A 110,563-nucleotide genomic window follows, 5' to 3' on the forward strand; every position below is an offset into this window, starting at 1 on the left:
GATCGCCCGCCCAGCCGGCGAATCCGCCGCCTGGTGGTTCCGCAGCGGCGCCGCGCAGGCCGCTGAGCGCGGCGCGATGGCCGGCCATGCGAAGAACGTGATCGTGTTCCTGGGCGATGGCATGAGCCTGCCGACCGTGGCCGCCGCACGCATCTTCGAAGGCCAACGCAAAGGCGGCAGCGGCGAGGAAAACCGACTGGCCTGGGAAACCTTCCCCGCAACGGCGTTGAGCAAGACCTACAACACCAATTCGCAGACCCCGGATTCGGCCGGCACCATGAGCGCCATCGCGACCGGAGTGAAGACCCGGCTCGGCGTACTCAGCATCGCCCAGGATCCCGTACGCAAGGACTGTGCCGGTGCGCTGGCGGCGCCGATGCTGACCTTGTGGGAACTGGCCACCAGCAGTGGCATGGCCACCGGCGTGGTCACCACCACCCGCGTCACCGATGCCACGCCCGCCGCGACCTTCAGCCACAGCGCCGAACGCAACTGGGAAAACGACACCGACCTGACCGAGCAGGCGCGCGCCGATGGCTGCATCGACATCGCGCGGCAGATGGTGGAATCGGCGTTCGGCAACGGCCCGAACGTGCTGATGGGCGGCGGCCGCGACAATTTCATGACCGCCGCGCAGCGCGATCCGGAATACGCCGACAAGACCGGCCTGCGCCAGGACGGCCGCGACATAATCGCCGAATGGCAGGCGCGCCATCCGCGCGGCACCTATGTCTGGAATGCGCGGCAACTCGCCGATGCGCCCCTCGACACGCCGCTGCTCGCCCTGTTCCAGCCGGGCCACATGCGCTACGAACACGACCGCCCGCAGGATCCCGCGGGCGAGCCTTCGCTCGCGGAGATGACCCGCGCCGCGATCGCCCGCCTGTCGCGCGGCGCGAACGGCTACGTGCTGCTGGTCGAAGGCGGCAACATCGACAAGGCCAGCCACGCGGGCAATGCCTATCGCGCGTTGAGCGACACCGTCGCGCTGTCGGATGCCGTGCGCGCCGCCACCGAAATGACCTCGTCCGACGACACCCTGATCCTGGTGACCGCCGACCATTCGCACACGCTGATGCTCTCCGGCTACGCCCGTCGCGGCAACGCGATCATGGACAAGGTCCATGGCGGCCACAACGAGGCCGCGGCGACCATCGATCCTTCGGCACTCGCACGCGACGCCACCGGCCTGCCGTACACCACCCTGAATTACGCCAGCGGGCCCGGCTACATCGGCGCCAGCGAGCAGCAGCCGGAAGGCCCGAAGCATTTTCCGCACACCGGCAAGGAGTTCGTCGCGGCGAAACACGGCCGCCCCGACCTGACCGACGTCGATACCGAGGATCCCGACTACCTGCAGGAAGCGCTGTTCCCGCTGGGCTCGGAAACCCATGGCGGCGACGATGTCGGCATCTGGGCAAGCGGCCCCGGCAGCAACGCCGTGCGCGGCAGCCTGGAACAGAACGCGATCTTCCACATCCTGCTGCAGGCCACCCCGCGCCTGCGCGGCGCGCTGTGCGCGAAGGGCGACTGCGACGCGAACGGGGTGCCGGTGGCGTTGCCGAAGATCGAAGACTTCAGGCCGCTGCGCTAGAAACGTCCCCGGCCGGCACGGGGATAGGGGCTTGCACCATCTGCGGGCGCAGTTCCTGCACGATCCGTCCGCCATCCATCACCAATGCACGATCAGCACTGGCGATGGTTTCCGGACGATGTGCCACGATGACCTTGGTTAGTTTCAACGCTTTCACCGCATCGTTGACCAAGCGCTCGCGCATCACGTCCAAGTGGCTGGTCGCTTCATCCAAGAACAGCAGTTTGGGTTCGCGGTAGAGCGCACGGGCCAAGATGATCCGCTGTTTCTGCCCGCCAGAAAGCGAGCTACCCATGTCGCCGATGAGGCTGTGGTAACCCATCGGCATGGCGGCGATTTCCTCATGCACGGCAGCCAGTTTCGCAGCTGCCTCGATGCGTTCCTGATCGAAGTCCTGCGAAAAGAAACTGATGTTGTCCGCGATGCTACCTGCGAACAATTGATCGTCCTGCATGACCGCGCCAACGATCGCACGTACGTTGCGCGGACCTGCTTTCTGCAGATCATGACCGCCAATGCGGATGCTGCCCGACGTGGGCCGCAACAAACCCAACAGGATCTTGACCAAGGTGGTCTTGCCGCATCCGGAAGCGCCAATGACTGCCACCGACTCACCTGGTTCGACCGTAAAGCTGCAGTCTTTCAGAACCCAAGGCTCACCGTCTGCATAGCGGAAACACAGGTTCTCGACATCGATGCGAGTGTCGGCGGGCGGCAATGCCTCGAATGCCAACTCTTCATCGGGCTCGGTGAGCACGATATCCGCCAGCCGCTCGCCATGCAGACGCAGCATGCGGAATTCCACCCACTTGTCGATCAACGCAGCCATACGCTGGGCAAACTGATCCTTGTATGCCAGATAGGCGATCAGCATCCCGACAGAGAACACGCTCTTGAGAGCCAACAGCGCGCCAATCCAGATCACCGCAATACGTTCAATGCCAAACACCAATTGGCTTGCGCCATTGAAGCCCAGCCCCATACGTGCAAGCCGGACGTCGTTATTGACGGTGTCCACCATCAGGTTGTCATAGGTGCTGCGGCGCTGCGATTCCTCACCAGCCACTTTCAAACTTTGCATGCCACGAAGGGATTCGAGCAGATGGCTCTGCTGCTTGGCCGCTGCAATCAGTTGCTGCTCCGTGCGGTCACGCACCGGTCGATAGGCGATCGCACGGATGCCCATATACAGCGCAACCGCCAGCAGGGTGACGAGCGCCAGCTTCCAGCTGTAGATGAGCATCAAGCCAAACGTCACCACCGCCATCAATCCGTCGATGATGGCTTCCACGAAGCTGGTGGTCAGGGTCTTCTGGATGGCCTGCACGGAAGACATCCGCGAGGTCACATCGCCCAGATGACGCTTCTCGAAGAAATCCAGCGGCAATCGCAACAGGTGGGCGAAGACATTGCCCATCCACTGCAGGCCAAGATTCGAAGAGAGATACACCACCGACCAGCCACGCAACAAGCCAATGCCAATCTGCAACAGCAAAGCCAAGCCGAACCCTAAGCCCAGCACGGTGAGCAAACTCTTGTCGGCAGAGACCAATACCTGATCCACCACCCACTGCATGAAGAACGGGGCCAGGATCACGAAGACCTGCAACGCAACAGACAGCAACAGGATCAGACCCAACGAACGCCACAGCCCGCGCACCGGACCGGTCAACTGCCGGGCCGTGACCGAAGGTGCAGCTTTCTGCGGCTTGAACTCGGCGGTGGGCGCCAGTTCCAGCGCCACGCCGGTGAAGTGTTTGGACACTTCATCGAAAGACAGTTTTCGTTCGCCGATCGCCGGATCAAGGATCGTCACTTTCGATTTGCCGACGTTCGCCAACACCACGAAGTGATTCATGTCCCAATGCAGGATGCAGGGCAATTTCAGCTTGCCCAAGTCATCCATGTCCAGCCGCAGTGGGCGGGTGGAAAAACCCAGTTGCTGAGCGATCTGGATCAGATGGTTTAGCTTGGCTCCCTTGAGTGAAAGGGGAAAGCGGCGACGCATTTCCGGCAGGCCGATTCGCTGTCCATTCGCGTCGGCCACCATCGCCAGGGAAGCGAGGCCGCATTCGGCGGCTTCGGATTGAAGGATTTGTTTCATTAAATTTCTGTGGCGCGAGCCTTGATCAGCAATTGGTAATTCGATACAGGCATTCGATCAGTCAAGACTTAGTCCGCCGACCTTTAAAACCACTTCTTAGCTTGTTATTTATGGCCAAGCGACTCCTTTCCCTGGAGCAAAATCTTTAGCATCACAAACGAATAACCACCGAAAGCCATGACGCTAGCCATAGTAAGAGCGATTTTCACCCAATATACCCACGAGTTCACCATCAACCCGATAATTCCAACCGACGCGAAGAGAAATGTTAGAACTATGAGGGCAGAAACGACACGCCGTCGATTCTTTTGCCAATGGACAGTCATCAGAATACTTGCAATACCCAGCAACAATAACAGCGACTTCATGACCCCTGAAGCATAAATGGCTGCACCAAAACCAATCATGGCCGTAACAAAGCCAATTACTATCAAATAATCTTTCTTCATCTTTTCCTCCGAAAACCAGCCTCACGAGAAGCTTCGCGTGAGACTGGTTGTTTTCAGTTAATTCAGAAGCGTATAAATGCCATAGCCGATTGCAGCGCCGCCAATAATGACACCCCCAATACCAGTACCAATGGCCAAAATGGTCGCACCCTCTGCTAGCGCGAGACCTGCGCCTCCACCTCCAATTATCAAGCCATTGCCGATATACTCATAAGCCGACATGGACCCGGAAACCTGATCAATTTGCTCAACGGTTAGCTGCTTCATATTTGGCCTCAGTTAATTGCGACGCTTACCAAAATAGCCCCGCCAATAAAGACGGCAGCGCCAGCGCCGAATGGACCAAGCGCCACAGCGGCAACCATCATTTCCAGGCCGCCATACATGGACATTGCACCGCCCACACCGGTGATAACGTCTTCCATTGACATCCCACCATCAATGAGTTCGAGCTCATCTATCACTAGCTCACGCATTTCAACCACTCCCTGAACGTGATGCGCAATCCCCCTGCGCCTTGGGGCCAGGAACACACCCGGCACTTCGCTTGCCGCAACAAAGGTCAAGCGCTGACCTTTCCTTGCAGCGAATACAACGGCTCAAATACCCACTCAATCAGCCGGCGCTTCTCACCAAAGACGTCGGCATCCAACAACATCCCCGGCCTCAACAATTCCGCCTTGCCATACGCTGTGACGCTCTGCCGCGCAAGCGCCACGGTGATGCGATAGAACGGCTCCCCCTGCTGCGCATTTCCAAGCTCGCCCTGGCTCAATGCGCTACGGCTGATGCGCACGACCTTGCCCAACTGATGCCCGAACTTCTGGTAGGGATAAGCCTGGTAGCGCAACTGCACTGAATCCCCCAGCTCGATAAAGCCAATGGCACGGCTTGGCACCAGCAGCTCGACTTCAAGCTCACTGTTCTTCGGCAGCAGGCTCATCAGAGGCTGCCCGGCCTGCACAGCCTGGCCAGGCTTGACCAGCTGCGTGGCCACCATCCCGCTCACCGGCGCACTGACCGCAAGCGCGCCGCGCGCTTCGGTTTCCGCACGCTCCTGCCCCAGTTGCGCCAAGTCGCGCTGCAGGGCTGCTTGCGTTGCCTGCTGTTGACCGGGCAGTTCGCGCAGCGCTTGCTCCAACTGGGCGATGCCGCGGCGCGCGGCAATGGCCTGCCGCTGCAATGCCTGTGCCTGGCCGGTGTATTCCAGCGCAGTGGATTCCTGCTGCTTGATCTGCAACACGCTGACATAACGGGCGTCTTCCAGCTGCTTGAGCTTGGCCAGGGTCTCCCCGGCGATGCGGGTCTGGTCTTGTCGCGTCGCCACTTCGGTTTCGATCTGCGCAAGCTCGCGCCTGGCTGCGGCAAGCTGCGCACGCAACCCCGAAGCCTGCGCCTGCAGTTGCGACTGCTGCGCCGCCTGCATCGACACCAAACCATCGTGGCGCTGTTCCATCCCCTGCGCAAACGCAACCTGCGTATCACCACCCTCTGGTGTGACGCGTGGCGTGACTACCACGGCCAAACGCTGGCCGGCTTGCAAGGTATCGCCTTCGGTGTGATCCAGCTGGCTGATCACGCCCGTGGCCGGTGCAAGCACGGTCACAAGCCCCTTGTTGGGCACAAGCTGCCCAGTCACGGTCGAGCGACGGGTATAGCTGCCTAAGACCAAGAACAACACCACCGTCAGTGCGGCCATACCCGCACCCAGCGTCAATACCCATAACCGCAATGGCTGCGCCAACGAAATGGCCCCCAGCCATTGCGTACGACGCGCCGCCAGCGCTTCCTTGCGAAACAACAATTGCGACATTCCACTTGCCTGACCCCTGACGACAGCGACTTTTTCGCTTTTCGGCCATCACGGGGTCAATCGCAAAGGGCGAAAAACCGCATGAAACCGTTTCCCCGATACGCATAGAAACTCAAACACAGCCTTTTGCAATCAATCCCTTGGCATGCGCGGAAAAGCAGGTGTGTACAAACGACGCAAGTATTGCTTGCATGTGCAAATTCAGACCCGAAACTGAATGTCAACGCGTATTTCCCGGAATGTGACGGGATATAATATTGAATACGTTTTCATAACGCGCTCCTCTTCAAACAGTAGTGGATCCAATGGAAATGAAGCGCGAATGACCAGACTTGCAGGGCGTATCCGTAAAGCACGGCTGTCCGCCGGGATGCCCCAAAGTGCGTTGGCGGCAAGCATCGGCGTCAGCCGGGGCGCAGTCGCCAACTGGGAAAGCTCAAGCGCGGTGCTGCCTGCTACCGAGCGGCTGCAGAAGATCGCGCATGTCACCGGCACCTCGTTCGAATGGCTGGCCACCGGCCGCGGCGCGGCGCGCTATCAACCTGATCTTGACGACATCCCGGCAGCCGACATGGAAATTGTCGAGGACGATCTCGAGCTCAGGCTGCTGCGCGCATTTCGATCCTTGCCGCAAAAAGAGCATTCCCGATTCGTTGAGCTGCTCGAAAAACGCACGCCCACCACCTTCAGAACGGCTTCGCCAGCACCAGCCAGACGATCCCCACCAGCAGGAACACCGGCGCTTCGTTGAACCAGCGCAAAGCCGTTGCCGAAGGCAGCGGCTTGCCGGCATCCACGCCCTTCAGCCAGCGCCCGGCGATGCTGTAGTGCACCAGCATCAACGCCACCAGCAGCAACTTGGCGTGCAGCCAACCACCGCTGATCTTGAAGTGCAGCCACAGCGTCAGCCCGAACACGAACGCCAGGCCGAACATGACGTGGCCGAAGCGGTACAAACGACGTCCCATCAATACGAGTCGCGCGCGCACCGCAGGCTCATCGCTGGCTTCGGCGATGTTGACCAGGATCCGCGGCAGGTAGAACACCCCGCCCATCCACGCCATCACGAACACCAGGTGCGCGGTCTTGGTCAGCAGGTAGGCCATCGGGTCGCTCGCATCGTCATCGAAGCCATTAGGATGCCACGATGACCAAGACCTACGACCGCGCTTATTTCGACAAGTGGTATCGACGCGGTGATATCGGCGGCGCCGCACGACTGGCGCGCAAGGTCGCGCTTGCCGTGGCCACTGCCGAATACCACCTGGAACGGCCGATCCGCAGCGTGCTCGACATCGGCTGCGGCGAGGGTGCGTGGCGCGCACCGCTGCTGAAACTGCGGCCGAAGGTGAGTTACCTCGGCTTCGACAGCAGCGAATACGCGATCGCCCGCTATGGCCGTTCGCGCAACCTGCACCTGGCCAGCTTCGGCGATTTCGAATTCCTGCGCCCCTGCGCGCCGGTCGACTTGCTGGTGTGTAGCGACGTGCTGCACTACCTGCCCACCCGCGAACTCGACCGTGGCCTGCCCGCATTGGCGGAACTGTGTGGCGGTGTGGCCTTCATCGAGGCCTTCGCCCGCAGCGATGAAGCGGTGGGCGACGAGCACGGGTTCCTCGCGCGTCCGGCATCGTTCTATCGCACCCGCTTGCGTGCGTTCGGCCTGCGTCCGCTGGGCTCGCATTGCTGGCTGTCGCCGTCGCGGGTGGATGCCGCCGCGGCGCTGGAGTTGCCGGACTGAGTGGAAAAGGGGTCAGAGTGAATTTCGCGCCGGCTGGAATGGGCATATCGAAGATGGTTGGCCGCGAAACTTCACTCTGACCCCTTTTCCATGCCTTTTCGGGGAACCGTGGCCGCCGTCACGGGCAGCCCCGGGCGATGCGCTATGCTGCATTGCCGCAAAACCCCATCCATCGCACGGGCACCCATCGACGATGCTGCTTTACCAATGGCATGAACTCTGGCGTGCGGGACTCGCGCCCTACACCTACTTCGCCGACGCCGGCGCGAAGATGTATTCCGCGCCGGACAGCTGGCTGACCGCGCTGCCCGGATCGCAGCGCACTGCCGCTGCGTTCGAGCTGATGTACCGGCTGGGCAAGGATTACGAGAAGCCGGAATTCGGCATCCACAGCGTCGAGATCGACGGCGTGGATTGCCCGGTGGTCGAACGCGTCGACCTCACCAAGCCGTTCTGCCGGCTGCTGCGCTTCAAGCGCTACAGCGACAACGAGGATCGCCTGCGCGACCTCAAGGACGACCCCACCGTGCTGGTGGTCGCGCCGCTGTCCGGTCACCACGCCACCCTGCTGCGCGACACCGTGCGCACCCTGCTCATCGACCACAAGGTCTACATCACCGACTGGACCGACGCACGCATGGTGCCGGCCGAGGTAGGCGCGTTCACCCTCGATGATTACGTGGCCTACATCCAGGAGTTCATCCGCCACATCGGCGCCGACGAACTGCACGTGATGAGCGTCTGCCAACCGACCGTGCCGGTGCTGGCGGCGGTCTCGCTGATGGCCGCGCGCGGCGAAGCCGTGCCGAAGTCGATGGTGATGATGGGCGGGCCGATCGACACCCGCGAATCGCCGACCGCGGTCAACAACCTGGCCACGCGCCAACCGTTGTGGTGGTTCGAGAACAACGTGATCCACAACGTGCCGGCCAACTATCCAGGCGCCGGCCGCCGCGTGTACCCGGGCTTCCTGCAGCACATGGGCTTCATGGCGATGAACCCGGAGCGCCACCAGACCTCGCACTGGGATTTCTACCAGGACCTGCTGAAGGGTGACCTGAGCTCGGCCGAATCGCACCGCAAGTTCTACGACGAATACAACGCCGTGCTGGACATGCCGGCGGAGTACTACCTGGACACCATCCGCACCGTGTTCCAAGAGCACCTGCTGCCGCGCGGCCTGTGGGACGTGGCCGGCGAACGCGTGGATCCGTCGAAGATCAAGCGCAGTGCGTTGTTCACCATCGAAGGCGAGCTCGACGACATCTCCGGCTCCGGCCAGACCCGCGCCGCGCACAAGTTGTGCACCGGCATCCCCAAGGCGGACCAGCAACACCTCACCGTGGCAGGCGCCGGCCACTACGGCATCTTCAGCGGCCGTCGCTGGCGCACCCAGGTGTATCCGCAGGTGCGCGATTTCATCGCGGCACATGCAGGCAATGCCGTGGCGCCGGCAAAGAAGAACGCTGCCGCGAAAAAAACCGCGACGAAGCGAAAGCCCGTGGCGAAGAAATCGACTACTGCAAGGAAAAACGCCCGCTGATGCGGGCGTTTTCTTTTCGAACCATTTCGATCAATACGCGCGGCTGCTGACCAGCATCGCCTTCGCCAGCTTGCCGTGCATGCGGCCGATGAAGCGTGCCAGGTGCAGGGTGATGAAGAGCAACAGCACCCCGGCGATGATCGCCAACACCCACTGCCACGGCGGCGCCATCGCCCACAAGTCGTAGCCATCCAGCATCACCGTGCCCTCGAAGCCCAGCGAAGCCGCGATCGGCGTGGCGATCAGCGCAAGTGACGTCGCGATGCCGGTCACCGCGATCGCGAAATACACGGTGCCCAAGGGCAGCATCAGCAGGAAGTACAGCATCGTCGCCCAGGTACGCGGATCGGTGAACATCGCGCCGATCCGCTGCAGCAGCGGCAGGCTGGTGTCGCTGTACAACGGCCGGCGCGGCATGCGCTCGCCCAGCATGACCTCGACGATGCGCCCTTCCACCAACGCCAGCACGCGGGTGGCGCCGACGAACAGGATGAAGAACGGGATGCCGATGATCAGGATCGCCAAACCGATCGACAGCGAAGCACCGGTGGTCACCCAGGTGAAGTAGAAGATGCCCGTCGCCAACGACAGCAGCATGTAGAACACCGCCCCATAGGTATGCGGATCGACCAGCACGCCGAAGAAGCGGCCCAGCGGCGAGGTGCGTGGCTTGGGTGCCGGCGGACGCAGCGCGGTCTGCACCTTCACTTCGGTGTCGCGATAGATGTCCGCCACTTCGTCTGGTGCACCGTAGCTGCCGGCCACCGCGGCGATCACCTCGGCCTCGGACTTGCCGGGGTTCGCGGCCAGTTCCGAACGCAGGTAGTCCTCGGCGTCGTACAGCGCGTCCTGTGCCAGCGCCGGGTCACAACCGGCCAGTGCGCGGCGCAGGCGTTCCAGATAGGCGGGAATGGTGGTGGGCAGGTCGGCGTTCATGCGTCGGCATCCTTGAGCACGGCATCGAGGGAATCGCGGGTGGCGCGCCAGGCGGCGCTCCAGTCGGTCAGGGCTTCGCGCCCGGTGGCAGTAGCGCGGTAGTAACGACGCGGTGGCCCGCTCATCGAGGGCTCCACGAAGCTCTCCAGCAGCCCCGCACCCTCCAGGTTGCGCAGCACGGGATACAGCGCGCTCTGCTTGCCGGCCAGCACGCCATCGCCCAGTTGCTCCAGCCGCTTGGCGATCTGGTAGCCGTACATCGGCTCGAGTGAGGCCGCGACCACCGCCAGCAACGCCAGCGACACGGTGCCGGCGCTGAGTTCCTTGTGGAATTTGCGTAGCAGGGATTCGTCCATTGGGTGACTCCGCTAATCTTGAGTCGATACTACTGTTAATTTCGATATAGTGAATATGCCAGTAGTCACGACCACACCGATCCGGCGACGGCGAGCGCTATGCTCGGTGTCTTGTCCACACAGGGAACACCTCGATGGAGATGCCGAAACCCGGCGCGGAACACGCCAGGCTGATGCGCTTCGCCGGCGACTGGGCCGGTGATGAAGTACTGGCGCCCTCGCCCTGGGGTGCGGGCGGCCCGGCGTTCGGGCGCGGCCGGCTGCGCGTGTCGCTGGACGGCATGGCCCTGCTGCAGGACTACGAGGAAACCAAGGACGGCGTGCCGGTCTTCCACGGCCACGGCGTGTTCGTGATCGACCCGCAGGGCACCGACGTGCTGTGGTGGTGGTTCGATTCGATGGGCTTCCCGCCGGACGGCCCCGCGCGCGGGCGTTGGGAGGGGGACGTGCTGCTGTTCGAGAAGGCCACCCCGATGGGTGAAGGCCGTTACCGCTACGAATTCTTCGGCGACCGCTATACCTTCAGCATGTCCAACAAATTTCCCGGCCAGCCCGAATTCACCGAAATGATGCGCGGCGATTACGCCCGCGCCACCTGATGGAGACCTTGATGCGCGCCACCGTACTCGCCACTGCCCTGCTCGCCCTGCTGTCCGCCAACCTGCATGCGCAGGACACGAAGAAGGAACCGCCCAAGCGTAAATCCGCCAAGGAGATCATCGATGCCGCGCCGGCCAGCGCCTGGCGCACGCTCGATCCCGCCAACACGCTTTACATGGAACTGCCCGCCGGCCGCGTGATCATCGAACTCGCGCCCGGCTTTGCGCCCGAGCATGTCGCGAACATCAAGACCATGGCCAAGGGCGGCTTCTGGGACGGACTGACGATCTACCGTTCGCAGGACAATTTCGTTGTGCAGTGGGGCGATGCCGAGGGCGACGACAAGACGAAAGCCAAGCCCTTCCCCACCGGCACCAAGAGCCACCTGCCGGCCGAATTCACCCGCAACAGCAAGGGCGTGCATTTCGACAAGCTGCCGGACGTGGACGGCTGGGCACCGCAAGTGGGCTTCATCGATGGCATGCCCAGCGCGCGCGATCCGAAGACCGGCAAGGCCTGGATCGCGCACTGTTACGGCGTGATCGGCGCCGGCCGCAACAACGCGCCGGACAGCAGCATCGGTGCCGAGCTCTACGCGATCATCGGCCAGGCCCCGCGTGCGCTGGATCACCAACTCACCGTAGTCGGCCGCGTGGTCAAGGGCATGGAACTGCTGAGCGTCATCCCGCGCGGCCCGGAGCCGATGGGCTTCTACGAAAAACCCGAACAGCGCGCGCCGATCATTTCGGTCAAGTTGGCCAGCGATGTCCCGGAAGCCCAGCGCACGCCGCTGCAGTTGCTGCGCACCGACAGCCAGGCCTTCATCGATGCCACCGAAGCGCGCCGCAACCGGGTGGACGATTTCTACACCGTCCCCGCCGGCCACATCGACCTGTGCAACGTGGCCCTTCCGGTGCGCACGCCGCCAGCGAAATGAACCCATGTGCATGACGAAAAAGGCGGCCAGAGGCCGCCTTTTTCATTGCATCGACACTCGTACCGCGCCTCAGAACTCCTTGCTGAAACGCACACCCAACGTGCGCGGCTGCGCGAACACGGTGTAGGACTCTTGTCCGCAGGTCAGCGCCGCGCATTCGGAGAAGCGGGCCAGTTCGGCGCGCTGGTTAGTGGCGTTCTTCAGGAACACGTCGACCGCCCAGCTGTTCTTGCGCCAGCCCGTCGACAGGTCGAGCGTGGTGTAGGCACCCATCTTGCCGAACACGGCACTCTGCGCATCGCGCAGGTCGTTGGTACGGTCGCCCTGGTGCGCCGTCGTAGCCTGCCAATAGGCTTCGCCGCCGCGCCAGTCGAAGGTATAACGCGCATTGACGTTGCCCTTGAACTTGGCGGTGACCGGCAACCGCGTGCCGCTGGCGGCCAGTGGCCCGGCGACCGCATCGCCATTCGGATCCAGCGTACCGGCCGGGCAATTGGTCTCGGGCTTGCCGTCCGCCTTCAGCCAGCCGCAGTAGTTTGCAGTGAGTTTGGCGTCATACCAGGCGAAGCCGCCGTTGATCTGCAGGTTGTAGGTGGCCGCCCACGCCAGATCCAGCTCCAAGCCATCGATCCGCGCCGAGTTCGCGTTGCGGATCTCGGTCAGGCCGTTCTGACCCAGGTAGGAGAACTGGAAATCCTTCCAGTCCTCACGGAACAGCGCGCCGTTGAACACCAGCTTGTTGTCCGCCCAGCTGGTCTTCCAGCCCAGCTCGTAGTTGGTCAGGAAGTCCGACGTGTACGGCGGCAGCGTGCCGCGGCGGTTGATGCCGCCCGGACGGTAGCCTTCCGACCAGGTGGCGTAGACCATCTTCTTGTCGTCGATCTGCCAGGTCAGGTTGACCCGGCCGATGTGGTCGCTTTCGCTGGTCTTCTTATCCAGGTTCACGCACGGGGCGCCGTGGAACTGTTCGGTGGAGAAGCACTGCGAGACGCCGGTGCTGCCACTGAAACCGTCGCCGTAGCCGAAGAAGCCCTTCAGGCTGTTGTTGTTGCGGAAGAAGCGCATGCCGCCGGTCAGGGTCAGGCGATCGGTCAGGTCATAGGCCACCTCGCCGAACACTGCCTTGTCGGCGTCCTTGCGCCGCTGTGCGGTCAGCCAGATGGTGTCCGACCAGCCATTGACCTCGATATCGGTCGCCAGGTTGTCGACCTTGTAACGCTGGAAGATGTCGTGGCTCTGCTCCTGCCAGAACAGACCAGCGACCATGCGCAACCGCTTGTCCTGCGGCGAACTGATGCGCAACTCGTGGCTGGTGCGCTTGTAGCCGTCGGTGGCCTGGATGTACTGCGACGGATTGATCAAGTCGCCGTTGTCGTCGTAGAAGTACGCGCCATAACCCGCCAGACTGTCGTACCAGAAGCCGTAGTCGGCGTAGTCGGCTTCCGAATCCACGTCGCGCTTGAGGTGGGAGAACACATAGGTCAGGTCGAAGTTGCCGACCTTGCCTTCCACCGTCAGCGCCGCCTGGTACCACTTGTCGTCGGAGGATTCGGGATAGAAATGCTTGACCGCAAGATCCGCGGTCGACGTGTCGTAGCCGAAGCCCGGGTTACCCACGTTCGGATCCACGCCGGTGCTGCCGTGCGCCTTCATCTTCTGCGCGATCAGCTGCGGGGTGACCGTCCAGTTGTCGTTGATGTCGAAGCGCAGCGCGCCGCGGATGCCGGCGGTATTCGCATCGTTGAAGTTCTTTTCGACACGATCGGCGTTGTCGATGGTGATGCCGGAGGTCGGGAAGGTGCGGGTACCGTGGATGTTGTCGACGTAGCCGGCATCGTGCTTTTGCCAGCCGACCAGGCGCACCGCGGCGTTGGTGCTGATCGGCAGATTGACGAAGCCTTCCAGCACATGGCCGATGCCGCCGTCTTCGATCTTGCTGCCCTCGACCGCGAACCCGGCCGAATACCCAGACGGATCCGGCTTGCGGGTGATGATGCGCACCGTGCCGGACTGCGAGTTGGCGCCGTACAGCGTGCCCTGCGGACCGGCCAGCGCCTCCACGCGCTCGATGTCGTACATGTGGATGTCGAGCGCGCCGGTGATCGTGGTGATCGGCTGTTCGTCCAGGTACATCGACGCGCTGGGCTGCGAACCGGAGTGGTTGGCGTCGTTGCCGCTGGCCACGCCGCGCATGTACAGCTGGACGAAGCCGGGGCCGGAGAACACGCCGCCGCCGGAGGTGCCGAACGACAGGCTCGGGATCAACTTGGCGTAGTCGTTGAAGGCGGCGACGTTCTGCTGCTCAAGCTGGGCATTGCCCAGCACCTGGATGCTGATCGGCACCTCTTGCAGGTTCTCGACGCGCTTCTGCGCGGTCACCGTGACGGTGTCCAGCGTGCGCGCGTCCTTGTCCTGCTTTGCGGGCGCATCGGCGGACTGCGCCCAGGCCAGCGGCGAGGAAAACACCAACGCCACGGCAGCCGCAAGCGGCAAGCGACGCAGGACGGTTCGGTGAGCGATTCGGTTGTGTTGCATGCAGAGTCCCCTCCCAAGGATTCACGCGACTTTACGCAATTTTTACCTCATGCGGGCAACTGCCCGGCATCCGGCACCGCCGGATAGTGCTCCAACACCGGCCCGAGCGCCTGCTTCAGCGGATCCAGCCAAGGTTCGAAATGCCGCCATTGATCCACGCCATCGCGGTAGATCGGGCGGCGCACCTGCTCCGAACTTGCCGTACGCACCGCACGGTCGTTCTCGAAGAAGCGCAGGCAGCGTTCGTCGAATTCAAGCCCGCAGTAGTCCAGCAAGGCGCGCACCTGAGTCTCGGTGTCGGTCACCATATCCTCGTAGATCACCCGGTGCACGCGACCGGGCAGCACGGCGTCGAAATGCGCCATCAACGCCACGTAATCGGCGTAGTAGCGCCCCATGTCGGTCAGGTCGTAACTGAAATTCTGGCCGCGGGCGAAATGCTGCTTGAAGTTGGAGAAACCGCAGGCCAGCGGGTGACGGCGCGCATCGATGATCCTGGCATTCGGTAGGATCAGTTGGATCAGGCCGACGTGAGCGAAGTTGTTCGGCATCTTGTCGATGAAGAACGGGCGGCCCTGCTTGCGCTGCACGCGGGTGCGCTCGATGTAACGTTCACCAAGTTCCTTGAACTCGGCCGGGTCCATGCCCGCGACGATATCGTGGTATGAGGTCGTTTCCGGATTCTCTACCTTGGCGCGCAGGTCGCGGGTGATGGCGATGATGTCCGGCAACTCCATCGTCGCTTCCACCTGCGGGTGGCTGGACAGGATTTGCTCGATCAGGGTGGAGCCTGCGCGCGGCATGCCGACGATGAACACGGGCGCCGGGTCGTCATGGCCAACACCGGCGCGCTCGGCGAAGAACTCGCGTGTGTATGTCGCTTGCGCACGACACTTGCGCTGCGTGTTCTGCCCTGCATCGTACGGCAGCTGCTTGCGCCGCAACGCATTGCCGCTGGCGTAGTGGGCGAAGGATGCGGCGTACTCGCCAGTGTCTTCCAGCGCCTTGCCCAGCGCAAACTCGAAATGCAGGCGCTGGTCGTCGTCGAGATCGCCGTGTTGCAGCTGCTGTTGCATCGCCGCGATATCGCCGGCATCGAAACGCACGGTCTTGAGATTGGCCAGACTCCACCACGCCCCACCAAACGCAGGATTGAGTTCGATCGCGCGCCGGTAGGCGATGACCGCGCGGTCGGTGCGCCCCTCGGTCTTGAGCGCATGGCCAAGGCTCATCCACACCCGTGGCTCCTTCGGCCGCTTGTCGAGGATGGATTCGTACAGGCGGATCGCACTGCCATAGTTGCCAAGCTTGCCCAGCACCACCGCCTTGAGGTTCTGCAGATTCGGGTTTTCCTCATCCAAAGCCAATAGGCTCTCCACTTCGACAAGTGCGTCCTCGTGGCGGTTGCAGCGATCCAGCACCAGCGCGTAGTTATGGCGAGCCATCGCAAAACCCGGTGCCAGTTGCAGGCAATGTTCGAGCAGGCCCAGGGCTTGCTCGTTGCGCCCGATCCGTGCACCGAGCTCGGCCAACATGCGCATCGCCGCCACATCGTCGGGCCGGGCGCGGAGGCGGTCGCGCAGGCGTTGCTCGGCAGCGGGCAGATCGCCGGAGTTGAGGGCGAGTGCCGCCGCCATCAAGTCAGGATCGTGCTTGCCGTTGCGTGCGTGCATCAGGTATGCGGCGGCGGCGCGCTTACGCTGTCCGGCGGCGTCCAACAGGCTGGCCAAACCGAGCCAAGCTCCCGGCAAATCCGGCCGCAAGCGGACGGCGTGCTCGATCGAAGCGATCGCATCATCGTGGCGATGCAACGCCGCCAGCACGATGCCCAGTTCGAGATGCACGCGCGCCGCGGCCGGCTGTTCTGCTGCAAGCGGTTCAAGTGTGGACAGAGCTTCTGTGTGCGCGCCCTGCGCGCCTTGCGCCATGCCGAGGACGAGCCGGCCGCCCGGATCGCCCGGCACGGCGAGCAGTATCTGCCGCGCCTGCTCCGCGGCGAGCCCCGGATCTTGTGCCAGCAAGCGCATCGCATGGGTCAGCGCGGCATCGACGCTGGTGGTCTGCTGTGCGTCGTCCATCGATTTACAGGCTCGCGCCGTCGAACGGCACCACCTTCAGTGCCGTCAGGTCGATGCCGGGCAGGCAACGTACGTTGACCGCGACCGTGGCTTCGCCGGTTTTCGGGTTCACGCCTTCGCCGAACGGCGCGCAGCCGCAGTTCGCGCAGAAACGATGGCGGATCGCGTGCGAATTGAAAGTGTAGGTGGCGATGTCAGCTTCCGGCGTCTGCAGCACCATCGCGCTGCGCGGGAAAAACGCCAACAGGCTGCCGCGGCGGCGGCAGATGGAGCAATTGCAGTCGATAGCAGTATCGACTTGCCCCTCGACCGAAAACGCGACCCGCCCGCAATGGCAGCTTCCCTGGTGAGGCATCCCGCACTCCCGCGGTTGACATGACTGAAGGCATCTTGCCACCGCCGTCGGCATCGCACACCCTTAGGGCACTGATTGGCCTCCCGCTGGAACCTGCCCATGCACATGAGCCGTGCCGCTGCCTGCTTGCTTGCAATCTCCTCGATGTGGGGCGCTCCCGCGCATGCCGCGTCGCCACAGCCCGCGGGCGCATGCCCCCCGATCCCGCTGGCGGGCGCCGATGCCGCCGCAGTGCGCATCCCCAGTGCGGCCAATGCCTGGGGCGGTGCGCGCACCGGCAGCGAAGCGACCTTGTCCAACCGGGTGGTGGCCTATTCGATCGACGCCGAGCTCGACCCGGTCAAGCACACGATCAAGGGCAAGCAGCAACTGACATGGCGCAACCGCAGCGCGCAGCCGGTGTGCAGCGTCTACCTGCACATGTACCTCAACGGCTTCAATGGCCACGGCAGCACGTTCATGACCGAGCAGCGTGCCAGCGAAAGCGGCTTCCGCAGCAATGTCGACACCAAGGACGGCGAATACGGCTTCATCCGCCTGGACAAGGTGGCGCAGGGTGGCGCGGCGGCGAAATGGACGTTCGTGCAGCCGGACGGCGGCCCCAAGACCGACCAGAGCGTGGTGCGCATCGACTTGCCGCAGCCGGTGGCGGCGGGCGCCAGCACCACGCTGGACATCGCCTTCTTCGACCAGTTGCCGCGCGTGGTCGCCCGTACCGGCTACTACGGCACGTTCCATCTGGTCGCGCAGTGGTTCCCGAAGATCGCCGTGCTGGAACTCCCGGGGGAACGCGGTGCCGTCGCGCCGCGCTGGAACGCGCACGAATTCCACCTGCACAGTGAGTTCTATGCCGATTTCGGCAGCTACGACGTGCGCCTCACCGTACCCAAGGGCTACACCGTCGGCGCCACCGGCGTGCTGAAGAACCCGCCTGTCGAGAACAACGGCAAGCTCACCCACAACTACGTGCAGGACGATGTGCACGACTTTGCATGGACCGCGGACACGCGCTACGCCAAGCCGCTGACCAAGGTCTGGAATGGCCCGAACGGACCGGTACAAGTCAGCGTCCTGTACACACCGGACTACGAATCGAATGCACAGCCGGTGCTGCAGGCCACGATCGATTCGCTGAAGTATTTCTCCGACACGCTCGGCGGCTACCCGTACAAGAGCGCCACGGCCGTGGTGCCACCGTACGGCGCGGACGAAGCCGGCGGCATGGAGTACCCGACCTTCTTCACCGCCGACAGCACTTCGCAGGATGCGCCGGGCACGCCAGGTCGCTTCGCGCTGGATTTCGTGACCGTGCACGAATTCGGACACGGCTATTTCTACGGCATCCTGGCCTCCAACGAATTCGAGGAACCCTACCTCGACGAAGGCATGAACGAGTACTGGGACCAGCGCATGATGACCGCGCGCAAGCAGGACATCGTGCTGACCTCACCGTGGCTGAAGCGCTTCGGCATCGGCACCCGGATCGCGCCGTTCGAAATGGAACGCCTTGGCGCCAGCCTGGGCGACCCCGCCGATCCGCTCGGCGACAATTCGTGGGAGCGCCTGTCCAGCGGCAGCTACGGCACCGTGTATTCGCGCACCGCCACTGCGATGCGGCAGATCGAGGCGCTGGTCGGCACGCCGGCGATGGAACGCGCGATGAAGCTGTACTACGAGCGCTGGAAGTTCCGCCATCCGTCGACGGCCGACCTGCAGGCCGCGCTGGCCGAAGGCACCGGCAGGCCCGACATCGTCAATACCACCTTCGATGGCTTCATCTACGGCACCGGCAAGGTCGACGACCGCGTGACCAGCATCACCAGTGAAGAGATCCTGCCGCTGCCCGGCTACCGTGCCTACCAGGGCAAACAGGTACTGATCGGCGGCAAGCAGATCGACAAGGCCGTCGATGACCTGCGCAAAAAATGGAAGAAGGCGCATCCGAACGCCAAGGACTGGGAGAACGCGTTCCCCTATCGCAGCATCGTGGTCGTGCGCCGCGATGGCCAAGCCGTGCCGCAAACGTTGCGGGTGAAGTTCGCCGATGGCAGCCAGCGCGACATGGCGGTGACCAGCACAGGCAGCTGGCAACGCTTCAGTTTCGTCGGTCCGGCCAAGGCGGTCTCCGCCCAACTCGATCCGGACGACAAGATCCGTCTGGATACCAACGAGCTCAACGACAGCCGCACGGTGGAAGCGAACGGCAGCGCGGCACGCCGCTGGTTCCGCGATTTCACCATGCTGCTGCAATCCCTGTTCGCCCTGTTGGCAACCGTCTGAGGCGCGCCATGAACACGACTACTTCACCCGGTGCCTTCGCCACCCTCCGCTCTTCCCTTGGCCGTGCGCTGCAGTGGCGGCTGTGGTTGCTGTTCGCCACTGCCAGCCTGCTGTGCGCCCTGGTCGCTGCGCTTCCGGCATGGGACTGGCTGGCCAGCCTGCTCAATCATTCCGTGCAGGCCGACGCCATCGCCGCCGGCAAGGCGCCGGCGCTGCTGCTGGATGTACTGATGTCGCGCGACGCGCCGTACGGCGTGCTTGGCGAAAACACGCTCACCGCGACAGCGCTGATGCTATTGCTGTCGCCGCTGCTGGCAGGCGCCACGGTGGCCGCCGCGCGTTCGCACAGCAGACTCGGTTTCGGCGACCTGCTGCGCGGCGCGGTCTCCGAATACGGGCCGATGCTGCGCATGCTGATCTGGTCGATCATCCCGATCGGCATCGCACTGGTCGTGGCGAGCGCGATCATCGCCGGCAACGAGAACGCGCACGAGCACGCGATCCTCGCCTCTGAAGCCGCGACCGGCCGCAACATCGCGTTCTGGGTCGGCGGCCTGTTGTTCGTGCTGGCCCATGCCAGCCTGGAAGCCGGTCGTGGCTGGCTGGCCGCCGATGGCCGCCTGCGCTCCGCGCTGAAAGCTTGGTGGCGCGGCCTGAAACTGCTGTGCAAGCGCCCGCTCGCAGTACTGGCGGTCTATCTGGGCACCACCATCGCCGGATTGCTGCTGGCCGCGCTGCTGCTGCTGCTGCGTCCATACCTGGGTCATGGCAGCGTGCTTGCCTTGCTGCTGGGCCTGCTGCTGGGCAGTGCAGTCGCCGCCGCGCTGGCATGGAGCCGCATCGCTCGCCTGTTCGGCATGCAGGCGCTCGCCGAAGGCATGCACGCACGCCGCTGAGCCCATCGCCCGCGACAAGCCGTGCTGCCCGGATTAACATGCCAGGCAGCACACGCGGACGCTTGGGGAGGCGACGTGGCCCTGTTCGATTTCTTCAAACGCAAGATCCGGCCACGGCCCACGCCTGCGTCGGGCCCGGAGCCTGCACCGGTTCCACAACCACAACCACAACCACAACCGCAACCACGAACCGAACCGGTTGACGAGGAAGCCGTCGATTTCCTGCCCGATCTTGCGCCGGTCGCGCTACCCGAACATGACGGCCCGGAACGCCGCAACCGCGTGCGCCGCAATGCGCCCGCCGGCACCCGCGTGCTGGTGGTCGACGATTCGGCCACCATCGTGGCACTGCTCAAGCGCATGCTGCAGCAGAACAATTACGAAGTACTGGAAGCTTTCGATGCCGAAAACGGCATCGAGATCGCCCGCCGTGAAGTGCCCGACCTGATCTTCCTCGACATCGTCCTGCCTGGCATGGACGGCTTCAACGCGCTGCGCACGCTGCGCCGCGACCCGATCACCAAGAACGTGCCGATCATCATGATCAGCGGCAACGCGCAGGCGACCGAGCAGTTCTACGTGCAGCGGATCGGCGCCGACGATTTCATGAAGAAACCGTTCTCGCGCGCCGAGGTGTTCAACCGGATCGAGGCACTGCTGGACGAGGACAACATCCCGCGCCACCAGCGCCGCAGTGGACGGGCGCCGGCCGAAGCGGACGCGTGAGCGCTATTTCTTCTCCGCGGCAACGGGCGTCAACCGCAAGTCCTGGAAGTCGAAACTGAAATCGGTCAGTGGCGAGACCGGCTCCATCCGCACTTCACGGATCCTGCCGTCCGGGTCCAGGGCGAAGTTGACGAAGGCATCCGCGTTCAGGCCGCGGTCGCGCCAGCGCACGATGAAGCTGTCGTGCTGCCAGGGTTCGATGTCGCCCAGCAGTTCCGCAGTCTTGGCAAACTGCATTTCCAGGCCCTTCGCACCTTGGCGGATCAGCACGTCGCCATACCACGGATCGCGGTAAGTGCCGGCGTATTTCGCCAGCGGCAGCGAGGGCTTGCTGGCGGCATCGCGCGCCGCCAGGTGCTTTTTCCAATCCTCGTCGGCATTGCCCTGCGCCTTCGCGTACGCCGCCGCATAAGCCTTGAGCCAGTCGTTGCCTTCGCGGCCCAGCATCATGTCCAGCGCGCGATACGTCACGGCGTTGAACGCCACCGCCAGCTCGGCACTGGTCAGCACGATCACACCGATCTTCTTGCCCGGAACCAGTGTCAGCCGCGAGACCTGCCCCGGCCAGCCACCGGTATGCCAGACCAGCTTGTCGCCTGCATAGTCGGAGACCTGCCAACCCTGCGCGTAACCCAGGAAGTTCGGCACGGCAGGCGCCAGTTCCGGCACGCCGGGCTTGCCGACCGGGATCGGCGTCAACACCGTCCACATCTCGCGCTGGCGTTGTTCGGAAAACAACCGCTTGGCGTTGTCGCCACTGCCTGCGTACGCGCCGCCGGCCAGTTGCATGTTCATCCACTTGCCGATGTCGTGCACGCTGGAATACAGGCCGCCCGCGCCGGAGACGTTGCGCCAGCTGGTCACGCCCACCGGTCGCAGGTCCGCGAAATCGAACTTGGCATGACCGGTCGCCACGTTGTCACCCGGCTTGAGATCGTCGCTGTTGTAGCGGGTTTCGGTCATGCCCAGCGGCTGGAAGATGCGGCTGGACAAGAACTGCTTGAACGGCATGCCGGAGGCCTCTTCCACCACCAGTTGGGCCACCCCGAACAGGATGTTGTCGTAGGCGTACTGTTCGCGAAAGCCGCCGGTCAGTGGCACATCCTTCAGGCGCTCCGCCACTTCGCGGGTGGAGTACGTGGTGGTGGGCCAGTACAGCAGGTCGCCCGCGCCCAGGCTCAGGCCGCTGCGATGCGCCAGCAGGTCGCGGATGCGCATCTCACGGGTGACGTAGGCATCGCTCATGCGGAACCACGGCAGGTGGTCGATGACGCGATCGGTCGTCTTCAGCTTGCCATCGTCCTGCAGCATGTTCAGCGAGGCCGCGGTGAACGCCTTGGTATTGGAGGCGATGGCGAACATGGTGTGCGCGTCCACCTTCGCCGGCTTGCCAAGTTCGCGCACGCCATAGCCGCGCTCCATCACGATACGGCCATCCTGCACGATGGCCACTGCGATGCCGGGTACATCGAACTGCTTGCGTACCGCCTCGACAAAGGCATCGAATTCGGCCAACTGCGCCGCGTCCGGCGTCATCGCCATGCGATCGTCGATCAATACCGGCTTGGCGGGAGCCGCCTGCCGCACCTGCTGTGCATGCACTGGTGCGCCGACGACGAGCGTGAGTCCCAAAGCGATCGCGAGCGTACGCATGCGCATGTGCCTGTGCCTCTTGTTGGATGCATCGATTATGCCGACGCGCGCAGGCCCGCGCGATGCGCCATCGGTCATGCATGGCCTTCCATCTTGTGGCGCTATCCTCGCCGCATGGATTTGTTCAACGACACCACGAAGGCGACCCGCGGCATCCACGTCGGTATAGGCGGCTGGGCCTACGCGCCATGGCGCGACAACTTCTACCCGAAGGGCCTGGTGCAACGTCGCGAGCTGGAATACGCCAGCCGCCACGTCACCGGCATCGAGATCAACGGCACCTACTACGGCACGCAGAAACCGGCGACCTACGCGAAATGGCGCGACGAAACACCGCAGGGTTTCGTGTTCTCGGCCAAGGCGCCGATGCGGATCATGCAGTCGCGGCAACTGGCGAAGACCGGCCCGCAGATCGAGGATTTCGTGGGCGGCATCGCCGAGCTCGGCGCCAAGCTGGGCCCGCTGGTCTGGCAGTTCGATGCCGGCGCCAAGCTGGAACGCGAGTCCTTCACCGCGTTCTGCGATCTGTTGCCGCGCGAAGCGAATGGTCGCGTGCTGCGGCATGTGCTGGATGTGCGTGATCCCGCGTTTGTCGATGCCGATTACCTCGCGCTGGCGCGCCAGCATGGCTTCGCCACCGTGCTCACCGATTCGCCGGACTACCCGTCCTTCGCCGACATCACCACCGATTTCGTCTATGCGCGGTTGATGCGTTCGCGTGGCGGCATCGCCAGCGGCTATCCCGCGGATGAACTCGATGCCTGGGCACAACGCGTGCGACTGTGGGCGCAAGGCAGCGAACCCGGCGACCTGCCGAAACTGACGAACGATGCGGTCAAGTCGAAACCGCGCGAAGTCTTCCTCTATTTCATCAGCGCGGCGAAGGAACGCAACCCCGCTGCGGCGATGGCGCTGATCGAACGGCTCGCCAAAGACTGATCGGCCGCAAGGCCATGCCGTTTGGCACTGCGCACTTGCCGGCACATGCCGCACGCTGGCCTGACTCGAACGGGCGCGTCATGGACATCGCCTGCTGCAGCTCCCCAAACCACCGAGCGAATGCCGATGCGCGCACGGATCGCCAACCTGTTCAACCTGCGATGCGGCGAACTGGCGCCGGTGCTGGTCGCAGGGCTGTTCTTCTTCTGCATCCTGAGCGCGCTGATGATGCTGCGCCCGGCGCGCGACGCGCTGGGCATGGAACATGGCATCGACAGCATCCGCTGGCTGTTCATCGGCACCGCGATGGTGACGTTGCTGGTCAATCCGGTGTTCGGCTGGCTGGTGAGCCGCTTCAAGCGCCTGCATTTCATCAGCGCGACCTATGGTTTTTTTGCGTTGAGCCTGGTCGGTTTCTGGGGATTGCTGGTGTTCGCGCCGAATGCGGTCGGTGCGCGCAGCGGACAGGTGTTCTACGTCTGGTTCAGCGTGTTCAATCTATTCGTGACCATGGTGTTCTGGGCATTGCTGGCGGATCGCTTCAGCAGCGAACAAGGCAAGCGGCTGTTTGCGCTGATCGCGGTGGGCGGCACGCTGGGCGCGATCTTCGGGCCGTGGCTGGCTTCGAGGCTGGCCGAGCCATTGGGCACACCGGCGTTGCTGCTGGTCGCAGCGGGCCTCCTGTTGCTGGGAACGGCATTGGCATGGCTGCTGGTGCGAATGGCCGGCGATGGTGAAGCGGACGTCGCACATGCCAACTCGATCGATGCCGAAGAACCACGCATCGGCGGCAGCGCATGGACCGGGCTGCGCGCGGTGTTTTATTCGCCTTACCTGATGGGCATTGGCGGCTACGTGCTGGCGATGACGGTAGTCGCCACCTTCGTCTATTTCACCCGCCTGCAGATGGTGGCCGCGACGGAGAGCGACCTGGATGCGCGCACCGGCCTGCTCGGCAATATCGACATGTGGACGCAGATCGCGGTCTTGCTGCTGCAACTCACGTTGACCGGCCACATCATCCGCCGCTTCGGCATGGCCTTCGCGTTGGCGCTGCTGCCGATCGCCAATGCGCTGGGCTTCATTGGCCTTGCGGTGTTCGGTTCCTTCGCTGCGTTGATCCTGTTGGAGGCCTTGAACAAGGCCGTGCAGCGCGGCCTCACTCGTCCCGCGCGCGAGGCGCTGTTCACCGTGATCAGCCGCGAGGAGAAGTACAAGGCCAAGGCCTTCATCGACACCTTCGTCTATCGCAGCGGCGACGTACTCGGCGCGCAAGTCGAAGGCGCGCTAGGGCGGATCGGGTTGGCGCTGGGCGGGCTGGTCGGCGTGGTGGTGCCGCTGGCGCTGGCCTGGGCAATGCTGGGGATCTGGCTGGGGCGGGCGCAGCAGAAGCGCGCAGAGCTGAAAACGGGGTCAGAGTGAAGTTTCCCGCCCAAGATTTTTGATCAAGCGGAATTGGCCGACGGGAAATTCACTCTGACCCCGTTTTCCCCCGCTTCGCCACTTTCTTCGCAGTCTTTTTCGATTTTGGTTTCGGCTTCGGCTTGCGCAACGCCGCTTCCCACGCCCGCTGCGCCCACGGCCGGAACTCCTGCGGCGAATCCAGTGCGTATTCCGGCACCGACCAATAACTCATCGGGATGCGCTTGCCGCGCGCCTCGTACATGAAGGGCGCGCTGCCTTCGGCCTCGAACGCAGTGCGAGTGAGATCGTCCACCTTCAGGTACAACACTTCGTCGATCACGATGCCGATGATCACGCCATCGCGATACACCCCATAGCCGCCGAACATCGCCCGGGTGGTGACCGGGGCGAATGCGGAGAACAGGTCGTGCAGGTAATCGAGGTATTCGCGGCTCATCGGGCGGTGCTCCTGGACAGGCAATAATGCGCGCATGGCGATGACTCCGACCACCAAGGCGCTCTGGCAAATCCACCTGTGCGTGCTGCTATGGGGCTTCACCGCGATCCTGGGCAAGCTGATCACCCTGCCCGCGCTGCCGCTGGTGTGGTGGCGGATGCTGATCGTGGTGGCGGATGCTGATCGTGGTGGCGGCGCTGGCCTTGGTGCCGAAGGTCTGGCGCGGCATCGCGGCGATGCCCCCGCGCATCCGCTGGGCCTATGCCGGGATCGGCGCGCTGGTCGCGCTGCACTGGCTGACCTTCTACGGCGCGATCAAGTTATCGAATGCGTCCGTCGCCGCCACCTGCATCGCCTTCGCCACGCCGATGACCGCCGTGGTCGAGCCCTTGCTCACCCGGCAGAAATTCCAGCCGCGCGACCTGCTGCTCGGGCTGGCCTCGCTGCCCGGCATCTGGCTTGTGGTCGGCGGCGTGCCCGAGGGCATGCATGCGGGGATCGTGGCCGGCGTGGCCTCGGCCTTCCTGGTCGCCCTGTTCGGCACGCTCAACAAGCGCATGGTCGATGCCGGCGATCCGCTCACCGTCACCGCACTGGAACTCGGCGCCGGCACCGTGGTGCTGACGCTGCTCGCACCACTGATGCCGCTGCTGGTGCCTGCCTTCGCCGGCCCGCTGCTGATCCTGCCCTCCGCGCACGACGGCTTCTGGCTGGTGGTGCTGGCACTGGCCTGCACCCTGTTCCCGTTCGCGCTATGCCTGGTCGCGTTGCGCCACCTGAGCGCGTTCACCGCGCAGCTGTCGGTGAACCTGGAGCCGATCTACGCCATCGTGCTGGCCGCACTCATCTTCGGCGAACAACAGGAGCTCAGCCCGCAGTTCTACCTGGGCGTCGCCATCATCCTCGGCGTGGTGTTCGCGCAGGGTCTGCTGGCCGGGCGGCGCCAGCCCATGCATGCCGAGCAGGTGGGCGTGAGCGAGGCGCGGCAACTGGAATGAGTCGCGCCGATCCGCGCGGCATGGCAGGCTAGCGCGATGTACCAGAGCTACTACGGCCTGCACGAGCCGCCGTTCTCGATCACCCCGGACCCGCGCTTCGTGCATCTCAGCGAACGCCACCGAGACGCTCTGGCGCACCTGCTGTTCGGCATCGACAAGGGCGGCGGCGGCGGTTTCGTGCAGCTGACCGGTGAAGTCGGCACCGGCAAGACCACGCTCAGCCGCCTGCTGCTGGAACAGCTTCCGGAAGATGCGCGTATCGCGCTGGTGCTGAACCCGCGACAGAACGCGGTCGAGCTGCTGGAGACGATCTGCGAAGAACTGCATATCGATATCGAAGGCAAGCGTGGCAGCACCAAGGCGCTGGTCGATGCGCTCAACGCCTATTTGCTCGATGCCTACGCGAAAGGCCTGCGCGTGGTGCTGCTGATCGACGAAGCGCAGAACCTGCCCGCCGATGCGCTGGAACAAGTGCGCCTGCTGACCAACCTGGAAACCGATACCCAAAAGCTGCTGCAGATCCTGCTGCTGGGCCAGCCCGAGCTGCGCGAGATGGTGGCAAGGCCGGAGCTGCGACAACTCGCGCAACGCATCACCGCGCGCTATCACCTGACGCCGCTGGACGCCAAGGAAACCGGCGACTACCTGCGCCATCGCTGGCGCGTGGCCGGCGGGCAGAAATTCCCGTTCGAGGCGAAAGCGGTGCAGCGCATGCACCAGCGTTCCGGCGGCGTGCCGCGCCTGCTCAACGTGATTGCGGAGCGTGCATTGCTTGCCGGCTACGCACGCGATGCAACCGTCATCGACGCAAAACTGGTCGATGCCGCCGCGAATGAAGTCTTGCCGCCGCCATCGCGGAAACGCTGGTGGCCGTGGCTGGCCGCAGCGGCGGGCATTGCCGCGATCGCACTGATGGCGATGCAGTGGCGCGGCACGCCGGTGCCAATGCAGCCCGCCGCAACGTTGGCGCCCACGACATCGCCGGCAAACTCATTGCCGATGAAGCCGAAGCCCGTGCCGGCAACACCAGTCGAATCGATGGATGCCGATGCGTTGACGCAATTGGTCGGCGCCACCGGCGACACGCCGGTACCCGCCTGGCAAGCCCTGCTGGCGGCGTGGAAGCTGCCGGCGGACAGCATCACCGTCGATCCCGCTGGCCCATGTGCGCCTGTTCGCGACGATGTGCATTGTGTACAGGGTCGCGCGAAGTTGGACACGCTGCTGGCATTGGATCGACCTGCATTGCTCCATTTGCGCGCAAGCGGTGCAGACGCATGGGCGCAGTTGCTCGGCGCGGATGCGCGCAAGGCGCGCCTGCGCATCGGCACGCGCACATTCGACCTCGACCGCCTGCTGCTGCAATCGCATTGGGATGGCGATTTCGTCGCGCTCTGGGTCGGTCAGTTACCAAGGCCTCCGTCCACGGCCGAAGTCGCCGCATTCCAGAATGCCCGAGGCCTGCCGGCCGATGGCGTGGCCGGCCCGTTGACCCTGATGGCACTGGCCGGCGACGCACCCGGCCCGCACCTGCTACGCGTACTGGACTGAGCTGATGTCATTGATCCTCGAAGCCCTGCGCAAATCCGAAGCCGAACGCCGCCGGGGCAGCACGCCGGACGTGGCGATGGAGCTGCCGCCCGTGCAGGCCCAGCGCGCGCGCGCGACGCCGGAATGGCTGCTGCCTGCGGTGGTGCTCGGCGCATTCGTCCTGCTCGCCGCCTGGTGGTGGTCGCAACGCAGCACCGATGCGGCGACCAACCCCGAACCCGTCGCCACATCGTCCCGTGCCGAAGCTCGCGCCGAAACCACCACACAACCCGCGGTCGTTCGCCGCATCCAACGGCAAGCAGTCTCCATGCCTGCGACGGCTTCGCCGTCGGTCGCCGCGCCGGTCATCATGGCACCGCCATCGCCGCCCGTGATTGCCGAGCCCGCGCCGCCGGTACGATCGCTGTCGACGCAGCCCGCTTCTCCACCGCCCGTTGACACGCGCAATGTTGCCGACATCGACGCGACTTCGATCCCGCCGGTCAAAGTCAGCATGCACATGTGGGACGAATCGCCCACACGACGCTTCGTCATCCTCGACGGCCAGCGCATGGCCGAGGGCGACCGCAATGGCGAGGTCACCGTCATCGCGATCGAACGCGACGGCGTGGTGGTGGAACGCAACGGTCAGCGCGCGCGCGTGCCGCTGCCCTGATCGCCCCGGTGCTCAGTCGCACCCGCGCTTATTCACCCATGTAGCAGCAGTTGAGCTTGTTGCCGTCCAGGTCGCGGAAGTAGGCAGCATAGAACCCCGGCCAACGCTGGCCCGGTGCGCCTTCATCGGTGGCGCCGAGTTCCAGCGCCTTGGCGTAGACCGCATCCACTTGCTCACGACTATTACCCTGCAAGGCGACCATGGTGCCGTTGCCGACCGTGGCCGCTTCCTTGTTGAACGGATAGGTGATGCCCAAGCCCGCACCCTGCTCCGAATTGGCCCAGGCGATGTAGTAATCCGGCTCTTCCATCATGCGGGTCGCACCCAGCGGGGCCAGTACGGCGTCGTAGAACGCGGCGGCCTTCTGCAGGTCCTTGGTTCCGAGGGTGGCGTAGGCAAGCATCGTGGTTCTCCGGCGGTTCGAGAGCGGCAGCCTACACCGCAGCCGCGGCATCGGTATGCTGCGCGCATGCAGAGCCTCGATTTCGAACTCGACCGCGACTTCGTCGAACTCAACCAGCTGCTGAAACTGGCAGGACTGTGCGATTCCGGCGGCGCCGGCAAGCAGCTGGTCGCCAGTGGCGTCGTCTCCGTCGACGGCCAACAGGAAGGCCGCAAGACCGCCAAGATCCGCGCCGGCCAGGTGGTGCGGGTGGACGACATCGAAATCCGGGTCGTGGCGGCTGCCTGAATTTTTTTCGGTGCGGCGCGTGAGATTCCGCACGCTGGCGCGAATCATGGTGTCGAGAGGCGCAACAAGCGCGCCAGGGATTCCATGGATACGATTGCCGCCACCATGTGCGCAATGACCGCGACCGACCGCCACGAGGCCTTCAGCGACCTGCTGCAGCGGCATCGCGGCATCGTGTTCAAGGTCGCCAACACCTACGCCAGGCGAGCCGAGGATCGCGACGACCTGGTGCAGGAAATTTCCGCGCAGCTCTGGCATGCCTGGCCGAACTACGACCCTGCACGCAGCTTCAGCACCTGGATGTACCGGGTGGCGCTGAACGTGGCGATCAGCCATGTCCGCGAGCAATCCGTGCGCGGTCGCCATGACGCGGTGCCACTGGACGAGGACATCCACGACGTTGCCGATGCAGCGGCGAGCGACCACGAACGCGACCAGCACGTCCGCCTGCTGCAGGGCTTCATCCAGCGACAGGCGCCGCTCGACCGCGCGCTGCTGCTGCTCTATCTGGATGATCGCCCGCAACGCGAGATCGCCGAGATCCTCGGCATCACGGAAAGCAATGTCTCCACCAAGATCGGGCGCCTCAAGCAGCGCATCCGCGACGAACTCTGACCGAACTGGACCGCATGGACACCACCATGGAACTCGACGATTTCAAATCCGCTTGGCAGGCCATCGACCGCCGCCTGGAACTGGACAACCGGCTCAAGCTGCACGACCTGCGCGAACGCACCCTGACCAGGACGCGCGGCAGCCTGCGCCCGCTGTTCTGGGGCCAGGTCGCGCAGATCCTGTTCGGCATCCCCTTCATCCTGCTGGCCGCGCTGCTGTGGATGAGCCATCCCGCGCATGCCTCCACGATCGTGGCCGGCGTGCTGGTGCATGCCTATGGCGTGCTGACCATCATCGGCGCGGGCGTGGTGCTGGGACAGATCGGCAAGATCGACCATGCGATGCCGGTACTCGACATCCAGAAGCAGCTGCTGCGTGCGCGCACCTTCTACATCCGCAGCGGCATGGTCGCCGGCCTGCCGTGGTGGTTCCTGTGGATCGCGATCCTGCAGGTGCTCGCCGGTCTTTCCGATGTCGACCTGCTGGCCAAGGCGCCATCGCTGGTATGGACCGGCTATGGCATCGGCATCGCCGGCCTGTTGGCGACATTGTGGTTCCACCGCTGGGCGCGCCGCCCGGAACGCGCCGAATTCGGCAAGAAAATGGACGACAGCCTGACCGGCGGCAGCCTGCGCAAGGCACTGGCGCAGCTGGATGAGCTCAAGCGCTTCGAGCAGGAATGAACGAACAGGAATGACCGGGCAGGCATGACCTGACCTACAGCTGCTGCCACTTCGGCGCAGCGGCACCCACCAACCACGATCCACTGCCGCACGCATTGCACGCGGCACGGGCCAACGCATGCCTGCAAAACGGCATCCAACGGAGACATTTCATGCAAACGCAGCCGCTACACCCGCCCACCGAACGCCTGCACGGCCTGGATGCGGTGCGCGCCATCGCCCTGCTGCTGGGCCTGATCGTCCATGCTGCCATGAGCTGGCTGCCCGGCGCGCAGTATTTCTGGGTGACCCACGACACCTCGCCCAGCGCATGGGCCGGGTTGGTGTTCTACGTGCCGCACATGTTCCGCATGCTGCTGTTCTTCCTGCTGGCCGGTTTCTTCGCGCGCATGGCCCGCGAACGCCTGGGGGCGAACGCCTTCATGCGCGACCGCTTCAGCCGCATCGGCGTGCCGCTACTGGCCGGATGGTTCCCGGTGCTGATGGCGATCCTCGGCGTCGGCGCCTGGAGCCTGTGGCTGGCCAACGGCGGCAGCATGCCGCCCACGCCGGAACCGCCACCGCTGTCGCCGCGCAACTTCCCGCTCACCCACCTGTGGTTCCTGTACGCGCTGCTGCTCTGCTATGCCGCGGCATTGCTCGTTCGCGCCAGCGTGGGTCGCAGCAGCATCGCCATGCAGTTCGCCGATGCGATCACGCGCCTGCTGTCCGGGCCGATGGGGCCGGTGCTGCTCGCCTTGCCGCTGGGCCTGGCGATGGCGCTGCATGCCAAGTGGTATGCCTGGTTCGGCATCCCCACGCCGGATCAGTCGCTATATCCCAATCTCGCCGCCTGCATCGCGTTCGGCAGCGCCTTCGGCTTCGGCTGGCTGCTGCAGCGGCAGCCCGGCCTGCTGCAGCACTGGGCCACGCGCTGGCCGCTGCACCTGGCGCTGGCGCTGCTGGCGACCGCCGGCTGCCTGCACTACATCGGCCTGGCACCGCGTCTTGAAGTCGCTCCGGCTGGACTGGAAACTTTCGCCTATGCCGCTGCCTACGCCTTCGCCGGCTGGAGCTGGACCTTCGCCCTGGTCGGCCTGGGCCTGCGCTTCCTGTCCGGTTACAGCCGCGTGCGCCGCTACCTGGCCGATGCCTCGTACTGGATCTACATCGTCCATCTGCCGGTGGTGATGGCGCTGCAAGTCGTGCTGTCGCGAGTGCACTGGCCGTGGTTGGTGGAGTTCGTACTTGCGCTGACGGTGGCGATGGCCTTGCTATTGGCCAGCTACGACCTGCTGGTGCGCAACACCTTCATCGGCGCGCGGCTCAACGGCCGGCGCAAGCCGCGCGGGCTGGAACAGCGCTGAAGCCCTGCCGGAAGTTGACTGACTTCGAGCACGTCCAAGCCATCGCATGCTTCGCTACGTTGGCGACATGAACCCAACTATTGCGGAGCATGCGATGAAGAAGATCCTGGTCGGCCTTGCCCTCGTCGCCATCCTGTGTGCCGTGGGCGGGGCCGGCTACCGCTTCGGGCAGTATCTGGCGGACAGGGCCGCACCAACGGGACAGGCAGGCGCCCATACCTGAGTCACTGCGGCGGTGCGGCGGCACGCTCCTCTGTCGCGGCGTCAGGCGCTTCGACGGTTTCCGGCTCGGCAGCGAGCTGCGGGATGTCGAGGATGGCGCCATCGAGTTCGGCCATCGGGCTTTCATCCGGGCATTGCGCATCGGGGAAGCCGAAACGCGAACGCAGCTCCAGCCCGCAGGCATTGATGTCGACCACGTCCTGCGCGGTTTCATCGGCCGGCTGCATGCACTGGGCCTCGTAGGCGCGACGGAAGGCATCGCGGCGGCGCACGAAATCGTTGCCGCAGCGGCGCGCCAGGCGGATGCGGTTGAGATCGTCTTCCACCGCATTCGCACCGGACAGGCCGTAGCGCTCCAATTCGTCCGCCGTCAGCACGCGCAATTCGCGGTTCGGCACCGTTGTCATCAAGTCGTAGACCTCGGCGGAGGCGCCGTTGCGCTCCAGGTAATTGCGCAGATCCTCGCTGACCTTGCGCAGTTCCTCGCCCAGTTCCTTGCGCGATGTCGCCGAAGAACCCACGCGGATCATGCGATGGATGCCGACCGGCCCCGCCACCACCCGCATGTCGCCGGCGGCCAGCAGCAGCACGCAGGCACTGTGGCAGACCGAGTCGTCGCGCACCCAGATCGTCCAGTCGTTTTCGCCGATGGCATCGCCGGCCCGGATCGCCGCTTCGACGTGACCACCAGCGGAGTCGATGTCGAGGATGCGCTTGCCGATGCCGAGATCGGTCGCCAGCTTGCCGGTGCGTTCGGCTAGCGCGGCGAAGCTGGCGGTGACCTTGCCCTTGTAGCGCAGCCGCACCAGCCCGGTGCCACGGCAATCCTGCATGGTGTTGCGCAAGTCCACATAGGCCAGCGACAACACCGGCCGGCCATCGCCCTTGCCGTAGTCGGAACCGCAGTCGATCCAGGCATCGCCGGCTTCCAGCCTTACCGGCAACCAGTCGACGTCAGCCTGTTGCTTGCGTTGCACGACCGGCGCCGCCTGCGCGGCCTGGTCGACGCTGGCGCCGGTCTGCACTTCGGGCGTACGGTTGCAGGCGATGGCAGACAGGCACAACGCAAGCAGGATCCAACGACGCGGCATCGAACGAACCATGGCTGGGGATCGTGCAGTCTAGCCGGCGGCGATGCGACGGCGCGCAACCGCCGATGAACCGGCCCATCCGGCAGCCGAGCGGCCGAATGCCCTGTCCGGCATTCACACGGATTCGCGTTGTCCACCGCAATGGGCCGGGGACGGAGTCATGGATACCAGCAACTTCCTCAACGAACTCAAGCGCCGTCAGATCTATCGCGGTGGCGTGATGTACGTGGTTGCCGGCTGGGTCATCGTGCAGGTCGCCACTACCTTGTTCCCGATCTTCAACATCCCGGACTGGTCGATCCGACTGGTCGTGGTCGCGCTGCTGGTGGGTTTCCCGCTGGCCCTGGTCGCGCTCTGGATGTTCGAAAGCAGCGGTTCGAGCGCGAAGAAAGCGACGACCGGCGAGGCGGTACCGGCTCCACAACCACACGTCGAACGCAGGCGCAACGGCGACCGTAGCGGCGATACCATCGCCAAGATGATGGAAAACGAACGACTTGAGCGGCAACGCGCGAACGAGGAACTGATCGCCGCGCTCGACCGCCTGCACAACACCCAGCACGGCACCCCTCGCGATCCTTCCGTGATTCAGGCCGAATCCCCGGCGCAATACGCGATCACGCCCATTCAACCGCCTCGTCGGCGCCCGCCACGGATCGGCGTCATCTTCATCGGCATATTCGCGCTGCTGCTGTCGGCATGGGTGATCTGGATCCTGATCGCGCCTTCTGCATCGCTGGCGCCGATGGCGGACTCCGGCAAGATCACCCATCAGTACGTCATGCCCGCCTACAAGCAGGTCGAGCAGATCGGTGCGGCATTGCTGGAGCCGTTGCTGCACAAGATCGGCGTGCACATCGCGCCGGAGCGCGTCTTCAACGCGCTGATGATGCTGGTCGCCCTGCTGGTGCTGCGCAACCTGTATCGCTCCATGTTGCGCACCCGGCGCGTGCGTCGCGGTTACGGTTGACGGCCGCGCTCATGCGCGTCGCAGCGCCCCGAACGGAATGTCGCGGCGCAGGCGATAGCCCATCGTTTCGTAGAGTGCCTTGGCTCGTTCGTTCGAATACGCCACATGCAGGAATGGCTGCTTCCCCGAGCGCAGCGTTTCATTGGTGAGGAAAGCAGTGAGTCGCCGCGCGCAACCGCGGCCGAGGAAATCCGGATGCGTGCAGATCGCACTCATCTCGCGCGCATCCGGCGCCCCAAGGCGTTCACCGATGATGGCCGCAAGCCGACCGTCCACGTACATGCCGAAGTAGCGGCCGAGCTCCATCGTGCGCGTGCGGAAGTAATGCGGGTACACGAGCGCGGTCAATGCCAACACGTCGGCACGATGGCGTTCATCGAGCTCGATGATCTCGGGGCCGCCACTGACCGAGAGTTCGTGGTCGCAATGCATCTGCGCCAAATCGTCAAAAGGCTCCAGCAGCCACCCGACGGGCAAACGTGCAGGAACGACGCCGAGCACCAGCACGCTGTCGCCAACCTGCACCAGCGCTTCCAGCGCATCGGCCAGCCTGGCATCCGCATTGGGTATGCCGAGGAACGGGGCGAATTCACCTGGATAGCGCAGCACCTCGCCATGCCGCAAGGCCACGTCGGCATGGATCGAGTCCAACGCCGAAAAAAACGGGTTATCGAGCGCGCTCGTCGTCATCCGTGCAGTGTAGCCACGAGCCGATCACGTGTTATTTCTCCCCCTCTGTCGAAACTCGGCATTCCGATTCGTCGCAATGGGGTCGGCGTACTCGCGCCGCCCCACCTCAAGGAGAACACCATGTCCTACATCGACGGTTTCGTGATCGCGGTACCGACCGCCAACCGGCAGGCATTCATCGACTTCGCTCGCGAATTCGATCCGATCTTTCTCGAATACGGCGCCACCCGCGTACTTGAATGCTGGGGCGAGGACGTGCCGCATGGGAAGCAGACCGATTTCTACCGCGCGGTGGCCGCAAAAGACGACGAGACGGTGTGTTTTTCGTGGATCGAATGGCCGGACAAGGCCACCCGCGACGCCGGCATGAAGAAGATGATGGAAGACCCGCGCATGGATCCGAACAACCCGATGCCGTTCGACGGCGCACGGATGATCTATGGCAGCTTCGCGCCGGTGCTTGAGCTCAACGCCTAGCGCACCATGCACGCATTCCAGCGCGCGTTCACCCGTTCGGCGAACCAGGCCGTGGTCAGCTTGCGGGTGATCTTGGGGCTGTCCAACGCGATATCCGGCACCCGTGCACGCACGACCGGCTTGCCTGTGCCCATGCCGTCGGCGATGGCGTACACGCGCTGGTAAAGATCCGTATTCGCGAACGAGGCGTTGCGGCCCTGCGCCAGGGCTGCACGGATACCGGCTGCATCCAGCCCGAGCCGCGGCGCGATCCTGCGCAACGCTGTTTCGGTCGCGCCGGGCTTGTCCATCGTCGCACCGGGCGCCAGCAGGTCGCCGTCGCGTACCAATTGCGTGCCGCTGGCGATCGCCGCCGCCTGCTGGAACGCGGCATTGCGGCTGGCGTACCAGCCCGCGTTGAAGTCGGCGAAGCGGTACAGCGACCGATCGTAGTCGACCGGATAACCCAATAAATGCTTGATACCGAAATACAGGCCGCCGCGCCGGCTGAACACCTCGCTGCGAACCGAACCCTCCACCGGGTACGGATAACCACGCAGGTGACGCTGGGCGAAGTCGATGCGCACCTGCATCGGTCCGCCGGTGCGCACCGGGTTGTAGCGCGCGAACAGACGCTGGCCCATCGGCACGCGATGGGTCATTTCCTCGAACAGTTCGGACAATTCCTGCTCCGTGCGCAACGCGTCGATGCGCTGCGCATAGGTACGTCCATCCGGGGAATGAAAGCGCAATGCCGCTTCGACCATGAAGTGCGGGACATGCAGTTTTTCCGCGCGCCGGTCGATCTCCGCACGCGCGATCTTCGCCAGTCCCGGCACCGGCGGATCGGCGCGATAGGTGGATTCCTGCTCGATCACCGCCAACACCGCGCACAGGTTCGACGTGCTCGCATCGAGCCGCTGCGCGGCAAACGCGGCCTGGATATCGCGCGCCCAGCCATCGCGATCATGCAAGGTGGCCGGCAATTTGCGCAGCAACTCGGCACGCACCTGCTCCGGCGTGCGTTGCGGTTCGCAAGCAGGCAGGCAGGCAATGCCCAGGCACAGGGCGAGCAACAGAGGGACTCGATGGCGTCGTGGAACAGGCGTCATGCGGCATGGCCGGCAAAGTTCCGCGCAGGCTAGCAGGCACAGCTGAACGGCCCTCGACCTGCGATCATGCACGGATGACATCGCCCACCCGCTTCGCCGACCTCGCCTTGGCCCCGTCCCTGCACCCGGGCCTGGACGCCCTCGACTACACCACCCTGACCCCGATCCAGGCGCAGGCCCTGCCCGCGATCCTGGAAGGCCGCGACGTGATCGCGCAGGCGCCGACCGGCAGCGGCAAGACCGCCGCCTTCGGGCTGGGCCTGCTGCAGGGCATCGATGCCGGCGCGGTCAGCACGCAGGCGCTGGTGCTGTGCCCCACCCGCGAACTGGCCGATCAGGTGGGCAAGCAGCTGCGCAAGCTCGCCACCGGTATCGCCAACCTGAAACTTTCGGTGCTGTGCGGCGGCATTCCGCTGGGCCCGCAACTGGCCTCGCTCACCCATGCGCCGCATGTGGTGGTGGGCACGCCCGGTCGCGTACTGGAGCTGGTGCAGAAGGATGCGCTGGATCTGCGCAAGGTGCGCACGCTGGTGCTGGACGAAGCCGACCGCATGCTGGACATGGGTTTCGACGAACCGATCCGCGCCTTGGTGAAACGCACACCGAAGGATCGGCAGACGTTGTTGTTCTCGGCCACGTTTCCGGAATCGATCCGCACGCTGGCCAAGGCGATGCTGCGCGAACCACTGGAGGTCAGCGTGGATGGCGGCGCGCAACCCGCGGCGATCCGCGCGAATTTCTTCGAAGCCGATCCCGCCCGCCGCGCGCAACAACTGGCCGCGCTGCTGCTGCAATTCAAGCCGGAATCGACCGTGGTGTTCTGCAACATGCGCCGCGATACCGAGGAAGTGGTTGGCTCGCTGGCGCATTACGGCTTCACCGCGCTCGCCCTGCATGGCGACATGGAACAGCGTGATCGCGACGAAGTGCTGGTGCGCTTCGCGAACAGGAGCTGCAATGTGCTGGTCGCCAGCGACGTGGCGGCACGTGGTCTCGACATCGACGATATCGACGCAGTGGTGAATTACGAGCTGCCCACCGATGCCGACACCTATCTGCATCGCGTCGGTCGCACCGGCCGCGCCGGGCGCAATGGCCTTGCATTGAGCCTGGTTGCGCCGCAGGAACGCGGACGTGCGGCGCTGATCGAGGAACGCCAAGGCAATGCGATCCGCTACGAGCGCATCGCCCCGCTCGATGGCAAGCCGCACGACGTGCCGCAAGCGGCGATGGTCACCCTGCGCATCGATGCCGGCCGCACCAACAAGCTGCGCCCAGGCGATATCGTCGGCGCATTGACCGGCGATGCCGGCGGCCTGCCCAAGGACGCCATCGGCAAGATCGACGTGTTCGCGACGCGCAGCTATGTGGCCATCACGCGCGCCGAAGGCGGTCACGCACTGACGCAATTGCGCGCGGGCAAGATCAAGGGACGCAAGTTCCGCATCAACCGGCTCTGACCGCCGCATGCGCCGTCGACAGGGCATGACCTGATTGCCTGTTGCAATAATTCGATATTTCTGGAATTATCGAATCATGAACACCGAGACCGCCCTATCCGCCCTCCGCGCCCTTGGCCATGAGTCCCGGCTGGCTGCGTTCCGCCAGCTGGTGCAGGCCGGCCCCGAAGGGCTCTCCGTCGGCGAGCTGCGCGACCGCCTGGACTTGCCACCCGCCACCCTGAGTGCACACCTCAACGTGCTGCGCGCCGCAGGCCTGGTCGATGACGAACGCGAAGGACGCGTCATCCGCGTCCGCGCCAACTACCGGCAGATGAGCACCCTGCTCGGCTACCTCACCGAGAACTGTTGCGCCGGCACCGTGGATTGCGGGCCGGCGTCCGCCTGTGGTCCACGCAAACCAGGAGCCAAGCCATGAACCGTTTTCACGTGCACCTCAACGTCGCCGACCTCGCCGGCAGCGTCCGCTTCTACCAGGAACTGTTCGGCGCCGAGCCCAGCGTGCTTAAGCCCGACTACGCAAAGTGGATGCTCGAGGATCCGCGCATCAACTTCGCAATCTCCAATACCGGCCGCGCGCCCGGCATCGACCACCTCGGCCTGCAGGTCGACAGTGGCGAGGAACTGGCCGCGCTCGGCCAGCGCCTGCAGGCTGCCGGTGGCGCGCTGGTACCGGAGAACGCGACCATCTGCTGCTACGCGCAGTCCGACAAGACCTGGACCGAAGACCCGCAAGGCACGCGCTGGGAAACCTTCCACACCTTCGGCGATGCGACCACCTATCACGCCGGCGAAGCCGCCTGCGCCACCGATGGCGCGTCCTGCACACCCGACGTGAACGCGATGAAGCCGATGAGCGAAAAGACCGGGGCCTGCTGCGCACCGCAGTCCGGCTGCTGCTGATACCCATCCACCCATGACGATCGCCATGAACACGCCGCCCTACAACATCCTGTTCCTCTGCACCGGCAACAGCGCACGGAGCATCCTTGCCGAAGGCCTGGTCAACCACCTCTCGAACGGTCGCTTCAAGGGTTACAGCGCCGGCAGCCAGCCGATGGGCCGGGTCAATCCGCTCGCCATCGAAACCCTTCAGCAGCTCGGTTGCGACACCAGCGGCATGTCCAGTAAGAGCTGGGACGTGTTCGCCGGTGAAAATGCACCGAAGATGGATTTCGTCATCACCGTCTGCGACAGCGCGGCAGGCGAAGCCTGTCCGTATTGGCCCGGCACGCCGATGACCGCGCATTGGGGCTTCGCCGATCCTTCGCATGTGGAAGGTGACGATGAAACCAAGCGCCTCGCGTTCGCGAAGACCGCGCAAGCCATCGCCCATCGCCTGCGGCTGTTCCTGTCGCTGCCGATGGATAAGCTGGACACGCTTTCGCTGCAACGCGAGCTGCGCCAGATCGGTACCGCAGGATGATCGCGCTGCACCGTCGCCTGCTGGCCGAAGCGCTTGGCACCCTGTTGCTGCTGACCACCGTGGTCGGCTCCGGGATCATGGGCGTGGCGCTTTCGGCCGGCAACGACGGCATCGCGTTGCTGGCGAATGCTGCGGCCACTGCCGGCATCCTGTACGTGCTGATCGCGGTGCTCGGGCCGATCTCCGGCGCGCATTTCAATCCGGCGGTGACGCTGGCGATGCGCATGCGAGGTGAAATGACATCGCGCGATGCGGCCGCCTATATCGCCGTGCAGGTCATCGCCGCGATTGCCGGCGTGTTGCTGGCGCATGCGATGTTCGATCAATCCTTGCTGCAACCCGGCACGCACGCGCGTACCGGCGGCGCGCAATGGCTGAGCGAAGGCGTGGCGACCTGCGGGCTGATGTTGACCACCCTGCTGGGCCTGCGCCATCGCCCGAACGCCATTCCGGCGTTGGTGGCCAGCTACATCTTCGCCGCCTACTGGTTTACCGCCAGCACCTCGTTCGCCAATCCGGCAGTGACCATCGCGCGTGCGTTCACACATACGTTCGCCGGCATCCGCCCGCAGGACGTGGGCGGCTTCGTGATCGCACAACTTGCGGGCACGCTTGCGGCCATCGGCATCGCAAGCGTGCTACTCGGACGCAAAGAGCCTGTGTCAGCGCGCGACTGATCCTTCGGCGGCGACCACCGAACGCCACCAGCGTTCACCCGCATGCGGCGCATTGATGTCGATGCGCTCGCCCATGATCGGCGTGGCGATATTCACGCCACGCTCGCTGCCCAGCGCCAGTACGCGCTCAAACGGCTCGTTCCAGGCATGCATCGCAAGATCGAAGGTGCCGTTGTGGATCGGCAGCAGCCAACCGCCGCGCAGGTCGAGGTGCGCCTGCATGGTCTGCTCCGGCTGCATGTGCACATACGGCCATTGCGTGTTGTAGGCGCCGGTTTCCATCAGGGTAAGGTCGAACGGGCCGAAGCGGCGGCCGATCTCGGCGAAGCCGTCGAAGTAGCCGCTGTCGCCGCTGAAATAGACGCGCTTGTCGCCGTCCACGATCACCCACGAACCCCACAGCGTGCGGTTGCCGTCACGCAGGCCGCGCCCGGAGAAATGCTGGGTCGGCGCGAAGGTGAACTGCACGCCGTCGATGCCGATGCCCTGCCACCAGTCGAACTGACGCACCTTGTCGCGCGGCACGCCCCAATCGATCAGGCGGTCGCCCACGCCGAGCGGGGTGAGGAACAGGCTGGTCTTGCTGGCGAGTGCCTTGATCGCGGCCTTGTCGAGGTGATCGTAATGGTCGTGCGAGAGCAGCACGCCACGGATCGGCGGCAATTCGTCCAGCGCGATCGGCGGCGCGTGGAAGCGCTTCGGGCCGAACCATTGCACCGGCGAAGCACGCTTGGCGAACACCGGATCGGTAAGCCACCACTTGCCGCGCAGCTTGATCAGGATGGTCGAATGGCCGAGGCGATACAGGCTGCGATCCGGCGCGGCATCGAGCTCCGCGCGTGAGAGCTTATGCACCGGGATCGGCGCATGCGGCTCGGTGTTCTTCGGTTTGTTGAAGAAGAAATCCCACATCGTGGACGCGCCCGGTTCCGCGGTGGTGGCGGGCTTGGGCGTGCTGTTGCGGAACTGGCCGTCGGTGAATTGTTTCGATTCCGCGTAGTCGCCGAGCGGCGCACGCAGGCATTGGGAAGCGGTCAAGGCGATGAATCCAAGCAAAAGGGGGATGAGCAGCAACCTGGGCAACCTGCGCTGGCGGTTCGGCTTCGGGGTGGAGTCGATGTCAGGCATGTAGGCAGTTGCTTTGGCTTGGAGAAGACGTGGGGATGGATCGGCAGCAGGCAAGCCCCCACCGGAACGCCTGTGCGCGGGATTAACGCAGGGTTGTGGTGGCTGTTTCGCTCAGCCCTTGTCCGCGGCAATCGCCATCGGGTTCGGCGTGGGCTGCGCGACCCGCCGCAAAGTGTGGCGGTCGGTGTGCATGAACGGCTCGGGCACACCCTTGATCATCAACACCGTGGTCTCGTCGTAGCTCCAGGTGTCGTCGTCATTCACGGTCACGGTGATGCTGAAACGCTCGGTGCGGAAATTTTCTTCGAGGAAAATGTTCGAGCATATGCCGTTCTCGGTACTGCCGCGTTCGGCGTCCAGGCTGAAGCTGCGCGCATCGGCGGCGGCCTGCCCCTTGGCCAGCGCGATCTGCCCGCGCGGGATGGTCAGGCTCTGCAGGATGCAGCCGGTGGCCGGCTCCCACAGCCAGAAGCCCACCTGCTCGTGATACATGTCCACTTCGCCCGGTTTGACGATGCGGGTGTGGTAACGCAGGCCGTAGAACAGCTGCGGGCCATTGGTCTGCGGATCGATCGGCTGCAGCTCGAAGCGCTCGATGTAGCGCTGGCTCTCCGCGCCATCAGCGGTGGGCTTCACGTCCTCGCCCTGGTCGTTCTCCCAGATGCCCGCCAGCGGTCGCAGCGGGCCGAGGTTGTCCAGGGTATGCGGATCGGGATCGGGCTCATCGAACAGGTGCTTGGGGAACTTGGACATCGGTCTGCGCCACTCGTTGTGCGGATACGCGAACCTTGATTGATCGGCGCGCGCTCGGCAACCCTGCGTACTTTTCCACGCGGACGCTAGACTGGCCGGCATCGAAACCGGGATACACCGCCGCGTGCGCCAAATCGCCGTCCATCGCTATGTCACTCCGCTGCGCGAGGGCGGCTCGCTGCCGGCCGTGGTGGAAGGCGACGACCTGGGCCTGTACGTGCTCAAGTTCCGTGGTGCGGGCCAAGGCGCGCGTGCGCTGGTGGCCGAGTGGATCGGCGGCGAAGTGGCGCGCGCGTTGGGATTGCCGATGCCGGAAATCGTCGCAGCCACGCTGGACCCGATCCTGGCCAGCACCGAGGGCGACCCGGAGATCCAGGACCTGATCCGCGCCAGCGCCGGCCTGAACCTGGCGCTGGACTATCTGCCGGGCGCGGTCACTTTCGATCCGGCGGTCGATGTCGTGGATGGCGAACTGGCCTCGCGCATCGTCTGGCTGGATGCCTTCCTCTCCAATGTCGACCGCACCGCGCGCAATGCCAACATGCTGATGTGGCATCGCAAGTTGTGGCTGATCGACCACGGCGCTGCCCTGTATTTCCACCACGGCTGGGATGGGCGGGATGCCGATCCGGCCAGCCGTTTTCCGCTGATCCGTGACCATGTGCTGCTGCCGTACGCCGACCGGATCGAAGCGGTCGATGCCGACTGCGCTGCGCGCCTTGGCGATGACGTGTTGCGCGACATCGTGATGCAATTGCCAAATGAGTGGCTCGGCGGCGAAGAGCTGCTGGCCGATCCCGATGCGCATCGGCAGGCCTATCTGGATTACCTGATCCGCCGCGTCGCGCAGCGCCAGGGCTTCGTGCAGGAGGCGATCAATGCACGCGCTTGAAACCTACGATTACGCGGTGATCCGTGTGGTACCACGGGTCGAGCGCGGCGAATTCGTCAATGCCGGCATCCTGCTGTCGCGGCAGCGGCCGGCGTTCCTGGAAGCGCGCATCCACCTGGATGCTGCGCGCGTCCTGGCGCTGGATCCCGCCGCCGACATCGAAACCATCCAGCGACATTTGCAGGCCTTTCCGGCGATCTGCAGCGGCGCGCCCGGCTCCGGCCCCATCGGCCAGCTGCCGCTGCGCGCGCGCTTCCACTGGCTCACCGCGACGCGCAGTTCGATCATCCAGACCTCGCCGATCCACAGCGGGCAATGCACGGAGCCGGCCATCGCCATCGAACGCCTGCTGGCGCAGATGGTGCTGCCGCCTACCGCATAAGCGTCAGGCCGCGACCACCCGCACGGGCACCGATTTCGCCGCCGGCGTGCCGCTGGTCTTGTCGTAGTAGTCCAGCGGGATCAGCGGATTGAGCTCCGGGTAATAGCCGGCAATCGCGCCGCGCGGCATCGGGTAGTCCAGCACGCTCAGGCCTTCGACACGACGCGGGATGCCGTCCGTACTGATGGTCTCCAGCGCCACTTTCTGTCCTTCGACCAAACCGCGATCCGCGATGTCCTGCGCGTTCATGAACAACACCATGCGGTCGTTGTACACGCCGCGATAGCGGTCGTTGTAGCTGTAGATGGTGGTATTGAACTGGTCGTGCGAACGCACCGTGGCCAATCGCAGCATCGCTGGGTCGTCCACCACGGCGTTCACGTGCAGGCCCGGCAACGGCAGGAAATTCGCCTTGCCATTCGGCGTCTTCCACACGAGGCGACGCGGTGCCACGTCCAGGTGGAAGCCATTCGGCGCCTGGATCTTCTGGTTGAAGCCTTCGTAGATCTCCGGATACACCTCGGCGATCTTGTCGCGGATCGCTGCGTAGTCGTCGGCGTAACGCGCCCAGTCGGTCTTGCTGTCCGGCAACGCGGCCATCGCCATGCGGCAGACGATCTCCACCTCCGGCATCAGGTCCGGGCTGGCCGGTTCCAGCACCCCGCGTGAAGCGCTGACGTTCGACATCGAATCCTCGATGGTCACGAACTGTTCGCCCAGCCCCGTGATAAACCGCTCCGAGCGCGCCACTACCGGCAGGATGAGCGCATCCTTGCCGTGCACCATGTGCCCGCGATTGAGCTTGGTGGCGATGCCCACGGTCAGGTCGAGCTTGCGCATCGCCGCGTAGGAACGTTCGGTATCCGGCACCGCACGCACGAAATTGCCGCCCATGCCGATGAATACCTTGGCGCTGCCGTCCAGCATCGCCTCCACGCTTTCCACCGTGTGGTGACCCCAGTCGCGCGGCGGCTCGAAACCGAACACCTCGCGCACGCGATCCAGGTATTCCGGCGACGGGCGTTCATCGATGCCCACCGTGCGGTCGCCCTGCACATTGGAGTGGCCGCGGATCGGGCTGATGCCGGCACCCGGCTTGCCGTAATTGCCCTTCAGCAGCAGCAAGCTGGCCACCTGCTGCAACAACTGCGACCCCAGCTGGTGCTGGGTCAGGCCCATGCCGTAGCAGATGATGGTGGCGTTGGAGCGGATGTAGATTTCCGCGCAGCGGCGGATCTGTTCTTCCGCCAAGCCGGACACTTCCACGATCTCCGCCCAGTCCTGGGCGAGCGCGTCTTCGCGGATGGCCTCGATACCGACGGTGTGTTCGCGGATGAACTCGTGGTCGAGCACGGTTTCGCCAGCGGCTTCGCGCTCGAACATCACCTTCATGATGCCCTTGATGAAGGCCAGGTCGCCGCCGATCTTGATGTGGACGAATTCGCTGGAGACCTTGGTCGAGCCGAAGGTCGCCATCTGCAGGATGTCCTGCGGCTCGGTGAAGCGGATCAGCGCGCGCTCCGGCATCGGGTTCACCGCCACGATGGGGATGCCGCGTTTCCGCGCTTCGACCAGGTTGGTCATCATCCGCGGCGAATTGGTGCCGGTGTTCTGGCCGATGACGAAGATCGCCTCGGCGTGGTCGAAATCCTCCAGCACCACCGTGCCCTTGCCTACCCCGATCGCCGGCGGCAGGCCGCGACTGGTCGGCTCGTGGCACATGTTGGAGCAGTCCGGGAAATTGTTGGTGCCGAATTCGCGAACGAAGATCGAATACAGGAAGGCCGCTTCGTTCGGCGTGCGGCCGGAGGTGTAGAACTCGGCCTGGTGCGGGCTTTCCAGCCCGCGCAGGTGCTTGCCGATCAACGCAAACGCGTCGTCCCAGCTGCAGGGCACGTAATGGTCGGTCGCGGCGTCATAGCGCATCGGTTCGGTCAACCGGCCCTGCATTTCCAGCCAGTAATCCGACTGTTCCATCAGCTCGGTGACGGAGTGCTCGGCGAAGAACTCGCGGGTGACGCGGAACTTGGTGGCTTCGTGCGCCAGCGCCTTGGCGCCGTTTTCGCAGAAATCGAACAGCTTTTCGCAGGCCTGGTCCGGAAACGCACAGCTCGGGCATTTGAAGCCGCCGGGCTTGTTCATCTTCAGCAGCGCTTCGGAGCCCTTCACGATCACGCTTTGCTGCATCAGCACCTTGGCGGTGGCCGCCGCTGCGCCCCAACCGCCGGCCGGCGCGTTGTAAGCCTTGTAATAGGGTGTCTTGCCGTTGCCCATGCCAGCACTCCATCGCGGGTCGATGGCACGACTTTACTCCGATGCCGGGCGCTGCCACAGCCCCGCGTTTTCGCTAACCTGCGCGAATGGACAAAATGCAAACGCCACCCGCCGGGCTCACCCACCTGCTCGACCCCAACACGCTTACCGGCGCACTGGTGCTGGCCGCAGCCGCCTTCGCCATCGCAACGATTGTCGTTGTGTTGATCCGCCGCTTCACCCGACGCCTTGAAAAGCGGATGTCTGACGTGACCGTGCTGCGCTTCGTCAGCCTGCTCATCCAGCTGGCGGTCTATCTGTTGGCGCTGGTGCTGTACGCGCACCTGATCCCGCAGCTGCGTTCCGTCGGCACCGCGCTGCTCGCCGGTGCCGGCGTCCTCTCCGTGGTGGGCGGGCTGGCCGCGCAGGACACCCTGGGCAACCTGATCGCCGGTTTCTCGCTGGTGATGTCCGGGGCGATCCGCGAAGGTGAAACCATCAAGCTTTACACCCCGGTTGGCCTGATCACCGCACGCGTGCACCTGATCTCGCTGGGCTTCACCCTGCTGGTCGATGCCGACGGCAACGAGATCGTCGTGCCCAACAGCGTGATCATGACCAGCGCGATTGCCCGCATCTCCCAGGAAAACGCCACCGGCGCGAAGTAACCCGTCGCGCGATCAGCCCGGCTTGCTCGTCGCGATCTCCCGCAACGCGCGCTCGAACACTTCCACGGGCTGCCCGCCGGAGATCAGGTGCTTCTGGTCGATGATGACCGCCGGCACGCCATTGATACCGTTGCGACGGAAAAATTCCTCGGCCGCACGCACATCCGCAGCGTATTCGCCCGAGGCCAGGATGGCACGTACGCGCTCCGAATCCAGCCCCACGCTTGCTGCAACGGCGACCAGCGTGTCGCGGTCGGAAACATTCTTGCCCTCGCTGAAATAAGCGCGCAGCAGGGCATGCTTCAACTCCCGCTGCTTGCCCTCGATGCCAGCCCAATGCAGCAGGCGATGCGCATCGAACGTGTTCCAGGTGCGGCTGCGCGCATTGAAATCGAAGTCGAACCCAAGCTCCGCGCCGCGCTGGCGAATGCGCTCCTGGTTTTCGTCCAACTGCGCATCCGGCATGCCGTACTTGCGCTGCAGGTGTTCGCGGATGTCTTCGCCTTCCGCCGCCATTTGCGGGTTCAGCTCGAATGGCTGGAAGTGGATGTCCGCCGCCACCTGCCCCTGCAATCGTTGCAGTGCTTGCTCCAGCGAAGTCAGCCCGATCGCGCACCATGGACAAACCACGTCGGAGACGAAATCGATACGCAGCGGAACGGGGGCAGTAGCCATGACAGGAATCCAGTGGGTAATACCGCTTATGTGCCGGCGCAAGCCATTCGTTTCAAGTCACGCAACACTGCGTGCCATCAGCGTCACGGCATCGGCTGCTTGAGCCTTTGCTTCCGCTGCATTGTTCAGGCCTTCAAACCCGCCACGACTTCCGACACATCAAACCCGAGCTCCAGCTGCAAGCGCACGTGCTCGCGTTCCTTGCGGGACAGAGCGCGGCCCATTTCAATGCGCACGTCCTCCGCCTGCAGGATGCGCATGATCCGCGGCAAGGCCGAGCCGATGGTATCCGGGCCGTAGCCGGCTTCGCGCAGGGCGGCCTTGATCAGCGCTTCAGCGTCCATGGCATGTCCGAATGGGTGTTGGCCTTGCATTGTGCGCCTTGTGCCTGCAGCGGCTCACAGCATCGGCAGCTTGAGCCCCTGCTCCTTCGCGCAATCCTTCGCGATCTCATACCCGGCATCCGCGTGCCGCATCACGCCGGTGCCCGGGTCGTTCCACAGCACGCGGGCGATGCGCTTGTCGGCTTCTTCCGTGCCATCGCACACGATTACCACGCCGCTGTGCTGCGAATAGCCCATGCCGACGCCGCCACCGTGGTGCAGGCTGACCCAGGTCGCGCCGCCTGCGACGTTGAGCATGGCGTTGAGCAGCGGCCAATCAGACACGGCATCGCTGCCATCCATCATCGACTCGGTTTCGCGATTGGGCGATGCGACTGAACCGCTATCGAGATGATCGCGGCCGATCACCACCGGCGCCTTCAGTTCGCCATTGCGCACCATTTCATTGAAGGCCAGGCCCAGCTTGTGGCGCAGGCCCAGTCCAACCCAGCAGATGCGTGCCGGCAGGCCCTGGAAGCTGATGCGCTCGCGCGCCATGTCCAGCCAGTTGTGCAGGTGCGCATCGTCCGGGATCAGTTCCTTGACCTTGGCGTCGGTCTTGTAGATGTCTTCAGGATCGCCGCTGAGCGCAACCCAGCGGAACGGACCCACGCCGCGGCAGAACAGTGGGCGCACGTAGGCCGGCACGAAACCGGGGAAATCGAAGGCGTTTTCGCAGCCTTCGTCCTTCGCCATCTGGCGGATGTTGTTGCCGTAATCGACGGTGGGGATGCCGACGGCATGGAAGGCCAGCATCGCCTCCACGTGCACGCGCATCGACTTCTTCGCGGCGTCGCGCACTTTCTCCGGATGCTGCTTCTGTTCGGTGAGCCACTGCTCCACCGTCCAGCCGATCGGCAGGTAGCCGTGCACTGGATCGTGCGCGCTGGTCTGGTCGGTCACGCAATCCGGGCGCACGCCGCGCCGCACCAGCTCCGGCAGGATTTCGGCGGCGTTGCCGAGCAACGCGATGGATTTCGCTTCACCAGCCTTGGTGTATTTCTCGATGCGCGCGAGGGCGTCATCGATGTCGGTCGCCTGCTCATCCACATAGCGCGTGCGCAGGCGGAAATCGATACTGGTCTGGCGGCATTCGATGTTGAGCGAACACGCGCCGGCCAGCGATGCCGCCAGCGGCTGCGCGCCGCCCATGCCGCCAAGACCGGCCGTCAGAATCCATTTGCCCTTGAGGCTGCCGCCGTAATGCTGGCGGCCCATTTCCACGAAGGTCTCGTAGGTGCCCTGCACGATGCCCTGGCTGCCGATATAGATCCAACTGCCCGCAGTCATCTGGCCGTACATCATCAGGCCCTTCTTATCGAGCTCGTTGAAGTGTTCCCACGTCGCCCAGTGCGGCACCAGGTTGGAATTGGCGATCAACACGCGCGGCGCATCGGCATGCGTCGGGAACACGCCGACTGGCTTGCCGGATTGCACCAGCAGGGTTTCGTCATCGCCTAGGGTTTTCAGGGTTTCCAGGATCTTGTCGTAGCTGGCCCAGTCGCGTGCGGCGCGGCCGATGCCGCCGTACACCACCAGCGAGGTCGGGTCTTCCGCCACTTCCGCGTCCAGGTTGTTCTGCAGCATGCGGAACGGGGCTTCGGTCAGCCACGAACGGCAGTTGAGCTGGTTGCCGCGCGGTGCGCGGATCGAGCGGGACGGATCGTGGCGGCTGGACATCGAGGACGGCTCCTGCAAGCGAAGCCGCGATTATCGCATCCGGCCACGACCCGACTCGACGGTACGGTTCGATGATGGCGGCGATGCTTGGGTATCATCGGCCGATGCCATTGCTACGCAGCTTCTTCGCTCTTCTCCTGCTGGCTGTCGCCGGGTGCGCGCATCGCCCCGACGCGACGCAGGCAGCACCCACCGTACTGTTGGTCTCGATCGATGGACTTCCGGCCGATACGGTCGGCAGCGGTCGCATGCCGGCCCTCGATGCCATCGCCAGCGAAGGCGTGCGTGCGGACTGGCTCAACCCCAGCTATCCCACGCTGACTTTCCCGAACCATTACACGCTGGCCACCGGCCTGCGCCCGGATCGCCACGGCATCGTCCATAACAACATGCAGGACGCGTTGCTCGGCAAGTTCGTGTCGAAAGAGGCCAGCGCGCGCGATGGCCGCTGGTGGGGCGGCGAGCCGATCTGGGCCACGCTGCAGCGGCAGGGCGGGATTGCAGCCACGATGTTCTGGCCGGGATCGGAAGCGGAAATCGCCGGGCAGCGGCCGCGTTTCTGGAGACCGTTCGACGGCACCCTCTCGGTGCAGGCGCGAGTGGATCAAGTGCTGGCGTGGCTGGATTTGCCGCCGGCGCAACGACCGCGGCTGGTCACGTTGTACATGGAGCAGTTCGATGTGGCGGCGCACGCGGCAGGCATGCATTCGTCGCAGGCAATGCAGGCGCTTGCCGACATCGATGCCGGGCTTGAGCGGCTGCGCGATGGCCTGCACGCACGCGGACTCGACAATCAGGTCGACCTGATCGTGCTATCCGACCACGGCATGGCCGATGTGCGTGGCGAGAACATCCGCTATCTCGATGACCTGGTGCCGGCCGATGCGATCAGTGTCGAATACGCCGGCCAGGTCGTCGGATTGACGGCACAGCCCGGGTATGAAGCCGAGGTCGAGCGGACGCTGGTCCGTCGCCACGACCATTTCCAGTGCTGGCGCAAAGGCGAAACGCCGCAGCGCTGGCATTTCGGCAGCAACCCGCGTATCCCGCCCATCGTCTGCCAAGCGGACGACGGCTGGCGCGTGTGGCTGCATCGCTGGCCCGCGCAACCGGCGCTCAAGGGCGAACACGGCTTCGCGCCGGAAGATCCCGGAATGCGCGCGGTGTTCACGGCCATCGGCCCGTCGTTCCGTGGCGGCACCCGCCTGCCTGCATTCGACAATGTCGACGTGTATCCGTTGCTGACGCATCTGCTGGGCATCGCCCCGGCAACCAACGATGGCGATCTCGCGCCGCTGCGTCCCGCCTTGCGAGACGCACGATGATCTTCTGCCGGCGCATCGACAGCCCGGTCGGCCCACTGATGCTGGCGGCGGACGAGAGCGGCCTGCGCCATATCGAATTCCGCGACAACCGCCACCCTGCCGACCGCAGCGATTGGCATGGCGGCGACAACGACATCCTCAACGCCACTGAAGCGCAACTGCGCGAATATTTCGATGGCGAACGCCGCGATTTCGACCTGCTGTTGGCGCCGCAGGGCACCGACTTCCAGCGCGTGGTGTGGCAGGAACTGGCGCGGATTCCCTACGGCGTCACGATCAGCTATGCGCAACTCGCGCAACGCGTTGGCAATGCCAGCGCGATGCGCGCGGTCGGCGCGGCGAATGGGCGCAACCCGCTGCCCATCGTGCTGCCCTGCCATCGGGTGATCGGTGCGGATGGATCGCTCACCGGTTTCGGCGGCGGCCTGCCGACCAAGCAATTCCTGCTGCGGCTGGAAGGCGCGCTGCCGGGCGAACAAGGCGGGCTCTTCTAAGGAACGGCGTTCTAGGCCAGCAAGTCCTTCATCGCGGCGCGATAGCGCGCGGCAATCGCGTCACGGTTGCGATGCCGGCCATCCTCCACCACGCGCGTGCCTGCGACTTCGACATCGCGCACCACGTTCGCGTTGCCGCTGAAGATCCAGCGATCCACCACGTCCGCCTCGACCGCACCGGCCAGGATCGGCGCATCCGCATCCAGCACGATGCGGTCATCCGCCGCGAAACCGGTGCTGTCCGCCGCGCTTGCCAGCGCCCCATCCAGCAGAGTCACGCCAACACTCGGCACGCGCATGCTGGACGCGATATTGCGACGGCGTGCGAACAAGCGCTGCCCGTATTCCAGCCAGCGCAATTCCTCCACCGGCGATACCGAGATATGCGAATCCGAGCCCACGCCCCAACGGCCGCCGGCATCCAGGTAATCGCGTAGCGGGAACAGGCCATCGCCCAGGTTCGCTTCGGTCGTCGTGCAAATCGCCGCCGTTGCGCCGCTGCGGGCGATGCCCTGCACTTCGGCATCGTCCAGATGGGTGGCGTGCACCAGAGTCCAGTGCGCATCGACCGGCGCATTGTCCAGCAGCCACTGCACCGGCCGCGCGCCACGCACGGCCACGCATTCGTCCACTTCTGCCGTTTGTTCGGCGATATGGATATGGATGCGCGCATCGTCCGGCAATCCCGCCAGCACTTCGCGCATTGCAACTTCCGGCACTGCGCGCAGGCTGTGCAGCGCGCAGCCGATGCGCACGCTTTCGCCTTCGTCGTCGCGCAGAGTGTCGAGCAGGCGCAGGTAGGCCTCGACCTCGTGGCCGAAGCGGCGCTGGCGTTCGGACAATGGCCGCCCATCGAAACCGCCGCTCATGTACAGCACGGGCAACAGGGTGATGCGGATGCCGGTATCGCGCGCGGCGCGCAGCAATGCGCGAGACATCGCCGCGTGATCCGCGTACGGCCGGCCATCCGGCGCATGGTGCAGGTAATGGAATTCGCAGACCGTGGTGTAGCCGGCTTCCAGCATTTCCACGTACAGCTGCGAAGCCACCGCGTGCAGCAATTCGGGGTCGAAGCGCGCGGCCATGCCGTACATGGTTTCGCGCCAGGTCCAGAACGAATCGGCGGGATCGGTCTGGCGTTCGGCCATGCCGGCCATCGCACGCTGGAAGGCGTGCGAATGCAGGTTGGCGATGCCGGGCAGGGCCCAGCCGCGTGGCGTGCGATATGGTGCTGCTGGTTCAGGCATGCACGCATTCTGCCCGAGCGACTGACGTGCCGCATGCGACAATGCCGCAATGCCGATGCAACACGATCCCGAAACCGGCCTGGACGGGTTGCTCTCCGCCCAGCTCTGGAAACGCCGCGCCGTATTGTGGGGTGGCGCGGTGCTGGTGGCATTGGCGGCGATCGCCTTCGCCAAGGCCAGCGATTCCGCCTTCGGCCTGTTCCATCGCGCGGTCGCGGCATCGCCATGGTGGTCGTTGGCGATCACCCCGGCAATGTTCGCCCTGCTGGCCTGGGTCACTTCGCGCGGGTTGCAGGCAACTCGCGGCAGCGGCATTCCGCAGGTGATCGCCGGCTTGCGCATGAATGCCGAAGAACGCCAACGACATCTTTCGATGAAGGTCGCGGCGGCAAAGATGGCGCTGACCGTAGCCGGGCTGCTGGGTGGCGCGTCGATTGGACGGGAGGGGCCCACCGTGCATGTCGGCGCCGGCATCATGCACGCGCTGGGCCGGCGTTTCGGCTTCCACGACGACTACCAGGCACGACGATTCCTGCTGGCAGGCGGCGCCGCCGGCATCGCTGCGGCGTTCAACACGCCGCTGGCCGGCGTGGTGTTCGCCATCGAGGAACTTGGCGGCGCCTTCGAGCACCGCTTCTCCGGCACCCTGCTGACCGCGGTGATCGTCGGTGGCGTGGTGTCGCTGGCATTGCTCGGCAACTACACCTATTTCGGCCGCGTCAACGTGGTACTGCCCTTGCGCCAGGCATGGCTGGCAGTATTGCTGTGCGGCACCGTGTGCGGACTGGTCGGCGGCGCGTTCAGCCGCATGTTGCTGGCCTCGATGGATGGCAAGCCACGTTGGTTGGGCGCGTTGCGCCGGCAGCATCCGGTGCTGTTGGCGGGCCTGTGCGGCTTGACCCTGGCGGGTCTTGGCATCGCGTTCGGCAATGGCGCGTTCGGCACCGGCTACGAGCAGGCACGCAGCCTGGTGCAGGGCCATGCATTGGTCAGCGGCGAATTCGGCTTGGTCAAGTTCGCCGCCAACCTGGTGTCGTACGTGGCCGGCATCCCCGGCGGATTGTTCTCACCGGCATTGGCGGTCGGCGCCGGTCTCGGCCAGAACCTGTCGATGCTGATGCCACATGCGCCGGCCACTGCATTCGTGTTGCTGGGCATGTGCGGCTACCTGACCGGCGTCACCCAGGCGCCGCTCACCTCGGCGGTGATCTCGATGGAGATGACCGACAACCAGGACATGTTGTTGCCGATCCTGGCCACGGTGCTGATCGCGCGCGGGGCGTCGGCACTGGTCTGCCGTGTTCCCGTGTACAAGGCGCTGGCGCAACGCTTGCTGCCCGCGAATCCCGCCAAACCGACACCTGTGGAGTCCGCCACGTGAATCAACCGCGTTTCGATGGCCTGCTGCTGGGCGCCACGCTGGCCACGCTGGATGCAGATGCCGGCTATGGCTTGGTCGAGGATGGCGCACTGGGCTGGAGAGATGGCGTCATCGCGTATGCGGGCGCACGCCATGCCCTGCCCGGCGACATCGAAGACCTGGCCGACGAAGTGATCGAAACCGATGCGCTGATCACCCCGGGACTGGTCGATTGCCACACCCACGCGGTCTTCACTGGCGACCGTGCCGCGGAATTCGAGCTGCGCTTGCAGGGCGCGAGTTATGGGGAGATCGCACGCGCGGGCGGCGGCATCCTGTCCACCGTGCGCGCGGTGCGTGCAGCAAGCGAAGACGAGCTGTTGCGACAATCGGAACCACGCGTTGCTGCACTGATTCGCGATGGCGTGACCACGCTGGAGATCAAATCCGGCTACGGGCTGGACTTCGACAATGAACGCAAGATGCTGCGCGTTGCACGCGCACTCGGCGAACGCCACGGCATCGAGATCAAGACCACGTATCTCGGCGCGCACGCGTTGCCGCCGGAATACAAGGACGACGCCGACCGCTATATCGATGCCGTGATCGACTGGATGCCGCGCCTGCATGCCGAAGGCCTGGTGGATGCTGTGGATGCGTTCTGCGAAGGCATCGGCTTCACGCCCGCGCAGACGCGACGTGTGTTCGAAGCTGCTCGTGCACTCGGTCTGCCGGTGAAACTGCATGCCGACCAGCTCAGCGATCTTGGCGGTGCAGCGCTATCGGCGAGTTTCGATGGCCTGTCCGCCGACCACATCGAATACACCGGCGACGATGGCGTGCGCGCGATGGCCGCACACGGCACCGTCGCGGTGCTGCTGCCCGGCGCTTTCCATGTATTGCGCGAAACGAAACTGCCGCCGCTCGATGCCCTGCGTGCGCATGGTGTGCCGATGGCGGTGGCCACCGACTGCAACCCGGGCACCTCGCCCCTGCTGTCGCTGCGGCAGGCCATGCAACTGGCCTGCACGCATTTCAGGCTGACCCCGGAAGAAGCCCTGCGCGGCGCCACCGTCAACGCGGCGAAAGCATTGGGGCTTGCGGATCGCGGCGTGTTGCGCGTCGGCCTGCGTGCGGATTTCGCCCTGTGGCAGATCCAACGCCCCGCCGAGCTTTGTTATTGGTTGGGCGGACGCCTGCTGCAAGCCACGTATGCCGGTGGCCACCGGCTCGCCTGATCGCCTTGCACGACCCAACGCGGAGAACGCCATGCGCCATCGCTTGCTCGTCGTTTCGCTCTCGCTCGCACTGCCCCTGCTGGCGGCCAGCGCACAGGCACAGGACGCCGCCGATCGGCTGGCGCAAGACGCGATCATCGTCGATACCCATATCGATGCACCTGGCATCCTGATGGACAAATGGCGGATCTTGGCGCCGAAGCCAAGGATCGCGAATTCGACTATCCAAAGGCGCGCGCCGGCGGCCTGGACGTGGCGTTCATGTCGATCTACACCTCGCCGAAGCAGGACGACGACGGCAGCGCCTGGCAAGTCGCCAACGAAATGATCGACGGCGTGGAAGCGCTGGTGCAGCGGCACCCGGACAGGTTCGCCATCCTCACCTCCCCGCGCGACACCAACCGCCTGCTGGAAGACGGGCGCGTACTGCTGCCGCTGGGCATGGAGAACGGCGCGCCGCTCGGCGACAAGCTGGCGAACGTGCTGTTCTTCTTCGACCGTGGGGTGCGCTACATCACCCTGGCGCATAGCGCGGCCAACCGCATCGCCGATTCTTCGTATGCGCTTGAGAAAAAATGGAATGGGCTGAGCCCGTTCGGCCGCGACGTGGTGCGCGAGATGAATCGCCTGGGGATCATTGTGGATGTCTCGCACCTGGGCGATGCCTCGGCGAAGGAAGCGATCGCGCTGAGCACGGTGCCGGTGATCGCCAGCCATTCGGCCTTCCGCCATTTCACTCCCGGCTTCGAGCGCAATATCAGCGATGACATCGCCAAGGCCGTTGCAGCCAAAGGCGGCGTGGTACAGGTGCCGTTCGGCACCGCCTTCATCGACCCCGCCAGCGCCGCCGATACCCAGGCGCATTTCCGCGCGATCAACGACTTCAACCTGCGCAACACCGAACTGAAGGCGCAAGGCAAACCCGGGCAGGATCGCACCGCCTTCGACAAGGCCTGGAACGAGGCGCACCCAACACACAGCAGCACGCTGGCGCAGGTGCTGGACCAGATCGACTACGGGGTGAAGCTGATCGGCATCGACCATGTCGGGATCGGCTCGGACTTCGACGGCGTCGATGGCGAACTGCCGGCCGAACTCAAGACCGTGGCCGATTTCCCCCATCTGGTCGCCGGCCTGCAAGCGCGTGGCTACAAGGACGCCGACATCCGCAAGATCCTGGGCGGCAACCTGTTGCGCGCATGGACGGCGATTGAAGCCGGCGCGAAAAAGCCCGCACGCTGATCCGCACGCCTAAAACGCGAAAACCCCGCCGAGGCGGGGTTTTCGTCGCATCGCCGGCGATCAGGCCTTGGCGACGGCTTTCTTGGCAACGGCCTTCTTGGCAACCGACTTGGTCGCAGCCTTCTTCACCGCCGGCGCCGCAGCGGTGCCGGCAGCCTTGGTCACGGTCTTCGAACGCGCGTTGCCGTAGCTGGAGTTGTAGCGCTTGCCCTTGGCAGTCTTGCGGTCGCCCTTGCCCATCGTGTTGCTCCTGAATCGTATGAGTTGAATCGCGACACGCGCGAGGGCGCGAATTCTAGCACGCGATCAATGCGCGCAGCTGGCACCATGCACATGACCGGCATTGAGCTTCAGGTTGGCCAGGTGCGCCAATCCCACCAGCGTGCCGCCCAAGGTCATCACCAACGCATGCGGCCAGACCGATTCGTGCAACGGCCGGTACAGCACGCCCAGCCACAGGATCAGCAGGCCCGGCAACATCAGCGCCAGCGCCTGCCACAGGCGGTGGCGCTGATAACCGGACAGTACGCTGTAACCGCCCACCAGGGTGGCGAAGAGGACGAAGGCCTGCTCGAAACGCTCATCCAGCACGCCGCCCAGGCCCAGCGTGGGCAACAAGGCGATCAGCAACGGCAACAACGCGCAATGCAGCGCGCACAGTAGCGAACCAGTCGCGCCGAGGCGGTCTAGCAGGCGGTGTTGCGTCCGAGTCATTGTTATATTGTAACGATCGATGCGGCTGGCGGTGTGAACGCCATCAAGCCGCGACATCCAATGCGGCCTGATTCGCATCCTGCGCCGGATGCACGCGACGCACCGCCGGGATCGCCTGCGCCAACAAGGCACAGCCTGCCAACACCCAGACGATCATCGCCCCGCTCGGCAGATCCAGCACCGCCGACAACACCAATCCGCCGATGTAGCCCGCCAAACCGATCAGGTAGGCGGCGACCAGCCGCGTCCGGCCCTGCATGTTGATCGTCGCCAGCGCCGGCACGATCAGGCTTGCGAAGACCAGGTACACGCCCACCAGCTGCACCGAGGCGGTGATCGCCAGTGCGAACAGGGCATAGAACAGCAAGCCGGTGAGCCGGCCGCGACGCAGCCACATCGCGCCCAGCAGGATCGCCGACAGGATCGCCGCGGGAATCAGCTGGCCATAACTCACCCACAGGATCTGCCCGACCAGCAAGTCCTTGAGGTGCTCGCCACCCTGTGGATTGTCGGCCAGCAGCAACAGCCCACCGGTCGCGGCCAGCACGAACAGGGTACCGATCAGGGGTTCCTGCAGCTGTGGCCAGCGCCGGTCGGTCCAGGCCAGCAGGCCGGCACCGCCCAGCGCCGCAGCCGCGGCCGCGAATTGCACGCCGAATCCATGTTCGTCCACGCCCAGGTACTGCGCCAGGATCACGCCCAGCCCGGCGATCTGCGCGATCGCCAAATCGATGAAGATGATCCCGCGGTTCAACACCTGCTTGCCCAACGGCACGTGGGTGGACAGCACGATCAACCCGGCCACGCAGGCTGGGCCGAGGATGCCGATATCCAGCCCTTCCCAGTTCAGCGTCACTTGGCGGCCCCCAGCAACTTGTCGATGGTGGAATCAAACAGGCCGAACAGATCCTTCGACTGCGCATCGCCGCCGACCGTGAACGGCAGGGTGACTGCCGGCACGCCAGTGCGTTCGGACAGCCAATCGGCCGGCTTCGGATCCTGGTACGCCGCGCGCACGATCACCAAGGTGTCGCTGTCCTTGGTCGTGCCAACCAGCGCGGCCAGATGCGCCGCCGTCGGCGGCACTGCCGGCTTCGGTTCCAGCGCCCCGATCTGCTGGATGCCCAGCCAATCCCACAGGTACGGCCAGCTGATGTGGTGGACCACCACCTTGCGGCCCTTGAGCGGCGCAGCCTCGGCCTTCCAGCGCACCATCGCGGCCAGCCAGCGCTTCGTGAAGTCGTCGGTGCGCGTCTGGTAGGTGGCGGCATTGGCGGGGTCGACCTGCGCCAACCGTGCGCCCAGCGCCTTGGCGATCACCAGGATGCGGCGCGGATCCATCTGCACGTGCGGATTGCCGTCAGGGTGGACGTCGCCGTTGGCGCGATCCAGCGTGGTCGGCACTTCCAGCCGCTTCACCTGCATCGCCGCCATGAACGCACCGGGACCGCTCGCGACCTTGGTGTTGCCGGACTGCTGCAGCAATTGCGGCAGCCAGCCTACTTCAAGGCCGGCGCCGGTGCAGACCACGAGATCGGCGGCACGCACCTTGGCGATCAGGCTGGGTTTGGCTTCGATCACGTGCACGTCCTGCAGCGCGGTCGTGGCGACGTCGACATCGACCTTGTCGCCAGCCAGTTCCTGCACCAGCGAGCCCCATTCGGGTTCGCAGGCAAATACCTTCAATTTCGCCTGCGCTGGCGTGGACAGCAACGCGGCAAGCAACAGGACGGGAATCGCAAGCAGTTTCATCGTTGGCTCCTCAGAACTTGTGCGCGCCGTGGGCGCCGAAGCTGGTCTGGTATTGCAGGGTGATGGTGTTGTCGTTATCCGCAGGATTCGGCGTATCGCGGCTGAGCTGCAGGCGGAACAGGCTGAATTCGCTGTTGCGCCAAGTCAGTTGCACGCTGCCGCGGGACGGATCGAACGCACTGCCGAAGGGCAACGCGGCATCGCCCCACAACTTGTCGTAGCGGTAGCCCGCGTCCCAGGTCCGGTTGAAGCGATACACGCCCTCCAGGTAAGCGCCGCGACGCTGGCCGTTCCACGCAAGCGTGTTGCCTGCGTCCTCCGGATCGACCCACAGGCCATTGCGATCGTCGAGGATGTATTCGCCACGCAGGGTGAAGCCGCCGTCCTTGAAGTTGCCGTGCGGTGCCCACTTCCAGGTGGCATCGGCGATGTAGACCTTGGCATCACCGGCGAAACCGTCTTCGCTGCCGGCGGACTTGGTCTTCAGCATCGAGACACCCGCCAACCATTCGTTGTTTGCGCCGGCATCGCCGCCGATATGCGCGAACAACGTTCGCGTGCCGACGCCGCCCTGCTGCGCGCCGCCGCTTGGGTAGTGCTGCCCGCGGAACACCTCGCCACCGACTTCGAGGAACAGCGTGGTCGGTGCGACCCAGCGCAGCTGCGCGCCATCGTCGCCGTACTGGTTGCCGAGGAAGGCCTGGTACGGCAGCGGACGGTCGAAGAAACTGTCGGTATGCGCGTGGTGGCTGTTGAGGTAGCCAACATTGGAGAAGAACCGGCCCAGGCGCAGGCTGAAGCCGTTCGGCAACGCAGTGGTGTCGATGTAGGCCTCCTCGACGCCAAGGTGATCCTCGCCGTCCTCGCTGCCGACCGCCATCGTCAGCTGGCCGTAGAACTTGTCATCGATGTTGGAGGACAGCGAAACCTCGCTTTCGCCCAGCGACAGCCCCTGCGCGCCAGGCCCGGCTTCACCGGCCAGCGGGAAACCGCTGCGCACGTAGCCGTCCGGGTTGAGCGAATGGTGCGAATAGCTGCCGTTGAGGATGACGCTCATCGCCGGATTGAACGCGTTCGCGTTGCCGCTGCTACTGTTGTCGCCAGCGGGTGCGGCCACGCTGGTGGCCACGTCGGACGTAGACGCCTCTTCGGGCGCGGCCGCAAGTGCATCGATGTCGGCTTCCATCGAATTGCCGGTCGTCGCGGGCGCACTCGCCATCGGCGCCGTCGTATTGCCCTTCATGGCCTGGATCTCGGCTTGCAATGCACGCACTTGCGCTTCCAGCGTGGCGATGCGGTCGTGGTCGCTCTGCGCGAAGGCGGGCGCCGACATCGTCGATAGCAAGGCGAGCGCCAGCAAGGTCTTCTTCATGCCGATCCGATTCAATTCATTGCGTAAGTTATAACATAACATTTCATGAGCAACCCACGTCAACAGGATGATCGGCATGTGCGGCCAGCGAAGCCGCGCACATCAGGCACTTCAGCGTTCCATCGCCACCGATTGACGCCTGCGCGGCGTACAGGTGTCATGCGCCGATGACAGAAACGAGGCGACGCAATGCCTGGTGGCTAGTGCTGGCCGCCACCGCCACCCTGATGGTCACGATGGGCATCCGCCAATCGCTGGGCCTGTTCGTGCAGCCGATCCACGCCGGCACCGGCCTGTCGATCGTGCAGATCAGCTTCGCGCTGGCAATCGCGCAACTGGCGTGGGGCGCGGCGCAACCGGTGTTCGGCATGTGGGCGGACAAGCGCGGGCCGGGCCGCGTGCTGGTATTCGGCGGCGTCATGCTGGTCGTCGGCATGGCGTTGGCACCGCTGCTGACTTCGCAATGGGGACTGGTACTGACGCTGGGAATCCTAGGCGCAGCGGGTGCCGGTGCTGGCAGCTTTTCGGTGCTGATCGGCGCGGTGGCGCAACGCATCGACGAACGCAATCGCTCGATGGCGGCGGGCGTGATCAATGCCGGTGGTTCGTTCGGCCAGTTCGTGTTCGCGCCGTTCGCGCAGGCGGTGATTTCCGCAGCAGGCTGGGCGGCCGGCATGTGGGCGCTGGCTGCAGCCGCACTGGCCACGCTGCCATTGGCATGGCCGCTGCGCAGGCGCGAAAAACCGGCCTCGACAACGACCGAACCGCAACCCGTCGCGAACGAAGGCATCGGCCTGTCCGAACAACTTCGTATAGCCTTCCGCGACCGCAGCTACTGGTTGCTGCATGTCGGCTTCTTCACCTGCGGCTTCCACATCGCCTTTCTGGTCACCCACCTGCCCACCGAGATCGCGCTGTGCGGGTTGTCGGACAAGGTCTCGGCCACCGCACTCGCACTGATCGGCCTGTTCAATGTCGGCGGCAGCCTCGCCATTGGCTGGCTGGGCCAGCGCTACCGGATGAAGTCGCTGCTGGCGCTGATGTATGCCAGCCGCGCGCTGCTGATCGGCCTGTACCTGCTGCTGCCACCCACGCCACTGGTGTTCTACGGCTTCGCCGCCGGCCTCGGCCTCACTTGGCTCGCTACCGTGCCACCGACTGCCGGGATCATCGGCAAGCTATTCGGTGCGCGTTATCTCGCCACCCTGTTCGGCTTCACCCTGCTCTCGCACCAGATCGGCGGCTTCTTCGGCGCGTGGCTGGGCGGATCAGCGCTAGAGCGCTTCGGCGACTATTCGTGGATGTGGCACGCCGACATCGTGCTGGCCCTGCTCGCGGCCACCGCCAATCTGCCGATCCGCGAAGCGAAACCGATGCCTCGCATCGCCGCTGCTACGACCTGATATCCACGTTCAGCTGGCCTGCGCGCACTTCGCGCACAGGCCGTGCACTTCCAGCGTCTGCGCCTGCGGGGCGAAGCCCAGCGCGCGCGCGGCGCTGTCCAGCGTCTCGACGATGCTGGCGTCTTCCAGTTCGATCGCCGAATGGCAGCGGTCGCAGATCAGGAACGGCACCGAATGCTGCGCGCTGTTCGGGTGATGGCAGGCGACGAAGGCGTTGATCGATTCCAGTTTGTGGATGAAGCCATTCGCCATCAGGAAATCCAGCGCGCGATACACCGTGGGCGGCGCGGCCGCCCCGGCGCCTTCGCCATCGCGCACCTGTTCCAGCAGGTCATAGGCCTTGATCGGCTTGCCAGCTGCTGCCACCAGCGACAGCACCCGCGTGCGGATCGCGGTCAATCGCAAGCCACGTTCATTGCAGGCACGCTCCACTGCTGCCACGAAGCCGGCGGCGTCGTGGACGTGTTGGTGCGGATCCGTGCAGGCGTGCGTGTTGCCCATGTCGTCGATTTATGTGCCCGATGTGATCATTGCAAGGGCGGCGTCGACCCGCGCCAGGGCCTCGTCGCGACCGCACAGATAAACCGTCCAGCCGATATCCGGGCTGACCTGGGTGCCGGTGATCGCCACGCGCATCGGTTGCGCGATCTTGCCCATGCCGATGCCCTGTGCTTCCGCGGTGGCCTTCAGTGCCTCGCCGATGGCTTCGGGGGACCACGGATCCAGCGCCGCCAAGCGCACCCGCGCTTCCTCCAGCGGGCCGCGCGCTTCCGGCTTGAACTGCTTGGCCACGGCGGCTGCGTCGTATTCGGTAACCGGGCCAAACCACACAGCGGACTTCTCCGCCATTTCCTTCAGCGTCTGCGCGCGCTCGCGCAGGGCGATAACGAGGTCGGCGGGCTTCGGGCCTTTCGCCAGGTCGTAACCCGCCTGCTGCAGATGCCAAACCAGATGCTTGGCGACGGCATCGGGATCGTCCGACTTCAGGTACTGCTGGTTGAGCCAGCCGAGCTTGGCCGAATCCAGGCGCGAAGCCTTCGCGTTCACGTCGGCCAAGTCGAACAGCGATTGCATCTCGGCGATGGAGAACACTTCCTGGTCGCCATGCGACCAGCCGAGGCGCACCAGGTAATTCAGCAACGCATGCGGCAGGTAGCCGGCATCGCGGTACTGCATGACATCGGCCGCGCCGGTGCGTTTGCTGAGCTTCGCGCCCTGCTCGTCCAGGATCATCGGCAGATGGGCGAAATGCGGTACCGGCGTGCCCAGCGCGGTGTAGATATTGATTTGCCGCGGGGTGTTGTTGACGTGGTCGTCCCCACGCACCACGTCGCTGATGCGCATGTCGATATCGTCCACCACCACCGCGAAGTTGTAGGTGGCGTAGCCGTCGCTGCGGAAGATCACCAGGTCATCGAGTTCGCTGTTGGCGATCTCGATGCGGCCCTTGACCTTGTCCTCCCACGCGACCACGCCATCCAGCGGATTCTTGAAGCGGATCACCCGGTTCGGGTCATCGCGCCAACCGGCGTCCGCATCGCGATACGCACCGTTGTAGCGCGGCTTTTCGCCAGCGGCCATCGCCGCTTCGCGCATCGCCTCCAGTTCTTCTTTCGTCTCGTAGGCGTAGTAGGCATGGCCGGAGGCGACCAGTTGTTCGGCGACTTCCTTGTAGCGATCCAGCCGATCGGTCTGGTAGATCGGGCCTTCGTCGTAGTTCAGGCCCAGCCACGCCATCGCATCGAGGATGGCGTCAATCGCGCCTTGCGTGCTGCGCTCGCGGTCGGTGTCCTCGATGCGCAGGATGAACTGCCCGCCCTTGTGGCGCGCTTCCAGCCAGCAATACAGCGCGGTGCGCGCGCCGCCGATATGCAGGTAGCCGGTGGGACTGGGGGCGAAACGGGTGCGGACGGTCATGGGCGGGGCATCGAACGGAATGTGCGTATTTTAGCCGGGTGAAGGGCTGGTCCCCTGCCAGTTCGTTCCGTTGATGCGTCGAGGGTACCGGGCAGCCCACTCTGCGACTCGAAATGTCGCTGCCGCGGCCTGCCCGGCACCCTCGGCGCCCGCATCCTCCGCGAGCGTGTGGCCGATTACACTTCGCGCATGACCACGCTGTTCATCTCCGACCTGCACCTCGACCCCGAGCGCCCGTTCATCACCGAACTGTTCGGGCGCTTCATCGACGAAGAAGCCAGCGAGGCCGATGCGCTCTACATCCTAGGCGACTTGTTCGAAGCCTGGGTGGGCGATGACGATCCCTCCGCAGCCGGCGCCTTCGTCGCTGAAAAACTGCGTGCACTCACTGCCTCAGGCGTGCCGACCTACTTCATTCGCGGCAATCGCGATTTCCTGCTCGGCGCGGACTACGCGCAACGCGCCGGCATGACGCTATTGCCCGATCCGGCTGTGATCCTGCTGCAAGGCGAACCCGCCCTGATCCTGCACGGCGACCTGCTGTGCACGGACGATGTGGCGTATCAGCAGTTTCGCGCGCAGACCCGCGACCCGCGCTGGCAGGCGCAATTCCTCTCGCAACCGCTACCGGCACGGTTGGCCTTCGCCGAACAAGCGCGCGCCGCCAGCAAGGCGCGTTATGGCGAACTGCTCGCAAGCGGCATGGCGGAAACCATCGGCGACGTGTCGCACACCACCGTGCAGGAATGGTTCAAGCGCTACGGCGTGCGCCGCATGATCCACGGGCATACCCATCGCCCGGCGATCCACGATCACATCAACGGCGAGTCCCGCATCGTGCTGGGCGACTGGTATGAGCAGGGCTCGGTGCTGCGGGTGGGCGAGAACGGATTCGATCTCGTGTCGCTACCGGCAGTCTGATCACTTCGCCACTTCGCCGCAGCCCTTGTAGTTGATATCGCCGTAGCGGAAGGTCGCGTCCAGTTCGTATTCGTTGTCGGACATGCCGTCGTTGCACAGGCCGCCGGTGACGGCCAGCACGAAGGCCTTGCCATCGTGGCTGCCGCTGAGTTCCAGGCCGTCATCCAGCGCGCGACGCGTGCCCTGCATCGCCACGCCCACCTGATCGTCCGGCGTGGTGTAGGTCAGGGTGTCGCCTTCGACATTGATGTTCCAGAACGGCTCGGTACCGAATGCGCGGAAGACCGTCATCGGCGGCGTGGTGTCGTCGGGCGCGCGCTTGGCCATCGGCGCTTCGGCGACTGCCGGCGCAGCGGGCGTTGCAGCGGGTACGGCCGCTTCGGGCTGTGGTGAAGATTCGGACGATGGCTGCGGCGAGCTGCAGGCGGCCAGCAGCAGGGACAACGAGGCGATGGCGAGCTTCATGGCAATCCTCCCGGATGGATACGACCGAGTGTGCCGAAATCCACGGCAACCGGCGATAACCGTCAGTCGGCGGCGGCCAGCAGGCTTTCGAGTTCTTCGATGTCGAAGCCGGCCTCCAGCCGCGCCTCGGTATTGAATGGCTTGTGCAGCACGCCGGTGGCGTATTCGTGCAGCAGCTCGCGGAAGCGTGCGCGTGGCTCGATGCCGGCGCGTTCGCAATGCCAGCGATACCAGCGCGAGCCGGCGGCGACATGCGCCACTTCCTCGCGCAGGATCACTTCCAGGATATCGGCGGTGGCGTCGTCGCCCAGCGCGCGCAGTTTCACGATCATCCCCGGCGTCACGTCCAGCCCGCGCGCCTCCAGCACGCGCGGCACCAATGCCATGCGAGCAAGACCATCGTGGGCGGTTTTCTCGGCCATTTCCCACAAGCCGTTGTGCGCGTCGAAATCGCCGTAGTCGTGGCCGAACTCTTTCAGTCGTGCGCGCAGCAGCGAAAAATGTCGTGCTTCGTCATTCGCGACCGATACCCAGTCCGCGTAGTACTCCGTGGGCATGCCACGGAAGCGGTAGACCGCATCCCAGGCCAGGTCGATGGCATTGAATTCGATGTGCGCTACTGCGTGGATGAACGCCGCACGGCCTTCATTGCTGCCGAAACCGCGACGCGGCAGTTCGCGCGGATGCACCAGTGTCGGCCGTGCGGGGCGACCCGGCATGTGGATCGGTTCGGGGGCAGGCGCAGCGGCATCGATCACCAGTTCGCCGCGCGCGAAGGCGGCGGCGACGTCGAACGTGGAGGCCAGCTTGGCCTCGGGCGATGATGCGTCCAGGCAAGTGCGGGCGGCGGCGAACAGGCTCTTCATCACGATTGCCGGCAACTGCCATGGCGAGTGCCCGGGTGCGTTTCAACCGAGCGAGTATCGGGGAGCGAATTGAAACGCACCCGGGCACTCGCCCATCGACAAGCCATCTTCAGCTCGCCCTGCGCTTCTTCTTCGCCTCATCCGAACGCAACTGCTCGATCCGTTCGAAATAACCCGGCTCCACGCCGGTGACGTATTCCCCGCTGAAGCAGGAACTGTCGAACTTGCGGCCCGGGAATTTCGGGCCCGCGACCGCCGCTTCCAGGTCGGACAAGTCCTGGTAGATCAACCAGTCGCAACCCAGCAACTCTTCGACGTCTTTCTCGCTGCGATCATGCGCCACCAGCTCGTCGGGCGAAGGCATGTCGATGCCGTAGATGTTCGGGAAGCGCACCGGCGGCGCGGCGGAGGCCAGGTAAACCTTCTTGGCGCCGGCATCGCGCGCCATCTGCACGATCTGCTTGCTGGTGGTGCCGCGCACGATGGAATCGTCCACCAGCAGCACCACCCGGTTCTTGAATTCAAGCGGGATCGGGTTGAGCTTGCGCTTCACCGATTTCGCGCGCTCGCCCTGCCCCGGCATGATGAAGGTGCGGCCGACGTAACGGTTCTTGATGAAGCCCTCGCGGTACTTCACGCCCAATGTATTGGCGATCTCCAGCGCGGAATCGCGGCTGGTGTCGGGAATCGGGATCACCACGTCGATGTCGTGGTCCGGGCGCTCGCGCAGGATCTTCTCGCCGAGGGTCACGCCCATGCGCATCCGTGCCTTGTGCACCGAAATTTCCTCGATCATCGAGTCCGGCCGCGCGAAATACACGTACTCGAAGATGCACGGCGCATGCGCCTGCTGCGGCGCGCACTGTTGCGCGAACAGTTCGCCGCGCGCGGTGATCACGATGCCCTCGCCCGGCTCGACATCGCGCACGCGTTCGAAGCCCAGCACGTCCAGCGCAACCGATTCGGACGCGATGATGTATTCGTCGCCGCCTGCCATCGTGCGCTTGCCCAGCACCAACGGACGGATGCCGTGCGGATCGCGGAACGCGACCAGGCCCAGGCCCAGCACGGTGCAGACCACCGCATAGCCGCCCTTGGCGCGGCGGTTCACGCCTTCGATCGCGCGGAACGCGGCGTCCGGCGTCAGCGCCTTCTGCGTGTCCAATTCGTGCGCGAACACGTTGAGCAGCACTTCGGAATCGGATTCGGTATTGACGTTGCGGCGATCCTGCTCGAACACCTCGCGGCGAAGCGCGTCGGTATTGATCAGGTTACCGTTATGCGCCAACGCGATGCCGAACGGCGAGTTGACGTAGAACGGTTGCGCTTCGTCGCTGCCTTCGCTGCCGGCGGTCGGGTAGCGGCAATGGGCGATGCCGACGCGGCCATCGAGCAGGGCCATCGCCTTCGCATCGAACACATCGCGCACCAGGCCATTGCCTTTGTGCACGCGCAACTTGCCGCCATCCGCGGTCGCGATCCCCGCGGCATCCTGCCCACGATGCTGCAGCACGGTCAGCCCGTCATACAGCTGCGCTGCGACTTCGGTCTGGCCGACGATTCCGACGATGCCGCACATGGCGCTGTTTTCCTGTTCGAACGATTGCGGTTATGGATGCGGGCGGACGATGCCGGCGATGCCGAGCTTCGCCTGCACGCTGGCTTTCAACTGGTCTGCTTCGGCGCGATTCATCGCCGGGCCCACGCGCACGCGGGTGCGCTTGCCGGCATCGGTATTCACCGTGTCGGTGAATGCGTTGAAGCCGGCGCCACGCAGCTTGTCGCGCAGGGCGGTGGCTGCGTTGGCATCGGCGAATGCGCCCACCTGCACCGCGAAACCGGTCTTGCTGGTATCGGCCGGCTTCGGTTGCGATACGGGCTCCGGCTTCGGCGCGGGCGGCGTGGCAGCCACCGGCTTTGCCGGTGCCGGCGCGGCAGGCTTGGGTTCTATGATCGGCTTGGTGACGGGGGCAGGTGCGGTGGGCTTCGGCGCAGGCGCGATGGCGACGGGCTTGGGTGCAGGCGGCAACGGCTCTGCCTTCACCGGCACGGGCGATGGCGCCGCGACAGCGGTCGATGCCGGCGCCGTGTTTGCATCGAGCGCTACGACCTTGGCACCGACGCCCTCGCTTACCTGCGTGGCGCGCAGGCGCGCGGCCTCGGCCACGGCGCGATCCGCGAACGGGCCGATGCGCACGCGCTGCGCCTCTCGACCATTGAGTTGCACCGTTTCGCGATAACCCGGCAGTTCCGCACTGCGCAACGCGGCGATGACCTTGTCGGCATCGGCGGCACTGGTATAGCTGCCGAAGCTCACGGCGTAATCGCCCGCCGCGACAGCCGGGAACATGCCATCTTGCGCGGGTTCGGCGCTGGCCGAGTCCGGCGTGGCCGTGGGCATGCCGACGGCACCGCCTTGCGGGGTTGCACCGGGCTCGGTCAGCGAAAAATCACGGGTGGTGGCATCGCCCGCGGGCTTGGGTTCGGCGGGGATATCCAGCGGCACATCGGACACGCCGCTGTCGGGCGCCGGGCCCTTGACCAGCATGGGCAGGAAAATGACCGCCAGCGCGATCAGCACGATCGCGCCAACCAGGCGCTGCTTCAGGGAAGAATCCATCGACGGGAACCGGCGAACGGGGGGCGCGCGAATTATAGCGGCCCGCGCCGTTGTCCCGGCTTAACCGTTGCCCGCGAGTCGCTGCAAAGCGGCGGCGGCGGTGTGGAACGAGCCAAATACCAGCACCCGCTCGCCTGGCGCCGCCTGCGCAATGGCGGCGTCCAGTGCAGCCACGACATAGGCATGGCGCGCGGCATCGGCCGCCGCGGTTCCGGCCAGCCGCTGCGCGAAATCGTCCACGCCCTGCCCGCGCGGGCCGGCATCGGCCAGTCCGGCGATATGCCAGGCGTCCACCACGCTTTCCAGCGCCCCCACTACGCCAACCGCATCCTTGTCGACGAGTGCGGCATACACCGCTAGCGTTCGCCTTGCCGGCTGTTTGCGCAGCCACGTCGCCAGCGCGCGCGCGGCCTGCGGGTTGTGGCCGACATCGACCAACACTTCCACCCCGCCCTGCTCGAAACGCTGCAAGCGCCCGGCGATGCGCGCATTGGCGACGCCCTCGGCATACACGCGCTTGTCGATACGCGCCTTCAACGAACGCAATGCGGCGATGGCGCAGGCGGCATTGCGCAACTGCACGGGCGCAGCCAGCGCGGGCATCGGCAAGGTCATCGAGAAACCCACCTCGCGCCAGCGCCAGGTGTCTGCATCGATCGGTTCGGCGAAGAAATCGTTGGCGATCCGCCAGGATTGCGCGCCGATCGCGTAGGCATGGCGCAGCACGCTGGCCGGCGGATCGTCATCGCCCAGGATCAAGGGCTTGAACGGGCGGGCGATGCCGGCTTTCTCGAACCCGATCGCCTCGATGTCATCGCCCAGCCAATCCTGGTGGTCGAGATCGACGGTGGTGATGATCGCGGCATCGGCATCGACGATGTTCACCGCATCCAGCCGCCCGCCCAAGCCCACTTCCAGCACCGCAAGATCCAGCTTGCTGCGCGAAAACAACCACAGCGCGCACAGCGTGCCGTACTCGAAATAGGTCAACGGGGTATCGCCACGCGCGACGTGGACGGCTTCGAAGCCGGCAACCAGCGCTGCGTCGTCGGCATCGACACCATCGATGCGCACGCGCTCGTTGTAGTGCAACAGGTGCGGCGAGGTGTAGCTGCCCACCTTCCAGCCGTGCGCGCGGGCGATGCTCTCGACGAAGGCCACGGTGGAGCCCTTGCCGTTGGTACCGCCGACCGTGATGACGCGCTTGGCCGGGCGCTTCAAGCCCATCCGCGAAGAAACTTCGCGCACGCGCGCAAGGCCCATGTCGATGGATTTCGGGTGCTGGCGTTCGATGAAGTCGAGCCAGTCGGCAAGCGTCTTTGGCATATGCGAATTGTAGGTCGAACGATTACAGCGCCCGATGCACCGCTTCGCCGAACAGCGCGGTGTGATGGCTGCAATCGTTCAAGCGCACCACGTCTAGTGACTCCACGCTACCGCCTTCCAGCAGGTTGAGCGTGGTGGGCGCCTGGCGGAACGTCCACAGCTTCGACAGCGGGATGCCGAGCACGCGGCACAGCAGCACACGGTTCACCGCATCGTGGGCGACGACCAGCAAGGTGCCGTCTTCGCCCAGGCCGGCGCAGGCGCGGGCGAAGGCAGGCCAGGCGCGATCGAGCACCTGTTGCAACGATTCGCCGCCCTCGCCCGGCATCTGCACCGTATCCGGGGCATCGCGCCAGGCGGTGAGGCGCTCGGGATCGCGCTCGCGAATCTCGCTGGCCAGCAGGCCTTCCCACTCGCCATGGCCGATTTCCATCAAGCCGCCATCGAACATCAGCTGCGCGGCACGCGCTTCGCCCAGCGCCAGCTCCGCCGTACGGCGTGCGCGCGACAGCGGCGAGGCGATGGCGCGGTCGATCTGCACTTCGCGCAGGCGTTGGCCCAGCGCAGTGGCCTGGGCGATACCGACTTCCGACAGCGGGATGTCTTCCTGGCCCTGGTAACGGCCTTCGGCATTCCACGGGGTTTCGCCGTGGCGGGCGAGCAGGATTCGCATGCGGTGCGTTCGCGTCGTTTGTTGCGGTGCACCAGCCTAGCAGTTCGACTGCCGTTTTACCCGGTTGCGGTAGGCTGGACAGCCATCCAGGAGGTGCCATCGATGCAGGCCAAGGGCGAATTCGAGGTCAAGCGCATTCCGCAGGACGAACTGGATATCGGCGGCGGCGCCAGCGTGGGCCATTCGCGCTTCGACAAGCGCTTCCACGGGCCGCTGGATGCGAGCAGCGTGGTGCATATGCTGGCGGTGATGTCGCCGGTGCCGGGTTCCGGCGCATACGTGGCGATCGAGCGCATCGAAGGCACGCTGGACGGGCGCAAGGGCAGTTTCTTCGCCCAGCACAACGGCATCATGGATCGCGGCAAGCCCTCGCTGGACCTGACAGTGGTGCCGGATACCGGTACCGATGAACTGGTTGGCCTGCGCGGACGCATCGCCATCGACATCGTCGACGGCAAGCACTTCTACACCTTCGACTACGACTTCCGCGACTGAGCCATCGCGCAAACGGAAACGCCGGCACGAGGCCGGCGTTTCCATGTCACGCAGTACGCGACCGCATCACTTCTTCGGTGCGACGCCCATTTCCTTGAGCAGCTGCGGCGCAGGCATCACTTCCTGCATGATCCAGCGCATGTAGCGCTGGTCGACCGAGATCATGCGGGTCATCACCGGGTCGAACACCCAGTTGCTGGACACCGATTCGATGTTGCCGTCGAACGCCAGCCCGACCAGCTTGCCCTGCGCGTCCAGCACCGGCGAACCGGAATTGCCGCCGGTGATGTCCAGATCGGACAGGAAGTTCACCGGCACGGTGCCCAGGCGCTTGTCGGCCAAACCGCTGTAGCGCTTGGCCTTCACCGCATCGAGCAACGCCTTCGGATTGTCGAACGGATCGGCGCCGGTTTCCTTGGCGGCGACCTGCTCCAGCAGGGTGAACGGCTGCTGCACGCTGCCATCGAGCTTGGTGTAGCCCTTGACGTTGCCGAAGGTGATGCGCAGCGAGGAATTGGCATCCGGATAGACGAACTCGCCCTTGCTCTTCTTGTAGTCCGCCACGGCCTGCAGGAAGACCGGGCGCGCCTGCAGGGCCTGGCCGCGTTCGATCTTGGCCTGCTGCTCCATCTGCAACATGGTCGGCATCACCGCCACTGCGTACTGGATGGCCGGGTCGGTGCTGGCTTCAAAGGCGGCCTTGTCGGCCTTGAACCACTTCAGGCGTTCCTCGGTGCTGCCCAGTGTGGTGCCGTCCAGGCGCTTCAGCGCGGCATCCACTGCCGACTTGTCGCTGCCGCCCAGCCATTTATCCAAAGCCGCGACGCGCTGGCCAGTAGGCAGTTGCGCGTAACGCTCCAGCCAGTAGGCCTGCAGCTGGCGATCCATCGCCGGCACGTAACGGCGCTCCATCTGCTTCAGGCTGCCCTCGATGCCGGGCAGGTCGCGCTCCTGGTAGCCGCTTTCGCGCTCGGCGTTCGGCTTGGCGTTCTCGATGGCCAATCGGTACAGATTGACGGCGGTGCCCAGCACGCTGGTGCGGTTGAACATGCCGACCACCAGGTCGCGCTCCTGGGTGCGTTTGTCCTGTTCGACCATGGCCTCCAGCGCGGCATGCGCCGCCAGTGCCGCCTGGCCCTTGTCGCCCTGCGCGCGCAGCCACGCCAGCACTGCCGCTTCCTCGCGGCGTTTGATGCCGAGTACGTCATTGCGCGCGAAACCTTCCAGCTGGCCTTCGTAGTTCTTGCTGGTGTTGTTCCAGCCGGCCATGTTGTTGGCGTACTTCACCGCGATGTCGGGGTTGGTCTTGCCGGCAGCCGCGACCAATGCGATCTGGTCCTTGTACGCCTTGGCGATGGCCGGATAACGCCAGTCCTGGGTGTTCTGGAACTCCGCCACCAGTGCGTAACGATCGGTGCGGCCCGGATAGCCCGCGACCATCACGAAATCGCCCGCACCCAGCGGCTTGTCGGCGATCTTCAGCCAGTGCTTGGGCTGGTAGGGCACGTTGTCCTTGCTGAACGCGGCCGGCTTGCCGTCCTTGCCCACGTAGGCGCGATAGAACGAGAAATCGCCGGTGTGGCGCGGCCACATCCAGTTGTCGATATCACCGCCGAACTTGCCCACGCTGCCGGGCGGTGCATAGGCCAGGCGCACGTCCTTGATCTCGATGTTCTTGAACAGGCGGTAGGTGTTGCCGCCCATGAAGCTGTACACGCGGCAGCGGAAACCGGCTTCGGCTTCGCAATCGCCGGTGAGCTTCTTCTCGAAGTCGTCCAGCGCGTCGCTGCGCTTGAGCGGATCGTTGCCGGCCGCCGCCATCGCCGCCTTGGCCTGCGCGGTGACATCGGTGATTTCGTCCAGCACGTAGATGCGCGCGTTCGGGCCGGCCGACAGCTCATCGCCATACGTCGGTGCGTTGAAGCCGTCCTTGATCAGGTTCTTCTCGGCGGTGGAATTCAACTGGATCGCGCCGTACGCGCAGTGATGGTTGGTCGCCACCAGCCCCTGCGGGGAGACGAAGCTCGCGGTGCAACCACCCAGCGAGACCACCGCGCCCATCGGGTCGCCGGTGAGGTTCGCCAGCTGCTTCGGATCCAGCTTCAGGCCAGCCGCCTTCAGCGGTCCGGCGATTCCCGGCAACTGCTGCGGCACCCACATGCCCTCGCCCGCGCTTGCGGAGAGTGCGATTCCCATCGTTGCCACGGCGATTCCCGTGGCCAGCATCGTCTTGCGCATCATCGTTTCCTTTCGGTTCGTGTTCAGTCGTGCATGTATCGTCGCCGGCTCGAATGCGTGTTCATTCGGCCGGCAGGTTCATTTCCTTCAGCAGCTGCGGCGCCGGATACACCTTGGCCAGCAGCCAGCGCAGGTAACGCATGTCGACGTGGATCGCGCGCTTGTAACGCGGGTCGAACATCCAGCTGGCGCTGACCGCCTCCCAGTTGCTGTCGAAGTTCAGGCCGATCAGCTTGCCGTTCGCGTCCAGTACCGGCGAGCCGGAATTGCCGCCGGTGGTGTCCAGGTTGGTCATGAAATCGACCGTCTGCGTCTTCAGCGTCGGATCGATCGTGCTGCCGAAATCGCCCTTGGCGATGGCGTCGAGCAGCGGCTTCGGCGCGTCGAACGGTTCCACGCCGGTGTTCTTCTCGACGATGCCGGCGACCGTGGTCAACGGGCGATAGTCCATGCCGTCGCGCGGGCTGAGCGGACTGACCTTGCCGTAGCTGACGCGCAAGGTGGAATTCGCATCCGGATATACCGCGCGGCCCTGCGAATTGCGGTAGCCGATCAGCGCCTTCATGTAGGCCGGGCGCAGGCGCAAGAGTTCACCGCTGCGCTGCTTCCCCTCCTCTTCCAGCCGCAGCAAGGCCGGCTGCAAGGTGGCCGCCGCCTTGAGCAGGCTGTCGTTGGATGTCGAAAGCGTCGCGGCATCGGTCTTCATCGCGGCCAGTCGATCCGATTCATTGCCGAGTTTGGTGCCCGCGTACAAGGCATCGAGGCGCGTCTTCGCTTCCGCCGCGTTGCGGCCGAACACCGCGTCGAATTCGGCGATGCGCTGCGTCGCCGGCAGCGCGAAATAACGCTGCAACGCATACATCAGTACGGCCTTTTCGACATCCGGGTCGTAGCGGCGCTGCAGCTGCTTGAGGCTGCCTTCGATCAAGGCTTCGTCGCGCTGCTGGTAACCGGATTCGCGTTGCGCATCAGGTTTGCCGCGCTCCAGCGCCAACCGCTGCAGGGTGGAAGCCGAGCCGATCAGGCCGGTGCGCAGGAACGGCAGGATGAAGTCGCGTTCGCGCATCGCTTCCGCGGCATCCAGCTGCGCCTGCATCGCGCGGATGTCGGCCTGCGCGGTGGCGGCGTTGGGCTGCTTCGCCAGCCACGCCAGCATCGCCGCTTCGTCGGCAGCACGTACGCGCACCGCATCGCTGCGACGCAGGCCGTCGAGCTCGCCCTGCGCGCGCTTCAGCGTGTTCTTCTGCCCGGCCACGGTGGAGGCGTACAGCACCTCCTTGGTCTTGTTGCCGGCGGTGGCGGTTTCGATCGTCTTGATCAGGCCGCCGACCACATCGACGCGGGTCGGCAACAACCAGTCGATCTGGCTGGCGAATTCCGATGCGGTGCGATGGCGGAACGTGCGCCCCGGATAACCCGCGACCATCGCGAAATCGCCCGCCTTCACCGGTGCGGTGGAGACGGTGAGATGCGCTGGCGGCGCGTACGGCACGTTGTCCGGCGAATACGCGGCCGGCTTGCCGTCCTTGCCGACATAGGCGCGATAGAACGTGAAATCGCCGGTGTGGCGCGGCCACATGAAGTTGTCGATCTCGTCGCCGTAATTGCCGATCGCGCGCGGCGGTGCGTAGACCAGGCGAATGTCCTTCAGCTCAAGCTGCTTGATCAGGTAGAACTCGCTGCCGTAGTACATGTCGACCACGCTGCAGCGGTAGCTCGCGTCCTGTTCGCAGGCCGCGACTGCCGTCTTTTCCGCAGCATCGACCGCATCGAAGTAGGCGCGGCCGGTCTTGCCCTTGGCATCGACCAAGATGCGGTCTGTCACGTTATCGAAGCCCACCGTCACCCATATCCGCGCCGCGGGGCCAGCGGAAGGCTCATCGGCCATGCTCGCGGCGATGAAGCCGTCCTGGATCAGGTTGCGCTCCGCGGTGGAATTCAGCTGGATCGCGCCGAGTGCGCAGTGATGATTGGTCACCACCAGCCCTTGCGGGGACACGAAGCTGGCGGTGCAGCCGCCGAGCGATACCACCGCGCTCATCGGTGCCTTGGTCAGGTCGGCCAGGTCGGCCGGATTGCCCTTGAAACCCGCGGCCTTCAGTTCCTTGGCCAGTTGCGGCAACTGGGACGGCATCCACATGCCTTCGTCGGCCTGCGCGTGCCCGCAGGCAAGGCCAAGCAGGATGGCGGCGGGCAACATACGGTAGCGCATTCAACAACTCCGGCGGTTCGGCTACTTTCGATTAGACCATCCCACTGCAGTTTCGACCTGTGCCCGGAGTCATGCCGGTCACGTGGAGTTCGGCTGGCGGTAAAATGGCGGTCTATTCCGAGCGTGACCGAAGGACGGGACGATGTCGCAGAACACCATGCGGGCGCTGGTCAAGCGCGAAGCAACAAAGGGCATCTGGATGGAAGAAGTTCCAGTACCCACGCCCGGCCCCAACGAAGTGCTGATCAAGCTGGAGAAGACCGCGATCTGCGGCACCGACCTGCACATCTACCTGTGGGACGAGTGGAGCCAACGCACGATCAAGCCGGGCCTGGTGATCGGCCATGAATTCGTCGGCCGCATCGTGGAGATCGGCCCGGGCGTGTCCGGCTACCAGCTCGGGCAGCGCGTCAGCGCCGAAGGCCACATCGTCTGCGGCCATTGCCGCAACTGCCGCGCCGGCAAGCAGCACCTGTGCCCGAACACGGTCGGCATCGGCGTGAACCGCAATGGCGCGTTCGCCGAATACATCGTGATGCCGGCATCGAACCTGTGGCCGATCCCCGACCAGATCCCGAGCGAATTGGCCGCGTTCTTCGATCCCTACGGGAACGCCGCGCACTGCGCACTTGAGTTCGATGTCGTGGGCGAGGACGTGTTGATCACCGGTGCTGGCCCGATCGGGATCATTGCTGCCGGCATCTGCAAGCACATCGGCGCACGCAACGTGGTGGTCACCGACATCAACGATTACCGACTCAAGCTGGCCGCCGACATGGGCGCGACCCGCGTGGTCAACGTCGCCAATACCTCGCTCAAGGAGGTGATGGCCGACCTGCACATGGAAGGCTTCGACGTGGGCCTGGAGATGAGCGGCAACCCGCGCGCCTTCAACGACATGCTCGACTGCATGTACAACGGCGGCAAGATCGCGATGCTCGGCATCATGCCCAACGGTGCCGGCATCGACTGGGACAAGGTGATCTTCAAGGGCCTGACCCTGCAGGGCATCTATGGCCGGCGCATGTACGAGACCTGGTACAAGATGACGCAATTGATCTTGTCCGGCTTCCCGCTGGGCAAGGTACTGACCCATCAACTGCCGATCGACGACTTCCAGAAAGGCTTCGAGCTGATGGAAGGCGGCAAGTCGGGCAAGGTCGTGTTGAGTTGGAACTGAGGACGATCATGAGCCTGACCGAACGCTACGCCACCACCCTCGACGAAATCCGCGACGCCGGCCTGTTCAAGTCCGAGCGCATCATCACTTCACCGCAGTCGGCCGAGATCGAACTGGTCGATGGCCGCAAGGTGCTGAACTTCTGCGCCAACAACTACCTGGGGCTGGCCGACCATCCGGACATCATCGCCGCGGCGAAGGATGCACTGGATACGCATGGCTTCGGCATGGCATCGGTGCGCTTCATCTGCGGCACCCAGGATCTGCACAAGCAGCTGGAGGCGACCATCGCCGAGTTCTTCGGCACCGAGGACACCATCCTCTACGCCGCCTGCTTCGATGCCAACGGCGGTCTGTTCGAGCCGCTGCTGGACGAGCACGACGCGATCATCAGCGATGCGCTCAACCATGCCTCGATCATCGATGGCGTGCGCCTGTGCAAGGCCAAGCGCTACCGCTACGCCAACTGCGACATGGCCGATCTGGAAAAGCAGTTGCAGCAGGCCAAGGACGATGGCGCGCGCACCATCATGATCACCACCGATGGCGTGTTCTCGATGGATGGCTTCATCGCGCCACTGGACGAAATCACCACGCTGGCGAAGAAGTACGGCGCACTGGTGCACATCGACGAATGCCATGCCACCGGCTTCCTCGGTGCCACCGGCCGCGGCAGCGCCGAAGTGAAGGGCGTGCTGGACAAGATCGACATCTTCACCGGCACCCTGGGCAAGGCGATGGGCGGCGCACTGGGTGGCTTCACCACCGCGAAGCGCGAAGTCATCGAACTGTTGCGCCAGCGTTCGCGTCCCTACCTGTTCTCCAATTCGCTGCCGCCGCACGTGGTGGCCGCCGGCATCAAGGCGTTCGACATGCTGTCGTCAGCCGGCGAGCTGCGTGAGCGCCTGCGCGAAAACACCACCTACTTCCGCGAACGCATGACAGCGGCCGGCTTCGACATCAAGCCGGGTGTGCATCCGATCAGCCCGGTGATGCTGTACGACGCGCCGCTGGCACAACAGTTCGCCACGCGGCTGCTGGAAGAAGGCATCTACGCGATCGGCTTCTTCTTCCCGGTGGTGGCGAAGGGCCAGGCGCGCATCCGCACGCAGATGAGTGCGGCGCATACGCGCGAGCACTTGGATCGGGCGATCGACGCGTTCATCCGCATCGGCCACGAACTGGGCGTGCTGAAAAACTGAGGGCTCAGTCGCCGCCCAGCGCGGCGACTTCCTCGACGGTCAATTCGCGCCACTGCCCTTTCGGCAGATCGCCGAGTTGCAAGTCGCCGATGGCGATGCGGATCAGGCGCAGCACGCCGATATCGAGCGCGGCTAGCAATCGGCGAATCTGCCGATTGCGGCCTTCGTCCAGCACGATCGCAAGCCATGCGTTTTTCTCACCTGCACGCAGAAGCTCGACGGATTTCGCGCGCATGCTGACGCCATCGCACTCGAAGCCGTCGCGCAGCACACGTAGCAGTGCGTCATCCGGAATGCAGTCCACCTGCACGTGGTAGGTCTTGTCCGGCCCGGTTTCGGGATCGGTAATGCGCGCCGCCCACGCCGGATCGTTGCTGAACAGCAACAAGCCCTCGCTGGCCTTGTCCAATCGCCCAACCGGCGCAATGAACCCGATATCCGCACCATCGAAACAGCGATACACGGTATCGCGGCCTTGTTCGTCACGCAGAGTCGTGACCAGCCCACGCGGTTTGTTGAGCATCAGATAACGCCGCATTACGGCAACGACCTTCGCACCATCGATCGCGATGCTTGCATGCTGCGCATCGGTCGCATGCCGTGGATCCCGGATCACCCGCCCGTCGAGCCGGACGCGGCCATCCCGGATCAGCCGTTCCGCCTCGCTGCGCGAACACAATCCGCGCTTGGACAACACGCGCGCCAACCCGTAGCGGGCGGTTTCCTTGCCGGTCATGCGACCGGATCCGTCGCGTCAGTTGGACGGCTTGACGGCATCCGCAGGCGGCGCCTGTGTCGTCGACGCAGCATCCTTGTTCCCGACCACACGCACGCCACGCGATTTCATCCAGGCGTCGAACTCGTCCGCCGTCATCCGCTTGCCATTCTGGGTCATGTCGAAGCGCCAGGGCGTGTTGTCGAATGCGGTCTTGGGCTTGTAGGCAGCGGGATTGTTGGGGTCAACCAAGCTGCCGGCGGGTCTGGCATTGGCGATCGCACGGCAACCGTCCTGGCGAATCCGCAACAACACACTATCGACCGATAACGCTTCATCAAAGGCCTGCGACAGTACGCCACTCGCGCCCCCCAGTTGGGTTGTCGCAGGAGACAGTTCGATCGCCACCGGGGAAAGCACGGTGGGACGCACCGGCATCGCCACCATCAGGTCGCTGCTGCAGTTGGTGCTCGCCTGCGCGAACGAAACCATCGGAAATGCGAACAGGAACAACGCAACAAGCACACGACGTATCGACATGTAGATCCCCATGAGTTGTCGGCAGTGTAGGCGGTCGGATGCGCAAGTCGCAATTCTCGAGTCGCATAAAAACGAAGCCCGGCACAAGGCCGGGCTTCGTGTATTGCAGAACCGACAGCCGGATTACTGGCTGTTCAGCTCGGTGCGGCGGTTGATCTCGCTCTTGCAGCCCGGCAGGGTCTGGCCCTTGTCCTCGAGCGGGCGGCTTTCGCCGTAGCCGTTCGGACCGGCCAGGCGGCCTGCGTCGACACCGTTGCTGGTCAGGTAGTCGTACACCGCCTTGGCGCGGCGCTCGGACAGACCCTGGTTGTAGGTGTCGGAACCGCACTGGTCGGTGTGACCGGCGACTTCAACGCGCAGATCCGGGTAACGCTTCAGGATCTCGGCGGCTTCGTTCAGGATCGCAACCGCATCCGGACGCAGGGTCGACTTGTCGAAGTCGAAGTTCACGCCCTTCAGATCGATCGAGACCGGCACCGGGCAACCGTCCGGACCGATGGTCTGGCCAGCCTGCGAACCCGGGCACTTGTCGTTGCAGTTGTTGACGCCGTCGCCGTCGTCATCCATGTCGGCGCAGTTCGGAGCCACCGGAGCCGGGGCAACCGGGGCAACCGGCTCCGGGCCCAGGGCCACGGTCAGGCCTATCGAAGCCAACACGTCGGTGAAGTAGCTCTCTTCCTGCAGGTGCGGATAAGTGCTGGACGGGCTCTGGAAGGTATCGGCGGCATAACTCTCGTCATCAAAATCGACGCGATAGCCGAGTTCCGTACGCACATCGACGCGACCAAAATCGAACTGCAAGCCAGCGCCAAGATTTGCAGCCAGATTGCTGCCCTTACGCTGAGCCGGCGAATTCACACTCGGGTATGCGTCATATTCTTCCTCATGACGCTGGTAGCCGAGACCGCCACGCAGGTAGGGCCACCACTTCGAATCCGCATTGCGGAAGTGATAACGGGCGTCGACCGAAACACCGTACTGACTCCACCACAAGTTCGGGTTCGGGGTCAGATCCGGGTTCTGATAGTTGAGTTCAGCTTCCAGCGAGAGACGCGGCGAGATGAACTTACCGAAGCCGAGCGTACCGAACGCGGCATCTTCGGTACGGCGATCCGTATCTTGGATATTGACACCGGTCGAACCGGAAACGTACCAGCGATCATCAAACTCCTGGGCGGACGCAGCCTGCGCCAAACCCAGACCACCCAGAAGGGCGGCGCAGAGGAGTTTCTTATTCATGTTCAGCTCCTTGATCAGTAATAGAAACCTGTGACGCAAAATTGCTCTGTAGGACGGCTGTGTCCGCACGCCATCCGACACAGATTAGCCTCGGGCGCGTGAAAGCCGCGTTAACGCTACCATAACAGTTGAAGGCTTGCAAAGCTGTTCGATCACCGTCTGGCGATATCTCCCTGCTTCGCACCACCCCTGAGAAGATGATACGCCAGTCATCGAAGAAGGCTGAGCGAGGGTGCACACAACCGTACGCGTCAGTATGCTTGCCGCATGAATGCACCCGCGCCCTACCCGCACCTGTTCCGCCCACTCGGCCTGGGCTTCACCACCCTGCGCAACCGGGTGCTGATGGGCTCTATGCACACCGGGCTGGAAGACCGCAGCGCCGACTTCCCGAAACTCGCCGCCTACTTCGCAGAGCGCGCCGCTGGTGGCGCGGGCCTGATCGTGACCGGCGGGTTCGCACCGAACCTCACCGGCTGGTTGAAGCCGTTTGCCAGCCGCATGTCGATGCCCTGGCATGTGCGCCGCCATCGGCAGGTCACCTCTGCCGTGCACGCAAACGACGGCAAGATCTGCATGCAATTACTGCACGCCGGGCGCTATGCCTACCACCCGCTGTCGGTGGCACCGTCGAAGTTGAAGGCGCCGATCAATCCATTCACGCCACGTGCGCTCTCCACAGGCGGCATCGAGCGCCATATCCGCGACTTCGCCAACGCCGCAAAACTCGCGCGCGAAGCCGGCTACGACGGCGTGGAGATCATGGGCTCAGAAGGCTACCTGCTGAACGAATTCACCGCACCGCGCACCAACAAGCGCGGCGATGCATGGGGCGGCGATGCAGCGAAGCGCATGCGCTTCGCCGTGGAGATCGTGCGCCAGGTACGCGAGGCCTGCGGCCCGGATTTCATCATCGTCTATCGCCTGTCGATGCTCGACCTGGTCGAAGGCGGCAACGGCTGGGATGACATCGTGGCGCAGGCCAAGGCCGTGGAAGCCGCCGGCGCGACCATCATCAACACCGGCATCGGCTGGCATGAAGCACGCGTGCCAACCATCGCCACTTCAGTGCCTCGCGCGGCCTTCGCTGGCGTGACCACCAAGTTGAAACCGCATGTCGGCGTGCCGCTTGTGGCCACCAACCGCATCAACATGCCCGACGTGGCGGAGTCGATCCTCGCCTCGGGCGGCGCCGACATGGTGTCGATGGCGCGACCGCTGCTGGCCGATCCGCAATGGGTCAACAAGGCGCGCACCGGACGCGCTGGTGCCATCAACACATGCATTGCCTGCAACCAGGCCTGCCTAGACCATGTGTTCGAGAACAAGAAGGCGAGCTGCCTGGTGAATCCGCGCGCCTGCGCGGAAACCGAACTGAATTACACGAAAACCGCGGCATCGAAATCCATCGCCGTGGTCGGCGCAGGCCCGGCTGGCCTCGCCTGCGCCACCGTCGCGGCAGAACGCGGACATCGCGTCACGTTGTTCGATGCGGCCAGCGAAATCGGCGGCCAGTTCAACCTGGCCAAGCAGATCCCGGGCAAGGAAGAATTCCACGAGACCTTGCGCTACTTCCGCAACCGTATCGAGGAGACTGGCGTCGAGCAGCGCTTGGACACGCGTGTCGATGCCGATGCGCTTGCCTCCTTCGATGACATCGTCATCGCCACCGGGGTGACCCCGCGCGCGGTCGACTTCCCCGGCATCGACCATCCGAAGGTCGTCGGCTATCTCGACGTACTGCAACGGCGCGTGGTGCCGGGCAAGAAGGTGGCGATCATCGGTGCCGGCGGGATCGGCTTCGATGTCGGCGAGTTCCTCGTGCAGGAGGGCGAGTCGCCCTCGCTGGATCCGCAGCGCTGGATGGCCGAATGGGGCGTGGATGCCGCGTTCGACACCCCCGGCGGCCTGGCCAAGCCGCATCCGGAAGCGCCCGCGCGCAAGGTCTGGCTACTGCAGCGCTCCCCCGGCAAACCCGGCGCGCGGCTGGGCAAGACCACCGGCTGGATCCATCGCGCCACGCTGAAGGCCAAGGGCGTGAAGATGCTGGGCGGGGTCGAATACCTGGGCGTGGACGATGCCGGCCTGCACATCCGCGTCGATGGCAGCGAACAGGTGCTGGATGTCGACCACGTTGTGATCTGCGCTGGTCAGGAGCCGCGGCGGGAGCTGTTCGATGCGTTGGCTGCGCAAGGCCGCAAGGCATACCTGATCGGCGGTGCGGATGTGGCCGCGGAGCTGGATGCCAAGCGCGCCATCGCCCAGGGCAGTCGTTTGGCGGCCACGCTCTGAGCACCATTCCAGAATAAAAACTCCAATCGAATCAAATATTTCTGAAACACTCATTCAGGAACCGTTCGGTATTGGCTGCCTAAGTTGCGCCAACTTTTTGGCCTGACGGACCGCCCGAGCGCGTGATCCCGAAAGGTGAACCGGCACGCCGACCGAACCCTTCTTCAGGTACGGCGCGCCCGGGCAAAGGCCGCCATAGAGCTGCCGCCCTCCTAAGTAACGCCATGACGCATGGGTTCGACATCGTTTCGATGCCGGGCCGTGCGCCGCAACGGAGCAAGGAGTCCGACATGAAACTGGCGTGGATCCTCTGGATGGCCGGCAATGTGCTGCCGCAACCTGCCGCCGACTCGCTGTGCCTCAGTACCACCGTCTACCTGGAAGCCCGCGACCAATCCGTGCGCGGCCAGCAGGCAGTGGCCGAAGTCGCCCTGCGTCGCCGCGACAGCGGCCTGTGGGGCCGCAACCTGTGCCAGGTGGTGACCGCGCGCAAGCAGTTCGCGCCCACCATCGTCTCGCCGCAGACCCGCCTGTCCAACAGCGAGGCCTGGGCCGAGGCGGTGACCATCGCACTGGAATCCGAGCGCAACTGGGCGCTGCCCCCGGGCCAGCGCAAGGAAGTGGTGCCGGGTGCCAGCCACTTCATGGCACATGCCATCGCCAACCCAAGCTGGCGCAACGCCTACCAGGTGGCGACCATCGGCGACCACACCTTCCTCAAGGTGCAGTCGTTGAAGCCGCGCCGCGCCCGCGGTTGATGGCCGCTCGTAACGCAGCGTTGCGCGCACGCTGATCGCATCTTCATCGCAACGGGTGGATAGTACTCGCCCGTCTTTGACCGCAAGGAACACGCGATGAAGCTCTACACCTCACCGGGCGCCTGCTCGCTGGCCGACCATATCGCCCTGCAATGGACCGGCGCGCCGTACGAAGCACAGATCGTCTCGCGCGATGAGCGCAAGCAGGACTGGTACCGCGCGCTGAACCCGGCCGGGGCAGTACCCGTGCTCACCGAAGGCGACTGGGTGCTGACCCAGAACTCGGCGATCCTCAACTACATCGTCGACAAGTTCCCCGAGGCCAAGCTCGGCGGCGATGGCACACCGGAAAGCCGCGCCGAAGTGAACCGCTGGCTCGCCTTCCTCAATGCCGACGTGCACCCGACCTTCCATGCCCTGTTCGGCACCGAGGCCTACCTGGGCCCGGAGGCGGAAGCCAAGGCGAAGGAACAGGCCAAGCGCGCATTGCATGGCTATTTCAAGCGCGCCGATGCGCAGCTTGCGGGCAAGGACTGGCTGACCGGCAGTCGTTCGGTCGCCGACCCCTACCTGTTCGTGGTCACCCAGTGGGCGAAGAAGACCGGCGTGGATCTTGCCGGCATGGATAACCTGGCCGCGTTCGATGCGCACATGGCCGCAGACCCCGGCGTGCAAGCCGCATTGAAGGCCGAAGGCCTGCTCTGAGGCCGGCAATATCCGCAAACGAAAAAAGCCGCGCAATGCGCGGCTTTTTTCTTGTCCAGCGAAACGCTCAACGCTTGTCGAGCGGCACGTACTCGCGATCTTCCGGCCCGGTGTAGTTCGCGCTGGGGCGGATGATCTTGCCGTCGATACGCTGCTCGATCACGTGCGCGCTCCAGCCGCTGGTACGCGCGATCACGAACAGCGGGGTGAACATGGCGGTGGGCACGCCCATCATGTGGTAGCTGACCGCACTGAACCAGTCGAGGTTCGGGAACATCTTCTTGATGTCCCACATCACCGATTCCAGACGCTCGGCGATGTCGTACATCTTCATGTCGCCCTGCTCGGCCGACAGCTCGCGCGACACTTCCTTGATCACCTTGTTGCGCGGATCGGACACGGTGTACACCGGGTGGCCGAAACCGATCACCACTTCCTTGCGCTCGACCCGTGCCTTGATATCGGCTTCCGCCTCATCCGGCGTCTCGTAGCGCTTCTGCACCTCGAACGCGACTTCATTGGCGCCGCCGTGCTTCGGCCCACGCAACGCGCCGATCGCACCGGCGATGCAGGAATACATGTCGCTGCCGGTGCCGGCGATCACGCGCGCGGTGAAGGTGGACGCGTTGAACTCGTGCTCCGCGTACAGGATCAGGCTGGTGTGCATCGCCCGCACCCAGGATTCGCGCGGCGCCTCGCCATGCAGCAGGTGCAGGAAGTGGCCGCCGATGCTGTCGTCGTCGGTTTCCACGTCGATCGCACGGCCGTTGTGGCTCCAGTGGTACCAGTACAGCAGCATCGAACCGAGGCTGGCCATCAGCTTGTCGGCGATGTCGCGCGCACCCGGCGCGTTGTGGTCGTCCTTCTCCGGCGTCACGCAACCCAGCACCGACACGCCCGTGCGCATCACGTCCATCGGGTGCGCCGACGGCGGCAGTTCTTCCAGTGCAGCTTTCACAGCCGCCGGGATGCCGCGCAGCGACTTCAGCTTGGCCTTGTAACCGGCCAGCTCCGCCTTGTTCGGCAGCTTGCCGTGCACCAGCAGGTAGGCAATCTCCTCGAACTCGCTGGTATTGGCGAAATCCAGGATGTCGTAACCACGGTAATGCAGGTCGTTGCCGCTGCGGCCCACGCTGCACAGCGCGGTATTGCCGGCGGCGGTGCCGCTGAGGGCGACGGACTTCTTCGGCTTGAAGCCGGGAACGGTTGCTTCGCTCATGGTCTTTTTCCTGTCTGCGGACTTATTTTTTCTGCGCGAACAGCGCATCAAGTTTTTGCTCGAAGGCGTGGTAACCGATGCGGTCGTACAACTCTTCGCGCGTCTGCATGCTGTCGACCACGGCCTTCTGATCGCCGTCACGGCGGATCGACTGGTACACCTGCTCCGCCGCCTTGTTGGCAGCACGGAATGCGGACAGCGGGAACAGCTGGATAGCCACGCCGGCTGCGGCCAGCTCGTCACGATTGAACAGCGGCGTCGCACCAAATTCGGTGATATTGGCCAGCACCGGCACCTGTACTGCATCCACGAATTTGCGATAGGTGTCCAGGTCGTAAGCCGCTTCGGCGAAGATGCCATCCGCGCCGGCTTCAACACAGGCGATGGCGCGCTGAATGGCAGCATCCACACCGTCCACTTGAATCGCATCGGTGCGCGCAATCAGGAAGAAATCCGGATCGGTCTTGGCATCCGCTGCCGCCTTCACCCGGTCCACCATTTCGCCTTGCGAAACGATTTCCTTGCCCGGGCGATGCCCGCAACGCTTGGCGCCGACCTGATCTTCGATATGGCAGGCCGCAGCGCCAGCCTTGATCAGCGACTTGACGGTGCGTTCGATATTGAAGGCGCTGGCGCCGAATCCTGTGTCGATATCTACCAGTAGCGGAAGGTCGCAAACGTCGGTGATGCGGCGGGTATCGATCAACACGTCTTCCAGCGTATTGATGCCGAGGTCCGGCAGCCCCAGTGAACCGGCGGCCACACCACCGCCCGACAGGTAGATCGCCTTGTAGCCGGCACGTTTGGCCAGCAGGGCGTGATTGGCGTTGATGGCACCGATGACCTGCAACGGCGATTCGGCGGCGAGCGCGGCGCGGAAGCGTGCGCCTGCGGACTGTGATTCGCGCATGGGGACTCCCGGGAAAACCGCTATTTTAGCCGATCGCCACGCCGCCCGAATCCGGCACTCGGCGCAGTCGCCGGCCCTTGCCCGCAGGTTCACGCGGCCCCACATCTTCACCAGGCAACAATGCCCGCAGTCGACCAGGGAACATCCGATGACCAGGACCTACGGCAAGACCCCCGAAGCCCTCGCCCGCCTGACCCCGGAGCAATACCGGGTCACCCAGGAAGCCGGCACCGAACGCCCGTTCGACAACGCCTTCAACGGTCACAAGCAGGCGGGGCTGTACGTGGACATCGTGTCCGGCGAACCGCTGTTCACCTCGCTGGACAAGTTCGACAGCGGCTGCGGCTGGCCGAGTTTCAGCAAGCCGCTCGAACCGGCGCATGTCATCGAGAAACGCGACATCAGCCACGGCATGATCCGCACCGAAGTGCGTTCGCAGCATGGCGACAGCCATCTCGGCCATGTCTTCAACGACGGCCCGCGCGATGCCGGCGGCCTGCGTTACTGCATCAATTCGGCAGCGCTGCGCTTCGTACCCGCCGATGCGTTGGAGCGTGAAGGCTATGGCGAATATCGCCATCTGTTCGATGCCGCCCCGGCGGGAGACAACGCATGAGCACTGAAACCGCGATCCTCGCCGGCGGCTGCTTCTGGGGCATGCAGGAACTGATTCGCAAGCAACCCGGCGTGTTGCGCACCCGCGTGGGTTATTCCGGCGGCGATGTCGACAACGCCACCTACCGCAACCACGGCACCCATGCGGAGGCGATCGAGATCGTGTTCGATCCCGCGCAGACCAGTTTCCGCAAGATGCTGGAGTTCTTCTTCCAGATCCACGACCCCACCACCGTGGACCGGCAGGGCAATGATCGCGGCAGCAGTTACCGCTCGGCGATCTATTACGCTTCGGACGCACAGAAACAGGTGGCGCTGGACACCATCGCCGATGTCGACGCCTCCGGCCTGTGGCCGGGCAAGGTGGTGACCGAACTCGCACCGGCCGGCCCGTTCTGGCAAGCCGAGCCCGAACACCAGGACTACCTGCAGCGCTATCCCAGCGGCTATACCTGCCACTTCCTGCGGCCGGGCTGGGTGCTGCCAGCGCGCGGAAGCACCGCGTGAGCCTGCGCGAAGTCGATGTCGCCATCATCGGCGGCGGCACTGCCGGCATGTCGGCCTACCGCGAGGTGCGCAAGCACACCGATTCGATCGCGCTGATCGAAGGCGGGCCGTTCGGCACCACCTGCGCGCGGGTGGGCTGCATGCCGTCGAAACTGCTGATCGCGCCGGCGCAGGCGCGCCACCAGCTGTCGCTGCTGCCCGCATTCGGCATCCACAGCGATGCCGGCAAGGTCGATAGCCGCGCGGTCATGCGCCGTGTGCGCGAGGAACGCGACCGCTTCGTCGGTTTCGTGCTGGATGCGGTGGAAGGTTTCGATCCCGCTCATATCGTGCGTGCGCATGCGGCGTTCGAAGACCCGCACACGCTGGTACTCACGGCCGCCGCCGACGGCAGCACCCCGTCCTTCAATCGCATCCGTGCCAAGCGCATCATCATCGCCTCCGGCTCGCGTCCGAATATTCCGGACGCCTTCAAAGCCGCCGGCGACCGCCTGGTGGTGAATGACGATGTGTTCGACTGGAACGACCTGCCGGGTTCAGTGGCGGTGTTCGGCACGGGTGTGATCGGGCTGGAACTGGGCCAGGCGCTGCATCGGTTAGGCGTGCGCGTGCACGTGTTTGGCCGTGGCGGACGCATCACCGGCCTCAGCGATCCCGTGGTACTGGCGGAAGCCGCACGCATCTTCACCAACGAATTGATCACCCATCTCGATGCACGCGAACTGCGCATCGAACGCGATGGCGACAGCGTGCTGGTGCATTCCAGCGATGCCGCCGGCGAGCAACATAGCGAGCGTTTCGACTATCTATTGGCCGCCAGCGGACGCGCACCCAACGTCGACACCCTGCAACTGCAACACACCGGGCTTGAACTGGATGCGCGCGGCGTGCCGCTGTTCGATCCGCAAACCATGCAGGCCGGCGGCAGCCATATCTTCATCGCCGGCGATGCCAACGCCGAACGCCCGATCCTGCACGAAGCCGCCGACGAAGGACTGTTGGCGGGTCGCAATGCCGCCAACTATCCGACGGTGCACAAGCATGCCCGGCGCACGCCGCTGGGGATCATGTTCACCGAGCCGCAAGTGGCCTACGTCGGCAAGTCGCACGAGCAACTGCTGGCGGACGGCGCGGATTTCGCCGTGGGCGAAGTGTCGTTCCACGACCAGGGACGCTCACGGGTGATGCTGGTCAACCAAGGCCTGCTGCGTGTGTATGGTGAGGCCGGCAGCGGCCTGTTGCTGGGCGCGGAGATGATCGGCCCGGACAACGAGCACCTGGCGCACCTGCTGGCCTGGGCCATCCAGTCGCGCATGACTGTGCGACAAGCGCTGGACATGCCGTACTACCACCCGGTGATCGAGGAAGGCCTGCGCACCGCGTTGCGCATGTTGCTGGAAGCACTGGGCATGGGCCCGCATCCGCCGCTGAACTGCATCGATTGCGGGCCGGGCGGCTGAGTTTTTCGTGATTGGTGCACGGTGCTGCCTAGCAGTGCACGCGTTCCGCATATCTTCGAAACCACCGAATGCAAAAAAGGGCCGGCACAAGGCCAGCCCTTTGAGTTTGCAGCCGCGACGAACGCTTACAGCAGGTGGGCGACGCCAGCGCGCTCTTCTTCCAACTCGGCGAGAGTCTTGTCCATCGCCGCGCGGCTGAAGTCGTCGACCGGCAGGCCTTCGACGCGGGTGTATTCGCCATTGGCGCAGATCACCGGTACGCCATAGATCACGCCTTCCGGGATGCCGTAGCTGCCATCGGACGGCACGCCCATCGTCGCCCACTCGCCGTTCGTGCCCAGCGCCCAATCGCGCATGTGATCGATGGCGGCGTTGGCGGCCGATGCGGCGGACGACAGGCCACGCGCTTCGATGATCGCGGCGCCGCGCTTGCCGACCTGCGGGATGAAGGTATTGGCGTTCCAGTCGGCGTCGTTGATCTTGTCCTTCAGCGACTGGCCGTCGACGGTGGCGAAGCGGTAGTCCGGGTACATGGTCGGGCTGTGGTTGCCCCACACCACCAGCTTCTTGATGTCGGCCACGGCCACGCCGGCCTTGTTGGCCAGCTGCGACAGCGCGCGGTTGTGGTCCAGGCGCAGCATGGCGGTGAAGTTCTTCGCCGGCAGGTCGGGCGCGGACTTCATCGCGATATAGGCATTGGTATTGGCCGGATTGCCGACCACCAGCACCTTCACGTTGCGGCTGGCGACCTTGTTCAACGCCGCGCCCTGCGCGGTGAAGATCTTGGCGTTCTCAAGCAGGAGATCCTTGCGCTCCATGCCCGGGCCGCGCGGACGCGCGCCGACCAGCAGGGCGTAATCGGCGTCCTTGAACGCGACTTCGGCGTCATCGGTGCCGACCATGCCTGCCAGCAGCGGGAACGCGCAATCTTCCAGCTCCATCATCACGCCCTTCAGCGCGGCCTGGGCCTTCTCAAGCGGCAATTCCAGCATCTGCAGGATGACCGGCTGGTCCTTGCCCAGCATTTCGCCGGAGGCGATGCGGAACAGCAGTGCGTAACCGATCTGGCCGGCGGCGCCGGTGACTGCAACACGGACGGGGGCTTTCATGGGGAAATCTTCCTTCATTCGGGAAATGCGTAAGTGTTCAAAGGCGATAGCCGAGCGGCGCCAACCGCGTCTTCACCGCCTCGGGTTGATAGCCGTAGATGACGTCCTGGCCGACGATGGTGACCGGCACGCCGCCGGTCTGCAGCGCCTGCATCGCGCGGTCGCCTTCCGGCGTGTCCACGTCCAGCAGGTGGTAGCGCACATTGGCCATCTCGAATGCCTTGCGCTGCTTGAGGCAGTAGCCACACCACTCGGCCGACAGCATCACGATGCTGCTGTCGCCGGTGGTCATGCGCGGGTCGTCGGGATGGAGCGCTGGCGGGTCGTCGAGCCACCCGGCGAGCCTCGGCTTCACCTGGCCGTAGCTGATCGCGCCAGCGGCGAGCACGGCTGCGATCCAAAGGACAGTGGTAACGCGCATGGGACTTCGCGCCTCAAACCAGCTCGGCGAAGAATTCCTGGATGCGCGCCAGGCCCGGTGTAAGTTGCGGCGTCGGGCAGGTGTAGCTGATGCGCATCGCGCGCGGCTCGCCGAACGCGGAACCCGGCACGCAGGCCACGCCCTTGGCTTCCAGCAGTGCATTGCAGAAATCGACGTCGTTCTCGATCCTGGTGCCGTTGTGCGACTTGCCGAAGGTGCAGCTGATGTCCGGGAACACGTAGAACGCACCCTGCGGCCGCGGGCAGACCACGCCGGGGATCGCATCCATCACCGCCATCACCTGGTCGCGCTTGGCCTGGAATTCGAGGTTCTTCTCGTTCGGCACGTCCTGCGGGCCGCTGAGTGCCGCGATGGCCGCCGCGGTGACGATCTCCGGGATGTTGGTGATGTGGTTGGAGTTCATCACCGTCACCGCCTGCGCCACGGATTCCGGACCGGCCATGAAGCCCACGCGCCAACCGGGCATGCCGTAGGTCTTGGACAGCGAATCGATGAAGATCACGCGGTCGCGCAGTTCCGGGCGCACGTGCACGAAGTTCACGTATTCCAGCCCGTCGAACAGCATGCGGTTGTAGATGTCGTCGGTGATGATCCAGGTGTCCGGATACTTCACCAGCACGTCGGCCAGCGCGACGATTTCATCGCGGGTGTAGACCATGCCGGTCGGGTTCGACGGATTGTTGAACAGGAACACCTTCGGCTTCTTCGCCAGCGCAGCGTCGAGCTGGGTCGGCGTCATCTTGTAGTCCTGGCTGGCCGGGCACGGCAGCAGGTCCACCTTGGCGTTGACGATTTCGGCGATGTCCATGTAGCTGGTCCAGTACGGCACCGCAAAGGCGATGGTGTCGCCCTCGTCCAGCAACGCCTCAGCCAGGTTGTAGATCACGTGCTTGGCGCCGATGCCGGTGGCGCAATTCACCCGCGCATAGCCGGTCAGGCCGATCTTCGCCATGTGTTCGATGAATGCGTCCAGCAACGCGTCGCTGCCGCGATTGCTGCCGTACTGTCCACTATCCTTCGCGAGTGCTTCACGCGCGGCGGCATAGACGTGTTCGGCGGGCAGGAAGTTCGGCACGCCGATGGAGAAGCTGATGATGTCGCGACCTTCGGCCTTCAGGCGCTTGGCCTTTTCGGCGACCGCCATGATGGCGCTGGGCTTGGCGCGGCCAATGCGCCGGGCGAGTTGAGGCATCGTGGGGAACCTCGGAACGGGGCCGCAGAACGCGGCATGGACGTGGGAGAAAGCCTTCAAATGTTAACACAGCCGCTTCGCCAGACCTCTCTATCCACGCTGCGTCGGCATGGCCGTCGCTGGCTTTCCGTAGCTGCAATGCTGGCTGCATTCGCACTGCTTTCCGGCTGTTCCTCGACCCAGGTGCGCACCGCCAAGGACACCGCCGGCAAGCCATTGGCGCTCTCCGGCACGGTGGTGCTCATCGAACCCGACATCGAGCTCTCCGAGCTCGGCGCTGGCGGCATGGCCGAACCCCGCAAGGAGTGGACCGATGCCGCCCGCAAGCTGTATCCGCAGGCCGCGCGCGATGCCCTGGCCCGCCAAGGCATCGGCATGGCCCCCGACTACTATCTCCCGGCGGATGCTGGTCCGGAGACACGGGCAAGGCAGCTGTATCTGCTGGCCCAGGCGGTGTCGTCGAGCATCCTCACCTACGAACGCGGCAGCGCGACCGGCAGGCTTCGCAACAAGCATGGCAAGTTCGACTGGTCGGTCGGCCCCGGCGTGCAGGCGCTGCGCGAGACCACCGGCGCGGACTACGGCCTGTTCACCTATATCCGCGACAGCTACGCTAGCGGCGGCCGCCAGGCCATGCGTATCGCCGGCCTGCTGTTGCTGGGCGGCGACATGGGCGGCGGGATGCAGGTCGGCGTCGCGTCCCTGATCGACCTGCGCACCGGCCAGGTGGTCTGGCACAACCTGCTGATCGACCAGACCGGCGACATGCGCAACCTCGCGGGTGCGCGCGAAACCGCGGACGACCTGCTCAAGGGCGTGCGCGGCACGCAACCGGTGCCGGCGAAATGAGTGCCGCGCTTCGAAGTCTTGCGATCGCGCTGGCGGCCACCCTGCTCGCCGCCTGCGCCTCCCGCGCGCCACTGCGCGACAACGCGCCCGGCACCGCGCCCACCGCCGGCAGCGACGAAGCCGAACTCTGGTATGCGATGGAACGCGCGGAAACCGAACTCAAGCGCTCGCCATTGCTGGTGCGCGACCCGGCCCTCAACGACTACATCCGCGGCGTGGCCTGCAAGGTCGCCGGTGGCCATTGCAGCGACCTGCGCGTGTACGTGATGGACGTGCCGCAGTTCAACGCCAGCATGGCCCGAACGGCATGATGCTGTTCTGGACCGGTGCCCTGCTGCGCATCCGCGACGAGGCCGAACTCGCCTTCGTGCTGGGCCATGAAACCGGCCACTTCACCGCCCAGCACTCGCTCAAGCAATGGCGACGGATGAAGGATGCCAGCGCCTGGCTGAGCGCCTTCCAGATGGTCGCCTATGGAGCAGGCGCAGGCGGCATCGCGCAGCTCGGGATGCTGGCCGGCTATGCGGCGATCTTCAAATACTCGCGCGACATGGAACGCGAGGCGGACAGATTGGGTTTCGATGGCGTGGTCGAACATGGTTGGGCGCCGTCCGCCGGCGCGGACTTGTGGGCACGGATGTGGCGCGAGGAACAGACCCGCAAGTACGATCGGCCGATGCCGGTCTTCTCCACCCATCCCGCCTCGCAAGAACGCTTGAACGACATCAAGGCCGAAGCCGCCGCCATCCCCAACGCACCCACGGACCGCGGCCGCGATCGCTACCGCGCCGCAGTGCGCCCGTTGTTGCCGAAATTGCTGGACGAGGAACTCGGCAATCGTCGCTATGCCGGTTCGATCCTTGTGATCGGCGAACTGCTGGCCGACTCGCCCACTGAAGACAAGGGCCTGCTCACCTTCTACTTGGGTGAGGCCTATCGCCGGCGCGGACTGGGCGACGACAAGGCGAAGGCGGCCACCTATTACGCGCAGGCCGTCTTGCTGCCGGGCGCGCCCGCGGCGGCATGGCGCGAGCATGGCTTCGTGCAGCGTTCCGCGGGCGATGCGGCAGGTGCGCGCGCCTCGCTGCAACGCTACCTGCAGGACGCGCCGAATGCGGAAGACCGCGCCTTCGTGCAACGCGAACTGGACAAACTCGGAGGTGCCCGATGAAACCTGCATGGAAAGGACGCATGCGCGCGATCATCGTCGTCGTGCTGGTGCTGGCGTTGACGGCATGTGCTGCCGGTGGCCCGCTGGTGACACCAGGCACGCAGCGGATTGGTAGCAACCTGACCATCGATGCAGGCATGGAATGGACACGGTCGCAGGGCTCGCGCGAACAACTGTGGACCATCGATGGCCCGCAGCTCAACAGCCTCTACCTGGTCCCGAATGTGCGCGAACGCGAGTTCATCTTCCTCGGCGAACGCCAGACCAAGCGCCGCCCGGATGGCGCGTTCTACCACCGCGGCATGCGGCCGGATGAGTTGCGCGACCTGATCGCGGACGGCATGCGCGCGGCAGGCGCGGTGAACGTGGTGGTCACCAACCTGCGCCCGGTGGATTTCGGCGGCCGCGAGGGCCTGCGTTTCGAAATGTCGATGGACAACGAAGCCGGCCTGAAATACCGGGCCATGGCAGCCGCCTTCGAACATGAGAAAGGCCTGGCGCTGGCGCTGTTCTACGCGCCGGTGGAGTACTACTACCCACGCGACGAGGCCAAGGTCAACGCGATGCTGGATACCCTGCGCTGGAAGTGACCCGCAGTTCTCGCTGAAACGAAAAGGGCGGCCGAGGCCGCCCTTTTCATGCAGCGTATCGATGGATCAGGCCGCGAGGATCTTGTTCCACTCCGCAACGCGGTCGGCCTTCGCCGCCAGCGCGGCGTCGGTATCGCCTTCGATCTTCACCGACTTGATCGCGTCGCCCTGCTTCACCGCATCCACCACGTCCAGGCCGTCGATGACCTTGCCGAACACGGTGTGCTTGCCGTTGAGCCACGGGGTGGACACGTGGGTGATGAAGAACTGGCTGCCATTGGTGTTCGGACCGGCATTGGCCATCGACAGCACGCCACGGTCGTGGCCCAAGCCGTTATTGGCCTCGTCTTCGAAGCGGTAGCCCGGGCCGCCACGGCCGGAACCTTCCGGGCAGCCGCCCTGGATCATGAAATCCGGGATCACCCGGTGGAAGTTCAGGCCGTCGTAGAAGCCGCGCTTGGCCAGGTTGACGAAGTTGGCGACGGTCAGCGGCGCCTTGTCGGCGGCCAGTTCGACGCGGATCGGGCCGCGGTCGGTATCGAAGATGGCGATCAGGGACATGGGAGGTTCCTTCAGATTGATACAGGCGGCGGACGCCGCAGCCCGCTATAATAGCCGGCTTCCTTTCCTGAACGGCCGTGCCGGTCAATCCCGGCGCGCATTCCGCATGTCCATTGAACGCCTCCGCAATATCGCCATCGTCGCCCACGTCGACCATGGCAAGACCACCCTCGTCGACTGCCTGCTCAAGCAATCCGGCACGCTCAACGAACGCACCGTACTGGCCGAGCGCGTGATGGACAGCAACGACCAGGAAAAGGAACGTGGCATCACCATCCTGGCCAAGAACACCGCCATCACCTGGCAGGGTAACCGCATCAACATCGTCGACACCCCGGGCCACGCCGACTTCGGCGGCGAGGTCGAGCGCGTGCTGTCGATGGTGGACTCCGTACTGATCCTGGTCGACGCGATGGACGGCCCGATGCCGCAGACCCGCTTCGTCACCCAGAAGGCGTTCGCGATGGGCTTTCAGCCGATCGTGGTGGTCAACAAGATCGACCGCCCCGGCGCCCGCCCGGACTGGGTGATCGACCAGGTGTTCGACCTGTTCGACAAGCTCGGCGCCACCAACGAGCAGCTGGATTTCCCGATCGTCTACGCCTCGGCGCTGCACGGTTTCGCCAGCCTGGAAGACACCGTGCGCGAAGGCGACATGACCCCGCTGTACGAAGCGATCATGCAGCACGTGCCGGCGCCGCCGGTGGCCACCGACGGCCCGTTCCAGATGCGCATCAGCCAGCTGGACTACAACAACTTCGTCGGCGTGATCGGCATCGGCCGTATCCAGCGCGGCACGTTGAAGAAGAACATGCCGGTCACCGTGATCGACCGCGAAGGCAAGAAGCGGCAGGGCAAGGTGCTGCAGGTGCTCGGCTTCATGGGCCTTGAGCGCATCGAACAGGACAGCGCGGAAGCCGGCGACATCGTCGCGATTTCCGGCATCCAGGACCTGACGATTTCCGACACCATCTGCGCGATCGATGCGCCGGAACAATTGCCGGCGCTGACCGTGGATGAGCCGACCATCAGCATGACCTTCCAGGTCAACAACTCGCCGTTCGCCGGCAACAAGGATCTTTCCGGCGGCAAGTTCCTGACCAGCCGCCAGATCAAGGATCGCCTTGAGCGCGAGACCGTGCACAACGTGGCGCTGAAGGTCGAGCAGCTGGAAGACGCCGACAAGTTCCTGGTCTCCGGCCGCGGCGAACTGCACCTGTCGGTGCTGATCGAGAACATGCGCCGCGAAGGTTTCGAGCTGGCGGTGTCGCGTCCCGAAGTGATCATCAAGGAAATCGACGGCCAGTTGATGGAGCCGATCGAACAGCTGGTGGTCGACGTGGAAGAAATCCACCAGGGCGGCGTGATGGAGAAGCTGGGCACCCGCAAGGGCCAGCTGAAGAACATGGAATCCGACGGCAAGGGCCGCGTGCGCCTGGACTACCAGATCCCGGCGCGTGGCCTGATCGGCTTCCAGAACGAGTTCCGCACCCTGACCCAGGGTTCGGGCCTGCTGTTCCACGTGTTCGACCATTACGGCCCGAAGGAAACCGGCCAGATCGCCAAGCGCCTCAACGGCGTGATGATCGCCAATGCCGCAGGTGCTACCCCGGCCTATTCGTTGGGCCCGCTGCAGGATCGCGGCAAGCTGTTCGCCGCCGAAGGCGACAACGTGTATGAAGGCCAGCTGGTCGGCATCCACAGCAAGGACAACGACCTAACGGTCAACGCGATCAAGACCAAGCCGCTGACCAATATGCGCGCTTCGGGCAAGGACGATGCGATCCAGCTGACCCCGGCGATCAAGTACACGCTGGAACAGGCGCTGGACTTCATCGACGACGACGAGCTGGTCGAGATCACCCCGAAGGAAATCCGCCTGCGCAAGAAGCAGCTGACCGAAAGCGACCGCAAGCGCGCCAGCCGTTCGGCATAAGGCAAGCGGGGAACGCGCGGTGAGTGTGTTCCTCGGCTGGATGCCAGGCGCGGCAACGCAGGCCGCGCTGGCAGACCTGCAACACCGCATCCGCGCGGCCTTGCCCGCGGATGCGCCGCGCCACGACTGGCGCACGCCCGCGCAGTGGCACATGACCCTGCGTTATCTGGGCGAATCCATCGACGATGCGCGACGCATGCGCATCGACGACGCGTTGCAAGTCCTCGCATCACGAACACAGGCGATCGACGCCATATTGGCCGGCGCGCAGTACTGGCCGCATGCGCGGGTACTCGTCGCCAAGGTCGAAGCGACAGAAGCGCTGAAGGCGTTGCTCAAGCAACTCGAAATGGCGATGCAAGGTTGCGGCTTCGCCAAGGAACGCACGCAAACTGCGCACATCACCCTCGCCTACCTGCCGCGCGGCGCACAGCCGCCGACATTGCCGGACATGGCAATACCGGCATCACCACTGCGCGTCGACCGCATCGAGCTCTTGCAGACCGTCCCCGCTGGCTACATGTCACTGGCATCATGGCCCTTCGCGCCAGGGACGACGCCGGCATGAGCGAGCAGCAGAAACACTACAACCCGGATCCGCACGCGCACCCCGGCCTGCACATCATCGCCATCGTCGAGGCGGTGAAGGGCTCGCTGGCGCTGCTCGCCGCCAGTGGGCTGGAGCTGATCGGCCCGGCACCGCTGCAACGCTGGGTGCACGAACTGATCGCGCACTTCCAATTGGATCCGAGCCACGGCGCGGCGGCGTGGCTCGCGCAGGCGATCAATCCCGGCTCGGTGCATCTCGCGGCCGCGGTGGCCGCGCTGTACGGCATCGTCCACCTGATCGAAGGCTGGGGCCTGTGGCGTGCGAAGGCCTGGGCCTCATGGCTGGGCTGCATCGCAGCCGCGCTGTACCTACCCTTCGACATCTACGCCTTCGCCACCCATCGTCACTGGCTTGAAGCAGTGGTGGTGGCGATCAACCTGCTGGTGGTGTGGGTGCTGGCGCGCGACCTGATGGTGCGCCGCCGCTGAGTTGCCGCGGCTTCCGGCACGGGCGATGCTTGCGTATTCGTCACGGGAGATTCGCATGCGCCGCCTGACCCTTTCGCTCGCCATCTCGCTGGCCTTGCTCGTTGGTTGCAAGCAAGCGTCGAATGCATCCGTCGACACGCCAACTGCCGCCACTGCCCCGTCTGCGTTCGCCTACGAAGAAGCCAGCATCGCTTCGCTGCAACAGCAGATGGCGGCGGGCTCGCTGACCAGCCATGCACTCACCCAGGCCTACCTCGACCGCATCGCCGCCATCGACGATGCCGGCCCGACACTCAATGCCGTCATCGAAACCAATCCCGATGCCTTGAAGGAGGCCGACGCACTGGATGCCGAGCGCAAGGCGGGCAAGTTGCGCGGGCCTCTGCACGGCATCCCGATTCTGCTGAAGGACAATATCGACGCCACGCCGATGGTCAATTCCGCCGGCTCGCTTGCACTCGCGAACCATCGACCGAAGTCCGATGCCTTCCTCGTCGCGAAACTGCGTGAAGCCGGCGCAGTCATCATCGGCAAGACCAACCTCAGCGAGTGGGCCAATATCCGCTCGACCCGTTCGACTTCCGGCTGGAGCGCACGCGGCGGGCAAACCAAAAATCCGTACGCGCTCGACCGCAACCCCTGCGGCTCCAGCGCGGGCACCGGTACCGCGATCGCCGCCAACTTGTCCACGGTCGGCATCGGCACCGAGACCGACGGCAGCATCATCTGTCCATCCGCCGTCGCCGGATTAGTCGGCATCAAGCCAACCGTCGGCCTGGTTAGCCGCAGCGGCATCATCCCGATCTCGCATTCGCAGGACACCGCCGGGCCGATGGCGCGCAGCGTGGCCGATGCGGCCGCGGTGCTGACCGCGATTGCTGCTGCCGATGTTGCGGATACGGCAACGCAGGAACGTGCGGCTCGCAGCGCCATCGACTACACCACGCATTTAAAGCCCGATGCACTGAAGGGTGCGCGCATCGGCGTGCTGCGCAAGGCAATGGGTTACCAACCGGATGTGGATGCCGCGTTCGAACGCGCGGCGGCTGCGCTCAAGGCCGCCGGTGCCACCGTAGTCGATGCCGAAATCCCCACCGCCGGGCAATGGGATGCGGACGAACTGGAAGTACTGCTGTACGAACTCAAGGCCGACCTCAATGCCTACTTGGCCAGCAGTGGCGCACCGGTGAAGACACTGGCCGACGTCATCGTCTTCAACAAGCAGAATGCCGATACCGAGATGCGTTATTTCGCGCAGGAACTGTTCGAACAGGCGCAGGCGAAAGGCCCGCTGACCGACAAAGCGTACCGCGATGCACGCGACAAGGCGCGCAGGCTTGCCGGCCCGCAAGGGATCGATGCCGCACTGAAGAAGCAGGACCTGGATGCGTTGGTAGCACCATCGATGTCACCGGCGTGGCTGACCGATCCGATCAATGGCGACCACTTCACCGGCGCGGGCTATGGCGCGGCGGCAGTGGCGCGCTATCCCAGCATCACCGTGCCGATGGGCGACAGCCACGGCCTGCCGCTCGGCATCACCTTCATGGGCACTGCGTGGAGCGAAGCGCGACTTGTCGAGTTGGCCTATTCGTACGAACAAGCCAGCAAAGCGCGCAAGCCGCCGCAGTTCCTGCCCAGCGTGGAACTCGCGGAAACGAAATAAGCCAGCGGCATGCGCGCGCCGCAGGCGAATCAGCCTGCGGCGAGTTGCCCACGCTTGCGCACGATCAACATCGCGATTTCCAGCGCCTGCTCGTAGTTCAGGCGCGGATCCACGGTACTGCGGTAGGCGCGCTCGAGGTCGCGCTCGGTGAGCTCGCGCGCGCCGCCCAGGCATTCGGTCACGTCCTCGCCAGTCAGCTCAAGGTGCACGCCGCCCAGGCGCAGGCCGGCCGCCGCATGCGCATCGAACGCCTGTTCCAGCTCGCTGCGGATGTTGTGGAAACGGCGGGTCTTGTAACCGTTGGTCGTGCTCTCGGTATTGCCGTGCATCGGATCGCAGATCCACAGCACGCGCTTGCCTTCGCGTTTCACCGCAGCAAGCAACGGCGGCAATTTTTCGGCGATATGCGCCGCGCCCATGCGGTGGATCAGGGTCAGGCGACCGGTCTCGTTGTCCGGGTTGAGCGCATCGATGGTCTTCAGCAACTGATCCGGCGTCACCGACGGGCCGATCTTCAGGCCGATCGGATTGCGGATGCCACGGAAGTATTCGACGTGCGCGCCATCCAGCTGCGCGGTGCGCATGCCGATCCACGGGAAATGCGTGCTGAGGTTGAACCAACCCCAGTTGCGCGGCACTTCGCGAGTTTGCCCTTCCTCGTATGGCAGCAGCAACGCTTCGTGCGAGGTGTAGAAATCGACGCGGTTGAGGTTGTGCAGCTCGTTGCCGGACAACGTTTCCATGAAGCGCACGGCATCGCCGATGCCGTCGACCATGCGCCGGTATTCATCGGCCAGCGGCGAATGGCCGACCCAGCTCAGGTTCCAGTATTCGGGGTGGTGCAGGTCGGCGAAGCCGCCATCGATCAGCGAACGCACGAAGTTCATCGTCATCGCCGAACGCGCATGCGCCTTGATCATCCGCCGCGGATCGGGAATGCGTGCTTCGGCGGTGAACTCCGGGCCGTTGACGATATCGCCACGGTAACTCGGCAGCGACACCCCACCGCGCTCTTCGGTATCGGTCGAACGCGGCTTGGCGTACTGGCCGGCGAAACGGCCGATGCGCACCACCGGCAGGCGCAGCCCGTGCACCAGCACCAGGCTCATCTGCAGCAGCACCTTCAGGCGATTGGAGATCACCTCCGAGGTGCAGCCATCGAACGTCTCCGCGCAATCGCCGCCCTGCAGGATGAAGCGCTTGCCTTCTTGCGCCTCGGCGATTTGCTTCTTCAACGCCAGGATTTCCCACGACGTCACCAGGGGCGGCAACGCGTGCAACTCGCGCAGCGCTCCGTCCAATGCAGCCGCGTCGGGATAGGTCGGCATCTGCAAAGCAGGACGCTGGCGCCAGCTGGACGGCGACCAATCGGCGGGGAGATTCACGGCGATAGCGTTGGACATGGCGACTTCAACTTCGATGCTGTGCGTTGCTGCATTGCATCATCGCGCTGCGCCCACGTCGCTGCAACAGTTACCTGTGGAACAGATGCTTCTCGCGTCGTTTCCATCCGGCATGAAGCGCCCACAGCCCCAGTGCAACGAACCAGAGCAGGCACCACATCGGCATGGTCAGGCCGAGGAATTTCCAGTCGATGTTGCTGCAATCGCCGGTGGCCAGCAGCACCTGCCGCGCCGCGCCGAGCCAGGAATGTTGTTCGACGATGAAGTTCAGCCCGGGGCCGCAGCTGGGCAATTCCGGCGGATAGAGCTGCACCCAGGCATGGCGGCCGGCGTAACTCGCGCCGAAACCGGCGGCAAGCAGCGCCAGCAGCGACCACGCCTTGCGTGTACTCGCATCGCGCGGCGCATGCAGGCCACCGATCAGGAACACGAGACCGAGCGCGGCGAAGCAGATGCGCTGGAAGACGCAAAACGGGCACGGTTGGATGCCGAGATGGAGCTGCACGTAGAAGAACGCATAGCTCAGCAGCGCGGCACAGGCGACGAATCCAAGCAGGAATTGACTGCGGAACGACCAGCGAAACGGATTCATGCGCCTGCCATGCGTGGGGATTGACCGATTATCGTTCAGATAGCCAAAAACGAAAAACCCCGGAAGTCCCGGGGTCTTTCGGTACAGCGCTGGCGCCGTGGATTATTCGGCGGTCTGCGGGCGGTCCACCAGCTCGACATACGCCATCGGCGCGTTGTCGCCGGCGCGGAAGCCGCACTTCAGGATGCGCAGGTACCCGCCCGGACGCTGTGCGTAGCGCGGGCCCAGCACGGTGAACAGGGTGCCCACGGCCTCCTTGTCACGCAGACGCGCGAACGCAAGGCGGCGGTTGGCAACGCCATCGACCTTGGCCAGGGTGATCAGCGGCTCGGCGACGCGGCGCAGTTCCTTGGCCTTCGGCAGGGTGGTGCGAATCAGCTCGCTCTTGAACAGCGAAGCGGCCATGTTGGAGAACATCGCGCTGCGATGCGCGCTGGTGCGGCTGAACTTGCGGCCGGATTTCTGGTGACGCATGGGAAAGATTCCTTACGAATGAATGTTGTGTCGTTGGATATCGCTGTCGCCATCCTGGCGTGTGCTCAGTGTTCCGGGCGGGTGGACTGCGGGTGGTCCGTGCCGGCGTCCCTTGCCGGTCATGCCGCGAACGTTTCGTTCGTCGGCGGGTGTTGCGATGAATCGTTCAACTTGAAATCGGAGCGGAAGCCGCGGCTGCGCCGCGTTTGCACCCCTGCCCTCGCGCACAGCGCTCGGGCGTTCGCTCGCGCAGGCGATGCCGGATGGCATCGCCTGTACACGCTCGCTTACCCAAGCATGCCGTGGGCCGAGATGCCGGCCGGCGGCCAGTTCTCGAGCTTCATGCCAAGCGACAGGCCACGCTGGGCCAGCACTTCCTTGATCTCGGTGAGCGACTTCTTGCCCAGGTTCGGGGTCTTGAGCAGCTCCACTTCGGTCTTCTGGATCAGATCGCCGATGTAGTAGATGCTCTCCGCCTTCAGGCAGTTGGCCGAACGCACGGTCAATTCCAGGTCGTCGATCGGGCGCAGCAGCACCGGATCAACGCCGCTGGCGACCGGCTTCGCCGCACCGCGATCGCGGTGGGTGAAATCGCCGAACACCGACAGCTGGTCGCTGAGGATGTCGGCTGCGGTGCGCACGGCTTCCTCGGCGTCGATGGTGCCGTTGGTTTCGATATCCAGCACCAGCTTGTCGAGGTCGGTGCGCTGTTCGACGCGCGCGGCTTCCACCGCGTATGCGACGCGGCGGACCGGCGAGAACGAGGCGTCCAGCATCAGCTTGCCGATCGTGCGGGTTTCTTCATCCGGACGGCGGCGCGCGGCGGCCGGCTGGTAGCCGAAACCGCGGCTGATGGTGAGGCGCATGTTCAGCGCCACGTCCTTGGTCAGGCTGGCGATCACGTGGTCGGGGTTCAGCACCTCGACGTTGTGGCTGGTCTTGATGTCGCCGGCGGTGACGATGCCCGGGCCCTGCTTCTTCAGTTCCAGGGTGTCGCTATCGCCGCTGTGCATGCGGATGGCGACGTCCTTCAGGTTCAGCAGGACTTCGAGCACGTCCTCCTGCAGGCCTTCGACCGTGGTGTACTCGTGCAGCACGCCATCGATCTCGACTTCGGTGATCGCGAAGCCGGGGATCGAGGACAGCAGCACGCGACGCAGGGCGTTGCCGAGGGTGTGGCCGTAGCCGCGTTCCAGCGGTTCGATCACGACCTTGGCGCGGTTGTCGGCGATGCGCTCGATCTGCGGGCCGCGGGGGCGCAGCACTTGGGTTGCGGTAACCGTCATTCGTGATGTCTCCTGAAGCACCCGGTTCATGACGCCGGGTGCGTGACGCAAAGAAAATTACTTCGAGTACAGCTCGACGATCAGCGCTTCGTTGATGTCGCTGGGCAGATCGGCGCGGTCCGGCACGGCCTTGAACACGCCGGCGAACTTGTTGGCATCGACCTCGACCCACGACGGGGACAGGTCCATCTGCTGGGCGACGGTCAGCGATTCCTTGACGCGGAGCTGGCGCGCGGCCTTCTCCGACAGGGTGATCGCGTCGCCGGCCTTGACCGCGTACGACGGCAGGTTCACCGACTTGCCGTTCACGGTGATGCCGCGGTGCGACACCAGCTGGCGCGCGGCCGGGCGAGTGACGGCGAAGCCCATGCGGTAGACGACGTTGTCCAGGCGGGTTTCCAGCATCTGCAGAAGGTTCTCGCCGGTGTTGCCCTTCTTGGTGGCGGCCTTCTTGTAGTAGTTGCGGAACTGGCGCTCCAGCAGGCCGTAGATGCGCTTGACCTTCTGCTTCTCGCGCAGCTGGGTGGCGTAGTCGGACAGCTTGCCCTTGCGCACGTTGGCGCCGTGCTGGCCGGGCTTCTGCTCGAGCTTGCACTTGGAATCGAGCGCGCGCGCCGGCGACTTCAGACCGAGGTCTGCGCCTTCGCGGCGGGCGAGCTTACAGGTGGGACCGATATAACGAGCCATTTTCTAATGCTCCCCGGCGTCAGACGCGACGCTTCTTCGGCGGACGGCACCCGTTGTGCGGGATTGGCGTCACGTCGATGATGTTGATGATCTTGTAGCCCACGTTGTTCAGCGAACGCACGGCCGACTCGCGTCCCGGGCCCGGGCCCTTGATGCGCACTTCCAGCGACTTCACGCCGTAATCGAGCGCGGCCTTGCCGGCCTTCTCGGCGGCGACCTGCGCGGCGAACGGGGTCGACTTGCGCGAACCGCGGAAACCCGCGCCGCCCGAAGTGGCCCACGACAGCGCATTGCCCTGGCGATCGGTGATGGTGATGATGGTGTTGTTGAACGAAGCGTGGACGTGGGCGATGCCGTCGGTGACGACGCGCTTGATCTTCTTCTTGGTCTTGGTTGCTGCTGGCTTGGCCATGATTTATTCCTTACTTCCTGATGGCCTTGCGCGGACCCTTGCGGGTACGTGCATTGGTACGGGTGCGCTGGCCACGCAGCGGCAGGCCGCGACGGTGGCGCAGGCCGCGGTAGCAGGCCAGGTCCATCAGGCGCTTGATCGCCATGCCGATCTCGCGACGCAGGTCGCCTTCGACGACGAACTTGCCGACTTCGGCGCGCAGGCGCTCGACGTCCGGCTCGGACAGGTCGCGGATCTTGGTCGACGAATTCACGCCGGCCGATTCGCAGACCTGCTTGGAACGGGTACGGCCAATGCCGTAGATGCTTTGCAGCCCGACCCAGACATGCTTCTGGGCAGGCAGGTTGACGCCCGCAATACGCGCCATAAGGCGATCTCCGATAACGAAAGGCACCGGATTTGGCAATCCGGCGCGGTGAACATGAAATTATAACCCGATTCCGATGATTCAGGAAGCCCCGGCCCCGAAAGCCCGTTGCCCGGCATGGGGAGTGTGCCCATGCTCCGGCGATGGTGCCGAACTGGCAGCCCCGGATGGCTTCCTTTTGGGAAAGCTGGCCGGCCTGCCCGCGCGCTACTCCGGCGCGCGGATCGGTTCGGTACCACCCACGCCCGGAATCGCTGCGTGAGTCGCCCATTGTGCCGACCGGGGCGCGATGCCCGGCTCGGCGGTTGTTCCATTCTTCCAGCGAATTGAAATCCGCGGGAATCAGCGGCCTCGCGAGCCGCCTTTCAAATTCGCTTTCTTCAGCAGGCTCTCGTACTGGTGCGACATCAGATGCGCCTGGATCTGCGCGATGAAGTCCATCACCACCACCACCACGATCAGCAGTGAGGTACCGCCGAAGTAGAACGAGGTGCCCAGCTCGGTGCGCATCACTTCCGGCAACAGGCAGACCAGTACCAGATACAGCGAACCGGCCAGGGTCAACCGGGTCAGCACGCCATCGATGTAGTCGGCGGTGGCCTTGCCCGGCCGGATGCCCGGAATCAGCGCGCCCGACTTCTTCAGATTGTCCGCAGTTTCCTGGGAGTTGAACACCAACGCCGTGTAGAAGAACGCAAAGCCGATGATCAACGCAGCCAGCAGGATCATGTGCAGCGGCTCGCCCGGTGACAGCATCTGGCTGAACTTCTGCAACCAAGCGGTCGCCGGGCTACCGGACTGGCCGAACCAGGTCGAGGCGGTGGCCGGGAACATGATGATCGACGAGGCGAAGATCGGCGGGATCACGCCCGACATGTTGAGCTTGAGCGGCAGGAACGAACTCTGGTTCATGTACGCGCCGCGGCCACCCTGGCGACGCGCGTAGTTCACGGTGATGCGGCGCTGGCCGCGTTCCATGAACACCACGAACCAGGTGAACGCCAGCACGATGGCTAGGATGAAGAACACCGTGATCCACTGCATGTCGCCACTGTTGGCCTGCTGCAGGGTGTTGATCACCGCACCGGGCAGGCCTGCGACGATGCCGGCGAAGATGATCAGCGAAACACCATTGCCGATGCCGCGCTCGGTCACCTGCTCGCCCAGCCACATCAGGAACATCGTGCCGGCGGTCAGCGAAACCACCGCGGTCATCACGAAGCCCGGGCCCGGGTTGTAGACGACCGGAATGCCACCGCTGGCACCCTGGCCCTGCAGTGCGATGGCGATGCCTGCGGCCTGGAAGACCGCCAGGAACACCGCGCCATAACGCGAGTACTGGGTGATCTTGCGGCGGCCGGATTCGCCTTCCTTGGACATCGCCTTCCAGCTGGGCAGGATCTGGGTCATCAGCTGGACCACGATCGAGGCCGAGATGTACGGCACCACGTTCAGCGCAAACAGACTGAAACGCGACAAGGCGCCACCGGAGAACATGTTGAACATGTCCACGATGGTGCCCTTCTGCGCTTCCATCAGCTGCAGCATCGCCTGCGGGTTGACGCCCGGCACCGGGATGAAACAGCCGATGCGGTAGACGATCAACGCCCCGAGGACGAACAGCAGGCGCGAACGAAGTTCGGTGAACTTGCCCGCACCCGCCAGACCCGACAAAGCACTCGCGTTACGCGACATTCGCCGGTTACTCCGCCAGCTTGCCGCCGGCGGCTTCAATCGCAGCCTTGGCGCCAGCGGTCGCAGCGATGCCCTTCAGGGTGTAGGCCTTGGTGACTTCGCCCTTGACCACGATCTTGGCGCGCTTGGCGGTGCTCGGCACCAGCTTGGCGGCACGCAGGGCGGCGAAGTCGATTTCGCCGGCCGGCAGCGTGTCCAGCTTGTACAGCAGCACTTCGGCGGTGTCGTTGGCCAGCTTCGAACGGAAGCCGATCTTCGGCAGGCGACGCTGCATGGGCATCTGGCCGCCTTCGAAACCGGCCTTGATCTTGCCCTTGCCGGCGCGCGCGAACGAACCCTTGTGGCCGCGGCCGCAGGTCTTGCCTAGGCCGGAACCGATGCCGCGACCGACGCGCTTCGGCGCCTGGCGAGCGCCCTCGGCGGGGCTCAGAGTATTCATTTTCATGGGATTAGTCCTCGACCTTGACCAGGTAGTGGAGCTGGTTGATCAGGCCGCGCACTTGCGGGCTGTCCTTCAGCGTACGGACGCTATTGAGCTTGCCCAGGCCCAACGCCTTCACCGACAGGCGGTGACGGGACTGGGTGCCGCGCAGGCCCTTGACCAGGCGCACGGTGACCGTGCCGGATTCATTCTTAGCCATGGACGATGTCCTCCACCTTCTTGCCGCGCTTGGCCGCGATCTTGGCCGGCGAATGCACCGACTCCAGGCCACGGATCGTGGCGCGCACCAGGTTGATCGGGTTGCGCGAACCGGTGGCCTTCGCCAACACGTTCTTTACGCCCACCGCTTCCAGCACGGCGCGCATCGCGCCACCGGCGATCACGCCAGTACCCTCGGAAGCCGGCTTCATGAAGACGCTGGCTGCACCGTGGTTGGCCTTGATCTGGTGGAACAAGGTGCCGTTGTTGAGGTCGACGGTGCTCATGCCCTTGCGAGCCTGCTCCATCGACTTCTGGATGGCGACCGGCACTTCGCGCGCCTTGCCATAGCCCATGCCGATGCGGCCGGCGCCGTCGCCCACCACCGTCAGCGCGGTGAAGGTGAACTGGCGACCGCCCTTGACCGTCTTGCTGACGCGGTTGACCGCGATCAGCTTCTCGATCATGCCGTCATCGACTTTTTCCTCGCGGGGACCACGATCGCGGCCGCGGGATTCGCGTTGTTCTGCCATTTTCGATATCTCTTGAATTGAAGGAATTTGCGGCGTTGCCGCTTGTAGTTGTGGGTTACCGCGGATGTTCCGCCATGGCCGCAACCGGCACTGGCGTCCGATGCACCTTGCATCGGCAAGCAATCAATCCGTTCGATGGAATGGGGCCGAAACCCCATGCCATCAAGGCTTAGAACTGCAAGCCGCCTTCGCGCGCGGCATCGGCCAGCGCCTTGATGCGGCCGTGGTAGCGGTAGCCCGAGCGGTCGAACGCGACCTTCTCGATGCCCGCGGCCTTGGCGCGCTCGGCGATCACCTGGCCCACCTTGGCGGCGGCTTCGGCGTTCTTGCCATTCTTCAGGCCGGACATCACGTCGGCCTGCACGGTGGAGGCCGAAGCCAGCACCTTGGCGCCATCGGCGGTGAACAGTTGGGCGTACAGGTGCTGGCCCGTGCGCAGCACGGTCAGGCGCGGCACGCCGAGATTGCGGATGTGCGCGCGGGTGGACTTGGCGCGGCGCAGGCGGGCGGTGTTCTTGATGCTCATGATCTGGTTCCTCGAAGCTGAAGGCGCGTGCATCCCTTGCGGGATTACGCCTTCTTGGCTTCCTTGCGGATGATGACTTCGCCGGCGTACTTCACACCCTTGCCCTTGTAGGGCTCCGGCGGGCGGTAGCCACGGATCTTGGCGGCGACTTCGCCGACGCGCTGCTTGTCGGCACCGGCGACCACGATCTCGGTCTGGGTCGGGGTGCTGATGGTGATGCCTTCCGGCGCCGGGAACAGGATCGGATGCGAGAACCCGAGCGACAGGTTCAGGTCCTTGCCCTGCATGGCAGCACGGTAGCCGACGCCGACCAGCTCGAGCTTGCGCTCGAAGCCTTCAGACACGCCCTTCACCATGTTGGCGACGATGGCGCGCAGGGTGCCGGTCAGCGGCACCAGCGAGGCGTCGTTGGCGGACAGCAGCGCATTGCCGTCTTCGATCTTGACTTCGATACCGGCCGGCTTCGGCACGCTCAGGGTGCCCTTCGGGCCCTTCACGCTGATCGAATCCGCCTGGACGTTGAGCTCGACACCCTTGGCAAGGGCAACCGGCTTCTTGGCAACTCGGGACATGGTCGTTACTCCCTTAAGCCACGATGCACAGGACTTCACCGCCGACGCCCTGCTGGCGCGCCTGCGTGTCGGTCATGATGCCCTTGGAGGTGGAAATGATGGCGACGCCCAGGCCGTTGAGGACCTTCGGCAGCGCGTCCTTGCCGCGGTAGTTGCGCAGGCCCGAGCGCGACACGCGCTTCAGGGTCTCGATCACCGGCTTGCCCTCGTAGTACTTCAGGGCGATTTCGAGTTCGGCCTTGGCGCCGAGCTGGGTGACGCGCGCGTCGGCGATGTAGCCCTCGCCCTTGAGGACGTTGGCGATCGCGACCTTGGTCTTGGAGGACGGCATCTTCACCGTCTGCTTGCCAACCGCTGCCGCATTCTTGATGCGGACCAGCATGTCGGCGATGGGATCAGTCATGCTCATGGATGGTTCCTGATGAGTGCACCGATATCCGCTTTCGCGAAAATCTGTCTTTGGTTGTGGACGCCCGCGGACGAACCGCACGACGCTTGTCTCGGCCGAAGGCCCGCATCGCTGCGGGCCCCGGTCTATCCTGCCGATTCAAGGCGGGAAGCCGCCTAGTATGACAGGGTTTTCGTTTACCAGCTAGCCTTGCGCAGGCCCGGGACGTCGCCGTTCATCGTCGCCTTGCGCAGCGCGTTGCGGCCCAGGCCGAACTTGCTGTACACGGCGCGCGGACGACCGGTCAGGACGCAACGCGTGGTCTGGCGGCTCGGCGAGGAATCGCGCGGCAGCTTCTGCAGCTTGACCGCCGCGTCCATCTTCTCCTCGTAGGACGCGTCCTGGCTGGAGATGATCTTCTTCAGCGCGTCGCGCTTGGCGCCGTGCTGCTTGGCAAGCTTGGCGCGCTTGGCCTCGCGGTTCACCATCGAAGTCTTGGCCATATGTCTTGCCTCAGTTGCGGAACGGGAAGCGGAAGGCCTCGAGCAGGGCCTTGGCCTCGGCATCGGTCTTCGCGGTGGTGGTGATGGCGATGTCCATGCCGCGCATCGCGTCGACGGCGTCGAAATCGATCTCCGGGAAGATGATCTGTTCCTTCACGCCCATGTTGTAGTTGCCACGGCCGTCGAACGAACGACCCGACACGCCGCGGAAGTCACGCACGCGCGGCAGCGAGATGTTGATCAGGCGGTCCAGGAACTCGTACATCTTGGCGCGGCGCAGGGTCACCTTGGCGCCGATCGGCCAGCCGTCGCGGATCTTGAACGAAGCCACCGAGACGCGCGACTTGGTGACCTGCGGCTTCTGGCCGGAGATCTTGGCCATGTCGGCCACCGCGTTCTCGAGGATCTTCTTGTTGGTCGCCGCCTCGCCCACGCCCATGTTCAGGGTGATCTTGGTCAGCTTCGGCACTTCCATCGGATTGGTGTAGCCGAACTGCTTCATCAGCTTCGGCACCACTTCGTCCTTGTAGAACTTTTCCAGACGGGTATTCATGGTCAGATCGCCTCACCGTTGGAGCGGAACACGCGCAGGCGCTTTCCATTCTCCAGGATCTTGGTGGCAACGCGTTCGCCCTTGCCCGTCGCCGGGTTGAGCAGCATCACGTTGGAAATGTGGATCGACGCCTCGCGCTCGATCAGCCCGCCGGACTGGCCGGCCTGCGGATTCGGCTTGGTGGCGCGCTTGACCAGGTTCAGGTTGGAGACGTACACGCGCTCGCCATCGATGCGCAGCACTTCGCCGGTCTGACCCTTGATCTTCTTGTTGCCGGTGGTGACCACGACCTGGTCACCCTTCTTGATACGGTTCATGTCTTAGTCCTCTCCGCTCACAGCACTTCGGGGGCGAGCGAGACGATCTTCATGAACTTCTCGGAGCGCAGTTCGCGCGTCACCGGCCCGAAGATGCGGGTGCCGATCGGTTCATGCTTGTTGTTCAACAGGACAGCGGCGTTGCCGTCGAAGCGGATCAACGAACCGTCGGCGCGACGCACACCCTTGCGGGTACGCACCACGACGGCGTCGTAGACGTCGCCCTTCTTCACCTTGCCGCGCGGGATCGCGTCTTTCACCGACACCTTGATGATGTCGCCGATGCCGGCGTAACGGCGCTTGGAGCCGCCGAGCACCTTGATGCACATCAGCTCCTTGGCACCGGAGTTGTCCGCAACGTCGAGAAAGCTCTGCATCTGGATCATGGCTGTCTCTCCTTACTCGGCCGCACGCGCGATGATTTCCACCACGCGCCAGTTCTTGGTCTTGGACATCGGCGCGCACTCGGCGATGCGCACGACATCGCCTTCGTTGCAGGCGTTGTCGGCGTCATGCGCGTGGAGCTTGGTCGAGCGACGCAGGTACTTGCCGTACAGCGCGTGCTTGACCTGGCGCTCGACGAGCACGGTGACGGTCTTGTCCATCTTGTTGCTGACGACGCGGCCATCGACCGTGTGCAGCTTCTTGGTTTGTTCAGTCATTTCGGCTGTCCCTTACTTCTTCGCACCGAGCAGCGTGTTGACGCGAGCGATCTCGCGGCGCACGCGGCGGGCTTCGTGGGTCTTGGCGAGCTGACCAGTGGCCTTCTGCATGCGCAGCGCAAAGCGCTCCTTCTGCAGTTCGACCAGGTGGGCCTGGAGCTCGTCCGCCGACTTCTGACGCAGTTGCTTGAGTTCCATCAGCGCACCGTCCGGGTCACGAAAGTGGTGGTGACCGAGAGCTTGGCGGCGGCCAGGCGGAACGCTTCGCGTGCCGTGGTTTCGTCGACGCCCTCGATTTCATAGATCATGCGGCCGGGCTGGATC

At 64.7% G+C, this 110,563-nt stretch carries 121 protein-coding genes and 1 pseudogene (2 of these 122 running past the window's edge); 53 read left to right on the forward strand and 69 right to left on the reverse strand.

Going from position 1 to position 110,563, the window contains the following annotated elements:
- On the forward strand, positions 1–1,594 hold the 3' portion of the coding sequence (locus tag G7079_RS10660) for an alkaline phosphatase (RefSeq protein WP_166057285.1). 116 nt of this gene lie to the left of the window's left edge; the window shows 1,594 of its 1,710 coding nt (coding positions 117–1,710); its start codon lies beyond the left edge, outside the window; it ends in the stop codon at positions 1,592–1,594.
- On the opposite strand, the gene G7079_RS10665 is transcribed toward G7079_RS10660, so the two are convergent.
- The 5 genes from G7079_RS10665 to G7079_RS10685 all read right to left on the reverse strand — a co-directional run bounded on the left by G7079_RS10665 (position 1,578) and on the right by G7079_RS10685 (position 5,960).
- Positions 1,578–3,698 (reverse strand): peptidase domain-containing ABC transporter, encoded by a 2,121-nt coding sequence (locus G7079_RS10665; protein WP_166057286.1) that lies wholly within the window; start codon positions 3,696–3,698, stop codon positions 1,578–1,580. The genes G7079_RS10660 and G7079_RS10665 overlap by 17 nt on opposite strands.
- Before the next feature lie 104 nt (positions 3,699–3,802).
- A complete protein-coding gene (locus tag G7079_RS10670) occupies positions 3,803–4,147 on the reverse strand; it encodes a hypothetical protein (protein ID WP_166057287.1) in 345 nt (114 codons plus the stop codon).
- Positions 4,148–4,204: 57 nt separating this feature from the next.
- Positions 4,205–4,414: a hypothetical protein gene (locus G7079_RS10675; RefSeq protein WP_166057288.1), complete on the reverse strand. Its 210-nt coding sequence runs from the start codon at positions 4,412–4,414 to the stop codon at positions 4,205–4,207.
- Between the two features lie 8 nt (positions 4,415–4,422).
- On the reverse strand, positions 4,423–4,713 hold the full coding sequence (locus G7079_RS10680; protein WP_166057289.1) for a hypothetical protein: 291 nt from the start codon (positions 4,711–4,713) through the stop codon (positions 4,423–4,425).
- Entirely contained in the window at positions 4,710–5,960 is a 1,251-nt protein-coding gene (locus G7079_RS10685) for an HlyD family efflux transporter periplasmic adaptor subunit (protein ID WP_166057291.1), read from the reverse strand. The genes G7079_RS10680 and G7079_RS10685 overlap by 4 nt, the downstream gene beginning before the upstream one ends.
- 322 nt (positions 5,961–6,282) lie before the next feature.
- On the opposite strand from G7079_RS10685, the gene G7079_RS10690 reads away from it, so the two are divergent.
- Positions 6,283–6,711: a helix-turn-helix domain-containing protein gene (locus G7079_RS10690; protein WP_166057292.1), complete on the forward strand. Its 429-nt coding sequence runs from the start codon at positions 6,283–6,285 to the stop codon at positions 6,709–6,711.
- Here G7079_RS10690 and G7079_RS10695 read toward each other — a convergent pair.
- Positions 6,647–7,066, reverse strand: a complete 420-nt coding sequence (locus G7079_RS10695; protein ID WP_166057293.1) for a CopD family protein — start codon at positions 7,064–7,066, stop codon at positions 6,647–6,649. The two genes, G7079_RS10690 and G7079_RS10695, sit on opposite strands and share 65 nt — an antisense overlap.
- 41 nt (positions 7,067–7,107) lie before the next feature.
- Here G7079_RS10695 and G7079_RS10700 point away from each other — a divergent pair, with 41 nt between their 5' ends.
- Together G7079_RS10700 and phaZ are read left to right on the forward strand one after the other, a co-directional pair.
- Positions 7,108–7,701, forward strand: coding sequence for a class I SAM-dependent methyltransferase (locus G7079_RS10700; protein ID WP_166057294.1), 594 nt, complete (start codon positions 7,108–7,110; stop codon positions 7,699–7,701).
- 196 nt (positions 7,702–7,897) lie between these two features.
- The gene (phaZ, locus tag G7079_RS10705; RefSeq protein WP_166057925.1) at positions 7,898–9,244 is read left to right on the forward strand and encodes a polyhydroxyalkanoate depolymerase; all 1,347 of its coding nucleotides are present in this window, start codon (positions 7,898–7,900) and stop codon (positions 9,242–9,244) included.
- Positions 9,245–9,274: 30 nt separating this feature from the next.
- On the opposite strand, the gene G7079_RS10710 is transcribed toward phaZ, so the two are convergent.
- The gene (locus G7079_RS10710) at positions 9,275–10,180 is read right to left on the reverse strand and encodes a sensor domain-containing protein (RefSeq protein ID WP_166057295.1); all 906 of its coding nucleotides are present in this window, start codon (positions 10,178–10,180) and stop codon (positions 9,275–9,277) included.
- Positions 10,177–10,536, reverse strand: coding sequence for a PadR family transcriptional regulator (locus tag G7079_RS10715; RefSeq protein ID WP_166057296.1), 360 nt, complete (start codon positions 10,534–10,536; stop codon positions 10,177–10,179). The genes G7079_RS10710 and G7079_RS10715 overlap by 4 nt, the downstream gene beginning before the upstream one ends.
- Positions 10,537–10,670: 134 nt before the next feature.
- Here G7079_RS10715 and G7079_RS10720 point away from each other — a divergent pair, with 134 nt between their 5' ends.
- Both G7079_RS10720 and G7079_RS10725 read left to right on the forward strand, forming a co-directional pair.
- Positions 10,671–11,135 carry a DUF1579 family protein gene (locus tag G7079_RS10720; RefSeq protein ID WP_166057297.1) on the forward strand — a complete coding sequence of 155 codons (465 nt, stop codon included), beginning with the start codon at positions 10,671–10,673 and terminating at the stop codon, positions 11,133–11,135.
- Positions 11,135–12,073, forward strand: a complete 939-nt coding sequence (locus G7079_RS10725; protein WP_206203204.1) for a peptidylprolyl isomerase — start codon at positions 11,135–11,137, stop codon at positions 12,071–12,073. The genes G7079_RS10720 and G7079_RS10725 overlap by 1 nt, the downstream gene beginning before the upstream one ends.
- Before the next feature lie 69 nt (positions 12,074–12,142).
- On the opposite strand, the gene G7079_RS10730 is transcribed toward G7079_RS10725, so the two are convergent.
- Genes G7079_RS10730 through G7079_RS10740 form a run of 3 tightly spaced genes read right to left on the reverse strand, consistent with a single transcriptional unit; the run spans position 12,143 to position 17,041 of the window.
- Positions 12,143–14,608 (reverse strand): TonB-dependent receptor, encoded by a 2,466-nt coding sequence (locus G7079_RS10730; RefSeq protein WP_206203205.1) that lies wholly within the window; start codon positions 14,606–14,608, stop codon positions 12,143–12,145.
- Positions 14,609–14,655: 47 nt separating this feature from the next.
- A complete protein-coding gene (locus G7079_RS10735) occupies positions 14,656–16,686 on the reverse strand; it encodes a tetratricopeptide repeat-containing sulfotransferase family protein (RefSeq protein ID WP_166057299.1) in 2,031 nt (676 codons plus the stop codon).
- Between the two features lie 4 nt (positions 16,687–16,690).
- Entirely contained in the window at positions 16,691–17,041 is a 351-nt protein-coding gene (locus G7079_RS10740) for a GFA family protein (RefSeq protein ID WP_166057927.1), read from the reverse strand.
- A 105-nt stretch (positions 17,042–17,146) separates the two neighbouring features.
- Between G7079_RS10740 and G7079_RS10745 the strand changes: the two genes are divergently transcribed.
- The 3 genes from G7079_RS10745 (at position 17,147) to G7079_RS10755 (ending at position 20,943) form a co-directional block, all read left to right on the forward strand.
- Complete coding sequence (locus G7079_RS10745) at positions 17,147–19,321, forward strand: M1 family metallopeptidase (RefSeq protein ID WP_240906171.1); 2,175 nt, start codon at positions 17,147–17,149, stop codon at positions 19,319–19,321.
- An 8-nt stretch (positions 19,322–19,329) separates the two neighbouring features.
- Positions 19,330–20,217: a hypothetical protein gene (locus G7079_RS10750; RefSeq protein WP_166057301.1), complete on the forward strand. Its 888-nt coding sequence runs from the start codon at positions 19,330–19,332 to the stop codon at positions 20,215–20,217.
- 282 nt (positions 20,218–20,499) lie between these two features.
- Positions 20,500–20,943, forward strand: coding sequence for a response regulator (locus tag G7079_RS10755; RefSeq protein WP_240906286.1), 444 nt, complete (start codon positions 20,500–20,502; stop codon positions 20,941–20,943).
- 3 nt (positions 20,944–20,946) lie between these two features.
- Here G7079_RS10755 and G7079_RS10760 read toward each other — a convergent pair whose 3' ends face one another.
- Positions 20,947–22,596 (reverse strand): serine hydrolase, encoded by a 1,650-nt coding sequence (locus G7079_RS10760; protein WP_166057302.1) that lies wholly within the window; start codon positions 22,594–22,596, stop codon positions 20,947–20,949.
- Positions 22,597–22,710: 114 nt separating this feature from the next.
- Here G7079_RS10760 and G7079_RS10765 point away from each other — a divergent pair, with 114 nt between their 5' ends.
- Positions 22,711–23,535 carry a DUF72 domain-containing protein gene (locus G7079_RS10765; RefSeq protein ID WP_166057303.1) on the forward strand — a complete coding sequence of 275 codons (825 nt, stop codon included), beginning with the start codon at positions 22,711–22,713 and terminating at the stop codon, positions 23,533–23,535.
- Between the two features lie 126 nt (positions 23,536–23,661).
- Positions 23,662–24,957, forward strand: a complete 1,296-nt coding sequence (locus G7079_RS10770) for an MFS transporter (RefSeq protein WP_206203206.1) — start codon at positions 23,662–23,664, stop codon at positions 24,955–24,957.
- A gap of 49 nt (positions 24,958–25,006) precedes the next feature.
- Here the strand turns inward: G7079_RS10770 and G7079_RS10775 are convergent, their stop codons facing one another.
- Positions 25,007–25,396: a TfoX/Sxy family protein gene (locus G7079_RS10775; RefSeq protein WP_166057305.1), complete on the reverse strand. Its 390-nt coding sequence runs from the start codon at positions 25,394–25,396 to the stop codon at positions 25,007–25,009.
- Positions 25,397–25,430: 34 nt separating this feature from the next.
- On the opposite strand from G7079_RS10775, the pseudogene G7079_RS10780 reads away from it, so the two are divergent.
- The 3 genes and pseudogenes from G7079_RS10780 (at position 25,431) to G7079_RS10790 (ending at position 28,600) form a co-directional block, all read left to right on the forward strand.
- Positions 25,431–26,394, forward strand: a pseudogene (locus G7079_RS10780) (DMT family transporter).
- 36 nt (positions 26,395–26,430) lie between these two features.
- Positions 26,431–27,945 (forward strand): ExeA family protein, encoded by a 1,515-nt coding sequence (locus G7079_RS10785; protein WP_166057306.1) that lies wholly within the window; start codon positions 26,431–26,433, stop codon positions 27,943–27,945.
- A 4-nt stretch (positions 27,946–27,949) separates the two neighbouring features.
- Positions 27,950–28,600, forward strand: coding sequence for a general secretion pathway protein GspB (locus G7079_RS10790; protein ID WP_166057307.1), 651 nt, complete (start codon positions 27,950–27,952; stop codon positions 28,598–28,600).
- A gap of 28 nt (positions 28,601–28,628) precedes the next feature.
- Here G7079_RS10790 and G7079_RS10795 read toward each other — a convergent pair whose 3' ends face one another.
- Entirely contained in the window at positions 28,629–29,003 is a 375-nt protein-coding gene (locus tag G7079_RS10795; protein WP_166057308.1) for a VOC family protein, read from the reverse strand.
- Positions 29,004–29,069: 66 nt separating this feature from the next.
- On the opposite strand from G7079_RS10795, the gene G7079_RS10800 reads away from it, so the two are divergent.
- The 5 genes from G7079_RS10800 to G7079_RS13425 all read left to right on the forward strand — a co-directional run bounded on the left by G7079_RS10800 (position 29,070) and on the right by G7079_RS13425 (position 32,158).
- Positions 29,070–29,291, forward strand: coding sequence for an RNA-binding S4 domain-containing protein (locus G7079_RS10800; RefSeq protein WP_166057309.1), 222 nt, complete (start codon positions 29,070–29,072; stop codon positions 29,289–29,291).
- A 114-nt stretch (positions 29,292–29,405) separates the two neighbouring features.
- On the forward strand, positions 29,406–29,906 hold the full coding sequence (locus G7079_RS10805) for a sigma-70 family RNA polymerase sigma factor (RefSeq protein ID WP_240906172.1): 501 nt from the start codon (positions 29,406–29,408) through the stop codon (positions 29,904–29,906).
- Positions 29,907–29,920: 14 nt separating this feature from the next.
- The gene (locus tag G7079_RS10810) at positions 29,921–30,589 is read left to right on the forward strand and encodes a serine/threonine protein kinase (protein ID WP_166057311.1); all 669 of its coding nucleotides are present in this window, start codon (positions 29,921–29,923) and stop codon (positions 30,587–30,589) included.
- A gap of 152 nt (positions 30,590–30,741) precedes the next feature.
- Complete coding sequence (locus G7079_RS10815) at positions 30,742–31,935, forward strand: acyltransferase family protein (protein WP_166057312.1); 1,194 nt, start codon at positions 30,742–30,744, stop codon at positions 31,933–31,935.
- Between the two features lie 94 nt (positions 31,936–32,029).
- Positions 32,030–32,158 (forward strand): YdgA family protein, encoded by a 129-nt coding sequence (locus G7079_RS13425; protein ID WP_166057313.1) that lies wholly within the window; start codon positions 32,030–32,032, stop codon positions 32,156–32,158.
- Position 32,159: 1 nt separating this feature from the next.
- Here G7079_RS13425 and G7079_RS10825 read toward each other — a convergent pair whose 3' ends face one another.
- Positions 32,160–33,248, reverse strand: coding sequence for a hypothetical protein (locus tag G7079_RS10825; protein WP_166057314.1), 1,089 nt, complete (start codon positions 33,246–33,248; stop codon positions 32,160–32,162).
- A gap of 160 nt (positions 33,249–33,408) precedes the next feature.
- On the opposite strand from G7079_RS10825, the gene G7079_RS10830 reads away from it, so the two are divergent.
- Positions 33,409–34,218 carry a hypothetical protein gene (locus tag G7079_RS10830; protein ID WP_166057315.1) on the forward strand — a complete coding sequence of 270 codons (810 nt, stop codon included), beginning with the start codon at positions 33,409–33,411 and terminating at the stop codon, positions 34,216–34,218.
- A gap of 9 nt (positions 34,219–34,227) precedes the next feature.
- Here the strand turns inward: G7079_RS10830 and G7079_RS10835 are convergent, their stop codons facing one another.
- Positions 34,228–34,908 (reverse strand): GNAT family N-acetyltransferase, encoded by a 681-nt coding sequence (locus tag G7079_RS10835; protein WP_166057316.1) that lies wholly within the window; start codon positions 34,906–34,908, stop codon positions 34,228–34,230.
- Between the two features lie 120 nt (positions 34,909–35,028).
- Here G7079_RS10835 and G7079_RS10840 point away from each other — a divergent pair, with 120 nt between their 5' ends.
- The gene (locus G7079_RS10840; protein ID WP_166057317.1) at positions 35,029–35,385 is read left to right on the forward strand and encodes a DUF1428 domain-containing protein; all 357 of its coding nucleotides are present in this window, start codon (positions 35,029–35,031) and stop codon (positions 35,383–35,385) included.
- On the opposite strand, the gene G7079_RS10845 is transcribed toward G7079_RS10840, so the two are convergent.
- Positions 35,382–36,476, reverse strand: coding sequence for a DUF1615 domain-containing protein (locus G7079_RS10845; protein WP_166057318.1), 1,095 nt, complete (start codon positions 36,474–36,476; stop codon positions 35,382–35,384). The genes G7079_RS10840 and G7079_RS10845 overlap by 4 nt on opposite strands.
- A 74-nt stretch (positions 36,477–36,550) precedes the next feature.
- On the opposite strand from G7079_RS10845, the gene dbpA reads away from it, so the two are divergent.
- The 5 genes from dbpA (at position 36,551) to G7079_RS10870 (ending at position 40,039) form a co-directional block, all read left to right on the forward strand.
- Positions 36,551–37,936 carry an ATP-dependent RNA helicase DbpA gene (gene dbpA / locus G7079_RS10850; RefSeq protein ID WP_166057319.1) on the forward strand — a complete coding sequence of 462 codons (1,386 nt, stop codon included), beginning with the start codon at positions 36,551–36,553 and terminating at the stop codon, positions 37,934–37,936.
- Between the two features lie 76 nt (positions 37,937–38,012).
- On the forward strand, positions 38,013–38,354 hold the full coding sequence (locus G7079_RS10855; protein ID WP_166057320.1) for a metalloregulator ArsR/SmtB family transcription factor: 342 nt from the start codon (positions 38,013–38,015) through the stop codon (positions 38,352–38,354).
- Positions 38,351–38,839, forward strand: a complete 489-nt coding sequence (locus G7079_RS10860; protein ID WP_166057321.1) for an ArsI/CadI family heavy metal resistance metalloenzyme — start codon at positions 38,351–38,353, stop codon at positions 38,837–38,839. Before G7079_RS10855 ends, G7079_RS10860 begins: the two co-directional genes overlap by 4 nt.
- A 13-nt stretch (positions 38,840–38,852) precedes the next feature.
- Complete coding sequence (locus tag G7079_RS10865) at positions 38,853–39,362, forward strand: arsenate reductase ArsC (RefSeq protein WP_240906173.1); 510 nt, start codon at positions 38,853–38,855, stop codon at positions 39,360–39,362.
- Positions 39,359–40,039, forward strand: a complete 681-nt coding sequence (locus G7079_RS10870; protein WP_166057322.1) for an aquaporin — start codon at positions 39,359–39,361, stop codon at positions 40,037–40,039. The genes G7079_RS10865 and G7079_RS10870 overlap by 4 nt, the downstream gene beginning before the upstream one ends.
- Here the strand turns inward: G7079_RS10870 and G7079_RS10875 are convergent.
- On the reverse strand, positions 40,025–41,122 hold the full coding sequence (locus G7079_RS10875) for an MBL fold metallo-hydrolase (protein WP_206203276.1): 1,098 nt from the start codon (positions 41,120–41,122) through the stop codon (positions 40,025–40,027). The two genes, G7079_RS10870 and G7079_RS10875, sit on opposite strands and share 15 nt — an antisense overlap.
- Before the next feature lie 156 nt (positions 41,123–41,278).
- Positions 41,279–41,920 carry a heme-binding beta-barrel domain-containing protein gene (locus G7079_RS10880; protein ID WP_166057324.1) on the reverse strand — a complete coding sequence of 214 codons (642 nt, stop codon included), beginning with the start codon at positions 41,918–41,920 and terminating at the stop codon, positions 41,279–41,281.
- 124 nt (positions 41,921–42,044) lie between these two features.
- Between G7079_RS10880 and G7079_RS10885 the strand changes: the two genes are divergently transcribed.
- Positions 42,045–42,812: a HipA family kinase gene (locus G7079_RS10885; protein ID WP_166057325.1), complete on the forward strand. Its 768-nt coding sequence runs from the start codon at positions 42,045–42,047 to the stop codon at positions 42,810–42,812.
- On the forward strand, positions 42,799–43,194 hold the full coding sequence (locus G7079_RS10890) for a DUF3037 domain-containing protein (RefSeq protein ID WP_166057326.1): 396 nt from the start codon (positions 42,799–42,801) through the stop codon (positions 43,192–43,194). Before G7079_RS10885 ends, G7079_RS10890 begins: the two co-directional genes overlap by 14 nt.
- A gap of 3 nt (positions 43,195–43,197) precedes the next feature.
- Here the strand turns inward: G7079_RS10890 and G7079_RS10895 are convergent, their stop codons facing one another.
- Complete coding sequence (locus tag G7079_RS10895; protein WP_166057327.1) at positions 43,198–45,468, reverse strand: FdhF/YdeP family oxidoreductase; 2,271 nt, start codon at positions 45,466–45,468, stop codon at positions 43,198–43,200.
- Between the two features lie 86 nt (positions 45,469–45,554).
- On the opposite strand from G7079_RS10895, the gene G7079_RS10900 reads away from it, so the two are divergent.
- Positions 45,555–46,115, forward strand: a complete 561-nt coding sequence (locus G7079_RS10900) for a mechanosensitive ion channel domain-containing protein (protein ID WP_166057328.1) — start codon at positions 45,555–45,557, stop codon at positions 46,113–46,115.
- 12 nt (positions 46,116–46,127) lie between these two features.
- On the opposite strand, the gene G7079_RS10905 is transcribed toward G7079_RS10900, so the two are convergent.
- From G7079_RS10905 to hutU, 3 genes are all read right to left on the reverse strand, one after another.
- Positions 46,128–46,790, reverse strand: a complete 663-nt coding sequence (locus G7079_RS10905) for a DsbA family oxidoreductase (protein WP_166057329.1) — start codon at positions 46,788–46,790, stop codon at positions 46,128–46,130.
- 125 nt (positions 46,791–46,915) lie between these two features.
- Positions 46,916–47,134, reverse strand: a complete 219-nt coding sequence (locus G7079_RS10910) for a polyprenyl synthetase (RefSeq protein WP_166057330.1) — start codon at positions 47,132–47,134, stop codon at positions 46,916–46,918.
- 54 nt (positions 47,135–47,188) lie between these two features.
- Positions 47,189–48,853: a urocanate hydratase gene (gene hutU / locus G7079_RS10915; RefSeq protein ID WP_166057331.1), complete on the reverse strand. Its 1,665-nt coding sequence runs from the start codon at positions 48,851–48,853 to the stop codon at positions 47,189–47,191.
- Positions 48,854–48,957: 104 nt separating this feature from the next.
- Here hutU and G7079_RS10920 point away from each other — a divergent pair, with 104 nt between their 5' ends.
- Together G7079_RS10920 and G7079_RS10925 are read left to right on the forward strand one after the other, a co-directional pair.
- A complete protein-coding gene (locus tag G7079_RS10920) occupies positions 48,958–50,178 on the forward strand; it encodes an ectonucleotide pyrophosphatase/phosphodiesterase (protein WP_166057332.1) in 1,221 nt (406 codons plus the stop codon).
- A complete protein-coding gene (locus G7079_RS10925) occupies positions 50,175–50,672 on the forward strand; it encodes a methylated-DNA--[protein]-cysteine S-methyltransferase (protein WP_166057333.1) in 498 nt (165 codons plus the stop codon). Before G7079_RS10920 ends, G7079_RS10925 begins: the two co-directional genes overlap by 4 nt.
- Positions 50,673–50,683: 11 nt before the next feature.
- On the opposite strand, the gene G7079_RS10930 is transcribed toward G7079_RS10925, so the two are convergent.
- Positions 50,684–51,919, reverse strand: a complete 1,236-nt coding sequence (locus tag G7079_RS10930) for a formimidoylglutamate deiminase (protein ID WP_166057334.1) — start codon at positions 51,917–51,919, stop codon at positions 50,684–50,686.
- 49 nt (positions 51,920–51,968) lie between these two features.
- On the opposite strand from G7079_RS10930, the gene G7079_RS13430 reads away from it, so the two are divergent.
- The 3 genes from G7079_RS13430 to G7079_RS10940 all read left to right on the forward strand — a co-directional run bounded on the left by G7079_RS13430 (position 51,969) and on the right by G7079_RS10940 (position 55,759).
- Entirely contained in the window at positions 51,969–53,300 is a 1,332-nt protein-coding gene (locus G7079_RS13430; protein WP_240906174.1) for a chloride channel protein, read from the forward strand.
- Positions 53,297–54,517 carry an imidazolonepropionase gene (gene hutI / locus G7079_RS10935; RefSeq protein WP_240906175.1) on the forward strand — a complete coding sequence of 407 codons (1,221 nt, stop codon included), beginning with the start codon at positions 53,297–53,299 and terminating at the stop codon, positions 54,515–54,517. The genes G7079_RS13430 and hutI overlap by 4 nt, the downstream gene beginning before the upstream one ends.
- Before the next feature lie 180 nt (positions 54,518–54,697).
- The gene (locus G7079_RS10940) at positions 54,698–55,759 is read left to right on the forward strand and encodes a dipeptidase (RefSeq protein WP_166057336.1); all 1,062 of its coding nucleotides are present in this window, start codon (positions 54,698–54,700) and stop codon (positions 55,757–55,759) included.
- 60 nt (positions 55,760–55,819) lie between these two features.
- On the opposite strand, the gene G7079_RS10945 is transcribed toward G7079_RS10940, so the two are convergent.
- The 5 genes from G7079_RS10945 to G7079_RS10965 all read right to left on the reverse strand — a co-directional run bounded on the left by G7079_RS10945 (position 55,820) and on the right by G7079_RS10965 (position 59,597).
- Entirely contained in the window at positions 55,820–55,999 is a 180-nt protein-coding gene (locus G7079_RS10945; protein ID WP_166057337.1) for a 30S ribosomal protein THX, read from the reverse strand.
- Positions 56,000–56,065: 66 nt separating this feature from the next.
- On the reverse strand, positions 56,066–56,473 hold the full coding sequence (locus tag G7079_RS10950) for a MerC domain-containing protein (protein ID WP_166057338.1): 408 nt from the start codon (positions 56,471–56,473) through the stop codon (positions 56,066–56,068).
- Between the two features lie 43 nt (positions 56,474–56,516).
- A complete protein-coding gene (locus tag G7079_RS10955; protein WP_206203207.1) occupies positions 56,517–57,329 on the reverse strand; it encodes a metal ABC transporter permease in 813 nt (270 codons plus the stop codon).
- Positions 57,326–58,225, reverse strand: coding sequence for a zinc ABC transporter substrate-binding protein (locus G7079_RS10960; RefSeq protein ID WP_166057339.1), 900 nt, complete (start codon positions 58,223–58,225; stop codon positions 57,326–57,328). Before G7079_RS10960 ends, G7079_RS10955 begins: the two co-directional genes overlap by 4 nt.
- A 10-nt stretch (positions 58,226–58,235) precedes the next feature.
- On the reverse strand, positions 58,236–59,597 hold the full coding sequence (locus G7079_RS10965) for a hypothetical protein (protein ID WP_166057340.1): 1,362 nt from the start codon (positions 59,595–59,597) through the stop codon (positions 58,236–58,238).
- A 167-nt stretch (positions 59,598–59,764) separates the two neighbouring features.
- Between G7079_RS10965 and G7079_RS10970 the strand changes: the two genes are divergently transcribed.
- Complete coding sequence (locus G7079_RS10970; RefSeq protein WP_166057341.1) at positions 59,765–61,000, forward strand: MFS transporter; 1,236 nt, start codon at positions 59,765–59,767, stop codon at positions 60,998–61,000.
- 9 nt (positions 61,001–61,009) lie between these two features.
- On the opposite strand, the gene G7079_RS10975 is transcribed toward G7079_RS10970, so the two are convergent.
- Together G7079_RS10975 and gltX are read right to left on the reverse strand one after the other, a co-directional pair.
- Positions 61,010–61,501, reverse strand: a complete 492-nt coding sequence (locus tag G7079_RS10975; protein WP_166057342.1) for a transcriptional repressor — start codon at positions 61,499–61,501, stop codon at positions 61,010–61,012.
- Between the two features lie 9 nt (positions 61,502–61,510).
- Positions 61,511–62,917 (reverse strand): glutamate--tRNA ligase, encoded by a 1,407-nt coding sequence (gltX, locus tag G7079_RS10980; RefSeq protein WP_166057343.1) that lies wholly within the window; start codon positions 62,915–62,917, stop codon positions 61,511–61,513.
- A gap of 189 nt (positions 62,918–63,106) precedes the next feature.
- On the opposite strand from gltX, the gene G7079_RS10985 reads away from it, so the two are divergent.
- Positions 63,107–63,838 (forward strand): UDP-2,3-diacylglucosamine diphosphatase, encoded by a 732-nt coding sequence (locus G7079_RS10985; protein WP_166057344.1) that lies wholly within the window; start codon positions 63,107–63,109, stop codon positions 63,836–63,838.
- Here the strand turns inward: G7079_RS10985 and G7079_RS10990 are convergent, their stop codons facing one another.
- The 6 genes from G7079_RS10990 to G7079_RS11015 all read right to left on the reverse strand — a co-directional run bounded on the left by G7079_RS10990 (position 63,839) and on the right by G7079_RS11015 (position 69,788).
- Positions 63,839–64,303 carry a hypothetical protein gene (locus G7079_RS10990; RefSeq protein WP_166057345.1) on the reverse strand — a complete coding sequence of 155 codons (465 nt, stop codon included), beginning with the start codon at positions 64,301–64,303 and terminating at the stop codon, positions 63,839–63,841.
- A gap of 62 nt (positions 64,304–64,365) precedes the next feature.
- Positions 64,366–65,169, reverse strand: coding sequence for a ferritin-like domain-containing protein (locus tag G7079_RS10995; protein WP_166057346.1), 804 nt, complete (start codon positions 65,167–65,169; stop codon positions 64,366–64,368).
- A gap of 109 nt (positions 65,170–65,278) precedes the next feature.
- On the reverse strand, positions 65,279–66,748 hold the full coding sequence (purF, locus tag G7079_RS11000; protein WP_166057347.1) for an amidophosphoribosyltransferase: 1,470 nt from the start codon (positions 66,746–66,748) through the stop codon (positions 65,279–65,281).
- A 30-nt stretch (positions 66,749–66,778) separates the two neighbouring features.
- Positions 66,779–67,789 carry an SPOR domain-containing protein gene (locus tag G7079_RS11005; protein WP_166057348.1) on the reverse strand — a complete coding sequence of 337 codons (1,011 nt, stop codon included), beginning with the start codon at positions 67,787–67,789 and terminating at the stop codon, positions 66,779–66,781.
- A gap of 60 nt (positions 67,790–67,849) precedes the next feature.
- Positions 67,850–69,115 (reverse strand): bifunctional tetrahydrofolate synthase/dihydrofolate synthase, encoded by a 1,266-nt coding sequence (folC, locus tag G7079_RS11010; RefSeq protein ID WP_166057349.1) that lies wholly within the window; start codon positions 69,113–69,115, stop codon positions 67,850–67,852.
- 22 nt (positions 69,116–69,137) lie between these two features.
- On the reverse strand, positions 69,138–69,788 hold the full coding sequence (locus G7079_RS11015) for a histidine phosphatase family protein (RefSeq protein WP_166057350.1): 651 nt from the start codon (positions 69,786–69,788) through the stop codon (positions 69,138–69,140).
- A gap of 102 nt (positions 69,789–69,890) precedes the next feature.
- Between G7079_RS11015 and G7079_RS11020 the strand changes: the two genes are divergently transcribed.
- Positions 69,891–70,283 (forward strand): DUF3224 domain-containing protein, encoded by a 393-nt coding sequence (locus G7079_RS11020; protein ID WP_166057351.1) that lies wholly within the window; start codon positions 69,891–69,893, stop codon positions 70,281–70,283.
- A 66-nt stretch (positions 70,284–70,349) separates the two neighbouring features.
- Here the strand turns inward: G7079_RS11020 and G7079_RS11025 are convergent, their stop codons facing one another.
- Both G7079_RS11025 and G7079_RS11030 read right to left on the reverse strand, forming a co-directional pair.
- On the reverse strand, positions 70,350–72,521 hold the full coding sequence (locus G7079_RS11025) for a S46 family peptidase (protein ID WP_166057352.1): 2,172 nt from the start codon (positions 72,519–72,521) through the stop codon (positions 70,350–70,352).
- A gap of 61 nt (positions 72,522–72,582) precedes the next feature.
- The gene (locus tag G7079_RS11030; RefSeq protein ID WP_166057353.1) at positions 72,583–74,733 is read right to left on the reverse strand and encodes a S46 family peptidase; all 2,151 of its coding nucleotides are present in this window, start codon (positions 74,731–74,733) and stop codon (positions 72,583–72,585) included.
- Between the two features lie 142 nt (positions 74,734–74,875).
- On the opposite strand from G7079_RS11030, the gene tdh reads away from it, so the two are divergent.
- Positions 74,876–75,913 (forward strand): L-threonine 3-dehydrogenase, encoded by a 1,038-nt coding sequence (gene tdh, locus G7079_RS11035; protein ID WP_166057354.1) that lies wholly within the window; start codon positions 74,876–74,878, stop codon positions 75,911–75,913.
- Between the two features lie 8 nt (positions 75,914–75,921).
- Positions 75,922–77,115 carry a glycine C-acetyltransferase gene (gene kbl / locus G7079_RS11040; protein WP_166057355.1) on the forward strand — a complete coding sequence of 398 codons (1,194 nt, stop codon included), beginning with the start codon at positions 75,922–75,924 and terminating at the stop codon, positions 77,113–77,115.
- A gap of 4 nt (positions 77,116–77,119) precedes the next feature.
- Here the strand turns inward: kbl and G7079_RS11045 are convergent, their stop codons facing one another.
- The 3 genes from G7079_RS11045 to G7079_RS11055 all read right to left on the reverse strand — a co-directional run bounded on the left by G7079_RS11045 (position 77,120) and on the right by G7079_RS11055 (position 79,609).
- Complete coding sequence (locus G7079_RS11045) at positions 77,120–77,851, reverse strand: pseudouridine synthase (RefSeq protein ID WP_166057356.1); 732 nt, start codon at positions 77,849–77,851, stop codon at positions 77,120–77,122.
- A gap of 18 nt (positions 77,852–77,869) precedes the next feature.
- Positions 77,870–78,370 (reverse strand): hypothetical protein, encoded by a 501-nt coding sequence (locus G7079_RS11050; RefSeq protein WP_240906176.1) that lies wholly within the window; start codon positions 78,368–78,370, stop codon positions 77,870–77,872.
- 123 nt (positions 78,371–78,493) lie between these two features.
- Positions 78,494–79,609: an OmpA family protein gene (locus tag G7079_RS11055; protein ID WP_166057357.1), complete on the reverse strand. Its 1,116-nt coding sequence runs from the start codon at positions 79,607–79,609 to the stop codon at positions 78,494–78,496.
- A 267-nt stretch (positions 79,610–79,876) separates the two neighbouring features.
- Between G7079_RS11055 and G7079_RS11060 the strand changes: the two genes are divergently transcribed.
- From G7079_RS11060 to G7079_RS11070, 3 genes are all read left to right on the forward strand, one after another.
- On the forward strand, positions 79,877–81,901 hold the full coding sequence (locus G7079_RS11060) for an NADPH-dependent 2,4-dienoyl-CoA reductase (RefSeq protein ID WP_166057358.1): 2,025 nt from the start codon (positions 79,877–79,879) through the stop codon (positions 81,899–81,901).
- 290 nt (positions 81,902–82,191) lie between these two features.
- Positions 82,192–82,659 carry a cell wall hydrolase gene (locus G7079_RS11065; protein ID WP_166057359.1) on the forward strand — a complete coding sequence of 156 codons (468 nt, stop codon included), beginning with the start codon at positions 82,192–82,194 and terminating at the stop codon, positions 82,657–82,659.
- 96 nt (positions 82,660–82,755) lie between these two features.
- Positions 82,756–83,364, forward strand: a complete 609-nt coding sequence (locus G7079_RS11070) for a glutathione S-transferase N-terminal domain-containing protein (RefSeq protein ID WP_166057360.1) — start codon at positions 82,756–82,758, stop codon at positions 83,362–83,364.
- 67 nt (positions 83,365–83,431) lie between these two features.
- Here the strand turns inward: G7079_RS11070 and prpC are convergent, their stop codons facing one another.
- A complete protein-coding gene (prpC, locus tag G7079_RS11075; protein ID WP_166057361.1) occupies positions 83,432–84,583 on the reverse strand; it encodes a 2-methylcitrate synthase in 1,152 nt (383 codons plus the stop codon).
- A gap of 22 nt (positions 84,584–84,605) precedes the next feature.
- Positions 84,606–85,493 carry a methylisocitrate lyase gene (gene prpB, locus G7079_RS11080; RefSeq protein ID WP_166057362.1) on the reverse strand — a complete coding sequence of 296 codons (888 nt, stop codon included), beginning with the start codon at positions 85,491–85,493 and terminating at the stop codon, positions 84,606–84,608.
- Positions 85,494–85,641: 148 nt separating this feature from the next.
- Between prpB and msrB the strand changes: the two genes are divergently transcribed.
- The 3 genes from msrB to G7079_RS11095 are packed head-to-tail and all read left to right on the forward strand — an operon-like array spanning position 85,642 to position 88,075.
- Positions 85,642–86,109 (forward strand): peptide-methionine (R)-S-oxide reductase MsrB, encoded by a 468-nt coding sequence (msrB, locus tag G7079_RS11085; protein ID WP_166057363.1) that lies wholly within the window; start codon positions 85,642–85,644, stop codon positions 86,107–86,109.
- The gene (msrA, locus tag G7079_RS11090; RefSeq protein WP_166057364.1) at positions 86,106–86,615 is read left to right on the forward strand and encodes a peptide-methionine (S)-S-oxide reductase MsrA; all 510 of its coding nucleotides are present in this window, start codon (positions 86,106–86,108) and stop codon (positions 86,613–86,615) included. The genes msrB and msrA overlap by 4 nt, the downstream gene beginning before the upstream one ends.
- Positions 86,612–88,075: a dihydrolipoyl dehydrogenase gene (locus tag G7079_RS11095; RefSeq protein ID WP_166057365.1), complete on the forward strand. Its 1,464-nt coding sequence runs from the start codon at positions 86,612–86,614 to the stop codon at positions 88,073–88,075. The genes msrA and G7079_RS11095 overlap by 4 nt, the downstream gene beginning before the upstream one ends.
- A 125-nt stretch (positions 88,076–88,200) precedes the next feature.
- Here G7079_RS11095 and G7079_RS11100 read toward each other — a convergent pair whose 3' ends face one another.
- The 3 genes from G7079_RS11100 to G7079_RS11110 are packed head-to-tail and all read right to left on the reverse strand — an operon-like array spanning position 88,201 to position 90,818.
- Positions 88,201–89,184, reverse strand: a complete 984-nt coding sequence (locus G7079_RS11100; protein WP_166057366.1) for a malate dehydrogenase — start codon at positions 89,182–89,184, stop codon at positions 88,201–88,203.
- A gap of 37 nt (positions 89,185–89,221) precedes the next feature.
- A complete protein-coding gene (locus G7079_RS11105; RefSeq protein ID WP_166057367.1) occupies positions 89,222–89,605 on the reverse strand; it encodes a glutaredoxin domain-containing protein in 384 nt (127 codons plus the stop codon).
- Positions 89,606–89,618: 13 nt separating this feature from the next.
- Complete coding sequence (locus tag G7079_RS11110) at positions 89,619–90,818, reverse strand: pyridoxal phosphate-dependent aminotransferase (RefSeq protein WP_166057368.1); 1,200 nt, start codon at positions 90,816–90,818, stop codon at positions 89,619–89,621.
- A 138-nt stretch (positions 90,819–90,956) separates the two neighbouring features.
- Between G7079_RS11110 and G7079_RS11115 the strand changes: the two genes are divergently transcribed.
- From G7079_RS11115 to G7079_RS11130, 4 genes are read left to right on the forward strand one after another with little or no spacing between them, the layout of a single operon-like run.
- Positions 90,957–91,667, forward strand: coding sequence for a hypothetical protein (locus G7079_RS11115; protein WP_166057369.1), 711 nt, complete (start codon positions 90,957–90,959; stop codon positions 91,665–91,667).
- Positions 91,664–91,978 (forward strand): hypothetical protein, encoded by a 315-nt coding sequence (locus G7079_RS11120; RefSeq protein ID WP_166057370.1) that lies wholly within the window; start codon positions 91,664–91,666, stop codon positions 91,976–91,978. Before G7079_RS11115 ends, G7079_RS11120 begins: the two co-directional genes overlap by 4 nt.
- Positions 91,975–92,838 (forward strand): M48 family metallopeptidase, encoded by an 864-nt coding sequence (locus tag G7079_RS11125; RefSeq protein WP_166057371.1) that lies wholly within the window; start codon positions 91,975–91,977, stop codon positions 92,836–92,838. The genes G7079_RS11120 and G7079_RS11125 overlap by 4 nt, the downstream gene beginning before the upstream one ends.
- A 20-nt stretch (positions 92,839–92,858) precedes the next feature.
- Positions 92,859–93,428 (forward strand): hypothetical protein, encoded by a 570-nt coding sequence (locus G7079_RS11130; protein ID WP_166057372.1) that lies wholly within the window; start codon positions 92,859–92,861, stop codon positions 93,426–93,428.
- A gap of 66 nt (positions 93,429–93,494) precedes the next feature.
- Here G7079_RS11130 and G7079_RS11135 read toward each other — a convergent pair whose 3' ends face one another.
- Entirely contained in the window at positions 93,495–93,989 is a 495-nt protein-coding gene (locus G7079_RS11135; RefSeq protein ID WP_166057373.1) for a peptidylprolyl isomerase, read from the reverse strand.
- A gap of 106 nt (positions 93,990–94,095) precedes the next feature.
- Here G7079_RS11135 and typA point away from each other — a divergent pair, with 106 nt between their 5' ends.
- From typA to G7079_RS11155, 4 genes are read left to right on the forward strand one after another with little or no spacing between them, the layout of a single operon-like run.
- Positions 94,096–95,925: a translational GTPase TypA gene (gene typA / locus G7079_RS11140; protein ID WP_166057374.1), complete on the forward strand. Its 1,830-nt coding sequence runs from the start codon at positions 94,096–94,098 to the stop codon at positions 95,923–95,925.
- Between the two features lie 19 nt (positions 95,926–95,944).
- On the forward strand, positions 95,945–96,493 hold the full coding sequence (gene thpR, locus G7079_RS11145) for an RNA 2',3'-cyclic phosphodiesterase (RefSeq protein WP_166057376.1): 549 nt from the start codon (positions 95,945–95,947) through the stop codon (positions 96,491–96,493).
- A complete protein-coding gene (locus tag G7079_RS11150) occupies positions 96,490–96,963 on the forward strand; it encodes a DUF2127 domain-containing protein (protein WP_166057377.1) in 474 nt (157 codons plus the stop codon). The genes thpR and G7079_RS11150 overlap by 4 nt, the downstream gene beginning before the upstream one ends.
- 55 nt (positions 96,964–97,018) lie before the next feature.
- Positions 97,019–98,629, forward strand: coding sequence for an amidase (locus G7079_RS11155; protein ID WP_166057378.1), 1,611 nt, complete (start codon positions 97,019–97,021; stop codon positions 98,627–98,629).
- 29 nt (positions 98,630–98,658) lie between these two features.
- Here the strand turns inward: G7079_RS11155 and G7079_RS11160 are convergent, their stop codons facing one another.
- The 21 genes from G7079_RS11160 to rplP form a co-directional block, all read right to left on the reverse strand.
- Entirely contained in the window at positions 98,659–100,032 is a 1,374-nt protein-coding gene (locus G7079_RS11160) for a 3-deoxy-7-phosphoheptulonate synthase class II (RefSeq protein WP_166057379.1), read from the reverse strand.
- A gap of 70 nt (positions 100,033–100,102) precedes the next feature.
- Complete coding sequence (locus tag G7079_RS11165; protein WP_166057380.1) at positions 100,103–100,624, reverse strand: disulfide bond formation protein B; 522 nt, start codon at positions 100,622–100,624, stop codon at positions 100,103–100,105.
- 102 nt (positions 100,625–100,726) lie between these two features.
- Positions 100,727–101,098, reverse strand: a complete 372-nt coding sequence (gene rplQ / locus G7079_RS11170) for a 50S ribosomal protein L17 (protein ID WP_166057381.1) — start codon at positions 101,096–101,098, stop codon at positions 100,727–100,729.
- Positions 101,099–101,385: 287 nt separating this feature from the next.
- Positions 101,386–102,384 carry a DNA-directed RNA polymerase subunit alpha gene (rpoA, locus tag G7079_RS11175; protein WP_166057382.1) on the reverse strand — a complete coding sequence of 333 codons (999 nt, stop codon included), beginning with the start codon at positions 102,382–102,384 and terminating at the stop codon, positions 101,386–101,388.
- Positions 102,385–102,441: 57 nt separating this feature from the next.
- Positions 102,442–103,071: a 30S ribosomal protein S4 gene (rpsD, locus tag G7079_RS11180; protein WP_166057383.1), complete on the reverse strand. Its 630-nt coding sequence runs from the start codon at positions 103,069–103,071 to the stop codon at positions 102,442–102,444.
- 19 nt (positions 103,072–103,090) lie between these two features.
- Positions 103,091–103,483, reverse strand: a complete 393-nt coding sequence (gene rpsK, locus G7079_RS11185; protein WP_096297427.1) for a 30S ribosomal protein S11 — start codon at positions 103,481–103,483, stop codon at positions 103,091–103,093.
- Positions 103,484–103,493: 10 nt separating this feature from the next.
- The gene (rpsM, locus tag G7079_RS11190) at positions 103,494–103,850 is read right to left on the reverse strand and encodes a 30S ribosomal protein S13 (protein ID WP_166057384.1); all 357 of its coding nucleotides are present in this window, start codon (positions 103,848–103,850) and stop codon (positions 103,494–103,496) included.
- 342 nt (positions 103,851–104,192) lie between these two features.
- Positions 104,193–105,545: a preprotein translocase subunit SecY gene (gene secY / locus G7079_RS11195; protein WP_166057385.1), complete on the reverse strand. Its 1,353-nt coding sequence runs from the start codon at positions 105,543–105,545 to the stop codon at positions 104,193–104,195.
- Between the two features lie 7 nt (positions 105,546–105,552).
- Positions 105,553–105,990, reverse strand: coding sequence for a 50S ribosomal protein L15 (rplO, locus tag G7079_RS11200; RefSeq protein ID WP_166057386.1), 438 nt, complete (start codon positions 105,988–105,990; stop codon positions 105,553–105,555).
- Positions 105,991–105,994: 4 nt separating this feature from the next.
- Positions 105,995–106,186 (reverse strand): 50S ribosomal protein L30, encoded by a 192-nt coding sequence (rpmD, locus tag G7079_RS11205; protein WP_139715731.1) that lies wholly within the window; start codon positions 106,184–106,186, stop codon positions 105,995–105,997.
- Complete coding sequence (gene rpsE, locus G7079_RS11210; protein ID WP_166057387.1) at positions 106,179–106,718, reverse strand: 30S ribosomal protein S5; 540 nt, start codon at positions 106,716–106,718, stop codon at positions 106,179–106,181. The genes rpmD and rpsE overlap by 8 nt, the downstream gene beginning before the upstream one ends.
- A 169-nt stretch (positions 106,719–106,887) precedes the next feature.
- The gene (gene rplR, locus G7079_RS11215) at positions 106,888–107,244 is read right to left on the reverse strand and encodes a 50S ribosomal protein L18 (protein WP_166057388.1); all 357 of its coding nucleotides are present in this window, start codon (positions 107,242–107,244) and stop codon (positions 106,888–106,890) included.
- 44 nt (positions 107,245–107,288) lie between these two features.
- A complete protein-coding gene (gene rplF, locus G7079_RS11220; RefSeq protein ID WP_166057389.1) occupies positions 107,289–107,816 on the reverse strand; it encodes a 50S ribosomal protein L6 in 528 nt (175 codons plus the stop codon).
- Positions 107,817–107,829: 13 nt separating this feature from the next.
- Complete coding sequence (gene rpsH, locus G7079_RS11225) at positions 107,830–108,225, reverse strand: 30S ribosomal protein S8 (protein ID WP_166057390.1); 396 nt, start codon at positions 108,223–108,225, stop codon at positions 107,830–107,832.
- 176 nt (positions 108,226–108,401) lie between these two features.
- Positions 108,402–108,707 (reverse strand): 30S ribosomal protein S14, encoded by a 306-nt coding sequence (gene rpsN / locus G7079_RS11230; RefSeq protein WP_166057391.1) that lies wholly within the window; start codon positions 108,705–108,707, stop codon positions 108,402–108,404.
- Between the two features lie 10 nt (positions 108,708–108,717).
- The gene (rplE, locus tag G7079_RS11235; RefSeq protein ID WP_139715737.1) at positions 108,718–109,260 is read right to left on the reverse strand and encodes a 50S ribosomal protein L5; all 543 of its coding nucleotides are present in this window, start codon (positions 109,258–109,260) and stop codon (positions 108,718–108,720) included.
- Positions 109,261–109,262: 2 nt separating this feature from the next.
- Positions 109,263–109,577 (reverse strand): 50S ribosomal protein L24, encoded by a 315-nt coding sequence (gene rplX, locus G7079_RS11240; RefSeq protein WP_166057392.1) that lies wholly within the window; start codon positions 109,575–109,577, stop codon positions 109,263–109,265.
- A 17-nt stretch (positions 109,578–109,594) separates the two neighbouring features.
- Complete coding sequence (rplN, locus tag G7079_RS11245) at positions 109,595–109,963, reverse strand: 50S ribosomal protein L14 (protein WP_139715739.1); 369 nt, start codon at positions 109,961–109,963, stop codon at positions 109,595–109,597.
- 12 nt (positions 109,964–109,975) lie between these two features.
- Positions 109,976–110,239, reverse strand: a complete 264-nt coding sequence (gene rpsQ, locus G7079_RS11250; protein WP_166057393.1) for a 30S ribosomal protein S17 — start codon at positions 110,237–110,239, stop codon at positions 109,976–109,978.
- Between the two features lie 12 nt (positions 110,240–110,251).
- Positions 110,252–110,437: a 50S ribosomal protein L29 gene (gene rpmC, locus G7079_RS11255; protein WP_139715741.1), complete on the reverse strand. Its 186-nt coding sequence runs from the start codon at positions 110,435–110,437 to the stop codon at positions 110,252–110,254.
- Positions 110,437–110,563, reverse strand: the 3' portion of a protein-coding gene (gene rplP / locus G7079_RS11260) for a 50S ribosomal protein L16 (RefSeq protein ID WP_166057394.1). It continues 287 nt past the right edge of the window; the window shows 127 of its 414 coding nt (coding positions 288–414); its start codon lies beyond the right edge, outside the window — the gene reads right to left on this strand; its stop codon occupies positions 110,437–110,439. The genes rpmC and rplP overlap by 1 nt, the downstream gene beginning before the upstream one ends.

Origin of the sequence: Thermomonas sp. HDW16 (assembly GCF_011302915.1) — a bacterium.
Lineage (GTDB): Bacteria > Pseudomonadota > Gammaproteobacteria > Xanthomonadales > Xanthomonadaceae > Thermomonas.

Coding starts and splice junctions, on each gene's coding strand:
- msrB (WP_166057363.1), top strand. CDS start 85,642: ATGACCAGGACCTACGGCAAGACCCCCGAAGCCCTCGCCCGCCTGACC.
- G7079_RS10870 (WP_166057322.1), top strand. CDS start 39,359: ATGATCGCGCTGCACCGTCGCCTGCTGGCCGAAGCGCTTGGCACCCTG.
- G7079_RS11105 (WP_166057367.1), bottom strand. CDS start 89,605: ATGCGCGTTACCACTGTCCTTTGGATCGCAGCCGTGCTCGCCGCTGGC.
- G7079_RS10800 (WP_166057309.1), top strand. CDS start 29,070: ATGCAGAGCCTCGATTTCGAACTCGACCGCGACTTCGTCGAACTCAAC.
- G7079_RS10985 (WP_166057344.1), top strand. CDS start 63,107: ATGACCACGCTGTTCATCTCCGACCTGCACCTCGACCCCGAGCGCCCG.
- G7079_RS10715 (WP_166057296.1), bottom strand. CDS start 10,536: ATGGACGAATCCCTGCTACGCAAATTCCACAAGGAACTCAGCGCCGGC.
- G7079_RS11160 (WP_166057379.1), bottom strand. CDS start 100,032: ATGTCCAACGCTATCGCCGTGAATCTCCCCGCCGATTGGTCGCCGTCC.
- G7079_RS11130 (WP_166057372.1), top strand. CDS start 92,859: ATGCGCGCGATCATCGTCGTCGTGCTGGTGCTGGCGTTGACGGCATGT.
- rplN (WP_139715739.1), bottom strand. CDS start 109,963: ATGATCCAGATGCAGAGCTTTCTCGACGTTGCGGACAACTCCGGTGCC.
- G7079_RS10745 (WP_240906171.1), top strand. CDS start 17,147: ATGAGCCGTGCCGCTGCCTGCTTGCTTGCAATCTCCTCGATGTGGGGC.
- rplE (WP_139715737.1), bottom strand. CDS start 109,260: ATGAATACCCGTCTGGAAAAGTTCTACAAGGACGAAGTGGTGCCGAAG.
- G7079_RS13425 (WP_166057313.1), top strand. CDS start 32,030: ATGAAGAAGATCCTGGTCGGCCTTGCCCTCGTCGCCATCCTGTGTGCC.
- G7079_RS13430 (WP_240906174.1), top strand. CDS start 51,969: ATGCCGATGCAACACGATCCCGAAACCGGCCTGGACGGGTTGCTCTCC.
- rpmC (WP_139715741.1), bottom strand. CDS start 110,437: ATGGAACTCAAGCAACTGCGTCAGAAGTCGGCGGACGAGCTCCAGGCC.
- G7079_RS10805 (WP_240906172.1), top strand. CDS start 29,406: ATGACCGCGACCGACCGCCACGAGGCCTTCAGCGACCTGCTGCAGCGG.
- G7079_RS10665 (WP_166057286.1), bottom strand. CDS start 3,698: ATGAAACAAATCCTTCAATCCGAAGCCGCCGAATGCGGCCTCGCTTCC.
- rplF (WP_166057389.1), bottom strand. CDS start 107,816: ATGTCCCGAGTTGCCAAGAAGCCGGTTGCCCTTGCCAAGGGTGTCGAG.
- rplX (WP_166057392.1), bottom strand. CDS start 109,577: ATGAACCGTATCAAGAAGGGTGACCAGGTCGTGGTCACCACCGGCAAC.
- G7079_RS10730 (WP_206203205.1), bottom strand. CDS start 14,608: ATGCAACACAACCGAATCGCTCACCGAACCGTCCTGCGTCGCTTGCCG.
- G7079_RS10690 (WP_166057292.1), top strand. CDS start 6,283: ATGACCAGACTTGCAGGGCGTATCCGTAAAGCACGGCTGTCCGCCGGG.
- G7079_RS10860 (WP_166057321.1), top strand. CDS start 38,351: ATGAACCGTTTTCACGTGCACCTCAACGTCGCCGACCTCGCCGGCAGC.
- G7079_RS10995 (WP_166057346.1), bottom strand. CDS start 65,169: ATGAAGAGCCTGTTCGCCGCCGCCCGCACTTGCCTGGACGCATCATCG.
- G7079_RS10975 (WP_166057342.1), bottom strand. CDS start 61,501: ATGGGCAACACGCACGCCTGCACGGATCCGCACCAACACGTCCACGAC.
- G7079_RS10835 (WP_166057316.1), bottom strand. CDS start 34,908: ATGACGACGAGCGCGCTCGATAACCCGTTTTTTTCGGCGTTGGACTCG.
- G7079_RS10900 (WP_166057328.1), top strand. CDS start 45,555: ATGGACAAAATGCAAACGCCACCCGCCGGGCTCACCCACCTGCTCGAC.
- G7079_RS10710 (WP_166057295.1), bottom strand. CDS start 10,180: ATGAACGCCGACCTGCCCACCACCATTCCCGCCTATCTGGAACGCCTG.
- G7079_RS11110 (WP_166057368.1), bottom strand. CDS start 90,818: ATGCCTCAACTCGCCCGGCGCATTGGCCGCGCCAAGCCCAGCGCCATC.
- G7079_RS11045 (WP_166057356.1), bottom strand. CDS start 77,851: ATGACCGGCAAGGAAACCGCCCGCTACGGGTTGGCGCGCGTGTTGTCC.
- G7079_RS10750 (WP_166057301.1), top strand. CDS start 19,330: ATGAACACGACTACTTCACCCGGTGCCTTCGCCACCCTCCGCTCTTCC.
- G7079_RS10855 (WP_166057320.1), top strand. CDS start 38,013: ATGAACACCGAGACCGCCCTATCCGCCCTCCGCGCCCTTGGCCATGAG.
- G7079_RS11115 (WP_166057369.1), top strand. CDS start 90,957: ATGCTGGCTGCATTCGCACTGCTTTCCGGCTGTTCCTCGACCCAGGTG.
- G7079_RS10940 (WP_166057336.1), top strand. CDS start 54,698: ATGGCGGATCTTGGCGCCGAAGCCAAGGATCGCGAATTCGACTATCCA.
- G7079_RS10815 (WP_166057312.1), top strand. CDS start 30,742: ATGCAAACGCAGCCGCTACACCCGCCCACCGAACGCCTGCACGGCCTG.
- G7079_RS10775 (WP_166057305.1), bottom strand. CDS start 25,396: ATGAGCCGCGAATACCTCGATTACCTGCACGACCTGTTCTCCGCATTC.
- G7079_RS11015 (WP_166057350.1), bottom strand. CDS start 69,788: ATGCGAATCCTGCTCGCCCGCCACGGCGAAACCCCGTGGAATGCCGAA.
- G7079_RS10970 (WP_166057341.1), top strand. CDS start 59,765: ATGACAGAAACGAGGCGACGCAATGCCTGGTGGCTAGTGCTGGCCGCC.
- G7079_RS11070 (WP_166057360.1), top strand. CDS start 82,756: ATGAAGCTCTACACCTCACCGGGCGCCTGCTCGCTGGCCGACCATATC.
- G7079_RS10670 (WP_166057287.1), bottom strand. CDS start 4,147: ATGAAGAAAGATTATTTGATAGTAATTGGCTTTGTTACGGCCATGATT.
- rpsQ (WP_166057393.1), bottom strand. CDS start 110,239: ATGACTGAACAAACCAAGAAGCTGCACACGGTCGATGGCCGCGTCGTC.
- G7079_RS10790 (WP_166057307.1), top strand. CDS start 27,950: ATGTCATTGATCCTCGAAGCCCTGCGCAAATCCGAAGCCGAACGCCGC.
- purF (WP_166057347.1), bottom strand. CDS start 66,748: ATGTGCGGCATCGTCGGAATCGTCGGCCAGACCGAAGTCGCAGCGCAG.
- G7079_RS10830 (WP_166057315.1), top strand. CDS start 33,409: ATGGATACCAGCAACTTCCTCAACGAACTCAAGCGCCGTCAGATCTAT.
- G7079_RS10920 (WP_166057332.1), top strand. CDS start 48,958: ATGCCATTGCTACGCAGCTTCTTCGCTCTTCTCCTGCTGGCTGTCGCC.
- G7079_RS10945 (WP_166057337.1), bottom strand. CDS start 55,999: ATGGGCAAGGGCGACCGCAAGACTGCCAAGGGCAAGCGCTACAACTCC.
- G7079_RS10960 (WP_166057339.1), bottom strand. CDS start 58,225: ATGAAACTGCTTGCGATTCCCGTCCTGTTGCTTGCCGCGTTGCTGTCC.
- G7079_RS11050 (WP_240906176.1), bottom strand. CDS start 78,370: ATGTCGATACGTCGTGTGCTTGTTGCGTTGTTCCTGTTCGCATTTCCG.
- G7079_RS11030 (WP_166057353.1), bottom strand. CDS start 74,733: ATGCGCTACCGTATGTTGCCCGCCGCCATCCTGCTTGGCCTTGCCTGC.
- rpsK (WP_096297427.1), bottom strand. CDS start 103,483: ATGGCCAAGCCAGCAGCAACCAAGACCAAGAAGAAGATCAAGCGCGTC.
- tdh (WP_166057354.1), top strand. CDS start 74,876: ATGTCGCAGAACACCATGCGGGCGCTGGTCAAGCGCGAAGCAACAAAG.
- G7079_RS11155 (WP_166057378.1), top strand. CDS start 97,019: ATGCGCCGCCTGACCCTTTCGCTCGCCATCTCGCTGGCCTTGCTCGTT.
- G7079_RS11100 (WP_166057366.1), bottom strand. CDS start 89,184: ATGAAAGCCCCCGTCCGTGTTGCAGTCACCGGCGCCGCCGGCCAGATC.
- G7079_RS10890 (WP_166057326.1), top strand. CDS start 42,799: ATGCACGCGCTTGAAACCTACGATTACGCGGTGATCCGTGTGGTACCA.
- G7079_RS10675 (WP_166057288.1), bottom strand. CDS start 4,414: ATGAAGCAGCTAACCGTTGAGCAAATTGATCAGGTTTCCGGGTCCATG.
- G7079_RS11165 (WP_166057380.1), bottom strand. CDS start 100,624: ATGAATCCGTTTCGCTGGTCGTTCCGCAGTCAATTCCTGCTTGGATTC.
- G7079_RS10735 (WP_166057299.1), bottom strand. CDS start 16,686: ATGGACGACGCACAGCAGACCACCAGCGTCGATGCCGCGCTGACCCAT.
- G7079_RS10685 (WP_166057291.1), bottom strand. CDS start 5,960: ATGTCGCAATTGTTGTTTCGCAAGGAAGCGCTGGCGGCGCGTCGTACG.
- rpsN (WP_166057391.1), bottom strand. CDS start 108,707: ATGGCCAAGACTTCGATGGTGAACCGCGAGGCCAAGCGCGCCAAGCTT.
- prpB (WP_166057362.1), bottom strand. CDS start 85,493: ATGCGCGAATCACAGTCCGCAGGCGCACGCTTCCGCGCCGCGCTCGCC.
- rplR (WP_166057388.1), bottom strand. CDS start 107,244: ATGAGCATCAAGAACACCGCCCGCCTGCGCCGCGCCAAGTCCACCCGC.
- G7079_RS10895 (WP_166057327.1), bottom strand. CDS start 45,468: ATGGGCAACGGCAAGACACCCTATTACAAGGCTTACAACGCGCCGGCC.
- G7079_RS11120 (WP_166057370.1), top strand. CDS start 91,664: ATGAGTGCCGCGCTTCGAAGTCTTGCGATCGCGCTGGCGGCCACCCTG.
- G7079_RS10700 (WP_166057294.1), top strand. CDS start 7,108: ATGACCAAGACCTACGACCGCGCTTATTTCGACAAGTGGTATCGACGC.
- G7079_RS11025 (WP_166057352.1), bottom strand. CDS start 72,521: ATGCGCAAGACGATGCTGGCCACGGGAATCGCCGTGGCAACGATGGGA.
- G7079_RS10740 (WP_166057927.1), bottom strand. CDS start 17,041: ATGCCTCACCAGGGAAGCTGCCATTGCGGGCGGGTCGCGTTTTCGGTC.
- rpmD (WP_139715731.1), bottom strand. CDS start 106,186: ATGGCTAAGAATGAATCCGGCACGGTCACCGTGCGCCTGGTCAAGGGC.
- G7079_RS11005 (WP_166057348.1), bottom strand. CDS start 67,789: ATGGATTCTTCCCTGAAGCAGCGCCTGGTTGGCGCGATCGTGCTGATC.
- G7079_RS10765 (WP_166057303.1), top strand. CDS start 22,711: ATGGATTTGTTCAACGACACCACGAAGGCGACCCGCGGCATCCACGTC.
- G7079_RS10840 (WP_166057317.1), top strand. CDS start 35,029: ATGTCCTACATCGACGGTTTCGTGATCGCGGTACCGACCGCCAACCGG.
- G7079_RS10825 (WP_166057314.1), bottom strand. CDS start 33,248: ATGCCGCGTCGTTGGATCCTGCTTGCGTTGTGCCTGTCTGCCATCGCC.
- G7079_RS11125 (WP_166057371.1), top strand. CDS start 91,975: ATGATGCTGTTCTGGACCGGTGCCCTGCTGCGCATCCGCGACGAGGCC.
- G7079_RS11065 (WP_166057359.1), top strand. CDS start 82,192: ATGAAACTGGCGTGGATCCTCTGGATGGCCGGCAATGTGCTGCCGCAA.
- rplO (WP_166057386.1), bottom strand. CDS start 105,990: ATGAAAATGAATACTCTGAGCCCCGCCGAGGGCGCTCGCCAGGCGCCG.
- folC (WP_166057349.1), bottom strand. CDS start 69,115: ATGCCAAAGACGCTTGCCGACTGGCTCGACTTCATCGAACGCCAGCAC.
- G7079_RS10930 (WP_166057334.1), bottom strand. CDS start 51,919: ATGCCTGAACCAGCAGCACCATATCGCACGCCACGCGGCTGGGCCCTG.
- rplQ (WP_166057381.1), bottom strand. CDS start 101,098: ATGCGTCACCAGAAATCCGGCCGCAAGTTCAGCCGCACCAGCGCGCAT.
- secY (WP_166057385.1), bottom strand. CDS start 105,545: ATGTCGCGTAACGCGAGTGCTTTGTCGGGTCTGGCGGGTGCGGGCAAG.
- kbl (WP_166057355.1), top strand. CDS start 75,922: ATGAGCCTGACCGAACGCTACGCCACCACCCTCGACGAAATCCGCGAC.
- G7079_RS10990 (WP_166057345.1), bottom strand. CDS start 64,303: ATGAAGCTCGCCATCGCCTCGTTGTCCCTGCTGCTGGCCGCCTGCAGC.
- typA (WP_166057374.1), top strand. CDS start 94,096: ATGTCCATTGAACGCCTCCGCAATATCGCCATCGTCGCCCACGTCGAC.
- G7079_RS11020 (WP_166057351.1), top strand. CDS start 69,891: ATGCAGGCCAAGGGCGAATTCGAGGTCAAGCGCATTCCGCAGGACGAA.
- G7079_RS10925 (WP_166057333.1), top strand. CDS start 50,175: ATGATCTTCTGCCGGCGCATCGACAGCCCGGTCGGCCCACTGATGCTG.
- G7079_RS10880 (WP_166057324.1), bottom strand. CDS start 41,920: ATGTCCAAGTTCCCCAAGCACCTGTTCGATGAGCCCGATCCCGATCCG.
- G7079_RS10785 (WP_166057306.1), top strand. CDS start 26,431: ATGTACCAGAGCTACTACGGCCTGCACGAGCCGCCGTTCTCGATCACC.
- G7079_RS10695 (WP_166057293.1), bottom strand. CDS start 7,066: ATGGCCTACCTGCTGACCAAGACCGCGCACCTGGTGTTCGTGATGGCG.
- G7079_RS10865 (WP_240906173.1), top strand. CDS start 38,853: ATGACGATCGCCATGAACACGCCGCCCTACAACATCCTGTTCCTCTGC.
- rpsH (WP_166057390.1), bottom strand. CDS start 108,225: ATGAGCATGACTGATCCCATCGCCGACATGCTGGTCCGCATCAAGAAT.
- G7079_RS10795 (WP_166057308.1), bottom strand. CDS start 29,003: ATGCTTGCCTACGCCACCCTCGGAACCAAGGACCTGCAGAAGGCCGCC.
- G7079_RS11055 (WP_166057357.1), bottom strand. CDS start 79,609: ATGAATAAGAAACTCCTCTGCGCCGCCCTTCTGGGTGGTCTGGGTTTG.
- G7079_RS10965 (WP_166057340.1), bottom strand. CDS start 59,597: ATGAAGAAGACCTTGCTGGCGCTCGCCTTGCTATCGACGATGTCGGCG.
- G7079_RS10905 (WP_166057329.1), bottom strand. CDS start 46,790: ATGGCTACTGCCCCCGTTCCGCTGCGTATCGATTTCGTCTCCGACGTG.
- G7079_RS10725 (WP_206203204.1), top strand. CDS start 11,135: ATGGAGACCTTGATGCGCGCCACCGTACTCGCCACTGCCCTGCTCGCC.
- rpsE (WP_166057387.1), bottom strand. CDS start 106,718: ATGGCAGAACAACGCGAATCCCGCGGCCGCGATCGTGGTCCCCGCGAG.
- G7079_RS10950 (WP_166057338.1), bottom strand. CDS start 56,473: ATGACTCGGACGCAACACCGCCTGCTAGACCGCCTCGGCGCGACTGGT.
- dbpA (WP_166057319.1), top strand. CDS start 36,551: ATGACATCGCCCACCCGCTTCGCCGACCTCGCCTTGGCCCCGTCCCTG.
- prpC (WP_166057361.1), bottom strand. CDS start 84,583: ATGAGCGAAGCAACCGTTCCCGGCTTCAAGCCGAAGAAGTCCGTCGCC.
- msrA (WP_166057364.1), top strand. CDS start 86,106: ATGAGCACTGAAACCGCGATCCTCGCCGGCGGCTGCTTCTGGGGCATG.
- G7079_RS10910 (WP_166057330.1), bottom strand. CDS start 47,134: ATGGACGCTGAAGCGCTGATCAAGGCCGCCCTGCGCGAAGCCGGCTAC.
- G7079_RS11135 (WP_166057373.1), bottom strand. CDS start 93,989: ATGTCCCTGATCGCCATCTTCGATACCGACCGCGGCCCGATCCGCGTC.
- G7079_RS10845 (WP_166057318.1), bottom strand. CDS start 36,476: ATGACGCCTGTTCCACGACGCCATCGAGTCCCTCTGTTGCTCGCCCTG.
- G7079_RS10760 (WP_166057302.1), bottom strand. CDS start 22,596: ATGCGTACGCTCGCGATCGCTTTGGGACTCACGCTCGTCGTCGGCGCA.
- rpsM (WP_166057384.1), bottom strand. CDS start 103,850: ATGGCGCGTATTGCGGGCGTCAACCTGCCTGCCCAGAAGCATGTCTGG.
- G7079_RS10810 (WP_166057311.1), top strand. CDS start 29,921: ATGGACACCACCATGGAACTCGACGATTTCAAATCCGCTTGGCAGGCC.
- rpoA (WP_166057382.1), bottom strand. CDS start 102,384: ATGACGGTTACCGCAACCCAAGTGCTGCGCCCCCGCGGCCCGCAGATC.
- G7079_RS11150 (WP_166057377.1), top strand. CDS start 96,490: ATGAGCGAGCAGCAGAAACACTACAACCCGGATCCGCACGCGCACCCC.
- rpsD (WP_166057383.1), bottom strand. CDS start 103,071: ATGGCTCGTTATATCGGTCCCACCTGTAAGCTCGCCCGCCGCGAAGGC.
- gltX (WP_166057343.1), bottom strand. CDS start 62,917: ATGACCGTCCGCACCCGTTTCGCCCCCAGTCCCACCGGCTACCTGCAT.
- hutU (WP_166057331.1), bottom strand. CDS start 48,853: ATGTCCAGCCGCCACGATCCGTCCCGCTCGATCCGCGCACCGCGCGGC.
- G7079_RS10720 (WP_166057297.1), top strand. CDS start 10,671: ATGGAGATGCCGAAACCCGGCGCGGAACACGCCAGGCTGATGCGCTTC.
- G7079_RS11060 (WP_166057358.1), top strand. CDS start 79,877: ATGAATGCACCCGCGCCCTACCCGCACCTGTTCCGCCCACTCGGCCTG.
- G7079_RS10770 (WP_206203206.1), top strand. CDS start 23,662: ATGCGCGCACGGATCGCCAACCTGTTCAACCTGCGATGCGGCGAACTG.